This is a genomic window from Nesterenkonia halobia (assembly GCF_039536005.1).
Taxonomy (GTDB): Bacteria; Actinomycetota; Actinomycetes; order Actinomycetales; family Micrococcaceae; genus Nesterenkonia; species Nesterenkonia halobia.
Map to the genome: position 1 here is coordinate 1 of NZ_BAAAYG010000014.1, position 114,863 is coordinate 114,863.

General features: G+C 72.2%; 91 protein-coding genes and 3 tRNA genes (1 of these 94 running past the window's edge). 38 read left to right on the plus strand and 56 right to left on the minus strand.

The features are described 5' to 3' along the window. Nucleotides 1-186: 186 nt before the first annotated feature. The 4 genes from ABD652_RS12445 to ABD652_RS12460 form a co-directional block, all read right to left on the minus strand. Nucleotides 187-879 carry a hypothetical protein gene (locus tag ABD652_RS12445; protein ID WP_344721850.1) on the minus strand — a complete coding sequence of 231 codons (693 nt, stop codon included), beginning with the start codon at nt 877-879 and terminating at the stop codon, nt 187-189. Nucleotides 880-976: 97 nt separating this feature from the next. Then, entirely contained in the window at nt 977-1,732 is a 756-nt protein-coding gene (locus ABD652_RS12450; RefSeq protein WP_344721852.1) for a hypothetical protein, read from the minus strand. 105 nt (nt 1,733-1,837) lie between these two features. Then, complete coding sequence (locus tag ABD652_RS12455; protein WP_344721853.1) at nt 1,838-2,581, minus strand: magnesium chelatase domain-containing protein; 744 nt, start codon at nt 2,579-2,581, stop codon at nt 1,838-1,840. Next, nucleotides 2,578-2,961, minus strand: coding sequence for a YraN family protein (locus ABD652_RS12460; protein ID WP_344721855.1), 384 nt, complete (start codon nt 2,959-2,961; stop codon nt 2,578-2,580). The genes ABD652_RS12455 and ABD652_RS12460 overlap by 4 nt, the downstream gene beginning before the upstream one ends. A 258-nt stretch (nt 2,962-3,219) precedes the next feature. Here ABD652_RS12460 and ABD652_RS12465 point away from each other — a divergent pair, with 258 nt between their 5' ends. Then, entirely contained in the window at nt 3,220-4,170 is a 951-nt protein-coding gene (locus ABD652_RS12465; RefSeq protein WP_344721858.1) for an alpha/beta fold hydrolase, read from the plus strand. Nucleotides 4,171-4,176: 6 nt separating this feature from the next. Here ABD652_RS12465 and ABD652_RS12470 read toward each other — a convergent pair whose 3' ends face one another. From ABD652_RS12470 to ffh, 9 genes are all read right to left on the minus strand, one after another. Continuing rightward, a complete protein-coding gene (locus ABD652_RS12470; protein ID WP_344721859.1) occupies nt 4,177-4,863 on the minus strand; it encodes a ribonuclease HII in 687 nt (228 codons plus the stop codon). Continuing rightward, nucleotides 4,863-5,660, minus strand: coding sequence for a signal peptidase I (gene lepB, locus ABD652_RS12475; RefSeq protein ID WP_344721861.1), 798 nt, complete (start codon nt 5,658-5,660; stop codon nt 4,863-4,865). Before lepB (ABD652_RS12475) ends, ABD652_RS12470 begins: the two co-directional genes overlap by 1 nt. Further along, the gene (gene lepB / locus ABD652_RS12480; protein WP_344721863.1) at nt 5,657-6,460 is read right to left on the minus strand and encodes a signal peptidase I; all 804 of its coding nucleotides are present in this window, start codon (nt 6,458-6,460) and stop codon (nt 5,657-5,659) included. Before lepB (ABD652_RS12480) ends, lepB (ABD652_RS12475) begins: the two co-directional genes overlap by 4 nt. A gap of 57 nt (nt 6,461-6,517) precedes the next feature. After that, a complete protein-coding gene (gene rplS / locus ABD652_RS12485; protein WP_344721865.1) occupies nt 6,518-6,913 on the minus strand; it encodes a 50S ribosomal protein L19 in 396 nt (131 codons plus the stop codon). Nucleotides 6,914-7,207: 294 nt separating this feature from the next. Beyond that, the gene (trmD, locus tag ABD652_RS12490) at nt 7,208-7,981 is read right to left on the minus strand and encodes a tRNA (guanosine(37)-N1)-methyltransferase TrmD (RefSeq protein ID WP_344721868.1); all 774 of its coding nucleotides are present in this window, start codon (nt 7,979-7,981) and stop codon (nt 7,208-7,210) included. A gap of 41 nt (nt 7,982-8,022) precedes the next feature. Further along, entirely contained in the window at nt 8,023-8,613 is a 591-nt protein-coding gene (gene rimM / locus ABD652_RS12495; protein ID WP_344721871.1) for a ribosome maturation factor RimM, read from the minus strand. Between the two features lie 20 nt (nt 8,614-8,633). Further along, the gene (locus tag ABD652_RS12500) at nt 8,634-8,876 is read right to left on the minus strand and encodes an RNA-binding protein (RefSeq protein WP_344722095.1); all 243 of its coding nucleotides are present in this window, start codon (nt 8,874-8,876) and stop codon (nt 8,634-8,636) included. Nucleotides 8,877-8,894: 18 nt separating this feature from the next. Then, nucleotides 8,895-9,320: a 30S ribosomal protein S16 gene (gene rpsP / locus ABD652_RS12505; protein WP_344721873.1), complete on the minus strand. Its 426-nt coding sequence runs from the start codon at nt 9,318-9,320 to the stop codon at nt 8,895-8,897. A 239-nt stretch (nt 9,321-9,559) separates the two neighbouring features. Beyond that, nucleotides 9,560-11,191, minus strand: a complete 1,632-nt coding sequence (gene ffh / locus ABD652_RS12510; protein ID WP_344721875.1) for a signal recognition particle protein — start codon at nt 11,189-11,191, stop codon at nt 9,560-9,562. Between the two features lie 184 nt (nt 11,192-11,375). Here ffh and ABD652_RS12515 point away from each other — a divergent pair, with 184 nt between their 5' ends. The 4 genes from ABD652_RS12515 to ABD652_RS12530 all read left to right on the plus strand — a co-directional run bounded on the left by ABD652_RS12515 (nt 11,376) and on the right by ABD652_RS12530 (nt 19,141). After that, nucleotides 11,376-14,387 carry a glycosyltransferase gene (locus tag ABD652_RS12515; RefSeq protein ID WP_344721877.1) on the plus strand — a complete coding sequence of 1,004 codons (3,012 nt, stop codon included), beginning with the start codon at nt 11,376-11,378 and terminating at the stop codon, nt 14,385-14,387. Between the two features lie 40 nt (nt 14,388-14,427). Then, nucleotides 14,428-14,886 (plus strand): hypothetical protein, encoded by a 459-nt coding sequence (locus tag ABD652_RS12520; protein ID WP_344721879.1) that lies wholly within the window; start codon nt 14,428-14,430, stop codon nt 14,884-14,886. After that, complete coding sequence (locus tag ABD652_RS12525; RefSeq protein ID WP_344721881.1) at nt 14,883-17,603, plus strand: glycosyltransferase; 2,721 nt, start codon at nt 14,883-14,885, stop codon at nt 17,601-17,603. The genes ABD652_RS12520 and ABD652_RS12525 overlap by 4 nt, the downstream gene beginning before the upstream one ends. A 92-nt stretch (nt 17,604-17,695) precedes the next feature. Then, nucleotides 17,696-19,141 (plus strand): ATP-grasp fold amidoligase family protein, encoded by a 1,446-nt coding sequence (locus ABD652_RS12530; RefSeq protein ID WP_344721883.1) that lies wholly within the window; start codon nt 17,696-17,698, stop codon nt 19,139-19,141. Here the strand turns inward: ABD652_RS12530 and ABD652_RS12535 are convergent. Then, a complete protein-coding gene (locus ABD652_RS12535; RefSeq protein WP_344721885.1) occupies nt 19,095-21,272 on the minus strand; it encodes an acyltransferase family protein in 2,178 nt (725 codons plus the stop codon). The two genes, ABD652_RS12530 and ABD652_RS12535, sit on opposite strands and share 47 nt — an antisense overlap. Before the next feature lie 401 nt (nt 21,273-21,673). Between ABD652_RS12535 and wecC the strand changes: the two genes are divergently transcribed. The 3 genes from wecC to ABD652_RS12550 all read left to right on the plus strand — a co-directional run bounded on the left by wecC (nt 21,674) and on the right by ABD652_RS12550 (nt 25,687). Next, a complete protein-coding gene (gene wecC, locus ABD652_RS12540; RefSeq protein ID WP_344721887.1) occupies nt 21,674-22,909 on the plus strand; it encodes a UDP-N-acetyl-D-mannosamine dehydrogenase in 1,236 nt (411 codons plus the stop codon). Between the two features lie 102 nt (nt 22,910-23,011). Continuing rightward, the gene (gene ftsY / locus ABD652_RS12545; RefSeq protein ID WP_344721889.1) at nt 23,012-24,214 is read left to right on the plus strand and encodes a signal recognition particle-docking protein FtsY; all 1,203 of its coding nucleotides are present in this window, start codon (nt 23,012-23,014) and stop codon (nt 24,212-24,214) included. 216 nt (nt 24,215-24,430) lie between these two features. Beyond that, nucleotides 24,431-25,687 carry an ammonium transporter gene (locus tag ABD652_RS12550; protein WP_344721891.1) on the plus strand — a complete coding sequence of 419 codons (1,257 nt, stop codon included), beginning with the start codon at nt 24,431-24,433 and terminating at the stop codon, nt 25,685-25,687. Between the two features lie 409 nt (nt 25,688-26,096). Here the strand turns inward: ABD652_RS12550 and ABD652_RS12555 are convergent, their stop codons facing one another. The 3 genes from ABD652_RS12555 to wecB form a co-directional block, all read right to left on the minus strand. After that, nucleotides 26,097-27,500 (minus strand): MFS transporter, encoded by a 1,404-nt coding sequence (locus ABD652_RS12555; protein ID WP_344721893.1) that lies wholly within the window; start codon nt 27,498-27,500, stop codon nt 26,097-26,099. Between the two features lie 128 nt (nt 27,501-27,628). Further along, entirely contained in the window at nt 27,629-31,384 is a 3,756-nt protein-coding gene (gene smc, locus ABD652_RS12560; protein WP_344721895.1) for a chromosome segregation protein SMC, read from the minus strand. Between the two features lie 102 nt (nt 31,385-31,486). Then, entirely contained in the window at nt 31,487-32,644 is a 1,158-nt protein-coding gene (gene wecB, locus ABD652_RS12565) for a non-hydrolyzing UDP-N-acetylglucosamine 2-epimerase (RefSeq protein WP_425574584.1), read from the minus strand. Nucleotides 32,645-32,849: 205 nt separating this feature from the next. Here wecB and ABD652_RS12570 point away from each other — a divergent pair, with 205 nt between their 5' ends. Further along, on the plus strand, nt 32,850-33,956 hold the full coding sequence (locus tag ABD652_RS12570; protein WP_344721899.1) for a hypothetical protein: 1,107 nt from the start codon (nt 32,850-32,852) through the stop codon (nt 33,954-33,956). Nucleotides 33,957-33,995: 39 nt separating this feature from the next. On the opposite strand, the gene ABD652_RS12575 is transcribed toward ABD652_RS12570, so the two are convergent. Together ABD652_RS12575 and ABD652_RS12580 are read right to left on the minus strand one after the other, a co-directional pair. Beyond that, nucleotides 33,996-35,021: a hypothetical protein gene (locus tag ABD652_RS12575; protein WP_344721901.1), complete on the minus strand. Its 1,026-nt coding sequence runs from the start codon at nt 35,019-35,021 to the stop codon at nt 33,996-33,998. Between the two features lie 249 nt (nt 35,022-35,270). Next, nucleotides 35,271-36,275: a hypothetical protein gene (locus tag ABD652_RS12580; RefSeq protein WP_344721903.1), complete on the minus strand. Its 1,005-nt coding sequence runs from the start codon at nt 36,273-36,275 to the stop codon at nt 35,271-35,273. A 27-nt stretch (nt 36,276-36,302) separates the two neighbouring features. Between ABD652_RS12580 and ABD652_RS12585 the strand changes: the two genes are divergently transcribed. Both ABD652_RS12585 and ABD652_RS12590 read left to right on the plus strand, forming a co-directional pair. Next, on the plus strand, nt 36,303-37,355 hold the full coding sequence (locus ABD652_RS12585) for a hypothetical protein (protein WP_344721905.1): 1,053 nt from the start codon (nt 36,303-36,305) through the stop codon (nt 37,353-37,355). Between the two features lie 168 nt (nt 37,356-37,523). Next, nucleotides 37,524-39,938 (plus strand): glycosyltransferase, encoded by a 2,415-nt coding sequence (locus ABD652_RS12590; RefSeq protein WP_344721907.1) that lies wholly within the window; start codon nt 37,524-37,526, stop codon nt 39,936-39,938. Here ABD652_RS12590 and ABD652_RS12595 read toward each other — a convergent pair. Beyond that, on the minus strand, nt 39,910-42,621 hold the full coding sequence (locus tag ABD652_RS12595) for a glycosyltransferase (protein ID WP_344721909.1): 2,712 nt from the start codon (nt 42,619-42,621) through the stop codon (nt 39,910-39,912). The two genes, ABD652_RS12590 and ABD652_RS12595, sit on opposite strands and share 29 nt — an antisense overlap. Nucleotides 42,622-42,903: 282 nt before the next feature. Between ABD652_RS12595 and ABD652_RS12600 the strand changes: the two genes are divergently transcribed. After that, nucleotides 42,904-43,866, plus strand: coding sequence for an ABC transporter permease (locus ABD652_RS12600; RefSeq protein ID WP_344721911.1), 963 nt, complete (start codon nt 42,904-42,906; stop codon nt 43,864-43,866). Then, on the plus strand, nt 43,863-44,828 hold the full coding sequence (locus tag ABD652_RS12605) for an ABC transporter ATP-binding protein (protein ID WP_344721913.1): 966 nt from the start codon (nt 43,863-43,865) through the stop codon (nt 44,826-44,828). The genes ABD652_RS12600 and ABD652_RS12605 overlap by 4 nt, the downstream gene beginning before the upstream one ends. A 124-nt stretch (nt 44,829-44,952) precedes the next feature. On the opposite strand, the gene ndk is transcribed toward ABD652_RS12605, so the two are convergent. The 4 genes from ndk to ileS form a co-directional block, all read right to left on the minus strand. Next, nucleotides 44,953-45,366 carry a nucleoside-diphosphate kinase gene (gene ndk, locus ABD652_RS12610; protein ID WP_344721915.1) on the minus strand — a complete coding sequence of 138 codons (414 nt, stop codon included), beginning with the start codon at nt 45,364-45,366 and terminating at the stop codon, nt 44,953-44,955. Further along, nucleotides 45,363-45,833, minus strand: coding sequence for a DUF4233 domain-containing protein (locus ABD652_RS12615; RefSeq protein WP_344721917.1), 471 nt, complete (start codon nt 45,831-45,833; stop codon nt 45,363-45,365). The genes ndk and ABD652_RS12615 overlap by 4 nt, the downstream gene beginning before the upstream one ends. A 3-nt stretch (nt 45,834-45,836) precedes the next feature. Further along, a complete protein-coding gene (locus ABD652_RS12620; RefSeq protein ID WP_344721919.1) occupies nt 45,837-47,240 on the minus strand; it encodes a bifunctional folylpolyglutamate synthase/dihydrofolate synthase in 1,404 nt (467 codons plus the stop codon). 134 nt (nt 47,241-47,374) lie between these two features. Continuing rightward, on the minus strand, nt 47,375-50,689 hold the full coding sequence (gene ileS / locus ABD652_RS12625) for an isoleucine--tRNA ligase (RefSeq protein WP_344721921.1): 3,315 nt from the start codon (nt 50,687-50,689) through the stop codon (nt 47,375-47,377). Between the two features lie 414 nt (nt 50,690-51,103). Here ileS and ABD652_RS12630 point away from each other — a divergent pair, with 414 nt between their 5' ends. Next, on the plus strand, nt 51,104-51,865 hold the full coding sequence (locus tag ABD652_RS12630) for an MgtC/SapB family protein (RefSeq protein ID WP_344721923.1): 762 nt from the start codon (nt 51,104-51,106) through the stop codon (nt 51,863-51,865). A 148-nt stretch (nt 51,866-52,013) separates the two neighbouring features. On the opposite strand, the gene ABD652_RS12635 is transcribed toward ABD652_RS12630, so the two are convergent. Both ABD652_RS12635 and valS read right to left on the minus strand, forming a co-directional pair. After that, a complete protein-coding gene (locus ABD652_RS12635; RefSeq protein WP_344721925.1) occupies nt 52,014-52,913 on the minus strand; it encodes an AraC family transcriptional regulator in 900 nt (299 codons plus the stop codon). Between the two features lie 268 nt (nt 52,914-53,181). Next, nucleotides 53,182-55,854 carry a valine--tRNA ligase gene (valS, locus tag ABD652_RS12640; protein WP_344721927.1) on the minus strand — a complete coding sequence of 891 codons (2,673 nt, stop codon included), beginning with the start codon at nt 55,852-55,854 and terminating at the stop codon, nt 53,182-53,184. A 92-nt stretch (nt 55,855-55,946) separates the two neighbouring features. Here valS and ABD652_RS12645 point away from each other — a divergent pair, with 92 nt between their 5' ends. Beyond that, complete coding sequence (locus tag ABD652_RS12645; RefSeq protein WP_344721929.1) at nt 55,947-56,711, plus strand: SDR family oxidoreductase; 765 nt, start codon at nt 55,947-55,949, stop codon at nt 56,709-56,711. Between the two features lie 32 nt (nt 56,712-56,743). Here the strand turns inward: ABD652_RS12645 and ABD652_RS12650 are convergent, their stop codons facing one another. Next, nucleotides 56,744-59,701, minus strand: coding sequence for a helix-turn-helix transcriptional regulator (locus ABD652_RS12650; RefSeq protein WP_344721931.1), 2,958 nt, complete (start codon nt 59,699-59,701; stop codon nt 56,744-56,746). Between the two features lie 308 nt (nt 59,702-60,009). On the opposite strand from ABD652_RS12650, the gene ABD652_RS12655 reads away from it, so the two are divergent. From ABD652_RS12655 to ABD652_RS12700, 10 genes are read left to right on the plus strand one after another with little or no spacing between them, the layout of a single operon-like run. Further along, nucleotides 60,010-61,416, plus strand: coding sequence for a sugar transferase (locus ABD652_RS12655; RefSeq protein WP_344721933.1), 1,407 nt, complete (start codon nt 60,010-60,012; stop codon nt 61,414-61,416). After that, complete coding sequence (locus ABD652_RS12660; RefSeq protein WP_344721935.1) at nt 61,416-62,480, plus strand: glycosyltransferase; 1,065 nt, start codon at nt 61,416-61,418, stop codon at nt 62,478-62,480. Before ABD652_RS12655 ends, ABD652_RS12660 begins: the two co-directional genes overlap by 1 nt. Then, nucleotides 62,477-63,568, plus strand: a complete 1,092-nt coding sequence (locus ABD652_RS12665; RefSeq protein WP_344721937.1) for a hypothetical protein — start codon at nt 62,477-62,479, stop codon at nt 63,566-63,568. The genes ABD652_RS12660 and ABD652_RS12665 overlap by 4 nt, the downstream gene beginning before the upstream one ends. Further along, on the plus strand, nt 63,565-64,680 hold the full coding sequence (locus ABD652_RS12670; RefSeq protein ID WP_344721939.1) for a glycosyltransferase: 1,116 nt from the start codon (nt 63,565-63,567) through the stop codon (nt 64,678-64,680). Before ABD652_RS12665 ends, ABD652_RS12670 begins: the two co-directional genes overlap by 4 nt. After that, nucleotides 64,677-65,282 carry a YveK family protein gene (locus ABD652_RS12675; protein WP_344721941.1) on the plus strand — a complete coding sequence of 202 codons (606 nt, stop codon included), beginning with the start codon at nt 64,677-64,679 and terminating at the stop codon, nt 65,280-65,282. Before ABD652_RS12670 ends, ABD652_RS12675 begins: the two co-directional genes overlap by 4 nt. Further along, entirely contained in the window at nt 65,279-66,466 is a 1,188-nt protein-coding gene (locus ABD652_RS12680) for a polysaccharide biosynthesis protein (RefSeq protein ID WP_344721943.1), read from the plus strand. Before ABD652_RS12675 ends, ABD652_RS12680 begins: the two co-directional genes overlap by 4 nt. Then, nucleotides 66,467-67,624 (plus strand): DegT/DnrJ/EryC1/StrS family aminotransferase, encoded by a 1,158-nt coding sequence (locus ABD652_RS12685; RefSeq protein WP_344721945.1) that lies wholly within the window; start codon nt 66,467-66,469, stop codon nt 67,622-67,624. Next, nucleotides 67,621-68,316, plus strand: a complete 696-nt coding sequence (locus ABD652_RS12690; RefSeq protein WP_344721947.1) for a PIG-L deacetylase family protein — start codon at nt 67,621-67,623, stop codon at nt 68,314-68,316. Before ABD652_RS12685 ends, ABD652_RS12690 begins: the two co-directional genes overlap by 4 nt. Beyond that, nucleotides 68,313-69,590, plus strand: a complete 1,278-nt coding sequence (locus ABD652_RS12695) for a lipopolysaccharide biosynthesis protein (RefSeq protein WP_344721949.1) — start codon at nt 68,313-68,315, stop codon at nt 69,588-69,590. Before ABD652_RS12690 ends, ABD652_RS12695 begins: the two co-directional genes overlap by 4 nt. Then, nucleotides 69,587-70,555 (plus strand): glycosyltransferase family 2 protein, encoded by a 969-nt coding sequence (locus ABD652_RS12700; RefSeq protein ID WP_344721951.1) that lies wholly within the window; start codon nt 69,587-69,589, stop codon nt 70,553-70,555. Before ABD652_RS12695 ends, ABD652_RS12700 begins: the two co-directional genes overlap by 4 nt. Nucleotides 70,556-70,699: 144 nt before the next feature. On the opposite strand, the gene ABD652_RS12705 is transcribed toward ABD652_RS12700, so the two are convergent. Together ABD652_RS12705 and ABD652_RS12710 are read right to left on the minus strand one after the other, a co-directional pair. Continuing rightward, nucleotides 70,700-71,302 carry a mycothiol-dependent nitroreductase Rv2466c family protein gene (locus ABD652_RS12705; protein WP_344721953.1) on the minus strand — a complete coding sequence of 201 codons (603 nt, stop codon included), beginning with the start codon at nt 71,300-71,302 and terminating at the stop codon, nt 70,700-70,702. 127 nt (nt 71,303-71,429) lie between these two features. Then, nucleotides 71,430-72,914 carry a mycothione reductase gene (locus ABD652_RS12710; protein WP_344721955.1) on the minus strand — a complete coding sequence of 495 codons (1,485 nt, stop codon included), beginning with the start codon at nt 72,912-72,914 and terminating at the stop codon, nt 71,430-71,432. A 249-nt stretch (nt 72,915-73,163) separates the two neighbouring features. Here ABD652_RS12710 and ABD652_RS12715 point away from each other — a divergent pair, with 249 nt between their 5' ends. After that, nucleotides 73,164-73,493 (plus strand): putative quinol monooxygenase, encoded by a 330-nt coding sequence (locus ABD652_RS12715; protein WP_344721957.1) that lies wholly within the window; start codon nt 73,164-73,166, stop codon nt 73,491-73,493. A 164-nt stretch (nt 73,494-73,657) separates the two neighbouring features. Further along, nucleotides 73,658-74,443 carry a ParA family protein gene (locus ABD652_RS12720; RefSeq protein ID WP_344721959.1) on the plus strand — a complete coding sequence of 262 codons (786 nt, stop codon included), beginning with the start codon at nt 73,658-73,660 and terminating at the stop codon, nt 74,441-74,443. 130 nt (nt 74,444-74,573) lie between these two features. On the opposite strand, the gene ABD652_RS12725 is transcribed toward ABD652_RS12720, so the two are convergent. The 6 genes from ABD652_RS12725 to ABD652_RS12750 form a co-directional block, all read right to left on the minus strand. Further along, nucleotides 74,574-75,212 (minus strand): MerR family transcriptional regulator, encoded by a 639-nt coding sequence (locus ABD652_RS12725; protein WP_425574585.1) that lies wholly within the window; start codon nt 75,210-75,212, stop codon nt 74,574-74,576. Nucleotides 75,213-75,497: 285 nt separating this feature from the next. Next, on the minus strand, nt 75,498-76,076 hold the full coding sequence (locus ABD652_RS12730) for a bifunctional nuclease family protein (RefSeq protein ID WP_344721961.1): 579 nt from the start codon (nt 76,074-76,076) through the stop codon (nt 75,498-75,500). 132 nt (nt 76,077-76,208) lie between these two features. After that, nucleotides 76,209-76,961, minus strand: a complete 753-nt coding sequence (gene ftsR / locus ABD652_RS12735; RefSeq protein ID WP_344721963.1) for a transcriptional regulator FtsR — start codon at nt 76,959-76,961, stop codon at nt 76,209-76,211. Nucleotides 76,962-77,034: 73 nt separating this feature from the next. Beyond that, on the minus strand, nt 77,035-77,475 hold the full coding sequence (locus ABD652_RS12740) for an FHA domain-containing protein (RefSeq protein WP_344721964.1): 441 nt from the start codon (nt 77,473-77,475) through the stop codon (nt 77,035-77,037). 31 nt (nt 77,476-77,506) lie between these two features. Next, on the minus strand, nt 77,507-77,893 hold the full coding sequence (gcvH, locus tag ABD652_RS12745) for a glycine cleavage system protein GcvH (protein WP_344721966.1): 387 nt from the start codon (nt 77,891-77,893) through the stop codon (nt 77,507-77,509). Nucleotides 77,894-78,024: 131 nt separating this feature from the next. After that, nucleotides 78,025-79,311 carry an ROK family transcriptional regulator gene (locus tag ABD652_RS12750; protein WP_344721968.1) on the minus strand — a complete coding sequence of 429 codons (1,287 nt, stop codon included), beginning with the start codon at nt 79,309-79,311 and terminating at the stop codon, nt 78,025-78,027. A gap of 197 nt (nt 79,312-79,508) precedes the next feature. Between ABD652_RS12750 and ABD652_RS12755 the strand changes: the two genes are divergently transcribed. The 4 genes from ABD652_RS12755 to ABD652_RS12770 all read left to right on the plus strand — a co-directional run bounded on the left by ABD652_RS12755 (nt 79,509) and on the right by ABD652_RS12770 (nt 84,438). Then, on the plus strand, nt 79,509-80,786 hold the full coding sequence (locus ABD652_RS12755; protein WP_344721970.1) for an ABC transporter substrate-binding protein: 1,278 nt from the start codon (nt 79,509-79,511) through the stop codon (nt 80,784-80,786). Between the two features lie 13 nt (nt 80,787-80,799). Continuing rightward, a complete protein-coding gene (locus ABD652_RS12760) occupies nt 80,800-81,738 on the plus strand; it encodes a carbohydrate ABC transporter permease (protein WP_344721972.1) in 939 nt (312 codons plus the stop codon). Next, a complete protein-coding gene (locus ABD652_RS12765; RefSeq protein ID WP_344721974.1) occupies nt 81,738-82,676 on the plus strand; it encodes a carbohydrate ABC transporter permease in 939 nt (312 codons plus the stop codon). The genes ABD652_RS12760 and ABD652_RS12765 overlap by 1 nt, the downstream gene beginning before the upstream one ends. 115 nt (nt 82,677-82,791) lie before the next feature. After that, the gene (locus ABD652_RS12770; RefSeq protein ID WP_344722099.1) at nt 82,792-84,438 is read left to right on the plus strand and encodes a glycoside hydrolase family 13 protein; all 1,647 of its coding nucleotides are present in this window, start codon (nt 82,792-82,794) and stop codon (nt 84,436-84,438) included. Between the two features lie 113 nt (nt 84,439-84,551). On the opposite strand, the gene ABD652_RS12775 is transcribed toward ABD652_RS12770, so the two are convergent. The 10 genes from ABD652_RS12775 to ABD652_RS12820 form a co-directional block, all read right to left on the minus strand. Then, nucleotides 84,552-85,799, minus strand: a complete 1,248-nt coding sequence (locus ABD652_RS12775; protein WP_344721976.1) for an ABC transporter ATP-binding protein — start codon at nt 85,797-85,799, stop codon at nt 84,552-84,554. A 23-nt stretch (nt 85,800-85,822) separates the two neighbouring features. Further along, nucleotides 85,823-86,674 carry a carbohydrate ABC transporter permease gene (locus ABD652_RS12780; RefSeq protein WP_344721978.1) on the minus strand — a complete coding sequence of 284 codons (852 nt, stop codon included), beginning with the start codon at nt 86,672-86,674 and terminating at the stop codon, nt 85,823-85,825. Beyond that, nucleotides 86,674-87,645: a carbohydrate ABC transporter permease gene (locus ABD652_RS12785; RefSeq protein WP_344721980.1), complete on the minus strand. Its 972-nt coding sequence runs from the start codon at nt 87,643-87,645 to the stop codon at nt 86,674-86,676. The genes ABD652_RS12780 and ABD652_RS12785 overlap by 1 nt, the downstream gene beginning before the upstream one ends. Next, nucleotides 87,642-88,994 (minus strand): extracellular solute-binding protein, encoded by a 1,353-nt coding sequence (locus ABD652_RS12790; protein ID WP_344721982.1) that lies wholly within the window; start codon nt 88,992-88,994, stop codon nt 87,642-87,644. Before ABD652_RS12790 ends, ABD652_RS12785 begins: the two co-directional genes overlap by 4 nt. 287 nt (nt 88,995-89,281) lie before the next feature. Further along, entirely contained in the window at nt 89,282-90,574 is a 1,293-nt protein-coding gene (clpX, locus tag ABD652_RS12795) for an ATP-dependent Clp protease ATP-binding subunit ClpX (RefSeq protein WP_344721984.1), read from the minus strand. A 130-nt stretch (nt 90,575-90,704) separates the two neighbouring features. Beyond that, nucleotides 90,705-91,343 (minus strand): ATP-dependent Clp protease proteolytic subunit, encoded by a 639-nt coding sequence (locus ABD652_RS12800; RefSeq protein ID WP_344722100.1) that lies wholly within the window; start codon nt 91,341-91,343, stop codon nt 90,705-90,707. Nucleotides 91,344-91,464: 121 nt separating this feature from the next. Next, nucleotides 91,465-92,052 carry an ATP-dependent Clp protease proteolytic subunit gene (locus ABD652_RS12805; protein ID WP_344722102.1) on the minus strand — a complete coding sequence of 196 codons (588 nt, stop codon included), beginning with the start codon at nt 92,050-92,052 and terminating at the stop codon, nt 91,465-91,467. Nucleotides 92,053-92,397: 345 nt separating this feature from the next. Then, nucleotides 92,398-93,789 (minus strand): trigger factor, encoded by a 1,392-nt coding sequence (gene tig, locus ABD652_RS12810; protein ID WP_344721986.1) that lies wholly within the window; start codon nt 93,787-93,789, stop codon nt 92,398-92,400. Between the two features lie 122 nt (nt 93,790-93,911). Then, nucleotides 93,912-93,985 (minus strand) — tRNA-Pro (locus ABD652_RS12815). A 134-nt stretch (nt 93,986-94,119) separates the two neighbouring features. Then, on the minus strand, nt 94,120-95,739 hold the full coding sequence (locus ABD652_RS12820) for an AbgT family transporter (protein ID WP_344721988.1): 1,620 nt from the start codon (nt 95,737-95,739) through the stop codon (nt 94,120-94,122). A gap of 501 nt (nt 95,740-96,240) precedes the next feature. On the opposite strand from ABD652_RS12820, the gene ABD652_RS12825 reads away from it, so the two are divergent. Beyond that, a complete protein-coding gene (locus ABD652_RS12825; RefSeq protein WP_344721990.1) occupies nt 96,241-96,522 on the plus strand; it encodes a DUF1540 domain-containing protein in 282 nt (93 codons plus the stop codon). Between the two features lie 20 nt (nt 96,523-96,542). Here ABD652_RS12825 and ABD652_RS12830 read toward each other — a convergent pair whose 3' ends face one another. Further along, nucleotides 96,543-97,424, minus strand: coding sequence for a hypothetical protein (locus tag ABD652_RS12830; protein ID WP_344721992.1), 882 nt, complete (start codon nt 97,422-97,424; stop codon nt 96,543-96,545). Nucleotides 97,425-97,713: 289 nt separating this feature from the next. On the opposite strand from ABD652_RS12830, the gene ABD652_RS12835 reads away from it, so the two are divergent. After that, complete coding sequence (locus tag ABD652_RS12835; protein ID WP_344721995.1) at nt 97,714-97,950, plus strand: NINE protein; 237 nt, start codon at nt 97,714-97,716, stop codon at nt 97,948-97,950. A 221-nt stretch (nt 97,951-98,171) separates the two neighbouring features. Here the strand turns inward: ABD652_RS12835 and ABD652_RS12840 are convergent. After that, nucleotides 98,172-98,243 (minus strand) — tRNA-Lys (locus tag ABD652_RS12840). Nucleotides 98,244-98,355: 112 nt separating this feature from the next. Continuing rightward, nucleotides 98,356-98,940, minus strand: coding sequence for a hypothetical protein (locus ABD652_RS12845; protein WP_344721997.1), 585 nt, complete (start codon nt 98,938-98,940; stop codon nt 98,356-98,358). Nucleotides 98,941-99,052: 112 nt separating this feature from the next. Between ABD652_RS12845 and bcp the strand changes: the two genes are divergently transcribed. The 4 genes from bcp to ABD652_RS12865 all read left to right on the plus strand — a co-directional run bounded on the left by bcp (nt 99,053) and on the right by ABD652_RS12865 (nt 103,097). Further along, nucleotides 99,053-99,517 carry a thioredoxin-dependent thiol peroxidase gene (bcp, locus tag ABD652_RS12850; RefSeq protein WP_344721999.1) on the plus strand — a complete coding sequence of 155 codons (465 nt, stop codon included), beginning with the start codon at nt 99,053-99,055 and terminating at the stop codon, nt 99,515-99,517. A gap of 140 nt (nt 99,518-99,657) precedes the next feature. Further along, nucleotides 99,658-99,738 (plus strand) — tRNA-Leu (locus ABD652_RS12855). Between the two features lie 63 nt (nt 99,739-99,801). Then, a complete protein-coding gene (locus ABD652_RS12860) occupies nt 99,802-101,469 on the plus strand; it encodes an ABC transporter substrate-binding protein (protein WP_344722001.1) in 1,668 nt (555 codons plus the stop codon). Between the two features lie 134 nt (nt 101,470-101,603). Continuing rightward, the gene (locus tag ABD652_RS12865) at nt 101,604-103,097 is read left to right on the plus strand and encodes a malate:quinone oxidoreductase (RefSeq protein WP_344722004.1); all 1,494 of its coding nucleotides are present in this window, start codon (nt 101,604-101,606) and stop codon (nt 103,095-103,097) included. 67 nt (nt 103,098-103,164) lie between these two features. Here the strand turns inward: ABD652_RS12865 and ABD652_RS12870 are convergent, their stop codons facing one another. The 3 genes from ABD652_RS12870 to ABD652_RS12880 are packed head-to-tail and all read right to left on the minus strand — an operon-like array spanning nt 103,165 to nt 109,360. Then, nucleotides 103,165-104,676, minus strand: a complete 1,512-nt coding sequence (locus ABD652_RS12870) for a hypothetical protein (RefSeq protein WP_344722006.1) — start codon at nt 104,674-104,676, stop codon at nt 103,165-103,167. Next, nucleotides 104,673-108,119 carry an AAA family ATPase gene (locus ABD652_RS12875; protein WP_344722008.1) on the minus strand — a complete coding sequence of 1,149 codons (3,447 nt, stop codon included), beginning with the start codon at nt 108,117-108,119 and terminating at the stop codon, nt 104,673-104,675. The genes ABD652_RS12870 and ABD652_RS12875 overlap by 4 nt, the downstream gene beginning before the upstream one ends. Continuing rightward, the gene (locus ABD652_RS12880; protein ID WP_344722011.1) at nt 108,116-109,360 is read right to left on the minus strand and encodes an exonuclease SbcCD subunit D; all 1,245 of its coding nucleotides are present in this window, start codon (nt 109,358-109,360) and stop codon (nt 108,116-108,118) included. Before ABD652_RS12880 ends, ABD652_RS12875 begins: the two co-directional genes overlap by 4 nt. 242 nt (nt 109,361-109,602) lie before the next feature. On the opposite strand from ABD652_RS12880, the gene ABD652_RS12885 reads away from it, so the two are divergent. Then, nucleotides 109,603-110,517 carry an ADP-ribosylglycohydrolase family protein gene (locus tag ABD652_RS12885; RefSeq protein ID WP_344722013.1) on the plus strand — a complete coding sequence of 305 codons (915 nt, stop codon included), beginning with the start codon at nt 109,603-109,605 and terminating at the stop codon, nt 110,515-110,517. A 13-nt stretch (nt 110,518-110,530) separates the two neighbouring features. Here the strand turns inward: ABD652_RS12885 and ABD652_RS12890 are convergent, their stop codons facing one another. The 5 genes from ABD652_RS12890 to murI all read right to left on the minus strand — a co-directional run. After that, on the minus strand, nt 110,531-111,682 hold the full coding sequence (locus tag ABD652_RS12890; RefSeq protein ID WP_344722015.1) for a 3'-5' exonuclease: 1,152 nt from the start codon (nt 111,680-111,682) through the stop codon (nt 110,531-110,533). After that, nucleotides 111,679-112,338, minus strand: a complete 660-nt coding sequence (rdgB, locus tag ABD652_RS12895) for an RdgB/HAM1 family non-canonical purine NTP pyrophosphatase (protein ID WP_344722017.1) — start codon at nt 112,336-112,338, stop codon at nt 111,679-111,681. Before rdgB ends, ABD652_RS12890 begins: the two co-directional genes overlap by 4 nt. Next, the gene (gene rph / locus ABD652_RS12900; RefSeq protein ID WP_344722019.1) at nt 112,338-113,105 is read right to left on the minus strand and encodes a ribonuclease PH; all 768 of its coding nucleotides are present in this window, start codon (nt 113,103-113,105) and stop codon (nt 112,338-112,340) included. The genes rdgB and rph overlap by 1 nt, the downstream gene beginning before the upstream one ends. A gap of 78 nt (nt 113,106-113,183) precedes the next feature. After that, nucleotides 113,184-114,008: an MBL fold metallo-hydrolase gene (locus ABD652_RS12905; RefSeq protein WP_344722021.1), complete on the minus strand. Its 825-nt coding sequence runs from the start codon at nt 114,006-114,008 to the stop codon at nt 113,184-113,186. After that, a protein-coding gene (murI, locus tag ABD652_RS12910) for a glutamate racemase (protein WP_344722023.1) crosses the window boundary here: on the minus strand, nt 113,999-114,863 show its 3' portion. The gene runs 152 nt beyond the window's last position; 865 of the gene's 1,017 nt are visible here — the last part of the coding sequence; the start codon falls outside the window, past its right edge — the gene reads right to left on this strand; the stop codon is at nt 113,999-114,001. The genes ABD652_RS12905 and murI overlap by 10 nt, the downstream gene beginning before the upstream one ends.

A 114,863-nucleotide genomic window follows, 5' to 3' on the forward strand; every position in this document is an offset into this window, starting at 1 on the left:
CGGCTTGGGAAACTGACTCCGATCGAATACGAGACCGTCTACACTCAAGACGTCGCGTTGGCGGCGTGAACTACGGAGTCAACCGAACCCTCAGCAGACCCGACGTCGCGACTGTCGACCTCGTTCCCCACGATCCCGAACCCACCTTTGAGCGTCAAAGCCGTCTCGGCTGTGCCTGCGACATGCTCAGTTGAACTCGAACGGGCGGTACGACGACCTCACGTTGAAACGTCGGCCGTCCTTCCGCCGCTGCACGAGGTCCGTTATCGTGTCGACGTCGTCAGCGCGCATGCCAAGCTCGCGGCACTTCGCACGCACCTGCTCTACCGAGACAGGAGCCCAGCGGTCGGGCCGGTTCATCATGTCCGCCTTGAGCTTGTCCTCTTCGTTCCACTTCAGGCCGGCGGAGTAGCCGGCAGCCCTCCCGGCGATGTATTGGAGAATGTCGTCGATACCGTTCGGCATCGGTTCCAGATCGCCCCTCGCCGGAGCCGCGGGCTCAATCGTCTGCCCTGGAAGCAATTGGATCGGGTTCACGTCTTGGAGCCATTCGGCGGTCTCCTCAACGCTCCACTCGATGACGGCGATCGCATCTGCTTTGACGCTCCATACGTCGTTCAGGTGCTCCCGATCAGGCCATGCGTAGAGCACCCGCTGACCATCGAAGGACCTTCCATAGAAACCTCGCCAGGCATGATGCTGCACCTGAGGCCGGGCGATCAGACGGGTGATGACCTCGCTCTGTACCGTGCGTCGTGGCGTCACAACGACCAGGGGGCCTCCCGGTTGGGCAAGTAGCCACCTCACGGCACGGGTGTTCTGTGCTTCTCGCGAGTCGTCTCCACTGAGTCGAGATACCGCGACGGGAACGTCAGACATCTTCTACCTCCTCGAATCGTGGGTCTACCGACACGGTAGCGATGAGGTCTGACATTGGTACCGTCTCCGCCGTCGCCACAACGAAGGTGCCGGTATCCTAGACCATCATGGCCCGTGGTTCTGGCCTCCCTGGCTCCCAAATCATCTCCCCGACTTTCCTCCCCAGTTCGCCAAAGCACCCCTGGACACTGAGGCGATGAATGCAGAACCACCACACCTCGAGCTCGTCGGCGATACAGTCACGCAACCTGGCTTCGCACTCGTCTAAAGCGCGGTTGTCACCGTAAGGGACCTCGTGGAGCTCCGGGTCTGTTGATCTGACGTGGTATTCGACCCGCTCCCAGTAGTCAGACGGCGGATCGTCGGTCCCGGGCTCATCGGTCGCGAGGACGTCCAAGTGGTGGAAGCGTCCCGACTTCCCGTAACGGGCGAACGCCGCGAAAAGCAGCTCGAGTGTCGTGCTCGTACCGATCCGAGAAGCGAGCTCCCGGGAGTAGCCGCCGTGTACGACTCTTGCCAGGCCACATTCGATCGCATACCCCAGGAACGAGTTCAGCGACTCGATGTCATGCCCCCAGGTGGACTTCAACGTCTTCTTCGACGGCCACGAGCCGGATGCCCCGACCTCGTTGCAACCGAGCACGACCTTCATGGCCTTCTCCACACCGATACTTCCCAGTGTGAACACCGCATCGCCGTGCAAATCCACGAGACGAAGCCCCCGGATCGCCTCCACAGAGTCGCGTAGCAGGTTACGTACGGATCCGGCTTCTTCGATCAGAGCAAATCCCTGACGCGTCGACAGCCCTGGATGGAGGCCATTGCGGCTCTCATGTTCTGAATCGGATGACACAGTTTGGCTCCTCTAAGGTGCTCACACGGCCGTACTACAGTGCCTCAAGCGTAAGAGTTCGACGACGCGGCAGCGCCCGACGCGCTGTAGCCCTCGCATGCACGTTTAAGGGTGGGGACCCGGGGCGCCGACGAGCAGCAGATGATGCCCGCCGGCCGCGGCGACCTCCAGAGCGAACCGGGCCTCGTGCTGACCGCGGACCTCGGCGAGATCGCCGCCCGCCTGCGGGCCGGCGACCCCGTCCCCGACCTCGCCGACGCCCACGGCCCCGCCGGTGTGCCGATCCGGCACCCGCTCGTCCAGATCCGGGAACCGGTCGCCCACCTCGCGCCGCACCCTGCTCCCGCAGGAGAACGCCCCGGCTACCTCCACCGCATGCGAGGCCGCCAACACCTCCACCCCGGGGACCAGCGCGGCCTCAGGGGCGTTCTCCCGGCTGACGACCACCGTCTCCACTCCGGCCCGCACGGCCGCGGCGACCGCCGGCAGCACCCCGCGCACCGGCCGCAGCCGGCCGTCCAGCCCCAGCTCGGCGAGGAAGACCACCGACTCGGTCCCGGCGACCATCCCCTCGGCGGCCCAGGCGCTCATCAGGATCGCCAGATCCAGCCCCGAACCGGACTTCGGCAACGAGGCCGGCAGCAGGTTCACCGTCAGCCGCCGAGCCGGCAGGTCGAGGCCGCTGTTCCGTGCGGCCGCGCGGATCCGGTCCTGGCTCTCGCGCAGCGAGGCATCCGGCAGCCCGAGCAGCACGAAGGCCGGCAGCGACTGGCCGATGTCGGATTCGACGTCGATCAGATGCCCCTGCATGCCCACCAGCACCACTCCGCGGGACCGCCCCATGCTCATGGCCGCACATCCCGCAGATGCTCCACCCGCGGCCGGGTGCCGTCCTCCGCGGCCCGCGCGTCGTCGGGCGGCAGCAGCACGGAGACCACATCGACCCGACGGCGGATCCGTGGACCGGGGTAGCCGCTGACGTACTCGGCGAGCAGCCGATGCAGCCGATGGAGCTTCTGCGGGCCCACTGCTTCGAAGGGATGCCCGTAGCCCAGTCCGCGGCGAGTCTTGACCTCGACGGCGACCAGCTCGTCGCCGTCGATGGTCACCAGATCCAGTTCTCCCCGCGTCGACCGCCACCGTCGTTCCAGGATGAGATGCCCGGCCTCGGCGAGGTGATCGGCGGCGATCTCCTCGCCGAGCAGACCGGTCCTGTCCTCAGCACGCATGCGTCGCCTCCTCCCGACGTCGACCCGGTGGTCGGCGCCTCGCTCGTCCAGCACCCACCACTGTGCCACCGGCGCCGACGGCGAGGAGGCCCGCCGACCGCTTCTGTGGAGAACACGGCGTGTCGCAGGTGCCGAGGCCCCGCCTGTGCAGGACTCGCCGGTCCCGGAGGCCTCACCGGGCGGCGTTCCTGACCGGGACCTCCCCGGGCGGCGACCTCGGCTGGTGACGGCCGCCGACCTGCCGTCCAGACTCGCTCCATGGCTCTTCGCGAGATCACGTTCCCCTCCGCCGATGATCGTGACGAGATCCAGGCGTGGCTGCACACGCCGCTCAGGGCCCCGCGCGGCATCGTGCAGATCGTGCACGACTTCGGCGAGCACTCACGCCGCTGCCACCACCCGATCGGGACCCTGCTCGACGCCGGCTTCGTCGGCGCCCACGACGACCACGTCGGGCACGGCAGCACGGCGCGGCGGAACGACACCTGGGGCGATCCGGGCGAGGCCGGCTGGGAGACCACTGTGCTCGACGAGCGGCGGCTGCACGACGCCGTCCGCGCCGAGCTGCGGCAGGCCGGCCATGCCGAGCTGCAGTTCACGATGTTCGGACACAGCTGGGGCTCGATGATCGCGCGCGAGTACGCCGCCCGGCACGGAGACGACCTCGAGGCCCTGGTGCTGTGCGGCGTCGTCTACGGGATGCGGCAGGACGAGACGATGGCCCGGATGGCCGAGGAGGCGCTGGCGGCCGGCCGCGCCGCGGAGCCCGCCCTCGACGTCGCCGAGGCCGTCTTCGGGCCGATGACGGCGCGCTACACCGATGTGCGCACGCCGAACGACTGGATCGCCTGCGACCCGGAGGTCGTCGACGACCACGCCGCCGATCCGCTGAACACGATGACCGTGGGCGCGCCGACTTACCGGCTCTTCGCGGACTTCGCCGCGCTGATGAGCGCCGTCACCGGGGCGCAGTGGGCCGCTCGGATACCCGTCGACCTGCCGGTCCGCCTGATCGCCGGCGATCAGGACCCGGCCGGCGACTACGGCGAAGGCGTCTACGCCGTGGCCGATCTGCTCGCCGAGGCCGGCAGCCGGTCGACCTCGACCACGACCTACTCGGGGTGGCGCCATGAGATCCACGACGAGCGCGCCATCCGCGCCGAGGTCGAGGCCGACGTGGTCAGCTTCCTCCGGCGTCACCTGGGGTGACGGCGCTCAGGCTCCGCGCGGCGCCGCCAGCCGGTCCGTGCCCAGATTCCAGGACCGGCGGTGGGCGACAGTGGCCCCGTGCTCGACCAGTGCGGCACGGTGCACCGCCGAGCCGTAGCCCCGGTTGGACTCCCAGCCGTAGCCGGGATGCTCGACGGCGAGCCGTTCCATCAGCGCGTCCCGCTCGACCTTGGCCGCGACGCTGGCCGAGGCGACGCTCAGCGCCCGGGCGTCGGCCTTGACCATCGCGTGCACGCGCGCCGAGCTCCCGCCGGTGAGCCAGTCGTGGGACCCGTCGACGATCACCGCGTCCACCGGATGGCCCAGTCGCTGCTCGACGGCGCGGAGCCCGGCCAGGCCGGCCTCCTGCAGGGCGGAGGAGATGCCGGCGGTGTCGATGCGCTCGGGCGCGCTGTGCTGCACGGAGACCGCCGGGGCCTCCTCGGCGATCACCGGGGCCCAGCGCTGACGCGCCTTCGGGGTGAGCAGCTTGGAGTCGCGCACGCCGTCGAGCACCGCCAGCACGCCGGTCTCGCGCTCGACGGCGGGATCAGCCAGATCCAGCACCGCGACCCCGACGGTGACCGGTCCGGCCAGCGCGCCGCGGCCGACCTCGTCCACGCCGGCGATCCAGCGGGCGCCGGTCTCGGCGGCCAGGGCCAGTTCGGGCAGCAGCGTCGCCGACTGCGGCATCAGTCCCCCGCCGCCGGCACGTCGGCGAAGGGATCACGGTCGGTGCCGCCGCCGCCCCACCGGTCCATCGGCCAGACGCGGGCCAGCGACCGGCCGACGATGTCCTCCACCGGCACCGCCCCGCGGTCCGGCTCCTCGAGATGCGCGCGCGAATCGGCCGAGGCGCGCCGGTGATCGCCCATCACCCACACCGTGTCCTCGGGCACGGTGATGTCGAACTCCATCTGGCTCGGCTCGTCGCCCGGGTACAGATACGGCTCGTCGAGGGGCTCGCCGTTGACGGTCAGCCGCCCCTGGTCGTCGCAGCAGGTCACCTCGTCGCCGCCGACGCCGATGACACGCTTGACCACATAGTGCTCCGAAGTGTCGGGCATCAGCCCCACGAAGGTCAGCGCATCCTGCAGCGGCGTCGTCTCCGGCGCCGGGGCCCCGCCGGTGGACCAGGCGCGGGTGTCCTCGAAGACGATCACGTCGCCGCGCTGCACCTCGGAGACCTCCGGAGCCAGCAGGTTGACCACGATCCGGTCGTCCACCTGCAGGGTGTCCTCCATCGACTCCGAGGGGATGTAGAAGGCGCGCAGCAGGAAGGTCTTGACCACGAAGGAGATCACCACCGCGATCAGCAGGATGACGCCGATCTCGACGAAGAACGCCGCCACAGGGCTGCGGTCGCGCAGCCGACGACGGCGGCCGCCCGCCGTCGAGCCCTCCGCGCCGGCCGGAGTCCGGTGCGCCGGCGTCGTCTCCCCGTCCTCGCCGGAGCCGTCCTCGGGAGTCGAGGGGTCCTGGGTGCTCATCGCTGTCCTCCTGATGCTGGCGGCCGTCCGTCTCCGCGCGGCGCGGACGGGCCCCTCGACGTCGCCTCGGACGCGGCCTCGCCCAGCGGGCGTCGGGCGTCCCACGGCCACACCACCTCGGTGACGCGGCCGATGACGCGGCCCTGCCTGATCATACCTCCACCGGGGGCGCCGAGCAGCGCCCGCGAGTCCACCGACTCGGCGCGATGGTCGCCCATCACCCACATCCGGCCCGGCGGGACCTCGGCCTCGAACTCCTGGTCGGAGGCCGGCTGCTCGGCGGAGACCGGATGCGGCAGGTAGTCCTCCTCGAGCGGCTCGCCCTCGACGGTCACCCGCCCGGCGGCGTCGCAGCAGGCCACAGTGTCGCCGCCGAGGCCGATCACCCGCTTCACATAGGTCGCCGGCGGCGAGCCGAGGCCGAACCAGTGGCCGACGTGCTCGGCGGCCGCGGCGAGCTCGGACTGCGACTCGTACGGGGCGAAGGACCCGGTGCCGTCGAAGACGACGACGTCGCCGCGGTGCAGCTCATCCAGCGCCCCCGAGGCGTCGACGGCGCCCAGGCGCTTGTCGACCAGGACCCGCTCGTCGTCCTGCAGCGTCGGGCGCATCGAGTGCTGGTCGACGGAGTAGACGTCGACGACGGTGCCGCGGATCGTCGCGGCGACCACGGCCGCGAGCACCACGACCACCAGCGTCGCGAGGATCCATCCCCGGCGGCCGCGGAGCCGCCCGGCACGCAGAGAGCCCCGAGACGCGCCGACGGTGTCGGCGCGCTCGGGGCTCTGCGGGGCCTGCATGACGGGCGTTCCTCCGTGCGGACGGTCTCGTGCTGCGCGGAGGAACGCCGCCACGGATCAGTGGTCGCTGACGGCCTCGACGTCCTCGCCCTGCTGACGGGCGATGGCCGACTCGCGCTTCTCCGGGATGCGCGCAGCCTTGCCGTGCCGGTCGCGCATGTAGTACAGCTTCGCGCGACGGACGTCGCCGCGGGCGGCGACCTCGATCTTCTCGATCACCGGCGAGTGCACCGGGAAGGTGCGCTCGATGCCGACGCCGAAGGACGTCTTGCGGACGGTGAAGGTCTCCCCCACGCCGCGGCCCTGGATGCCGATGACGTAGCCCTTGAAGACCTGGACACGGCTGGTCCGGCCCTCGACGATGTTGACGTGCACCGAGACGGTGTCTCCGGGTGCGAACTCCGGGATGTCGTCGCGCAGGCTGGCCGCGTCGACGATGTCGAGAGTATGCATGATGATTCTCCTCGGACGACTGCCACAGGTCACTCGCCCTGCTTCTCGACCGGTCCCCTCCTGCCAGCCCCGAGGGCTCGCGCGTCAGGCACGTCGCATCACGCGACGAGGGTCATCAGGCTGTGCTGCCGGCGCCGGCGGGTGCGCGGCGGCCGGTGGCCTCGCTGTTGATGGTCATCCCCTGTGGCAGACGAGCCATCCAGCAGGCACAGGGACTCATTATGCCAGATGGTCCCGCATCTCCCCCAGTCCGCGCCGGGTGATCCGAAACTCCCCGCGGCGTCCGGGGCCGGCTCAGGACTCGTCGGGGTGCCGCACCGCGCGCCCGGCCTGCTCCTCGGCGACGAGGTGGCGGGCGTAGAGGTCGGGCCGCTCGCGCCGGGTGCGGCGCAGCTGCTCGGCCCGCCGGTGCTCGGCGATGCGCGCGTGGTCTCCGGAGAGCAGGATCTCCGGGACGCCGCGGCCGCGCCAGACGGCGGGCTTGGTGTAGACGGGGTATTCGAGCAGCCCGTCGGCGTGCGACTCCTCGGTCAGCGACTCGGGGTTGCCGATCACTCCCGGCAGCAGCCGGGTGATCGCCTCCACCATGGCGATGACCGCGACCTCGCCGCCGTTGAGCACGTAGTCGCCGATGCTCATCGGCCGCACCTCGAAGTGCTCGCCGGCCCACTCGGCGACCCGCTGGTCGATGCCCTCGTAGCGTCCGGCGGCGAAGACCAGGTGCTCGGCGCCGGCCAGCTCCTCGGCGGTCCGCTGGGTGAAGACCTCGCCGGCGGGGCTCGGAATGATCAGCACCGGAGGTCGAGATCCGTCCCCGGAACCCTCCACGGCGGAGCCGGCGGTCTCCAGCACATGCTCCAGCGCCCGCGCCCAGGGCTCGGGCTTCATGACCATGCCGGCGCCGCCGCCGACCGGGGTGTCGTCGACGGTGCGGTGCTTGTCGTCGGTGAAGTCGCGCAGCTGGTGGCGGACGATCTCCACCAGCCCGTCGCGCTGGGCCCGGCCGATCAGCGACAGGTCCAGCACGTCGTAGAACTCGGGGAAGATGGAGAGGGCGTCGATGCGCATCGGCTGCGGCTCCGGAGGTCGGGGACGGCGGACGGTCCGGCTCAGGCCGGGAAGAGGCCGTCCGGCGGGTCCAGCGTGACCACGCGGCGCGCGGCGTCGACCTCGGGGACGATCTCCTCGACGAAGGGCACCATGGTCTCCTCGCCGGACTCGTCGACGACGACCAGCAGGTCCTGAGCGGCCCCGGTCACCAGCTGGAGGACCCGACCCAGCGTCGTCCCCTCCGCATCCACGCAGGCGAATCCGGCGATCTGGTGGCTGTACCAGCCCTCGTCGGGGTCCTCGGTCTCGGCGGGCACCTCGACGTGGAGCATCGAGCCGCGCAGCGCCTCGGCGGCGTCGCGGCCGTCGACCTCGGCGAAGCCGAGCAGGCAGATGGCCTTCTTCCAGCGGCGCGAGGTCACCGTCAGCGTGCTGGTCTCGCGGTCCGGAGTGTGCTGGCCGGGAGTGCGGAGCAGCTCCGCGCCGGGGGCCAGCCGGTGCTCGGGGTCGTCGGTGAACAGCTGCACGGTGACCTCGCCGCGCACGCCGTGGGGCTTGCCGACACGAGCGACCCGCAGGCGCTCCGCGGTGGGAGTGCTCGCCTGCGGGTCGTCGTCGCGGCGCTGTCCGTCGGAACGGTCAGTGCTCATATATCGGGCCTCTGTCGTCGTCAACTGCGGCGGTCGGTGTCGACGACGTCGACCCGGACCGACTCCCCGCCGGGGAGCGCACCGACCACAGTGCGCAGTGCCTTCGCGGTGCGTCCGCCGCGGCCGATCACCCGGCCGAGGTCGTCGGGATGCACGCGCACCTGGACCGTCTCCTGGCGGCGGCCTCCGCGCTGACGGACCTCGACGTCGTCGGGGGCGTCGACGATGCCGCGCACCAGGTGTTCGACCGCGTCGGTCAGCACTGCTTCAGCACCCATGGATCACTCAGCCTTCTCCTCGGCGGACTCCTCCGCCGACTCCTCGGCCTGCGGCTCCTCAGCCTTCAGGTCGGCGGCCTTCGGCGTCGAGTCGTCGATGACCGACTTCTTCTGCGGGGCGACGAACTCCTCCTTGGGAGCAGCCGACTTCAGCGTGCCCTCGGCGCCGTCGAGGCCCTTGAACTTCTGCCAGTCGCCGGTCACCTTCAGCAGCGCCTCGACCTGCTCACTCGGCTGCGCGCCGACCGACAGCCAGTACTGGGCACGGTCGGACTTGATGTCGATGAACGACGGCTCGGCCGTCGGGTGGTACTTGCCGATCTGCTCGATGGCCTGACCATCGCGCTTGGCGCGCGAGTCGGCGACGACGACGCGGTAGTACGGTGCGCGGATCTTGCCCATCCGCTTCAGGCGAATCTTGACTGCCACTTGAGTGGTCACTCCTGTTGTCTCGTCTCAGGGACGCGGTCGAGCATCGCGCTGCGTGGGGATGCTGCTCAGTCGATGCGACCGCTCAAGGGAACTGGTGACCGTTCCGCAGGAGGAAGAGGGTGCCTGCGGCCGATCAGAGTACCTGGTCATTCTGCCACAGAACCGGCACGACCGCGACTCGGCGGGCGGGCACGGCCGTGCCCGCCCGCCGGATCCGGCCCAGCCGCGTCGCGGACTCACTTCAGGTACTTCTCGAAGCCCTTCGGCAGGTCCAGCTGCGAGGGGTCGACGTCGCCGCCCTGCGCGCCGAAGCTCGAGCCGTCCATGCGCTTCTGGGCCGACTGGCTGCGCCGCTGCTCCGCCTCCCGCTCCTGCTGGGCGGCCTTGGCGGGGTTGCCCGACTTGCCCTTCTTCTTCTGCTGCTGGCCCTTGCCCTTCTTGCGCTTCGAGGCGCCGCCGTCGCCGCCGCCCGCGCCGGGCATGCCCGGCATGCCGCCGCCCATCCCGGGCATTCCGCCTCCGCCGCCGGGCATCTGCGGCACGCCGCCGCCGGAGGCCATCTTCTTCATCATCTTCTGCGCCTGGCCGAACCGTTCGAGCAGCTGGTTGACCTCGGAGACGTGCACGCCGGAGCCGCGGGCGATGCGGGCGCGGCGGGAGCCGTTGATGATCTTCGGGGCGAGCCGCTCATGCTGGGTCATCGACTGGATCATCGCCTCGATGCGGCCGATGGAGGACTCGTCGAACTGCTCGAGCTGCTCGCGCATCCCCTGGGCGCCGGGCATCATGCCCAGCAGCTTCTTCATCGACCCCATCTTCTTCAGCTGCTGCATCTGATTCAGGAAGTCGTCGAGGGTGAAGTCCTCCTGATCGGCGAACTTCTGGGCCATCTTGGCCGCCTCGGCCTGGTCCCAGCTCGCCTCGGCCTGCTCGATGAGCGAGAGCACGTCGCCCATGTCCAGGATGCGCCGGGCCATGCGGTCGGGGTGGAAGACCTCGAAGTCCTTCAGCCCCTCGCCGGTGGAGGCATACATCACCGGCTTGCCGGTCACCGAGGCCACCGACAGCGCCGCACCGCCGCGGGCGTCGCCGTCGAGCTTGGAGAGCACCACGCCGGTGAAGTCCACGCCCTCGTCGAAGGCCTGCGCCGTGGCGACGGCGTCCTGGCCGATCATCGCGTCGATGACGAAGAGCACCTCGTGCGCGCCGACGGCGGACTTGATGTTCGCCGCCTGGTCCATCAGCTCCTGATCGACGCCGAGCCGGCCGGCGGTGTCGATGATGACCACGTCGTGCAGCTTCGACTGCGCCTCGGCGACGCCGTCGCGGGCCACCTGGACCGGGTCGCCGGTCGGGGTCTCGGCCTCCGAGGAGACGCCCGGGTGCGGGGCGAAGACCGGTGCGCCGGCCTTCTGCCCGCCCACCTGCAGCTGGTTCACCGCGTTGGGGCGCTGCAGGTCGCAGGCCACCAGCATCGGCGTGTGGCCCTGGCTCTTCAGCCGGTGGGCCAGCTTGCCCGCCAGCGTGGTCTTGCCGGCGCCCTGCAGCCCGGCGAGCATGATGATCGTCGGCGGCTGCTTCGCGAACCGCAGCTCGCGGGTCTCGCCGCCCAGGATGCCGACGAGCTCCTCGTTGACGATCTTGACGACCTGCTGGCCGGGGTTCAGGGCCTCGGAGACCTCGGCGCCCAGCGCGCGCGCCTTGACCTTGGCGATGAACTCGCGGACCACCGGCACGGCGACGTCGGCGTCGAGCAGCGCCCGGCGGATCTCCCGGGCGGTGCCGTCGATGTCCGCTTCGCTCAGACGCCCCTTGCCTTTGAGGTTCTTGAAGGTCGCCGTCAGGCGATCGGAGAGGGAGTTGAACACGTGGTGTCGGTCCTTGGTCGTGGGCGGTGTCCTGGAACGATGTGGTGCGACAGTGCCGCGGCGCCGTCCGACGGCGGCCTCGCGCCGGCCGGTTCGGCAGGCCGCGACGGCCGTCGGCACGCCGGAGCCTCGCCCGGCGCGGCCGGGGAGAGTCTCGCATCCGTCGAACCTCTAGAGTAGCAATGTGCGATGGATCGAGACTCCACCGGCCGAGCATCCGGAGCCGGACCGACCGACAGACCCCGCGCCGGACGGCGTCGACGCCGCGGTGCTGAACCGCGTGCTCGACGCGCGCGGCTCGCTGATGACCGCCGTCGAGGAGGCGCACCGGCGCGCCGCGGACACGCTGGAAGTGCCGGCCGACGACCATCGCCCGGCCGCGGCGATGCGCCGCGCCGGAGCCCGCGCCCACCGCGAGCGCGCCGAGGCGCATCGGCTGCGCGGCCGGCTGCTGGCCGAGATCGCCGCCCTGCCGACCTCGACGCTGACGGAGCTCGACGCCGGCGAACTGGAGTCCCTCGCCGTCTCCGACGAGCCCGGCGACGGGGCGCTGCGCCCGACCGGCCGGGTGCTCGCCGCCGCCCTGGAGTCCTCGGCCGAGCTGCCCGACGGCGAGCACGGCGTCTCCCGGCCTCCGCTGCCGGTGCGCGTCGGCGTCATCGGCCCCGCGGCGGTGCGCGCGGCCTTCTCCGGAGCCGCCGACGTCGTCGCGCTGACCGCCGGGAGCTGGCGCGAGGAGGTCGAGACCCTCGACCTGGTGCTCTTCTCCTCGCGGCTCGATCCCGTCGCCGCGGGCTGGGACGAGCTCGTCGAGACGGTGCTGCCGGCGCTGCGCGCCCACGGGGTGCCGACGGTCTTCTTCGCCCAGCACCGGCTCCGCACCGGCCGTCTCCCCGCCGCGGCCCGCGCCTGCTCGCACATCGTCTGCCTCGACGCCGACACCGCCGCGCACTGCCGCGCCGAGGCGCCGCAGGGCGTCGACGTCGCCGTCGTGCCGGCGCCGGTGAACCCGCTGCGGCACACGCCGATCGGCACGCGGCCGGCCCGCACCGAGCTCGTCGCGCTGACCGGCATGGACCAGCACGGGCCGGCGCCGCATCTGGACCCTGCGCAGGACGAGCACCACCTGCCCCCGCTGGTCGACGGGCTGCTGGCCTCTGGGCGGCCGACGGCGCTGATGCAGCCGGCGCAGGCGGCCGATCCGCGCGCCGCCGACTGGACGGTCCCCTCCCAGTACGCCCCGTGGACGGTGCCGGTCGAGGAGACCCGCGCCGCCGACATGACCTGCGGGATCGACCGCCTGCAGCGCGGGATGGACGTCGCCGCGACGGTCCAGGCCGTCGTCGACTCCCAGCAGCTCGTCGACTCCCGCGTGCTGGAGCTGCTGGCCTCCGGCACGTTGGTGGTCTCCACCTACAACCAGGGCGTGAACACGTACCTGCCGCAGGTGCGCATCGCGAATTCGGCCGAGGACGTCGCCACGATGCTGGAGACGATGACGCTCGAGGAGCTGCGCCGAGCGCAGGGCGACGGCATCCGCGCGGCCTTCGCCGACCATCATGCCGTCGACGTGCTGCGCCGGATCTGCGAGCACGCCGGCGTCGCCGCCGACCTCGAGGCCGGCGGCGAGGCCCCGCGGATCGAGACGGTGCTGGCGGTGGCCGATCGTCGCACCGCCGCGCTGGAGGCGGATCTGCGGGCCCAGACCCACGGCCCGGTGGAGCTGGTCACATGGGATGAGCTGACCCGCCGCCGCGCCGACGACGCCGCGGCCGAGACCGTGGGCTCCGAGACGGCGCTCGCCGACGTCGTGCTGCCGGTGACCGCCGACCGCCGCTACGCGCCGACCTACGCGGCCGACCACGTCGTCGCCTTCCGGCTGCAACAGGCGAGGGTCACCGCCAAGCTCGACGGCGGCGCCGAGGAGACCGACGCCGCCGCCCACCGCCACCACGCCGGGGGTCTGGCGGCCCTGGCCGGCCGCACGGCGCTGGGACTCAGCGGCTGGTGGCGCCCGACCGTCGCGCAGCTGGTCTCCCCCGGCGCTCTGCTGTCCTCCGGGCGCGGGCGGCGCATCTACGCCCTCGACCACCTGGGCCATCGTCCCGCCGTCGAAACCCCCGCAGGAGACGCCGACGTCGACCCCGCGAGAGTGCGCCGGCCGCTGCCCGACCCGGCCGCGGGCGACGACCTCGCCGTTGCGGCCGACCGGGTCCGCACCACGGCCGGCGAGCATCAGCTGCGGCTGTCCGTGGTGGTGCCGGTCTTCAACAACGGCGACCATCTGCGGCACAAGGCCTTCGCCTCGCTGCGCCGCTCGACGCTCTTCGCGCAGATGCACATCCTGCTCGTCGACGACGGCTCCACCGACCCCGCCACTGTCGAGACCGTCGAGGACCTCGCCCACACCTGGCCGAACGTGACCGCCGTGCACCATCCGGCCGGCGGCTCCGGCTCGGCCTCCCGACCGCGCAACACCGGCCTGCAGCTGGCCGCCACGCCGTACGTGACCTATCTCGACCCCGACGACGAGGAGCTCGACGACGGCTACTGGGAGCTGCTGGAGCGGCTGGAGGCCTCCCCGGAGGCCGATTTCGCCCTGGGCACCATGGCCGTGTGGACGCACCGGCACCAGGTGCACGACTACCACGCCTGGTACGCCGATGCGCTGGAGCACCGCGACGGGCTGTTCCGGGTGCACCCGGGGTCGTTGGCGGAGGTGAACTTCCGCCCGGCGAGCATCGAGGCGATGGTCGCCCGCACCGACTGGCTGCAGTCGCTGGAGCTCGTGCAGCCGGTGGGCGCCGTCGGCCAGGACACCTACTTCTTCCAGCAGATGTTCCACAGCACCCGCGCCTACGCGCCGGTGCACCGGCCGGTCTACACCTACTACGGCGCCGTGGAGACCTCCACGGTCAACGTGGTCTCGCCGCAGTACTTCCGGAAGTACCTGATCCTGGAGCGGGAGCGGGCGGCCTGGCTGCGCGAGGCCGGCCTGATGGACCGCTACCTGGCCGAGCGCTTCGAGCGGTTCTTCGCCACCTGGTACCTGGAGAAGTTCACGCGCGTGCCGGGCGAGCAGCGCCGCGAGGCCGCCGCCGTGCTGCGCGAGATCGCCGCGGCCTACGTCGACGTCGACGACTATGCTTGGACCTCCCGAGCAGCGCGCCGCTTCTTCGACGAGCACGGCGACTGACGCCCGCCGACGAGCAGAGACGAGGAGATCGAGGAACCGCATGACTGCAGAGACCGCGTCCCAGCCGGACGCCCCCTCCCCCGCCGAGACCCCCGCGGCCCGCGCGCAGGACAGCACGCAGGACGGCACGCAGGACCGTTCGCAGGAGGTCGTCATGGCCCTGCTCACCCAGCAGGAGGCGCTGCTCGCCGAGCTGCGCTGGGCCTACGACGAGCTCGAGCGGACGCAGGACTCCGAGATCGTGCAGCTGAAGTCCCGCCTCGCCCGGCTCGAGGAGCAGGCCGGCCTGGCCCCCGGCGCCCAGGGAGCTTCAGGGGCCTCGGCTACGACCGGGGCGTCCGGATCCTCGGGATCGGCGGCGTCCTCCTCCTTCGCCGCCCGTACGCGCCGACGGGTCGCGCTCTCGCTGCAGGACCCGGACCGTGCCGTCCGGGAGGCCGGGCGCCGTCTGCGCCGGCCGATCGGCCGGATCGCCCGGCGGGCGGGGATCTCCCGGTGAACGTGGGACGTCTCGCCGGACCCGGAGCCCGGCAGGCCGGCCTCAGCCGGGGGATCGAGCTGATCGAGGCGCTGCAGGACTCCTCCGATCCGCTGGCCGATCTGCGCGACGCCGAAGTGCTCGGCGCGCTGGGCGTCCCGGCGGCCTCGCCCTTCCGTGCCGGACGAGGCGGCCGCGACCGCCTCGTCGAGGAGCTCCTCCCCCTGCTCGAGGCGCTGCCGACGCTGGAGACCGGCGCCTCGCGCCCGGGGCATGACGCCGTCGTCGCCGTCGTCGGCGCCGCGGACGTCGCGGCGACCTTCGACGGCCTCGCCGAGGTCCTCCGCCTCCCCGAGGAGGCGACGACGCCGGAGCGGGCCGCCGCGCTGGAGTCCGCCGACCTGGTGATCGTCGGCCCGCAGGTCGCCGGGCGGCCCGCCGTCGAGCAGCTGCTCGCCGAGGCCGCGGCCGCCGGGGTCCCCCGCGCGCTGGTCGACCTGCATTCCCACGTGACCCCGCAGTCCCCCGAGCTGCCCCGCGCGCTGCGCCGGCTGGCCGACCGCTGCGACCACCTCTTCGTGGTCTCCGAGTCGGCCGCCGAGCAGCTGGCCGGCACCACCCGCACGCCGGTGACCCGGATCCCGCTGCCGATCAGCCCGCTGGACCGCTCGCCGCTGGGCTCGGCGACGTCGCCCGGGGCGCTGGTCGCCTTCTCCGATCCGCTCACCGGTGAGCTGGACTCCGCCGTCGCCGCAGATCGGGACATGCTGCTCGACGGCGTGCTCGCCTCCGGCGCCCCGCTGCTCATCCAGCAGCTCGCCGCACGGCACGGCTCCGGGCACGGGTCGGCCCCCGCCGCCGATGCCGTCCTGCCGGTGCGCCACCGCCCCCACCTGGCGCCGTCGCTGACCGGGCTGCCCGCCGCAGGGCTCGACCGCCTCGCCGACGTCGGCGTCTCGGTCGAACCCGTCACCGACTCGCAGTCGCTGTTCTCGCCGCGGACGCTGCAGCTGATGGCCTCGGGCTCGCTGGTGCTCTCGACCTACAACCAGGGGGTGAACTCGCACCTGCCGCAGGTGCACCTGGGGAACTCTGTGGAGGACGTCGCCGCCGGACTCGAGCAGCTCACCGTCGAGGACCTCTCCCGCGCCTCCGCCGACGGCGTCCGGCGCGCCTTCATCGAGCACCACGCCGCCGATGTGCTGGGCCTCATCCTCCACCGGCTGGGCCTCGGCGAGGAGCCGGCCGCCGAGCGGGTGCTCGCCGTCGCCGAGGACGCCGACGAGACCCTGCACGAGGAGCTGGCAGCCCAGACCCACGGCGAGGTGACGGTCGTCGGCTGGGACGAGCTGCCGGCACGGCTGGCGGACCACGACGTCATCCTGCCTGTCTCCGCCCGGCGTCACTATGCGCCGACCTACGTCGACGAGCACCTCGCCGCGCTCCGTCACCAGTCGGCGTCGACGACCACCAAGGCCTCCGGCCCCGGGCAGGCGCACCAGCACCGCGCCGGCGTCGACGCGCTGGATCTCACCGCCTGGCTGCGTCCGCCGCAGACGGCGGCGAATCCCGAGGGGCTGCTCGCCCTGGCCGCCGAGCGCCGCGTCCACGTCGGCGACGCCGAGAGCGTCCGGGACCGCGGGACATCCTCGCCGCGCCGCGGTGCGCGCCGGCTGCGCGGCGGCGACGACGTCGACGCCCTCCGCCGCGAGGTCGCCGAGACCGCCGCCCGGCACCAGCTGCGCCTGACGGTGATCGTGCCGGTCTACGACAACGGCGAGCATCTGCGGCACAAGGCCTTCGCCTCGCTGCGCCGCTCCTCGGTCTTCTCCCGGATGCACGTGCTGCTGGTCTCCGACGGCTCCACCGATCCGGTCACTCTGGACACTGTCGAGGAGCTGGCCGCCGACTATGAGAACGTCACCGCCTTCCACCATGCCGCCGGCGGGTCCGGCTCGGCGTCCCGGCCGCGGAACACCGGCCTCGAGCTGACCGCCACGGAGTTCGTCACCTACCTGGATCCGGACAACGAGGCCGTCGAGGACGGCTACGCCCGGCTGCTGAGCGATCTGGAGGGCCACGACGACGTCGACTTCGTGCTGGGCACCATGACCCAATGGGCGCGCAGCCGCACGGTCCTGCCGTATGTGCGGGTCATGGAGCAGATCTTCGCCGGGCACCGACGTGCCGACGGCACGATCGAGATGCCCGAGCGGTCGCTGGAGATGCTCGACTTCCGCCCGATGGGCATCCAGACTCTGGTGGCGCGCACCGCCTGGCTGCAGTCCCTGGGGATCAGCCAGCCGGTGGGCGCCGTCGGGCAGGACTCGTACTTCTTCCAGCAGATGATCCACTATGCCCGCCGCATCCGCATCATGGACGTCGCGGCTCATACCTATTACACGGCGGTCAGCAACTCCACTGTCAACACGCTCAACCCCGGATACTTCGCGAAGTATCTGCCGCTGGACCGCGCCCGGGCCGACTGGCTGCGCGAGGTCGGGCTGCTCGAGGCCTATAAGGCGCGGCGCCTGGAGAGCTTCCTGGTCAGCTGGCATCTGCCCAAGCTGCGCCGGGTCGCCGACGAGGAGTGGCTGCAGGCCGCCGAGAACCTGGCCGAACTGCTGGCGTGCTACGGCGAGCATCGCTGGCGGCAGCGGCGCGCGCTGGACTTCTTCAGCGACCTGCGCGCCGCCCGTCGGCGGAGCCGCCGCCGATCCCGCGGACGACGGCGCTGATGGACGTGGCTGACGGGGCCGCTGGCGACCGCGGCCCCCGGGCATGTCACGGCGGGGATTATGATGGCTCTGACGTCGATTCGAGGAGCCTCATGTCCCGCATACCGGACGCCGTGCGCCGCCGGATCCCGCCGCTGGCCCGGCGCGATCGCCGGATCGCCCGGCTGGAGTCGGACCTGGCCAGAGCGAGGCGCCTGCGGGATGCGGCCGATGTGCGGCTCGACCATGCCCGGACCGAGCTGACGCGCGTCCGCGCCGAGACCGAGGAGGAGATCGACCGCATCGGGCGCCACGCCGCCCAGGAGACCTCCCGCCTGCGCGAAGCGATGAACCTGCAGCGCCGGCAGGCCCGCCGGACGCGCGCGACGCTGGACCGCGAGACCCGCGACGTCGAACGGCTCGGCAGGGAGCTGGAGCAGACCGAGGAGCGACGCAAGGACTTCGAGACCCGACTGCGCCATCCGTCATTCCGCACCAGGCTCTCCGCATCGCTGGCCGCCCTCTCGTTGAGCCGCGATCGAAGCTGGCACGATTCCAGCACGCAGGCGCAGCTGACCGTCAAGCTGCGGAACTATGCGCTGGCCCAGAGCCACGGCATCGCGGTGCCGACTGTGCATGCCGTCTGGGACTCGCCCGAGGCGGTCGACCTCTCCGGCATCGACGCTGAACGGCTGGTGCTCAAGGCCGACCGCGGGCACAGCGGCCGGGCGGTCATCCCGCTGGAGCGCGACGCGGACGGATGGCACACCCTCGACGGCGCCGAGACATTGGTCGACGGACGCCCCACGTCTCAGATGATCGACCGACTGCGATCCGGCGGGGCCGGACCGTACTTCGCCGAGCAGTTCCTCGCTTCCGAGACCGGCGAAACGCTGCCGGCGGACATCAAGGTCTATACCTGCTACGGCGAGATCCTGCAGGTGCTGGTCATGCAGACCGACGGCGTCGACGCCCACGAGCGCGGCGCCTTCACCCGCCGGTACTTCGACGCCGACGGGGAGAGCCTGGGTCGGGTGCTGCCCCGGGTGACGCTCAGCTCCGACATGCCCCGCCCGGAGCCGTGGGAGGAGCTGCTGGACGCCGCCCGGCGGCTCTCGGTCGCCGTCGGCCGTCCGTTCGTCCGCGTCGACCTCTACACCACGGACCGCGGCCCGGTGCTGGGCGAGCTGACGCCCACTCCGGGCGGCATCCAGCTCTATCGCCTGGACCATGACCTCGCGATGGGCGCCGCCTGGGCCGACGCCGAGGTGCGCCTGGAGCGCGACGTCGCCTGCGGCCGCCCGGTCGGCACGCTCTTCGGCGAACACGAGTACACCTGGTGGTACGACGCCGTCGCGGGAGACGGCGGCCCGGAGGACCCCTCCACCTGGCCGCGCCGCCAGGCCTGTGCCGAGGTCCCGTACACGCCGCCGCGGGTCGAGGACCGAGCGACGATCCTCCCGACGGCGGACGACTCGGAAGACGGCCGGGAGGCGAGCGCCGGAGATGCGGTCAGCCCCGGAGCGTCTCCTGGAGACGACGGCCCAGCTCGTCGCTGACGTCGGCGACGTAGTTGCGCGAGACGTGGCTGTCGTCGCGGTAGGTGATCGACCCGCCGATGACCGCATAGCAGGTCTCGTCGTCGCAGAGCAGATCCTCAGTGGGCAGGAAGTGGTAGCCGTCCTCGCCGGAGAAGATCTCCTGGGAGCGGTCCAGCCACCGATCGCCGACACGCGTGTCCTCGCGGGCGTCCCGGCACGCTGACAGGTCATCCTCGTTCCGGGCCACGCAGTCCGGCAGCGAGCTGTCCTCGTCCTCCTCGTGCATGCGCGGCACCTGCCCCATGACGACGACCTCCTTGCCCGCCTCGAGCCAGATCTCGACGGGGGCGAGCATGGCGCGGCCGACGTCGTCGATCTCCTCGCCCGCAGGCAGGTCCACGTCCCGACCGGGGGCGCCGAAGCTGCCGTGCACCTGGCTGGCGGCGATGATCACCGTCTCGATGCTCTCGTCGTCGCGAACCTGGTCGACGATCTCCTCATTGGCCTGCTCGCATTCGTCGCTGCCGTCGTCGACCGCCGAGAGCCGCGGCGTGCAGCCCGAACGGGTCAGCACGAGCAGCCGCTTGTCGTGCTGCTGGGCGTAGGAGTCCCAGGCGGGCAGCCACATCGAAGCGTGCGAGTCGCCGAAGACGGCGATCGTCCCGTCGGCCGCGGACTCCTCCGCGCCGCGCCAGCACTCGTGCACGCCCTCGGCCTCGCCGTCGGCCTGGCATCCGGTGTACTCGGGCTCGTCGTTCTGCGCGACGACCTCCGACGGGGGCGGGTCCAGCGTGCCGTCCCCCTCGACCGGGCCCGCGCAGCGGTCGGCGTCGGCCAGGGCCTCATAGCCGTAGCAGGGATCGTCGGCGGCGAGGTCGCCGGTGCTGGCCGTCGTGCGCTCCATCGCGGCCACCGCACCCATCGTGCCGACGATGACCACCGCCATGCCGGCCGCCGCGGCCACGAGGCTCCGCCACGTCGGCCTCAGCACCTCCGCCCGGCGGATGGGCGTCTCGAAGAAGCGGGTGCTCAGCGCCGAGAGAGCCACGATGCCGAGGATCAGCAGCAGCTTCACCGGCCAGGTCTCGGCGGCTTCGGCCACCATCGGTGCGATGACGACCACCGGCCAGTGCCACAGGTAGATGGCATAGGACCAGTCGCCCACGGCGACGGCGGGACGCAGGGAGAACCAGCGGTGCACGCCGGTCAGACCGACCTTCCCGCCGCAGGCCATCAGCAGCACGGCGCCGAGAGTGGGCAGCAGCGCCGCGACTCCCGGAAAGGCGGTGGCGTCGGAGTAGAACCAGGCCGCGGCCAGGATCATCGCCAGCCCGGTCCAGCCGAGCAGGTTCCCCAGTCGGCCGGTCAGCTGATTGGTGCCCATGAGCAGCGCCAGCAGCCCGCCCAGGGCGAACTCCCAGATGCGGGTGTGCGTGACGAAGTAGGCCTGGGCCGGCTCGGCGGCGGTGAACAGGATCGAGGCCGCCAGGGAGGCGAGTCCCAGCGCGCCGATGACGCCGACGAAGACCAGGCGCACGCGCGGGGCGCTCTGCAGGCGGTCCGCGCCGACGAGGGCCAGCACGAGCACCAGCAGCACCGGCCAGAGGACGTAGAACTGCTCCTCCACGGAGAGCGTCCAGAAATGCTGCACCGCTGTGGCGCTGTCGTCCATCCGCGAGTACTCCACCGAGTCGGCGGCCAGCAGCCAGTTCTGCACGTAGAGCGCCGAGGCGGTGATCTGCCGCTGGGTGTTCTCCCACACCGTGCTCGGCATCACGGTCACCACTGCCAGGGCGGTGACCAGCAGCACCAGCAGGCTCGCGGGCAGCAGGCGGCGGATGCGGCGGGCCCAGAATCGCCCCAGACGCACTCTCCCGGTGCTCACCGCCTCCTTGAACAGATGGGCGGTGATGAGATATCCGGAGATGACGAAGAAGACGTCGACGCCGACGTAGCCCCCGGAGAGCCGATGCGGCCAGAAGTGATAGCCGATCACCAGCAGCACGGCCAGCGCGCGCAGTCCCTGGATCTCCGGCTGGAAGCGCGAAGCTCCCGGACTCGCCGCGGCGGTCGCCCCCTGGGCCGCCTGACGGGCGGCCGTCGGGACGGTGGCGGAGGACGACGCCGTCGTCTGATCGGATGTGCTCATCGGTTCCTGGGATCCTGCTCGTCGGAAGCCGCCTGATTCAGGCGCGGACTCGGGTGACGCCCACAGTGAAGCGGACCGGCGGAGCCTCACTCTACAGCGACACACGCTTTGACCGCCCTACCAGGAAGCTCCTGGCTTCCTTCCAGCGTCGCCGCCTCAGCACCAGGTCCGCGGCGCGCCGACCGATCGCGGGCGCCCGCCCCCTCCCGCGCCGCAGTCCGCGGACGTGACCCTCCCCCGCGCCTCGGTGTTATAGGCTGGCGACTCGGATCGTGCGCCGTCGAGCGCCCCCGCCGCCACCCTGACGAGAGGTCGGGGCGGGCGAGCTCGTCGAGGATCCGTCGACCGTCTCCGCGCCGCTGGGCGCGGGCACAGTGCAGTCGTCCCGGAGAGAGGGCATCGTGAGCAGAAGCATCGAGACCGTCGGCGTCATCGGGCTGGGGTACATCGGCCTGCCGACGGCGGCCGTCCTCGCCGACGCCGGCGTGGAGACCATCGGGATGGACGTCTCGGCGCACACCGTGGAGGCGGTCAATGCCGGGCAGGTCCCCTTCGTCGAGCCCGGGCTGCGCGAGGTCGTCGAGCGTGCCGTCTCCGCCGGGATGCTGTCGGCCTCCGTCGAGACTCCGGCCGCCGACGCCTACATCGTCGCGGTGCCGACGCCCTTCACCGAGACCCACGCCGCGGACCTGTCCTACATCGAGGCCGCCGCCCGGGGCATCGCCCCACACCTGACCGGCGGCGAGCTGGTCATCCTGGAGTCGACCTCCCCGCCCGGCGCCACTGAGCGCATGGGCGCGACCATCCTGGCCGCGCGCCCGGACCTCGCCGCCGCCGATGTGCTGGTCGCCCACTGCCCCGAACGCGTGCTGCCGGGGAAGATCATGGTCGAGATGGCCGAGAACGACCGGATCATCGGCGGCACCACGCCCGAGGCCGCCGCGGCCGCCCGCGACCTCTACGCCCGCTTCTGCCGCGGCGAGATGCTCCTCACCGACGCGCGGACCGCGGAGATGGCCAAGCTGGTGGAGAACAGCTTCCGCGACGTGAACATCGCCTTCGCCAACGAGCTCTCGGTCATCTGCGCCGAGGTCGGCGTCGACGTCTGGGAGCTGATCGAGCTGGCCAACCATCACCCGCGGGTGAACATCCTGCAGCCCGGTCCCGGAGTCGGCGGCCACTGCATCGCGGTGGATCCGTGGTTCATCGTCGACGCCGCCCCGGAGTCCGCTCGGCTGATCCGCACGGCCCGGCAGACCAACGACGGCAAGCCGGAGTGGGTGCTGGGCCGCATCGAGCAGGCGCTGGAGCACCATGGCGCGGGGGCGACGGTCGCGCTGCTGGGACTGGCCTTCAAGCCGAACATCGACGACCTGCGCGAGTCGCCGTCGCTGCAGATCGCCGAGCGGCTCGTGGAGCGCGCCCCCGAGGCGACCATCCGGGCGGTCGAGCCGAACATCGAGGAGCTGCCGGCCTCGCTGGCGGCGGCGCAGAACGTCACCCTGACCCCGGTCGAGGAGGCGCTGGACGCCGCCGACATCGTGGTGCTGCTCGTCGACCACCGGCAGTTCACCGAGATCCCCGCCGAACGGCTGGGCCGGGCCACGGTGATCGACACCCGCGGAGTCTGGCGCTGAGCCGCTGATCTCGCACGATGCGCCCGCGCCCCGGCCCCTCGCCCGGGGCGGGGCCGGGGCGTCGGACGGCCCGGGACGGCCGGGCTGTGCCACACTGGACGGGTGGATTCCGACGTTCTCACCCTTGTCATCATTCTGGCCGTGATCCTCGCCGCGGTGCTCGGCGTCCTGCTCGTCCGCGGCGGGAAGGTGCCCGAGGGCACCTACCCCGAGACCCGCGACGCCGACGACCGTCCCGACGACGCGTCCGAGGCCTCCTCCACGGCTGTCGCCGCGCCCGAGGACGAGGAGGCCGGGGCCGCCGCCGAACCGGAGCTCGCCGAGCCCGCCGAACCGGCAGAGCCCGCCGAGGAGCCCGCTCCCGCGCTGGAGACGCCCGAGCCGGTCGCCGGACGCCTGGCCCGGCTGCGCGCCCGGCTGGTGAAGTCCAACAACGTCTTCGGCAAGTCGCTGCTGGCGCTGCTCTCCTCCGACGACATCGACGACGACGTCTGGGACGAGATCGAGGAGACGCTGCTCATGGCGGACCTCGGCACCGAGCCCACCACGGAGCTGCTCGATCGGCTGCGCGAGCGCGTGCGCGTCGAAGGGTTGAAGGACCCGGAGCGCGTGCGCACCATGCTGCGCGAGGAGCTCACCGCCCTGGTCGACCCCTCGATGGACCGCAGCCTGAACGTCGATGTCTCCGGCCGGCCGTCGGTGGTGCTGGTCGTCGGCGTCAACGGCGTCGGCAAGACCACCACAGTGGGCAAGATGGCCCGTGTGCTGGTCGCCGAGGACAAGGACGTGGTGCTCGGCGCCGCCGACACCTTCCGCGCCGCGGCCGCCGAGCAGCTGACCACCTGGGGCTCCCGCGTGGGCGTGCCGACCGTCTCCTCCGACGTCGAGGGCGCCGACCCGGCCTCCGTCGCCTATGAGGCCGTCTCGGCGGGCATCGAGCACGAGTCCGACGTCGTCATGGTCGACACCGCCGGGCGGCTGCAGAACAAGTCCAACCTCATGGACGAACTCGGCAAGGTCAAGCGCGTCGTGGAGAAGCAGTCCGAGGTCGACGAGGTCCTGCTCGTCCTCGACGCCACCACCGGACAGAACGGCCTCAACCAGGCGAAGGTCTTCGCCGAGGTCGTCGACGTCACCGGCATCGTGCTGACCAAGCTCGACGGCACCGCCCGCGGCGGCATCGTCGTCGCGATCCAGCGCGAGCTGGGCGTGCCGGTGAAGCTCATCGGCCTCGGCGAGGGACCCGACGACCTCGCCCCCTTCGACGCCGACCAGTTCGTCGACGCGCTGCTCGAGGAGCGCTGACCCGCCCCGCCCTCGCCGCGGCCGCGACGCGCGGACCGCCGCTCCCCTGATCTCACGCTCCCCGGCGCCCTCGTCCCACGACGGGCACCGGGGAGCGTGAGCTTTTACGCCGAGGAAACATCGGCGCGCTCCGGGCGAAACACGCCGCAGACACCATGGACTCCAAGCTCGCACCGGTGAGAGTCGCCGGTGAGACCAAGCTCCTGGAGGCTACCCATGGAACTCACATCTCTCGACGTCTGGGTGATCGTGGCGAGCGCGCTCGTGCTCCTCATGACGCCCGGCCTGGCCTTCTTCTACGGCGGGCTCTCCCAGGTGAAGTCCTCGGTGAACATGATGATGATGAGCTTCGCGGCCATCGGGCTCGTCGCCGTCGTCTGGGCGCTCTGGGGCTCCGCAGTGGCCGGCGGAGAGTCGGTCGGCGGCGTCTTCGGCGATCCCAGCAGCGACATCGGGCTCTACCGGACGCTCGCCGAAGACCCGGCCGCGCTGATCGGCGTCGGCTTCGGCTCCACCTTCGCGATCCTCACCACGGCGCTGATCTCCGGCGCCGTCGCCGACCGGGCGAAGTTCTCCGCCTGGATGGTCTTCGTCCCCGTCTGGGTGACCCTGGTCTACTGCCCGCTGGCCTTCATGGTCTGGGGCGAGGGCGGTCTGCTGGTCGCCGGAGGCGTCATCGGCGACACCGTCGGCGAGGCCGTCGACTACGCCGGCGGTCTGGTGGTCCACATGTGCGCCGGTCTGGCCGCGCTGGTGCTGGCGCTGATCCTGGGCAAGCGCAGCAACTTCCACCGGCGCGAGACCCACCGCCCGCACAACACCCCGTTCGTGCTGCTGGGCGCCTCGATCCTCTGGTTCGGCTGGTTCGGCTTCAACGGCGGCGCCGCCTCCGAGGCCGGCGAGGCCGGTCTCATCTGGGTCAACACGCTGCTGGCCCCGGCCGCGGCGCTGGTGACCTGGCTGCTGACCGAGCGGGCCCGCGGCGGCAGGCCCACGGCGCTGGGCGCGGCCTCGGGCATCGTCGCCGGCCTGGTGGCCATCACTCCGGCCTGCGCCCACGTCGACCCGGTCGGCGCGATCCTCATCGGCGCGATCGCCGGCGCGGTCTGCTGCCTGGCGGTGGAGCTGAAGTACGCGCTCGGCTTCGACGACACCCTCGACGTGGTCGGCCTGCACTTCGTCGCCGGCCTCTGGGGCACAGTGGCCATCGGCCTGCTGGGCCGCTCGGAGCTGATCGACGGCGAGCGCGCCGGGATCTTCTACGGCGGCGGGTTCTCGCTGATGACCGCCCAGCTGGTCGCCGTCGCGGTCACGCTGGTCTTCACCGTGGTGATGACGCTGATCATCGCCTCCGCGATCCACGGCATCATGGGCTTCCGCGTCTCCCGCGACGTCGAGGAGGCCGGCATCGACGCCTCCGAGCACGAGGAGAGCGCCTACGTCTTCGGCGAGGTCGACACCGCCACCGAGTGACTCTGCGGAGCGCGCGACCGCGCGATGACGCCGATCCGCCCCGTCCAGTTGAGCGGGGCACCGGTCAGCCCCGTCCAGTTGAGCGGGGTCGCCACTCAGCCTCGTCATGTTCCGAATTCCCAGCCCAACTGGACGGGGAACGTAGAACACGACGAGGCCGATCGGGGATGCCGGCGATATCGCGTGCAGGCCCCGACATGATGCCCCGGGAGGGCGTCCGCTGTGTCATCGTGGCGGCTCCTGCCCATCGAGTGGCGGCTCCCAGCAGCATCTTGTCCGGCGCCACGGCGTGTCGCCCGGCAGGTGCTGCAGGGAGCCGCCACTCGATGCCAGAGCCCGATTCCCGACCTCGATGCTCGGGTCCGGTGCTCGAGCCCGATGCCTGAAGCCTCTGCCGCGTCCCCGTTCCTCAGTCGGCCGGTGCCGTGCGCCGCAGCGTCTCCGGAGCGGCCGACCAGGCCCCGGCGCCGATCAGCATCACCACCCCGGTCAGTCCGAAGGCCCAGCCGTAGCCGAGGTGGTCGACGATCAGCCCGGCGAGCAGCGGGCCGGTGATCGAGCCCAGGTCCTGGGTCATCTGGAAGGTGGAGACCACGGAGCCGCCGTTGCGCCCCTCCCCGACCACGTCGGCGATGGCGGCCTGCTGCGAGGGGTTGACCAGCCCGGTGCCGGCGCCGGCGATCAGACTCAGCAGGATCAGCACCCAGGGCTCGGGGGCGACGCCGTAGAGACCGGTCATCACGCCGGCGACGAGCATCCCGACGATGATGGGCGGACGGCGGCCCCATCGGTCGCTGCGTTTGGAGAAGAACAGCACCGAGGCGACGTTGCCGCCGGCGAAGACCGCCAGCACGACGCCGGCCAGCTGGGAGGAGTCGACCAGCCAGCCGGCCCCGGCGAAGGCCGAGGCGGCGAAGAGCGGCACCATCGAATTGCGCATCCCGAAGGTGGCCCAGCCGTTGGCGAAGCCGGCGGTGAGCACCGCGCGATAGCTGGTGCTCCGCCAGGCCTCGGACAGCGTCGCCTTCTCCCGAGTGTCGGCGCGGCCGCGGTCCTCCAGGCGCGAGCGCCGGAGCATGAAGAACACGATCATCGCCGCGACCACCAGTGCCGCACCGTAGATCAAAAACGGCACATGGGGACCGAAGACCAGCAGCGCGGAGCCGACCAGCGGGCCGACGACGTTGCCGATGAGGAAGGCCGAGGCGTAGGCGCCGGAGACGCGGCCGCGGATCTGCGGCGGCGACTTGCGCGCCAGATAGGTCATCGCCGAGACGGTGAAGAAGGTCGAGCCGATGCCGCCGACGGCGCGGAAGAGCAGCAGCGTCTCATAGGTCGGCGCATAGGCGGTGGCCAGCATCGAGGCCGCGACGATCAGCAGCCCGATCACGTAGACCGGGGTCTCGCCCAGCTTCTGAGTCAGCCGTCCGGAGACCGGGGCGAAGGTCAGCCGGAACAGCCCGAAGGCCGAGACGACCGCTGAGACGGCCATCGCCGAGACGCCGAAGCGCGAGGCGTACTGCGGCAGGATCGGGGCGACGATGCCGAAGCCGATGGCGACCACGAAGGCCGCGAGGATCAGCACCTTCAGCTCCGGCGGGATCGGGATGCGCGCCGGCGAGCCGGCGGTCGTCGCCTCGGGGCCCGACTCGGGGCCCGACTCGGAGCCCGCCTCCGAGCCCGCCTCTGGGCCGGCCTCCGAGCCCGCCTCGGAGCTCGTGGCGGAGGCGCCGTCGGGGCCGCCGTCCGGGCTGTCCTCCGGCTCCTCGCCGGGGGTCTCGCCGGTTTTGCTGCGCAGTCCGCCGCCGGACATCGACACGCTCCTGGGGTCTCGGGGGATCAGCTCTCACGCCGCCGGCACGACGGCGGACACCTCGTGGACAACGGCGCGACGGGCCGCAGTGTTCCCGCCCTGCCCCGTCCCCGGGCGGACGCCGACGCTCACCGCCCGGCCGGGATCTGCGCGGACGCGGGCTCCTCCGCCGGCGTGCCAGCCGGCTCGCCGTCGTCGTGGCCATGATTCTGGCCATGGTCCGGGCCGTCGCCCTGACCATCGCCCCGGCCCTCGCGCCGCCCGGGGTCCAGCCGCTGCGAGATCACCCGGGTGGAGCCGTCCTGGCGCATCGAGACCCCGTAGAGCGCGTCGGCGACCTCCATCGTGCGCTTCTGGTGGGTGATGACGATCAGCTGCGAGGCTTCGCGCAGCTCCTCGAAGATCACCAGCAGCCGCGAAAGATTGGTGTCGTCCAGCGCGGCCTCGACCTCGTCCATGACGTAGAACGGGCTCGGCCGGGCCTTGAAGATCGCCACCAGCAGCGCGACCGCCGTCAGCGAACGCTCTCCGCCGGAGAGCAGCGAGAGCCGGCGGATCCGCTTGCCCGGCGGCCGCGCGTGGACCTCGATGCCGGTGTTGAGCATGTCCTCCGGGTGGGTGAGCTCCAGCTTGCCCTCGCCGCCGGGGAACAGTCGGGCGAAGACCCGCTCGAACTGCTCGGCGGTGTCCCGCCAGGCCTCGGTGAAGACCCGCTCGACGGTCTGGTCGACCTCGGCGATGATGTCCATCAGGTCCTGCCGCGACTTCTGCAGGTCCTCCAGCTGCGACTGCAGGTAGCTGTGCCGCTCCTCCAGCGCCGCGTGCTCCTCCAGCGCCAGCGGGTTGACCTTGCCCAGGGCCTTCAGGTCCTTGCGGGCGCGGGCCAGGCGGGCCTCCTGCTCGGCGCGGTCGAAGGGGCGGGCGGTCGCCTCCTCTGATGCTTCGGCGGCGCCCTCCTCGGAGCCGGCCTCGGACCCTGTCGCATCCCCCGCGGCGGCGTCGGGGTCCGGCACCGGCTGGTCCGGTCCGTAGTTCTCGATGAGGTACTCCGGGGTGAGGCTGAGCTCCTCGTGCCCGCGCTGCTCGGCGGCCTCGAGGCGGTGCCGCAGCTCCGTGCGGGTCAGCTCGGCCTGGTGCAGCCGGGCGGTGACCTCCTCGAGCTCCTCGGCCTCCCGGGAGCGACCGGTCCGGAGCTCCTCGATGCGCCCGCTCAGCTCGCGGTGGCGGCTCCAGGCCGCCTCCTGGGCGTGCTGGGCGGAGGCGAGCACCGTGTCGATCCGCTCGACGGCGGCCTCAGCCTCGGTCTGGACCTGCTCGGCCTCGCCGGCGCGCCGGCTGCGCCGCTCGGCGACGCGGCGGGCCTCCTCGCGCCGGGACTCCTCGGCGGTCGCGCTGCGGCGCAACGAGGCCGCGCGCTCCTGCAGCTGGGAGTGCTGCTCCTCGGCCGCGCGCAGCGCCAGCCGGGCGTCGACCTCCTCCCGCCGCCGGGCCGAGGCCTCCTCGGAGAGCCGGTCGCGCTCGGCCGTGGAAGGGTCCTCGTCGACGTCGTCGGACTCGGCGGCCTGCAGCCGCGCCTGCGCCTCGTCGAGCTGCTCCTGGGCTTCGGCGCGCGCGGCGACGGCCGCCTCGATCTCGGCGCCGGCCTGGGTGATCCGCTCCTCGGCCCGGGAGAGCTCGGTGGAGAGCCGGCCGAGCTGCTCCGTGGTGGCGGTCAGTCGCGCGTCGTTGGCGTGCAGCGCTTCCAGGGCCTCGTCCACGCGGGTCGCGGCGGCGGTGACCTGCGGCTCGCGCTCCTCGACGGCGGCGACGACCTCGGCGAGCTCCCCCTCGGCCGTCTGCAGCGTCTCGGTGAGCTCATTGATCTGGGTGGTGATCGCCAGGTCGGAGTTCTCCAGCGCGGTGCCGCCGACCCGTTCGCCGGCGCGGAGGATCACCCCGGAGGAGGTGACCACGGAGGAGACGCCGTCGCGCGCGAGCAGCTCGGCGGGCTCGACGCCGGCCTCCGCCTCGTCGTCGACGAGCACCACCCCGGCCAGCAGCCGCTGCAGCGGCGCGGCCAGCTCGGCGTCGACGGTGACGGCCTCCAGCGCGCGCAGCGCCCCCGGCGGCAGGCTGACCGCCGCGGCCGGATCCCCGCCGGCCGCGGCTCCCCCGGAGTCACCCCCGGAGTCGGCGAGCGGGTGGACCAGGTGAGCGCGGCCGGCGTCCTGCTCGGCCAGCCAGCTCAGCGCCGCCTCGGCCGACGGCGCGTCCTCGGCGACCAGGGCGGTGTCCAGCGTCCCCAGGCAGGTCGCCACCGCCTTCTCCCAGCCGCCGACGACGGCGAGCCGGTCGGCCAGCGGGCCCAGCAGCCCCTCCGGGCGCCGGTCCTGCAGCGCGGCGGCGCCGTCGCGCGGCGTGCGCGCGGCCGACAGCCCGGAGAGCCGGGCGCGATACTCGCTGACCGAGGACTCCAGCCGTCGACGCCGCTCGAGCAGCTCCTCGTGCTGGCCGCGCAGCCGCTCATAGTCGGCGTGGGCGCTCTCGTAGGCGGCGTCGAGGTCCTCCTCGCCGGTCTCGACCTCGGCGACCTGCTGCTCCAGCGTGGTGAACTCCGCCCGGGCGCGCTCCTGGTCGGTCTGCGCAGTCTCGCGCTGCTCCTCGGCGCGCCGGCGACGCGCCTCGGCGGCGTCGATGCGGCCCTGGGCGGTGTCCACCCGGCCGCGCAGCGTCGCCAGCCCGGCCCGGCGGTCGGCGACGGCGCGCAGCTGCTCGGTGAGCCGGTTCTCCTCCTCGCGCAGCGCCTGTTCGGCGGCCTCCCGCCGCTCGCCGGTCTCGCGCAGCGTCTGGCCGGCGGCCTCCACGGCGGCCTGCTGCTCCTCGGCGTCGGCGCCGACCTGCTGCGCCTGGGCGCGCAGCTGCTCCGGGTCCTTGCCGGAGGTGTCGACGACCGCCGAGGCATGCAGGCTTCGCGCGCGCTCGGCGGCGACCGAGGCCACCGAACGCAGCCGCTCCTGGGCCTGGGCCAGCCGGTGATGGCCGGCGACCAGCTGCTCGGCGCGGCGCCGCTGGCCGCGGGCCTGCTCGTCGAGCCGGGAGATCTCGGCGTCCTGCGCGGCCAGCGAGGTGCGCAGCTCCTCCGCCCGGGCGGTGTCGGCCTCCTCGCCCTGTCCGGACTCATGCAGCGCCGTCGCCGCCTGGACCAGGTCGTCGGCGATCAGTCGGGAGAGCGCGTCGCGGACGTCGTGCTGGATGCGCTGGGCGCGGCGGGCGACCTTGGCCTGGCGTCCCAGCGGAGCCAGCTGGCGCGAGATCTCGGTGATGAGGTCCTGCAGCCGCTCGAGGTTGCCCTCCATGGAGTCGAGCTTGCGGACTGTACGCTCCCGCCGACGACGGTGCTTGAGCACTCCGGCGGCCTCCTCGATGAAGCCGCGGCGCTGCTCGGGGGTCGCATGCAGGATCTGGTCCAGCTGTCCCTGGCCGACGATGACGTGCATCTCCCGGCCGAGGCCGGAGTCGGAGAGCAGCTCCTGGATGTCCAGCAGCCGGCACTTCTGCCCGTTGATCGTGTACTCGCTGCCGCCGGTGCGGAACATCGTCCGCGAGATGGTGACCTCGGTGTACTCGATCGGCAGCACGCCGTCGGTGTTGTCGATGGTCAGCGACACCTGGGCCCGGCCCAGCGGCTGCCGTTCGGCGGTGCCGGCGAAGATCACGTCCTCCATGGACCCGCCGCGCAGGGATTTCGCGCCCTGTTCGCCCATCACCCAGGCCAGCGCGTCGACCACGTTGGACTTGCCCGAGCCGTTGGGACCGACCACGGCGGTCACACCGGGTTCGAATTCGAAGGTGGTCGCCGAGGCGAAGGACTTGAAGCCACGGATCGTCAGCGTCTTCAGGTGCACGCTCGGCGCGCCTCCCTCCTCGGGGTGGTGGATGCTGCGGGTCTCGTCGGCGGGACGGGGCTCATGGTGTTCGGCGTCTGATGGTCGGCGTCCTGGCGGGGCTCAGCCCTGCGGGGCGAAGTCGGGCAGCCGCTCCCCGAACCCGAAGAGCCTCTCGATCGCCGCGACGGTGCGCGCGGCCGCCGCACCGTCGCCGTAGGGGTTCACCGCGTTGGCCATGGCGGCGTAGGCGGTCGCGTCGTCGAAGAGCGTCGAGACTTCCGAGACCACGCGGTCCTCGTCGGTGCCGATCAGTCGCACGGTGCCGGCGTCGACGGCCTCGGGGCGCTCCGTGTTGTCGCGCATCACCAGCACCGGTTTGCCCAGGCTCGGCGCCTCCTCCTGCACGCCGCCGGAGTCGGTGAGGACCACAGTGGCCAGGTTCATCAGGCGGGTGAACTCCCCGTACGGCAGCGGCTCGGTGACGATGACGTTCTCATGGCCGGCCAGGGCAGGCAGGATCGCTTCGCGGACCACCGGATTGCGGTGGGCCGGCAGCACGATCAGCTTCTCCGGGTGGCGCTCGGACAGCCGGGCCAGCGCCCGGCCGACGCCCTCCATCGCCGCGCCCTGGTTCTCCCGACGATGGGTGGTCACCAGCAGCACGTCGCGGCCGGAGGCGGCGACCTCCTCCAGCTGGGGGTCGGCGAAGGGCACCTGCTGCGCGGCGACCTCCAGCAGCGCGTCGATCACCGTGTTGCCGGTGACCACGATGTCCTCGGACGCGATCGCCTCGCGCTCGAGATTGGTCCGCGACTGGGAGGTCGGCGCCAGGTGCAGCGCGGCGATCTGGGAGGTCATCCGACGATTGGCCTCCTCCGGGAACGGGGAGGCCAGGTCGAAGGAGCGCAGCCCGGCCTCGGCGTGGATCACCGGGATGCCGCGGTAGAAGGCGGCCAGCGCGCCGGCGGTGGTGGTCGTCGTGTCCCCCTGCACCACCACGGCGTCGGGCGTCTGCGCGTCGAAGAGCTCGTCGAGGCCGTCGACCGTGCGGGTGAGCACGCCGTTGAGCGTCTGGCGCGGCTGGATGATGTTCAGGTCGTGGTCCGGGACGATGCCGAAGAGCTCGTTGACCTGGTCGAGCATCTCGCGATGCTGGCCGGTCACGGTGACCTGACAGTCGAAGTGGTCGCTGGCGTGCAGCGCCTTGACGATCGGCGCCATCTTGATCGCCTCGGGCCGCGTGCCGTAGATGGGCATGATCCGTTTCACGGGCTCCATCCTACTCACCGGCGCTCTCCCCGCCGGGGCGACGCCCCGGAGGCTCCGCCACGGTGCCGGGAGTCACGCCCTCGGACCCGTGCTCCGAGACGCCCCTTGGTAAACTCGTCCGAGTCCGGCCCCGCCGGCCCTGCCCCGAAAGGTCTCCATGCGCAGAAACTCGCGTCTCGACGTCCGGCCCCTGCCGACGAAGGAGCTCTGACCCGTGCCCCGCGTGAGCGACACCGCCCGACCTTCCGGGCCCGCACCTGGCTCGACGACGTCCCCGACGGACGCGTTCGAGGTTCTGCGGACATTCCTGGCCGAGCACGGCGGCGGAACGCCGGTCGACTACAGCGAGACCCGGGTCCAGTCCGCCGCGACGTTGCTCACCCGGGCCGCCCGCCGCCGGAAGCTGGGCGTCAGTAAGGTCTACCGCAATCATCAGATCATCACCGGCGGCGGTCGCGTAGTCGGCGGCTTCGCCGGTCACCTGACGAGCCTGGCCAGCGACGAGGCCGACCGGGCCGCGCTCTCCATCCCCCGCGTGCGCGGGTTGCTGACCCGCGCCGGAATCCCCATCCCTGAGGGGAGCTGGTTCGCCCCGGAGGACGTCGAGGCCGGCGCGGCCTGGTTCTCGGAGCTCGGTGCCGAGGCGGTCGTCAAGCCGGCGTTCTCGCAGGACGGTGCGGGCGTCACCCGGCACGTCCGCGACGGCGAGACGTTCCGCGCCGCCTGGGAGAACGCCGTCTCCCGCCGCGGCGAGGCGGTCGGGGCGGATTCCGCCGTCGTCGTCGAACGGCACCACTCGGGGCTCGATCTGCGAGTGTTCGTCGTCGGCGAGGAGCTCGTCGCCGCGATGGCGCGGGTCCCGCTCTTCTGCCTCGGCGACGGACGCCGCACAGTTCGCGAGCTGGCCTCTGAGGCCGCGGCGCGCCGCGAGGCCCATCCGCGGCTCGGCACGCATGCCCACGATGCGCTCGCCCACGCAGAGGCGTCCGGAATTCCGCTGGACGAGATCTCCGAGGACGGCCGTCCCTACCTGCTCGGCGAGGACGTCGCGGCGCCGGCCGGCGGCGTCACCGTAGACGTCACCGGAGCTCTCGGAGAGGAGCTGCAGACTCTGGCCGTGGATGCGGCCTGGGCCGTCCCGGGGTGCAAGGCCGCCGGCGTCGATCTCCTGGTGCAGGGCCTCGAGAGCGTCGGCGAAGCCGTCGTCCTCGATGTCGATGCCCGGGCCGGGATCGCGGCGCATCAGTACCCGTGGATCGGCCGACGGCGGGCCGTGGCCGACGCCATCGTCCAGCAGATGGCGGCGACCACACGGGGCTGATGCGACCTCAGGCCCCGGGGTCGGCCCTGGCCCCGCCGCTCACTCCGCCGCGGAATCCTGCAGCATGCGGATCATCTGCCGAGCCGCCACCGTCCGCATCTCGCCGTCGCCGTCGACGGGACGGTGCCCCGGAATGCGTCGGGCATCATCCAGATCTCCGTGGACCGCAGTGGCATGCTCCTGAAGCATCTGCAGCTGCTGCTCGTTCCAACTGGTCACCAGCTCCTCGGACTCCTTCGGCAGCGTGATGCGTCCGCCGCCGTCGGCTCCGCCGGCCAGGGGGAAGACCGCGTGCTTGAGGTACCACCGCCGGAGCCGGCGGGCGCGCTCGCGCGAGACCCCGCTGTCGCGGATCTCGATGTTCATCTGCTGCAGCAGGCGTGCGCCCTCGTGGGAGAGGGAGACATTGGCGTCCGAGGCCGGCACCGAGGTGTCCGAGACCTCCGGCACGTCCGCCGCCTCGCTGAAGAGATCCCAGAGGCTCCGGCCGTCGGTCGAGTCGCGCGAGGGGACCACCGCGACGTGAACCGGCGCCCAGCGAGACCACCGTCGCACCACGTCTCCGAAGACGTAGGCGTTCCAGACGGGCGTGCTGTCGTCCCGGTGCCCGGCCGACCGCTCGATCATCTCGGGCAGAGTCTCGGTCTTGCCCGTCTTCAGCAGCTGCTGCCAGATCGACGGCAGGAGGCTGGGCAGCCCTCGGAGGGTCATCACGATGCGGTCCGGCACGGCCAGACGGCCGATGAGCCGCTCGACGGCGTCGTCGTCCAGCGCGGCCAGCGTCTCGGCCGAGACCATCACTCGGCGGCCTCGAGCCAGGTCAGCCTGCACCCGGTCGGCCATGCTCCGCGCAAGATCCTCGTAGGGCGACGCGTCCTCGATGTGGTAGATGTCCGATCCGCAGAGGCCGTACACGGCGTGCTGCTGGTTGAGCCGCTTCCCCGGGTAGGACCATCCGGCCTCGACCAGCTCGCGCCGGTTCTGGGCCAGGATGCCCTGGACGAAAGTCGTCCCCGTCTTGGGCGTCCCGATGTGCAGGACGAATCGGCCCGACTCTTCACTCACGATGCATGCTCCTCTGCGCTGACGACACGCGCCGCTGGCGGATCACGTGTGACGGTGGCTGACGATCGGTCCCGGGGAGTCTGTCCAGGATCCCGGTCTCGCACGCTGGGGCGGAGACCGCGCTCGATGATACCGGAGCATGGCCGCGGAGCTCTGCGACATGCCGTCGCCGCAGGCGTCTCGCCGTCGATGGGGCCGGGCCGGCCGGAGGACGGGCGAGCAGTCGCCGGCGGTCGTGTGCGGTCAGCGCTAGACCGCGCGGGCGGTCGCCGCCCGGTGGACCTCGGCGTAGGCGGCGACGGTCGTCTCGAGGCCCCGGCCCGCGAGATTCGGCCGCGCGTCCCGCTCCGTGCCGCGCAGCTCGGAGACGGCCTCGTCGAGCACCTCGGCGGTGATGGGGCCGTCGTGCGTCAGGACCCAGCCCGGACCGACTTCCTCGGCGAGCCGCCGCGCGGCGGCTCCGTCGGGCAGCAGCACCGGTCGGTCCATCGAGAGCACGGTGAAGAGCAGACCCTGGTCGACGAGCGAGTCGATCGCCGGCAGCACGACGAGTTCGGCGCCGTCGACCTCGCGGATCACCTCGGCGTCGGAGAGCGTCTCCGTCCGCGCAGTCACCCGTCCACGGCTCCGCCGGATCGCCCGGGGGAGCAGGGTCTCCAGCGTGGGGTCCTCCTCGCCGGCGATGCGCAGCGAGAGGTCCGGGGTGTCGGTGACCGACAAGACCTTGAGCGGCCCCTCCGCCGCCCGGCCGACGCCGGCGCGCGCGACGCAGAGGATCCGGCCCGGCACCTGCTCCCCGCGGGGGTAGCCCAGGAAGCGATCCCGGTGGTGGGCGTGGGGGATGACCACCGTCCGGCGCGGGTCCGGCGTCGGCGTCACCTCGTCCAGCGCGACGAAGGTGCTCGTCACGCGGTCGAGGATCGCCAGCGCCTCGTCGTCGGGACGCTCCGGGCCGACGACGGTCCGGACCAGAGCGATCCCCCGGTCCCGCAGGTCGTCGGCGGCCTCGGTCGCCGCGGCGACGCGCTCAGCGGGCTTCCGGTCCCTCCCGCCGAGGAATGCGTCGACGTCGCAGACGTGGACCACGTCCACGTCCCGCGCCCGATAGGAGCCCATGAAGAAGGTGAACTCGACCTCCGAGAGGTCGTCGCCGACGATCTGGTCGACGTAGGCCGTCATCGGCGCCGGGGGTCGATGCCCCACGGAGACTCGCAGGGGACGGCGTTCGTCGGCGGGAGCAGTCACATCGGGCACCACGTCATCATATTAGAGTGGAGCGTGATGAGCGCAAACACCATGCAGGACGTATACATCCCCCTGGGCGGCCAGGACGACAACCTCGGCGACTCCGCGCTGCGCGCAGGCTACTTCGCGGCGGCGCAGGGGGACGGACGCCGCTTCCACGTGCAGCTCGGCGCCCCGCGGAGCACCGACTATCTCACCGGTCTCCCCCTGCGTCCCCAGGACGCCCTCTACTACAGCGACGCCGAATGGATCGACGCCAGCAAGGCCGCCTCCGGTGCGGTGCTCCTCTACTACGCCGGCGAGGTCACGCCGCGGGGCGGCACCTACCCCCACCGGCGGACCGCCATCCAGCTGCAGAAGGTGATCGAGAACGGCGGCACCGTGATCATCGCCGGCACCGGTCTGAAGGACCCCTCGGCCGTGGACGAGTCGACCTTCCATCCGGTGCTGCGCGAGGCCTCGATCGTCTCCTGGCGCGACCGCCCCTCCCGCGACGCGGCCGGATTCGGCGGCGTCGCCCCCGACTGGGCCTATTCGCTGGGCACGCCCACCTCCGACTGGGCGCCGACCGACTCCCGTCCGCTGCTGGCGGTCTCGATGCGCTATGACCGCGCCTGGCCCGACGAGTCCTGGATCCGGGCCGTCCGGGACCTCGCTGCACGGACATCCACCCGGATCGTGACGCTGGCGCAGGTGGCCCGCGACGCGCCGCGCGCGGTGCGTCTGGCCGAGCGGCTCGGCGGCGAGTACCTCGTGCCGCGCAGCATGGGGCATGCCGACCTCGACGCCCATGCGCGCGAAGTCTACGGCCGATCGCTGACGGTCATCAGCGACCGCGCCCACGGCCTGATCATCGGCGCGACCGAAGGGGCACTGCCCCTGGGGTCGGCGGCGAACCCGCAGAAGATCCGACGCCTGCTCGACGCCGCCGGACTCGGCGAGCTCGTCGGCCGGTACGAGCAGCTGCCCGAGTTCGGCGAGCAGCTCGCATCCCGCGTTCCCGGCGTCGCCCCGGCGATCGACAGTGCCCGCGCGGACCTCGCCGACCTGGCGCTGCGCATCGACGTGGCGATCCGAGCCCAGGCCTGATCCGCGGGCACCAGTCCCACGCCCCGCCGCACAGACGATCGTGGCCCGCTCTGACCGCCCGATAGGATGGCCGCGGTCGGGGCACGCACCGTCCCCGACCCGGCGTCCCGTCCCTCCGGCGGATCCGCCGCCCGCTGTTCGATCCCGCTGACCGACGATGGAGCATCTATGCACCCCTCTCCCCTGGTATCGATCGTGATGCCGGTGTTCAACGACGAAGACTGGATCGCCGAGGCCCTGGAGAGCTGCCTGGCGCAGACGCTCGAGCAGATCGAGATCATCTGCGTCGACGACGCCTCGACGGACAGCACTCCGACGATCATCGAGCGGTACCAGCGGGACGATCGGCGCATCCGACTCATCCGCCAGCAGGAGAACCGGTCGGCGTTCCAGGCTCGCCGGGAGGGCATCCTCGCGGCTTCGGCGCCCTACACTCTGTTCCTCGACGGCGACGACGAGCTGGACCCCCGTGCGGCGGTGAAGGCCGTGGCCAAGGCCCAGGCCACCGACGCCGACCTCGTCGGCTTCGGCGTCGCCGTCTTCGGCCCGGACGGCCGCGCGGTGGGCGGCTACCAGAAGCGGCTGCAGCCCACCCGCACTGAGCTCGAGGGCGCCGACATCCTGCGCACCTTCTTCCCCGTCGGCAAGCCGGCGCAGGGTCAGCTGTGGCGATTCCTGTTCACCACGCAGCTGCTGCGCGACGCCTACGAGCTCTTCCCCGAGGACCTGACGCTGCCGCGGGTCAACGATCTGCCGATCACCTTCGTCGCGCTGGCGGCGGCCCAGCGATACGTGTCGACCCCCGAGCACCTGTATCGCTATTACTTCCGGCGCGGCGGCAGCGGGCACCACGTCGAGGAGCTGGCCCAGTTCGAGTTCTACGCCGCCGGGATCGACTCGGCGGAGAGCATGGCCCCGGCGGTCCGGACCCTGGCCCGGAAGACCCCGGACCCCGAGCCCCTCCTGGACGGCTATGCCTCCACCCGCCGGTCGATCATCGGCGGCGTGCTCAACTACATGCTCAAGAGCTCGGACGAGGAGCTCCACGCCGCCTGCCTCGACCATCTGCGCGGGAAGGTCCCCGCGACCGACCTGGTGCTGGCCGCCGCTGAATTCGCCCCCGACGCGCTGACGGCGCTCACCCGGCAGGGCACGCGGATCGAGCTCGAGGGCCGGTCGGTGCAGAACGTGCTGCTGACCACGAAGGCGCTGACCACCGGAGGCGTCTCGCAGGTGATCCTCGCCCAGGCGCACAGCCTGGTCGAGGCCGGCTACGGCGTCACCATCGCCGCCCGGCGGCCGGGCAGCGTGCTCGACGGCCTCCCGCAGGGTGTGCGCTTCGTCGAGCTGGAGGGCAAGCTGCCGGCCCGCCTGGAGCAGTGGGAGGACCTCTGCCGCGACCACGCCGTCGACGTGGTCATCGATCACCAGATCCTCTACAGCAAGGACTGGTCCGCCCTGGCCGAGATGGCCCGCGCGGTGGGCGTGCCGACCATCGGATGGGTCCACAGCTTCGCCCTGCGTCCGGTGTACAACCTGCGGGATACGCTCTCGTTCATCCAGCACCGCCTCAACGCGCTCTCCACCCTGGTCACCCTCTCCCCGCTCGACGCGGCGTTCTGGACCCTGCAGGGCGCGCCGCACGCAGTGCACCTGCCCAATCCGCCGTCGCCGCTGCTGCGCGAGGCTGCCGCCGCTCCGGCGCAGGCCTCGGCCCCCGAGGACCGGCTCGAGCTGGTCTGGTGGGGACGTCTCGAGGAGCACACCAAGCAGGTCAGCGAGCTCGTCGCCGTCGCCGGCCAGCTGCGCCGGCTCGGCGTCGACTTCCACCTGTCGATCATCGGGCCGGACTCTGCCGACTGCACCGGAGAAAAGCTGACGGCCATGGCCCGAACGCACCAGGTGGCCGACCAGGTCGACGTCGTCGGGCCGCTCCGCGGACAGCAGCTGCTCGACGCGATCGACGCGGCGCACCTCTTCGTCACCACCAGCATCATCGAGGGCTACCAGCTGACCCTCGCCGAGGCTCAGGCCCGCGGCCTGCCGGTGGCGATGTACGAGCTGCCCTGGCTGAGCCTGGTGCAGGACAACCACGGCATCATGGCCGCCCCGCAGGGCGACGCCGAGGGGCTGGCCCGGCAGATCGCGGCGCTCGCCGAGGACCCGGACCGCTACGCCGAGCTCTCCCGCGCCTCGCTGGAGGCTTCGCAGCACGCCCTCTCCCCCGACTTCACCGCGCTCTACCAGCAGCTCATCACCGGGACGCTGCCGGCGGAGCGCTCGCCGCAGCCCACGTTGGACGACGCCCGGCAGATCCTCGACTGGATGGTGTTCTACAGCGAGCGCCACGCCGGCGTGCTGGAGAAGCTGGCCAAGGCCTCGTCGCCGGGCTCCGCGTCAGCCGACGGAGCGCGGCGCTCGAACGGCGCCGGGCGGAAGAAGCCGAAGGAGTCGGATCTGGTGCTGCGACTGCGGCCGGTCGCGCGCCGCGTCTACCGGCACGCGCCCTTCATGCGTCCGGTGGGACACCAGGTGAAGCGTGCCGGCGGCAGGGTCAAGCGCCGGCTGAACCTGGACCTGTGATCGGCGCGGAGCCGAACTGCGCCAGCCGCCGCACATAGGCGGCGCGACCGCGCTCCCGCTGCAGGAAGTCCGCGCCGCGACGACGCTGGGCCTCGCGCTCGGCGTCGTCGCGCAGCCGGTCCAGCTCCTGGGGCACCCGGCCGGCCTCGCAGCAGACGATCGCCTCGCCGTAGACCTCCTCCAGGGCCGGCGGACCGAGGCAGACCACGCCCGCGGCGAGCGCGTCGAGGATGCTGGGTTCCAGCGTCTCGTCCCAGACGTCGCCGGTGAAGCAGAGCAGCACATCGATCTCGGCGAGATACTCGCGGAACGTGGTCTCGCCGGGGTCGGCGACATGCCAGCCGTCCGGCAGCTCCTCGGCCGAGTCCAGGACGCCGCGACGCACCAGCTCCTGCCGGTCGGCGCGCAGCGAGATCTCCGCCGAGCCGTCCTGCGGGAAGAGCCCCTCGCGCTCAGCACGACTCGTCGGCCAGGACAGCTCCCCCTCGTCCCACGGGCGGCCGAGGATCAGCGAGCTCGATGAGCCCTCCGCGCGCGCCCGACCCGGCGTCGTCTCCGGCATCAGCTCCGGCGCCGCGCTCGTCCAGTCGACGTCGGCCAGCTCTCCGGGCGGGACCACCTCGGCGAGGCGGCCGCGCACCACGCTGGACTGCGGCGCCCAGCGAGGACGGCGCCCGAAGAGCCGCCGGCAGTTCTCGGCGACGTCCTCGACCTCGTAGCCGTGGTGGACCCGGCTGAGCGTCGCCGGCAGCTGGTCCGCCACGACGACGATCTCCCCGGCCTCCAGCTCCGCCGGACCGTCCGGGACCAGCTGCAGCGTCGTCGGCCAGTGGACGACCAGCAGACCGACGGAGGCTCGCCGCCGCAGATGGAGCCGGTCGACACGACCGTCGAGGACCATCCGGCGCAGCGCCGGAGCCATGCGCCGCTTCGCGGCCTCGCGGAACAGACCGTTGGCCAGCGGGACGACGCCGACTCTCAGCCCGGCCGCCAGCGCGGCCTCGATCTCCTGCTCCAGGGCCAGCGAGTTCCCGCCGCGGAGCCCGCACTCGGAGAGGTGGACGACGTCGTAGTGCGGCACCTCCGCCGCGTCGTGGCCCGGGAGGAAGGACGGCGGGGCGATCCACCGCCGCTCGTCCTGGCTCTTCGGCAGCTGCGGCGAGGCTCCGGCGGCGATCTCCTCGTGCCAACCGGCATAGGCGTCCTGATACATCTCACGATCCGGGTGCCAGTAGCCCAGGCCGAAGTCGCTGGAGGTGAGATTCCCCTCCCCCAGCAGCGAGATCGCCATCGGCACCATCGCCTCCGGGACGACCCGCATCCCGTAGACGGTCTCGCAGCGCGCCCGGTACTCGGCATCGGCGGACTTGCGCACCTCGTCCCAGTACCCGAGGGTGTCGCGCACCTCCTCGCGGCGGAACATGGTCGAGGCGAAGCTCGGATGCACCGCGCGGTCCGGGCCCCAGCGGATCAGGAAGCGCAGGTCGTCGTCAGCCCGGATCCAGTTCACGATCGACGCCGGCCGCTCGGGGTGCTCGATCAGCTCCCGGGCCTGCCGCTCGAGCTTCTGCGGATGGTGCCAGTCGTCCTTGTCGGCGATGGTCACGAACTCGCCGCGGGCGCGGTCGAAGCCCTCGTTGCGCACCGCATAGGCGCCCCGGTTCTCCTCGCGGAGCACCACCTGCACCCGCGGGTCGGCCTCGGCGAAGGCCTGCACCCGCGCCCGGTACGGCGTCGGCGTCCCGTCGGCGAAGACCGTCGGCGAGGCGTCGTCGATGATGAGGATCTCCAGATTCGTCCAGCTCTGCCCCAGCAGCGAGCGGAGGGCGACGTCGGTGGCGGCGTCCGGCTCGTAGAGCGGCATGATGACCGAGATCAGCGGCAGTCCGTCCTCGACGGCGGGGGCCGTCTCGGCCCGCAGCGAGCCGAAGGACGGCGCCCGGCCGTCCTCGAGCTCGAGTCCCACCAGGCCGTGCTCGGCGTAGACCCCGTTCAGCCGCTCCAGCCACGCAGGACGATCCGCCGAGATGCCGGTCACCGCGGGGTTGACGGAGTTCAGCTGCAGGAAGCGCTGCGAGCAGGCGCGCTCGGCGTTCTCCTCGGACTGCTCGAGGACCTCGCCCGCCCGGGAGAAGCGGCCGGACCAGGTGAGCAGGTCGGAGTACAACGAACGATCCACGCCCTCGAACCCGTCCTCGACGCCTTGCTGTGCGTCGACGAGCTGATAGAGCCGCAGCGCGGTGAGCAGATCGCGCTCGCCGAGCCGCTGGCTGTAGAGCACCCGGGCGAGGGCGAGGACGCCGGGGCGCCAGAGGGCACGGTCCAGCTGCTTCAGCCGGTCGTGCTGGTCCTGCTGGTCCTGCTGGTCCTGCTGACCGGACCCGTCCGGCGCCAGGAACGCCTGGTCCACCGCCCGCATCAGTCGTCGCAGATCCATCGTCTCCCGCGAGGCGCAGAGCGCGAGGACATCCCGGGCACCGTGCGAGCGCGTGCCGCGGGCGTAGCGGGTGAACCACTGCAGCTGCCCCGGACGTGTGCGCAGCTCGCGCGACCAATGCTCCAGCACGTCGTCCACCGGCAGGTCACGACGCTCGCCCCCGCGACCGACGAGGGCGGGCAGCGCCGCCCGGGCGCCGCGGACCAGGCTGCGAGCGGGGCGGGAGAGAGTGCCGACGAGAGTCACGGCGAAGGGTCCTCCGGGTCAGGGACGGGTATCGTGCTCGGAGACCCTCAGTCTAGAGGAGCTCCGGCTGGGTCGCGGCAGGACTTCTCGACGCGGCACCGGTGACCGCAGAAGGTCGCTCACGCGGAGGACGACGGTCCCATGGCGGGACCTGCCGCGCTGTTAGAATGACGTGCGCTCCGACGCCCGGTCGGAGGCGACGGAAGACCCGCATTGATCGCCAGAAGGGACGTCATGATGGCTGCACCACCCAGGCACCGCGCCAGGAGGGCGCGGGGTGCCGTGGATGCTCCTGAAGCCGAGGCGGAAGCCGCCGCCGGCCCGGGTCCCGCCGCTCGCGACGTGCCCGCGGAGCCGGCGGCGCAGACTGTGCAGCTGGACGGCTCGCCGCTGATCCGTGTGGGAGCCCGCCCCGGGCTGCTGACCTATCTGCGCGAGATCTGGGCGTTCCGGCATTTCATCTTCTACGACTCGCATTCGCGCGTCGCCTCGTCGAACAGCTCGGATTCGCTGGGGCGCGTGTGGATGGTGCTGAATCCGCTGCTCTTCGGCCTGGCCTACTTCTTCATCTTCGGCCTCCTGATGCAGACCGGCCGCGGCGTGCCGAACTTCATCGGGTACCTGGTCATCGGCGTGTTCACGTTCCGCTTCTTCACCTCGGCCGTCAGCGGCGGCGGGAAGTCGATCTCGGGGAACAAGAATGTCGTCCAGGCCTTCAACTTCCCGCGCGCCTGTCTGGTGATCTCCGCGACAGTCCGCCAGCTGCTGTCGTCGGTTCCGGTCTTCTTCGTGATGGCCGCCCTCGTCCTCGCCATCGGTGACATCAAACTCGACGGCGCCGAGCAGATCCCGGTGCGTCTGAGCTGGTACTGGCTGCAGTTCTTCCCCGCCATCGCGCTGGCGCTGCTGGTGATGCTGGGATGGTCCCTGGCGCTGGCCCGCGCCGTCGACGCCGTCCCCGACGTGGCGCATCTGATCTCCTTCGGCACCCGGATCATGTTCTACACCTCAGCGGTGTTCTTCGGCATCAGCCGCTGGGAGTCCCGCGGGCTGGACGCGATGATCGTCGTCATGGAGCTGAACCCGCTCTACTGCGTGCTGGACATCATCCGCCAGGGATGGCTCTATGAAGAGATGGCCGACCCCTTCCGGTGGCAGGTGCTCGGCGCCTGGGCCGTCGGTTCGCTGATCATCGGCTTCATCATCTTCTGGCGCGGCGAAGAGACCTACGGCAGGGAGCGATGACGACCACCACCACGATCCTCGACGACGAGCTGGACGACGACGCCCCGGAGGAGCTCCTCCAGGACGAGACGCCGCCGGAAGACGCCCATCTCAAGTCCATCGCCGTCGTCGCCGACGGCGTCTCGATGACCTACCGAGTCCGGTCGGCCACGGAGCACCTGCGGTCCCGCGGGCGGTTCTCGCGAGCTCTGCGTCGCCTCTGGGGCTCGGGCCAGACCGAGATCCCCGCTCTGCAGGACGTGAGCTTCACCGTCCGCCGCGGCGAGACGGTCGGAGTGATCGGCACCAACGGTTCCGGCAAGTCCACGCTGATGAAGCTGCTGACCGGCAAGGTCCGGCCCACCGCCGGCGAGGTCTACGCCACCTCCACTCCTGTCATGCTCGGCGTCAACGCCGCCCTGGTGAAGTCCGTCTCCGGACGGGAGAACGTCAAGCTCGGCTGCCTGGCGATGGGGCTCACCCCGGAGCAGGCCGACGCGAAGTACGACCTCATCGCCGAGATCTCCGGGCTGGACGAAGCACTGGACCTGCCGCTGAAGACCTACTCCTCCGGCATGGCCTCGCGCCTGCAGTTCGCCATCGCCACCGCCGTCGACCCCGACATCCTGCTCATCGACGAGGCGCTGAACACCGGCGACGCCCAGTTCCGCTCGCGCACCAAGAAGCGGCTGGACGAGGTCCGCGAGCAGGCCGGCTGCGTCTTCCTGGTCTCCCATTCGCTGGGCACGATCCGCCAGATGTGCACTCGCGTGCTCTGGATCGAAGAGGGCAGGCTGCTGGCCGACGGCGACCCGGCCTGGGTCTGCGAGCAGTACTCCGAGTACACCGGCCACCACTCGGCCGGCCGCCCGCGCTCGGCCCGCATCGTCTACGAACGCACGCGGCAGCAGCTCGAGCCGGTGCACATCGACTTCGCCTCCGGAACCCGGCCCAAGCGGGCTGCGAGCGGCTCACAGCGCTGACCGGTGCGGCCCGGGTCGGAGCCGGCGCAAGCTCCGTGAGGACGGGACACGGCTCTGCACATGACGGCGGGCCCCGGGATCGATTCCCGGGGCCCGCCGTCGTGCGTCGTCTCGCGGCTGGGACTCAGCCGAACCAGATGCCGATCTCGTGCTCGGCGCTCTCCGGCGAGTCGGAGCCGTGGACCAGGTTCTTCTGGACCTTCTCCCCCCAGTCGCGGCCGAGGTCGCCGCGGATGGTCCCCGGCGCCGCCGTCGTCGGCTCGGTGGAGCCGGCCAGCGACCGGAAGCCCTCGATGACGCGGTCGCCCTCGGCGATCGCGGCGACGACCGGGCCGGAGAGCATGAAGTCCACCAGCGGCTGGTAGAAGGGCTTGCCCTCGTGCTCGGCGTAGTGGGCGGCCAGCTGCTCGGTGCTCGCCTGCAGCTGCTGCAGGGCGGTGATCCGGTAGCCCTTGGCCTCGAGGCGGCGCAGGACCTCGCCGGTCAGCCCACGGGCCACCGCGTCGGGCTTGATCAGGATCAGCGTGCGTTCAGTCATTCGGGAGTCTCCTCACTTCCGGTCTGTTCGGCGCCCTCGGCCTCGGCGGCCAGACGCTCTTCCTCCCTGTATCTTTCCATCTTCTCGCGGTCGAGCTGTCGCCCCTTGACCACGGCGAACCACCAGCAGCCCAGGAAGATCGCCCCGAGGACGTAGGTGTAGCCGAACGGGTCGAAGATCCCGCCGGCGATGACCACCAGCTGCAGGACCCAGCCGAGGACGAAGCCCAGCGGACGGCGCAGCAGCGCGCAGGTGAGCACCATGACGACGGCGACGACGAGCGAGCCGGCCAGCAGCCAGCCGGCGTGCGACGCGTCGCGGTTCAGCCCCCACATCGCCAAGCCGTAGAAGACCATCAGCAGCGCCTCCAGGCAGAGCACCGAGGAGGCGAACATCACCCGCACCGACCGGGGCGGGCGCACCATGCCCGGCCGCCACTCGCGCTGGGCGCGGGTCCGACGCGCCACGGCTCAGCCCTCCCCGCCGGACAGCAGGGTGCGAGCCTCCCCGACCACGGTGATCGAGCCGGTGATCAGCACTCCCCCGGCCAGCGCGTCGTCGGAGGTGTCGGCGCGGGAGACCGCCCAGTCGAGGGCGTCGTCGAGGCGCGCGGTGACGTTCATGTTCTCCTCGCGGAAGCCGACCTCCAACGCCAGCCGTCCCAGCTCCTCGGCGGGGATCGCCCGCGGCGAGGTCGACTGGGTGAAGCAGATGTCCTCGACCAGGTCGTCGTACTCGCGGTGCAGGACCGTCAGGATCTCGCGGGCATCCTTCTCCTCCAGGATGCCGACCACCAGCGCCAGCCGCCCGAGCCCGAAGCTCTCCTTCAGCGCCTGGGCGGAGGCCTCGACGCCGGCGGCGTTGTGCGCGGCGTCGACGATGATGCTGGGGCCGGTCCGCAGGGTCTCCAGCCGGCCCGGCGCGGTGATGTGCTCGCAGGCCAGCTGCAGGTTCTCCAGGACGAGCTCCTGCTGACCGCCGCCGATGAAGGCCTCCAGCGCGGCCACGGCGACGGCGAAGTTCTCCGCCTGGTGGGCCCCGTGCAGCGGCAGCAGCAGCTCCGGGTAGCGGCCGGCGATGCCCTGGACGGTCACCTGCTGGCCGCCGACGCCGGGAGTGCGCGACTCCACGCCGAACTCCACGCCCTCGAAGCGGAAGTCGACGTCGGCCTCGCGGGCGGTCTCGAGCAGCACGTCGGCGGCCTCGGGGATCTGGGCCGCCGAGATCAGGAAGCCGCCGGACTTGATGATGCCGGCCTTCTCCAGGGCGATGTCACGCTCGGAGTCGCCCAGCAGGTCGGTGTGGTCCAGCGAGATCGGGGTGACGACGTCGACGACGCCGGAGGCGACGTTGGTCGCGTCGGTGATCCCGCCGAGGCCGACCTCCAGGACCATCACGTCCACCGGGGCGTCGGCGAAGACCGCGAAGGCCAGGATGGTCAGGCATTCGAAGTAGGTCAGCGGCACCTCGCCGCGCTCGGCGAGCCGCTGGTCGACCATCGTCAGATGCGGACGGATCTCGTCCCAGATGCGCACGAAGGTCTCGTCCTCGACCGGCTCGCCGTCCAGGCAGATCCGCTCGGTGACCCGGGAGAGATGCGGCGAAGTGTACCGGCCGACGCGCAGGTCATGGGCCAGCAGCCCGGCCTCGATCATCCGGGCGGTCGAGGTCTTGCCGTTGGTGCCGGTCAGGTGGATCACCGGCGCCGAGCGGTTGGGCTCGCCGAGGATGTCCATGGCCATCTCCATGGGCTCCATCCGCGGCTCCATCTTGTTCTCCGGGGCGCGGGAGAGCAGCTCGGCGTAGACGCTGGCCACCGAGAACCCCTCGACGGGCTCGGACGCGCTGTCCGGGGAGGACTCGAGGTCGGACATGTCTGGACTCCTGTGTCTCGGCCGGCGGCCGGCCGTCGTGTCGTCGACGCCGCGGCGTCGTCGGGGTTCCTGGTGCTGGTGCTGGGTCCGGTGCTGGGTCCGGTGCTGAGCGTGCTGCCGGGCCGTGCGGCGGGTCAGACCGTCGCGACGGTGACCAGCGGCTCGCCGGCGGCGTCGTCGGCGACCAGCTGCAGCTCGGCGGTCAGAGTCTCGGCGCGCACGAGCTCCTCGTGGGCGCGCACGGCGGCGGCTGTGCGCTCGTCGGCGGTGATCGTGGTGCGGATGCGGTCGGAGACGTCCAGGTCGGCGTCCTTGCGCGCCTGCTGGACCGAGCGGACGACGTCGCGGGCGGTGCCCTCGGCCAGCAGCTCGCCGGTCAGCGAGGTGTCCAGCACCAGGAAGCCGTCGACGGCGTCGAGGACGGTGACCGCCGCCTCGGAGAGCTCGTCGGAGACGGTGGTGCTCAGCGTGTACTCGCCCTCGGCGAGCTCCAGGCCGCCGGCGACGACGACGCCGTCCTGCATCTGCCAGTCCCCGGCCTTCGCGCCCTGGATGGCCTGCTGCACGCCCTTGCCCAGGCGCGGGCCGGCCGCGCGGGCGTTGACCACCAGCTGGCGGCCGATCCCCCAGTCGGCGGCCGAGACCTCGGAGGCCTCCAGCAGCGTGACCTCCTTGATGTTGAGCTCCTCGGCGATGATCCGCCGGTGGGTGCCCTCCAGCGCGGCGGCGTCGGGGACGACGACGGTCAGCCGCGCCAGCGGCTGGCGGACGCGCAGTCCGGCCTGCTTGCGCAGCGAGGAGGCGGCCGAGCAGATCGCCCGGGTGGTCTCCATCAGCTCCACGGCGCGGTCGTCGCGCAGCTGGTCCTCGGTCTCGGGCCAGTCGCTCAGGTGCACCGAGCGGCCGCCGGTCAGGCCGCGCCAGATCTCCTCGGCGGTCAGCGGCAGCAGCGGGGCCGCGACCCGGGTGAGGGTCTCCAGCACCGTGTGCAGCACGTCGTAGGCGGCGAGGTCCTCCTCGTAGAAGCGCTGGCGCGAACGGCGGATGTACCAGTTGGTCAGCGTGTCGCAGAAGCCGCGCAGCGCCTCGCAGGCGGCCGAGACGTCGTAGGCGTCCAGCGCCTCGGTGGTGCGCCGGACCAGATCGCCGAGTGCGGCGAGGATGTAGCGGTCCAGCGGGTTGTCGACGTCCTCGGCGGTGACTGTGGCCGCCCGGTGGCCGGCGCCGTCGTTCGCGGTGTTGGCGTAGAGGGTGAAGAAGTGCCAGGCGTTCCACATCGGCAGCAGCACCTGGCGCACGCCCTCGCGGATACCCTCCTCGGTGACCACCAGATTGCCGCCGCGCAGGATCGGGCTGGACATCAGGAACCAGCGCATCGCGTCCGAGCCGTCGCGGTCGAAGACCTCGTTGACGTCCGGGTAGTTCTTCAGCGACTTGGACATCTTCTGCCCGTCGGAGCCCAGCACGATGCCGTGGCTGATCACATTGGTGAACGCCGGGCGGTCGAAGAGCGCGGTGGCCAGGATGTGCATGGTGTAGAACCAGCCGCGGGTCTGGCCGACGTACTCGACGATGAAGTCCGCCGGGTGGTGGCCCTGCTCGAACCACTCGCGGTTCTCGAAGGGGTAGTGCACCTGGGCGAACTGCATCGAGCCGGAGTCGAACCAGACGTCGAGGACGTCGGGCACCCGGCGCATCGTCGAGCGCCCGGTCGGGTCGTCGGGGTTCGGCCGGGTCAGCTGATCGATCCACGGCCGGTGCAGATCCGGCTCACCCTCAGCATTGCGCGGGTAGTCGCCGAAGGCCTCCTTCATCTCCTCCAGCGAGCCGTAGACCTCGGTGCGCGGGTGCTCGGGATCGTCGGAGACCCACACCGGCAGCGGGCTGCCCCAGTAGCGGTTGCGCGAGATCGACCAGTCGCGGGCGTTCTCCAGCCACTTGCCGAACTGGCCGTGCTGCACGTGGGACGGGATCCAGTTGATCTGCTCGTTGAGCTCGAGCATCCGCTCCTTGACCTGGGTGACGGCCACGTACCAGGAGGTGACCGCCTTGTAGATCAGCGGGGTGCGGCAGCGCCAGCAGTGCGGATACGAGTGCACGTGGGACTTCTCGCGGACCAGCCGGCCGTCGGCCTTGAGCACGTTGATGATCGTGCGGTTGGCCTCGAAGACCTGCACGCCGGCGATGTCGGCCAGCGGGGCGTCGCCGTCGGGCGTGGGCTCGGCGAACAGCGGCAGGAACTTCGCGCCGTCGTCGATGGAGAGGATCACCGGGATGCCGGCCTCCTCGCTGGAGCGCTGGTCCTCCTCGCCGAAGGCCGAGGCCTGGTGGACCAGGCCGGTGCCGTCGGAGGTGGTCACGTAGTCCTCGACCAGCACGCGGAAGGCGTGCTCGGTGCCCCAGACCTCGGCGTCGGCGTAGTAGCGCCACAGCGGCTCGTACTCCAGCCCGGCCAGCTCGGCGCCCTGGTAGCGGGCGACCACCGCGGCGGAGGCGGCCTCGGCGGCGCTGTGATCCTCGCCGTCGACGAAGCCCAGATCCTTCGCGTAGGCGCCGACCAGATCCGCGCCGAGCAGATGCCGGCCCGGCAGCGGCCCGTCCTCCGGGGCCTCGACGACGACGTACTCGACCTCCGGGCCGACGGCGACGGAGAAGTTGGTCGGCAGCGTCCAGGGGGTGGTGGTCCAGGCCAGCAGGTTCACCCCGCGCAGCGCGTCCCCGTGGGCGCCGCCGCCGGTGATCGGGAAGGTGACCGTCACCGAGGGATCCTGGCGCTCCTGGTAGACCTCGTCGTCCATGCGCAGCTCGTGGTTGGACAGCGGGGTCTCGTCCCGCCAGCAGTAGGGCAGCACGCGGAAGCCCTGGTAGGTCAGGCCCTTCTCGTGGAGCTGCTTGAACGCCCAGACGACCGACTCCATGTACTCGACGTTGAGCGTCTTGTAGTCGTGCTCGAAGTCCACCCAGCGGGCCTGGCGGGTGACGTAGTCCTCCCACTCGGCGGTGTAGCGCAGCACCGAGGCGCGGCAGGCGTCGTTGAAGGTGTCGATCCCCATGGCCTCGATCTCGGCCTTGTCGGTGATCCCCAGCTGCTTCATCGCCTCCAGCTCGGCGGGCAGCCCGTGGGTGTCCCAGCCGAAGCGGCGCTCGACCCGGCGGCCGCGCTGGGTCTGGTACCGGGCGACGAGGTCCTTCACATAGCCGGTGAGCAGGTGGCCGTAGTGCGGCAGGCCGTTGGCGAAGGGCGGGCCGTCGTAGAAGACGAACTCGTTGGGCGCGCCGTCGACCTCCGCCGGGCGGTTCTCCACCGAGGCGCGGAAGGTGTCGTCGCTGCTCCAGTCGGCCAGCACCCGCTCCTCGACCGCCGGGAAGCTCGGTGAGGCCGCGACGGCGCGGTCGGTCCCGGCCGAGGTCGCGCGGGGGTACAAAGGAGTGGGGTTCTGCTCGGTCATGGAGTCCGTCCTGAGGGTCGCTGCACTGGTCGCTGGGTCCTCACGAGGACGCCGTCGTCCCGTGGGTTCGCATCCCACGCGCCCGCCGACGCGGTACCACCTCGCTTGTCCGTCCGGGGACGGACCGCTCCATGACTGCTGTGACGGGCATGCCCGTCCGGTTCTACTGAGGCCCCGCACGAGGACCCGTTCCTCCGGAAGCTCGCCGGTGATGGCCGGGTCGTCGCTGCTGAGCGCCATTCTAGCGCGTGCGCCGCGATCCGGAAGAACCGGCGTCGCCTCCGATGACGCGGCCTCACCGACGATGACTCGGCGGCACGTGTGGGAATACGACGGCTTTCCCACCGTTTCCACGGAGTCATCGCCGGGCTAGCGTGGGGGCATCCGACCCCGACGCGGAGGGAGGAGTCCGGCGTGGAGATCACCTGGATCTCGGACTCGCTGGCCACCGAGGCCACGCTGCTGGTCTTCGCCTTCGTGCTCTCCGGGCTCATCGGCCTGGAGCGCGAGGTCCGGCAGAAGACCGCCGGGGCCCGCACCCACATCCTCGTCGGTCTCGGCTCGGCGCTGTTCACCCTGGTCTCGGCCTACGGCTTCGACCACGTCCTGGGCGACGACGTCGTCCTCGACCCCTCGCGCATCGCCGCGCAGATCGTCACCGGCATCGGCTTCCTCGGCGCCGGGGTGATCTTCGTCCGCCGCACCATCATCTCCGGACTGACCACGGCCGCCTCGATCTGGGTGACCGCCGCCGTCGGGATGGCCTGCGGCGCCGGCATGCCGCTGATCGCCACGCTGGCCGTCGGGCTGCACCTGCTGACGGTGACCGTGCTGCACGTGGCGGTGCGCCGCCTGCCCCATCGCGATCTGACGCGGCTGTGCACCGTCCGCTATCAGGACGGGCGCGGGGTGCTGCGCGACGTGCTGGCCACCGCCTCGGAGCTGGGCTTCGAGGCCTCGCTGACGCGCACCCGGAGGCTGGACGGCGCCGACGGCGCCGGCCGGGAGCACGACGACGGCGGGCGGGACCGCGACGGCGGGGCCTCCCGGGCGGTGGAGGCGACGATGCGCTTCAGCCGCCCGCAGCACACCGGCGGCGACGCGCTCTTCGAACGCCTGGCCGAGCTCGACGGGGTCCTCGAGGTGCGGCAGATCTCCGACGACGAGGAGGAATGAGGACCGGGGCGCTCGCGCTCCCCCGTCACTCCCTCGCACTCGTCGCCCTCCGCGCGCTCATCGTCGGGCTGTGAGATGTCGTCGTCCTATAGCGCCACGACATCTCACAGCCCGACGACAGGCGGGCGGCAGTCGCCGGGCGAGAGGCTCAGGAGCTCCTCGGCTCCACCGACAGCCAGAGCTCGTAGTGCTCGACTCCCCCGGCATCGTCGAGCACCGGCGCGATCAGTTCGGGACCGTCGACCGGCTGGTACGGGTTCGCCGGGAACCACTCGCCGTAGGCCCGGGGCCAGAGCTGCTGGACCTCCTCGACCGACGGCCCGGACGAGGAGAGCACCAGCCACGTCGACGCCGGCACGGCCCGCGTCTCGTGCTCGCCGGCGTCGACCTCCTCGGGCGCACCGTCGACGGCGGCGGCGAACCAGAACTCAATGGACGCGCCGTCCTCGCGGCCTTCGACGAAGTCGGTGCTCACCGACAGCAGCCGAGCCGGCTCACGCGTCGACCGGGCGCTGATGTCGCGGAGGACCTCGAGTCCCAACTCCTGACGGAACTGCTCGATCTCCGGATTCGTCCCCCGGGCGACGATCGCCATCCGGCGACGGCGTCCGACGAGGGTGAAGGCCTCCTGCTCCACGAGGCGATAGGTCATCGGTTCTGCTCCTTCCACTCGGAGGGTGATGCGCAGCGGGGCCTGCGAGCGCAGGTCGGCCCCGGAGGCCCGGGCCTGCGAGGGCGAGAGTCCGTGCACTGCGCGGAACGCACGACTGAAGGCGTCGGCGGAGTCATAGCCGAAGCGGATCGCGATGTCCTGAAGAGCTTCACGACCGGCGACGACGTCGGCGGCCGCGACGGTGAGCCGACGTCGCCGGATGTACTCGGATACCGGCATGCCGGCCAGCACAGTGAACAGACGACGGAAGTGATGCTCGGAGGTCAGCGTCGTGCGCGCCAGGGAACCGACGTCGACGACGCCGTCGCCGCTCCCGGACGCGCCGTCGGCGACCCGCTGCTCGATCTCCTCAATCGCCCGGTTCCACAGCTCCACCGCGATCCACCTTCCCGCGCGGGATCCGTCTCCCCCGCCCTGCGTTCCTACTGACACCTCCATGCTCGTCGCCCAGGCGATCCCCGCGCCCGATGATCGATGCCGGCTGCAGTCGGGTCCGGGCAGGACCTTCCGGCACGACCAGGGCCCCGCCGGCCGCGGGAGCGGATTCCGTGCCGCAGCACGATGGATCCGGCCTCCGACGACGGACGGGGCCCAGTCGGTCAGCCGCCCGGACAGTCCGGACAACGCAGGCGAATGCCGGCGGTCAGGACTCCGCGGGGTCGGCCAGGTGCACGTCCTCGACGCGCAGCCCTTCGGCCTCCTCCTCGACGACCAGCGACAGCTCCGAGGAGCGGGTCGCCGCCCGGATGTCGCCGAGCGCGGCCTCGACGTGGTCCAGCGCGGCCTGCGGGCCGACGATCGTCGCGGCCAGCACCTCGGTGCGCTGCTTGACCTTCGCCTCGGACTTCGCCCGCCGGATGCCGGCGAGCACCTCGGCGACCGCCGGCAGCTGCGCGGCGTCGCCGGCGACCCCGCGCAGCGACTCCTCGACCGGCCAGGAGGCCTCGTGCACCGAGCCCGCGCGCCACCAGCGCCACACCTCGTCGGTGGCGAAGGGCAGCACCGGCGCGAAGAGCCGCAGCACCGTGTCCAGCGTGGTGGCCAGCGCCACGAGCACCGAGTCCTGCACCCGCTCGCCGCGCGAGCCGTAGGCGCGGTCCTTGACCAGCTCGACGTAGTCGTCGGTGAAGCGCCAGAAGAAGGCCTCGACGACCTGCAGCGCCCGGGCGTAGTCGTAGTTCCGGTAGGCCGCCCCGGCCTGCTCGACGACGGCGCGCAGCTCCGCGATCAGCGCCCGGTCCAGCGGCTCGACGAGCCGCTCGGCCGAGGCCGCGTCGGAGACCACATGCGCCTCGGTGGCGCCGAGGTTCAGCGCGAACTTCGAGGCGTTGAGCAGCTTGATCGCCAGCCGCCGGCCGATCTTCATCTGCGCGACCTCGTAGGCGGTGTCGGCGCCGAGCTTGGCCGAGGCGGCCCAGTAGCGCACGGCGTCGGAGCCGAACTGGTCGAGCACGTCGGTGGGGACGATGACGTTGCCCTTCGACTTCGACATCTTCTTCCGGTCCGGATCCAGGATCCAGCCGGAGATCGCCGCGTCGGACCACGGCAGCGAGTCATGCAGCGCGTCGGAGCGGACCACTGTGGAGAACAGCCAGGTGCGGATGATGTCGTGGCCCTGCGGACGCAGGTCGTAGGGGAACACCGCGGCGAAGAAGCTCTCGTCGCGGCCCCAGCGTCCGGCGATCTGCGGCGTCAGGGACGACGTCGCCCAGGTGTCGAGCACGTCCGGGTCGCCGGTGAAGCCGCCGGGCACGTCGCGCGCCGACTCCTCGAAGCCCGGGGCCGCCTCCGCGGCGGGATCCACCGGCAGCTGCTCCTCCTCGGGCAGGATCGGCTCCGAGTAGTCGGGCTCGCCGTCGGCGTCGAGCCGGTACCAGACCGGGATCGGCACCCCGAAGAACCGCTGGCGGGAGACCAGCCAGTCGCCGTTGAGGCCCTCGACCCAGTTCTCGTAGCGCGAGCGCATGAAGCCCGGGTGCCAGTCCAGCTCGCGGCCGCGGGCCAGCAGCGCCTCGCGCCGGTCGCCGTCGCGGCCGCCGTTGCGGATGTACCACTGCCGGGAGGTGACGACCTCCAGCGGCTTGTCGCCCTTCTCGTAGAAGTGCACCGCGTGGGTGATCGGCTCGGGCTCGCCGTCGAGCAGATCCTCGGCGCGCAGCATCTCCACCACGGCCTCCTTGGCCGAGTGGACGGTCTTGCCGGCGAGCTGCTCGTAGTTCGCCCGGCCGGCCTCGGAGGTGATCCACTCCGGGACGTCCCGGCTGACACGCCCCTCGCGGCCGATGACCGTGCGGGTGGGCAGGTTCAGCTCCCGCCACCAGGTCACGTCGGTCATGTCGCCGAAGGTGCAGATCATCGCGAGGCCGGAGCCCTTCTCGGGGTCGGCCAGGTGGTGCGAGCGCACCTCGACCTCGACGTCGAAGAGCGGCGAGACGGCGGTGGAGCCGATCAGGTGCTGGTACCGCTCGTCGTCGGGATGGGCCACCAGCGCCACGCAGGAGGGCAGCAGCTCCGGGCGGGTGGTCTCGATGAAGACCTTCTCCCCGGTCTCGGCGACGGTGAAGGCGTAGCGGTGGTAGGCGCCGGGCCGCTCCTTGGCCTCGAGCTCGGCCTGGGCGACGGCGGTGCGGAAGGTGATGTCCCACAGCGTCGGCGCCTCGGCGGTGTAGGCGTTCCCGCCGCGGACGTCGCGCAGGAAGGCCCGCTGCGAGGTCGCCCGGGAGTCGTCGTCGATGGTGCGGTAGGTCTGCCGCCAGTCGACCGAGAGGCCCAGCCGGGTGAACAGGTCCTCGAAGACCTTCTCGTCCTGGACGGCGAGCTCCTCGCAGAGCTCGATGAAGTTCCGCCGGGAGATGACGTCCCAGTCGCGCTGGTTCTTCGCCGGCGTCGCCGGCGGGGTGTAGTCCGGGTCGTAGGCGATCGAGGGGTCGCAGCGCACGCCGTAGTAGTTCTGCACGCGGCGCTCGGTGGGCAGGCCGTTGTCGTCCCAGCCCAGCGGGTAGAAGACGTTCTTGCCGTTCATCCGCTGGAAGCGGGCCAGCACGTCGGTCTGGGTGTAGGAGAACATGTGGCCGACGTGCAGCGAGCCCGACGCCGTCGGCGGCGGGGTGTCGATGGAGTACACGGCCGAACGCTCGGTGTCCTCCTCGAAGCGGTGCAGCTGCTCGGCCTCCCACAGGGCGGGGAGCTTCTCCTCCAGGCCCTCCAGCGCCGGCTTGTCCGGCACCTGCGGCGCGCGCGGCGCGGCGGTCGGGGCGTTCTCTGCGTCGATGGTCGCGGAGCCGGGCGTGTCTGTGCCCAAGTTCTGTTCAGCCATGCCGCCCATTCTTCCACGACGGCGACGTCATCTTCGCGCCGAGTCGCCGGACCCCGTGGTGGTCGGCCGCACGGCTCACTAGTCTGGTGCCCATGATCCAGTCCCCGCACGAGTCCCGCAGCGCCCTGGTCACCGGCGCCTCCTCCGGCATCGGCGCCGCCACCGCCCACCGCCTCACCACCGACGGCTGGCGGGTCTTCGCCGTCGCCCGCCGCGCGGAGAAGCTCGAGCTGCTCGCCGAGCAGGAGGGCATCATCCCGCTGGTCTGCGACGTCTCCGACGCCGAGCAGGTCGCCCAGGTGCAGCGCCGGGTCGCCGAGGAGGGCGGCATCGACACGCTCATCAACGTCGCCGGCGGCGCGCTCGGCGTCGACTCGGTCGCCGACGGGCGCGTCGAGGACTGGGAGTGGATGTACCGGACCAATGTCCTCGGCACCCTGCAGATGACCCGGGCCTTCCTGCCGATGCTCCGCGAGCACGGCGAGGGCACCGTGCTGAACCTGACCTCGACGGCGGCGCAGGCGGCCTACGAGGGCGGAGGCGGCTACAACGCCGCGAAGTCCGGCCAGCAGGCGCTGACCGGCGCGCTGCGCCTGGAGGAGGCCGAGCACAACGTCCGCGTGGTCGAGGTGCTGCCCGGCCTGGTGCACACCGAGGAGTTCACCGCGAAGCGCCTGCGCGGCGACGCCGCGGCCGCCGAGGCGGTCTACCGGGGCGTGGAGAAGCCGCTGACCGCCGACGACGTCGCCGAAGTCATCGCCCACGCGGTCAATCTGCCCCACCACGTCAACCTGGACCAGATCGTCGTCCGCCCGGTCGCCCAGGCGGCCCAGCACAAGGTCATCCGCAGGGACTGACCGCGGCGGCGGGGCGTTCGGCGGCCGGACGTTCAGCAGCGGCCGGGACCGCCGGACTCAGCGGCGGCCGTGCGGATGAGCCGGCGCAGCTCGATGCGCGAGGGCAGCTGCAGCTTCCGCAGGGCGTTCCGGACGTGATACTCGACAGTGCGCACCGAGACGACGAGCGCCTCGGCGATCTCCCGGTTGCTGAGTCCGTCGCTCACCAGATGCGCGATCTGCTCCTCCCGCCGGGTCAGGCACTCGAGGGCCGGCACGACCCCGGCCTGCGCCGTCCTGCCGTTCTCCTCGGCGCCGGTCCGGGCGGGACGGTCACGCGGCGAGGACTCCGCGGCGCCGAGCCCGCGGGCCTGCTCGGCCAGCCGTGCCAGTCCGGACTGGGCGAGCACATGGGCGGCCTGCGAGGCGAGCAGCCGGCCGCGTCCCGCCGCGGCCGGCGAGGCGCCCGGATCGGCGAGGATCTGCGCGGCCGCATCCAGCGCCGCGACGGATCGGTACAGGCGCAGACCCCCGCCGGGCATCCCGGCCAGGGAGGGACGGAGCGCCGGCACCGCGTCGAAATGGTCGACGGCGTCGAGCAGCCGCCGGACCGCGTCCTCGGAGTCGTCGCGCGAGACGGCGAGCAGTCCGCGCACGTAGGAGGTCAGCGCCGAACGGACCACGTCCGCGCAGTGGAGCGTCGGGTCCTCGAGACGCTCGATGAGCGCGGGCAGGTCGCCGGTCCGCCCCGTCGCGGCCAGCGCTCGTGCCAGGAGCATCGCCGGCGGCGGTCCGACGATCCGCCAGCCGACGGCGTTCTCGTCGATCTCCATCAGGTGGTGCGCCGCCGCGGCGTCGTCGCCCGCACGCACCGCGAGCCAGGCCCGCACCAGGCGGGCCGTCGAATCCACTCCGGGTCCGCCGGAGAGGTCGGCCGGGGCCTCCTCGACGCGGCGGAGGAACCGCGCGGCACGGTCGCCGTCGTCGCGCATCCCGGTGGTCAGCGCGGCGACGGCGCAGGCGTAGAGCGTGCCGGCGTCCTCGGACGTCAGCAGCGTGCCGCCGAACGCATGCATCATCTGGTCGTGCGCCTCGTCCAGGAGCCCGGCCTCGAAATGCAGGAGCGCGAGGTACATCCGCGAGTGCGTGGTGAACTGGGGGTGCGATGCCGCCGAGATCGAGGCCTGCAGCTGCTGGTGGGCCTCACGGGGCCGCCCCTGGTGATGCAGCAGAGATCCCACGATCGTCCTGATGCCGAGCTCGGCGACGTCGGCGCCCGGGACCCCGGCCAGCTCGTCGGCCACGGCGCGCACGTCCGCGGCGATCGCGGGCATCCCCGGCCAGTCGCCGGAGGCGAACATCGCCCAGCAGCGGAGCATGCCGCGCAGACTGACCATCTCGGTCCGCGCGCCGACGACGCGGGGATCCGCCGTCTCGGCGGGCAGCGCGTCGACGAGCTCGGCGAGCCGGTCGACGAGCGTGTCGAAGATGTGCTGCCCGTGGCCGAACCGGCCGAGGGCGGCGGCGAGGCGTCCGGTGCGCGAGGCGGCATGGGCGAGCAGCACGGTCCCCTCCGACGACTCCGCCGACTCCCCCGACCCTGGCGTCGGCCGCCGACGGATCCCGGCGTCGAGGTGACCGAGGCTCTGCTCCACCGTATGCGACTCGGCGGCGAGCAGCGCGTGCACCGCCGCGCGCACCTGGGGGTCGGCGGCGGCGAGGACGTCCTCGGGGATCCGGTGCAGCAGCTCCGGGCGCTGGGCGTGGACGGCGGCGCGGACGGCGAGCGGGACCAGATCGTGCCGCGGAGCGAGGGAGAGTGCGGCGGCGAAGAGCTCGAAGGCCTCCGGGAAGGCTCCGCGGTCGAGGGCGGCGGCACCTTCTGCGGCGAACTCGTCGACGAGGCCCTCCGCATCCTCCGCCTCCGGGAAGGCCTCCAGCACGGCGAGTCGGTGCCGGAGCCGCTCCTGCCGCGTGCCCTGCTCGGCCAGCGCGGCGTGCCAGGCGGAGGACCGCCGCCACGAGGCAGTGGCTCGGACTGAGCGGGACACCATGGCGTGCACCGAGGTCACCCGCGTCTCGTCCACCATCCTGACCAGCCCGGTCCGCAGCAGCGCCGACTGGCTGAACGGAGCCAGCCCTTCGGCGGCGAGCCGGCCGTCGACGAATGCGAGGGACAGCGGCCGCTCCGCGAAGCTCAGCAGCTCCAGCGCCGCCCGGGCGGAGGGATCGGAGGCCTCGACGATCTGCGCGACCGCCCGGTCGAATCGCCCCGCCCGCTGCGAGGCGACGCAGCCCAGCCCGCTGATCGCCTGGTCGAGGTCCCGCTCGCCGGGCGCGGCGGTGTCCAGCTGGTCGAGGACGATGGCGACGTGCAGCGGGGAGCCGCCGGTCGCGCGGTGGACCCGCCGCGCGAACTCCCTCGGGACCGGGACGCCGAGCCGGGTGGTCGCGAGGCGCCCGATGTCCTGCGGATCGAGGGGCGGCAGCGTGAGATGCGCCCCGTGCATCCCCGTGGTGGAGATGTTCTTGACCCGCTCGAAGAACGACGAGCAGCCGGTGCGGGCGGTGACGATGAAGAAGGCCCGCGCGGCCTGATAGATCTCGGCGATCTGCAGCATGGCGTCGGCCGTGGCGTCGTCGATCCACTGCACGTCCTCGATCACCAGACACGTGGCGATCGACTCGCTGTTGAAGGCCTCCACCAGTCGCGGCAGCGGGTCGGAGGAGGTCACCGGAGCATCGATCGTGGTCACGATGCGTTCGGCCACGACGCCCGGATGCTCCGCGTCGCCGGGCAGGCAGGAGACCACCAGCACCCGCCATCCGCCGCGGGCGCGGAGCTCGGCGGCGATGTGCGAGGCGAGGGTGGACTTGCCGATGCCGGGCGGGCCGTCGACGGTGAGCGCCTGGGCGCGGTAGCCCAGCACGCGGGAGGCGAGCTCGCGGGCGCCGGCGAGGGCGGCGCTCCGGCCGACGAGGAGCGGGCCGGCGGCGGCTGCAGTGGACATGGTGGACCGTTTCACAAAGGAGCCGGCCTCGCGGACCGCGTCGCCCGGCGGCGCCGAGCTCAGCAGAGAGCTCGACGGCGGGTCCCTCCGGCGGGCACGGGGTCGACCAGATCTCCCCGTGGTGCATACGGGGCTGTCTGTGGATGGTACGTGAATGCCCACGCGTTCGCCACCAGGTTCCGTCCCGGACCGGTGCGCTCGCCTCCCCCGCGGCCTACTGTGACGAATGGATCGACCCGATCCCGCGTCACCGACCCGCTGCCCCGCGCGACGACACATCGCCCGCCCGGCACCTCTCTGGAGGCCCCGTGTCCACGCTCAGCCCGCCCCTCAGCCCGCCCCTCGCACCGCCCTCGTCCTCGACGCCGGCCGCCGTCGCACCCTCCGCCGTCGCACCCTCCGCCTCCCGGCCCCGGCACCTCCCCGCCGCCCGACGACGGCGTGCGCTGCCGGCGCTGATCGCCCTCGTCCTCACCGGCGGCGTCGCCGGCGGCGTCCTGGTCGCGGCCGGCGGCGATCCGCTGTTCCTCGGCCTCGGAGCCGGGTGGTTCCTGCTCGCGCTGGTCGCCGGCGGCTTCGACGCCCACCGCGGCGCCCGCCGTCCCGCCGCGGCGCTGCTGGCCACGATGGTCCTGGCCGGCGCCGCGCTGGCCGCATTGTCGGCGCTGCAGGGCGAGGCGGTGCGCGGCGAGCTGCTGGGGACGGTCGTGGCGCTGACCGCAGTGCACGCCGCCGTCGGCCCGCTGGTGCGCCGTCTGCTGGACCGCGTCGCGCCGGTGCGGTCGATCGTGGTCTGTCCTGCCGCGGAGGTCCCCCGGCATCGGCACAGCCGCTGGCATCGCGTCCGCGGGTTCTCCGCGGAGTCCTTCCTCGACTCCGACGTGGTCGTCGCCGCCGTGCGGCACGACGTCGCCCGGCACGGCGCCGACCGCGTCGAGCTGCGTCCGGGCCTGCCCGACAGCACCGTCGAGGCGCTGTCCTGGGCGCTGCGCCGCGACGGCGTCGAGCTGCTGCTCCACCAGCCCACCGGACGGGTGCGCGGCTCGCGCACGGGGCTGCTGATGACCTCCGCCGGCCCGGGGCTGCTGCTGGCGCCCCCGCGCCCCGGCATGGTGGCCAGAGCCGCCAAACGGGTCTTCGACCTGGTCGGCGCCGCGACGCTGCTGGTGCTGCTGGCCCCGCTGCTGCTCGCCGTCGCCGTCGCCGTCCGCCGCCAGGACGGCGGCCCGGCGCTCTTCCGCCAGGAGCGCATCGGGCTGGACGGCGTCCCCTTCCGCATCTACAAGGTCCGGACGATGGTGCAGGACGCCGACGCCCAGCTGCCGGCGCTGCTGCGCGCGCAGGACACCGACGATCGACCGCTGTTCAAAGTGGGCGCGGATCCGCGGGTGACCCGGCTGGGCGCCTTCCTGCGGCGCAGCTCGATCGACGAGCTGCCGCAGCTGCTGAACGTGCTCGACGGCACGATGAGCCTCGTCGGCCCGCGCCCGCAGCGCGCCGCGGAGGTCGATCTCTACGCCGGCCACGCCGCCCACCGGCTCGGCGTCCGGCCGGGCATGACGGGCCTGTGGCAGGTCTCCGGGCGGTCCCGGCTCAGCTGGGAGCAGGCGTGCGAGCTGGACGTCTACTACGCGCACAACTGGTCGCCGGTGCTCGACGCGGCGATCCTGCTGCGCACCGTCCGGGCCGTGCTGGCCGGCGACGGGGCGATGTGATGCGCATCCTGCACCTGATCCACAGCACGCACGTCGGAGGAGTCGAGGCCGCCGCGGCGCATCTGCGCGAGCAGCTGACCGGCCGCGGCCGCGTCCAGTACCGCATCGCGGCCTTCGCCGCCGCGGACCCCGGACGCGCCGCCCTGCGCGCCGACATCGTCGCCGCCGGGCTGAACTCGCCGCTGTCGGTGCTGCAGATCCTGCGGCTGCTGCGCCGCGAGACGCCCGACATGCTGGTCACCTCGCTGTGGCGCAGCGTGGCCGTGGGCGCGCTGGCCCGGCTGCTCGGCGGGCGGACCCCCTGGGCGATCTGGGTGCACAACTCGCACTTCACCCATCCGCTCGACGCCCTCGTCCACCGCTGGGCGCTGCCGCGGGCCGACCTGGTGCTGTGCGACTCGATCGCCGCCCGCGAGCGCCTCGTCGTGCCCGTCCTCAGCCGCACGCGGACACGGACGCGCGCCAGCGTCGCCCTCGTCCGCCCCGACGCCGCCCCGCTGCCGACCCGCACTGCGGAGGCGCCGGCTCCGCTCGCGCCGCTGCGTCTGGTGACGTGGGGGCGGATCGCCGCCCAGAAGCGCCTGGACCAGGCCCTGGAGATCCTGGCGCAGCTGCGCGCGCAGTCGTCGACCGGAGCCCATCTCACCGTCGTCGGCCCCGACGGCGGGGCGCTGGCGCCGCTGCTGGCGGAGATCGCCCGGCTGGATCTGGCCGAGGCGGTCACCCTCGCCGGACCCGCCCGCCGTCCCGAGCTCGCCCGCGCGGCGGCCGACGCCGACGTCTTCATCCAGACCTCCGCCTACGAGGGCTACGCCATGGCCGCGCACGAGGCGCTCGCGGCGGGCATGATCTGCCTGATCACCCCCGTCGGCGACCTGGGCGCCGACACCTGCGACGGCCGCGACGCGCTGCACCACGACGGCGACGCCGCGCGCTCCGCGGCGCGCCTGCTCGCGCTCGCCCGCGACCCGGAGGCGTGGGCGGAGATGTCCCGGCGGGCCCGCGCCGTGCGCACCACCTCGATGTCCGAGGACTTCGTCGCCGCCTGCGAGGTGCTGGCATGAGGGCGCTGCGCGATGCCGGGATCGACAATCAGATGGCGGTGCTCCTCGCCGCGGTCAGCACGCTGCTGGCCTCGCTGAGCATCCGCTCGCTCCTGCCGGAGCAGTTCCTCCGCGACGACGCGCTGATGCAGCAGACCATCCAGTACGGCTCGCTCATCGCCCCGCCCGACTCGTTCGAGCTCGTCGGGCAGGTGTACGAGGTCCTCGGTCTCGACGCCGCCCCGCCGCTGGCCGCGCTGGTCGGCGTCTCGCTCTACGTCGGCGCGCTGCTGGCGGCCGTCGGATGGGGACGCGTCGCCCGGCTCTCCGCCCCGGCGCTGGCGCTGACCCTGGCGTTCTTCGTGCCTCCGCTGGTCTATCTCGCCCAGTACTCGAAGGAGCTCGTCACCGTGGGCCTGACCCTGCTGGTGCTCACCCTCCCCGACGGTCGGGGCCGGTCCGGCCGGGCGGCCGGAGAACTCGCCGTCGTCGGCGCCGCGCTCGCCTACGGGGCCCTGCTGCGCCCGTACTGGCTGATCGTCGCCGCGGTCTACATCGCCTGGCGGATCCTGCTGCCGCGCACGGCGCATCCGGCGATGCTGCTTCTCGTGCCGGCGCTCGTCTACACCGCGCTGCAGCCGGTGTTCCGCCGGCAGCTGGGACACGGCCTGCAGGGGCAGCGCGACTGGGCGAACGCCGAGCGCGCCGACGACCAGGTCAACACGCTGATCCAGAGCGTCTCCCCGGACGCAGAGGGGGCGGCCGGCGTGTTCGCGGCGCTGGCCATGCTCGGCCTGATGGTGCTGCCGGTGCCGCTGCTGGCCTCCGGCGAGGCCTTCCAGCTGGCCAGCGGCGCCGCGATCGCGGGGATCTGGGCGCTGGTGCTGGTGCCCGTCCTCTCCGCGCGCCTGCTCGACGCCGGCACGGCAGGGGCGGTGCGTGCCGCTCCTGCCGGCCGGACCGTCCGCGCCGTCCGGGCCGCCTCGCTGCTGCTGGCGTTCCTCACCGTCCAGGCGCTGTTCGAACCCGACTACGGCTCCGCCCTGAAGCACCTCACCCCGCTGCTGCCGCTGGTCCTCGCCGTGCATCTGCATCGGAGGCGGTCATGACCCGGGCGATCCTGCACATCACCGACGCCGCCTCCTCCGGAGTGCTCGCCTCCGTGACCACGCTGGCCCGCGCGCAGAGCGCGACCCCGGACCTCGACGTCACCCTCGCCTACGTGGCGCGCCGGGACTCTCCCCCGCCGGAGCAGATCCGGCGGATGGCCGGCCCGGACGTGGCCGTGGTGCCCTGGGCCCGCCGCCCGCGGCTGGCCCTGCCGGCGCTGCTGCTGCGCACGACGGCCGCGCTCGCCGCGACGCGTCCGGTGCTGGTGCATCTGCACTCCTCGCGCACCGGGATGGTCGGCCGCCTCGTCGCCCTGCTCACCGGGCAGCGAGCCCGGACGGTGTACAGCCCGCACTGCTTCGCCTTCGACCGCAGCGACACCTCCGCGCCGCGCCGCCGCGCGCTCGTCGCGCTGGAACGCCTCGGCGGCCTGATGGGCCCGCGCCTGCTGCTGGTCTCCGAGACCGAGGAGCAGCTGGCCCGACAGGTCCTTCCCGGGGTGCGGACCGCGGTGCTCCGCAACCGGGTCGACGCCGCCGCGCTCGCCGCCCGTCCCCGGCCGGATCCGGACACCTCCGCGACCGACCTCCTCGTCGTCCACGTCGGCCGGATCGCCGCCCAGAAGCGCCCCGCGGAGTTCGCCGCCGTCGCCCGCCGCTGGCGCGCCGCACACGCCGCGGCGACGTTCCGCTGGCTGGGCGACGGCGAGCGGGCGCTGCTCGACCCGTCGGTGGAGATCAGCGGCTGGCTTGACCGCGAGGCCCTGCTCGCCGCCCTCGGCCGGGCCGACGTGCTGCTGTTCACCACCGCCGGCGAGGGGCTCCCGATCGCAGTGCTCGAGGCGCAGGCGCTCGGCGTCCCCGTCGTCGCCCATGACGTCACCGGCATGTCCGACGTCGTCGACGACGGCGTCACCGGACTGCTCCGGCAGGGCGCCGACGGTCTGCTGCAGGCCCTCGAGGAGCTGGCCGCCGACCCCGACCGCCGCCGCGCCCTGGGCGAGGAAGCTCAGGCGCGGGTGCGACGACGCTTCGGCCTGGACGGGCTCGCGGAGGACTCCTTCGCCGCCTGCCGCAGGATCGGCATCCCCCTCGGAGAGGAGACCCCATGACATCGGAGGGATTCTGGCAGGTCGTGCGCTTCCGCTGGACGTGGCTCGTCGCCGGTCTGGTCATCGGGCTCGCCGTCGCCGGCCTCGCGCTCGCGCTGCTGCCCAGGACCTACAGCTCGGAGGCCTCGATCCTCGTCGAGGCCGAGATGCCCGACGGCGACGCCTCCGGGTTCAGCGCGACGACCTACATCAGCGAGCAGCTGCCCACCTACGTCGACCTGGGCCGGGCCGACTCCGTGCACCAGGACATCCGCGAGCGCCTCGGCCGGGACCTCGGCCGCGAGGAGATCGGCGCCCGCGTCGCCTACGCGGCGGCGGCGGGCTCGGCCGTGCTGACGGTGACCGGAGTCGGCGATCCCCCGGAAGACGCCCGAAGCCTCTCCGACGCCGCGGCGACGGCGATCGCCACTGCGATCGAGGACACCTCGACGGGCTCCGTCGACGTCTCGACCACGATCGTCCAGCGCGCGACCCTGCCCTCCGCTCCCGAGGACCCCGACCCGCTGGTCCTGCTGCCCGCCGGCATGCTCGTCGGCCTCGCGGCCCCGCTGCTCGTCGCCCTCGCCCTCGCACCCCGCCATCAGAGAGGAATCTCGTCATGATCCGCAGACTGCTCGGCCGCAGAGACGGCCGCGATCGACTCGTCCCCCGGGTCCCGGACGGCGCGGCCGTCGAGCCCCGGCTCATCCCCGCCCCGCTCGACATGCAGGACCTCACCCGCCGGCTCGTCGCGCTCAGCGGGCACTCCCCGCAGGCCCCCGACCTCGGCGCGGCCGGCGAGCTGGTCGCCGGACGACGCGTGCTGGTCACCGGCGCCGGCGGATCCATCGGCGCGGAGCTGGTCCGGCAGCTGCGCGGCCTCGGCCCCGCCCAGCTGGTGCTGCTGGACCGGGACGAGTCCGCCCTCCACGAGCTGCTGATGTCCGTCGACGGCGCGGCGCTGCTCGACACCCCGGAGACGGTCCTCGCCGACATCCGCGACCCCCGTTCGCTGGACGCGGCCTTCGCCGAGCACCGGCCCGAGATGGTCTTCCACGCCGCCGCGCTGAAGCACCTGCCGCTGCTGCAGCGCTTCCCCCGCGAGGCCTGGATGACCAACGTGCACGGCACCCGCCACGTCCTCGACGCGGCCTACCGGCACGGGACCCGGCGGTTCGTGAACATCTCCACCGACAAGGCCGCCAGCCCGTCGAGCGTGCTGGGACGGTCGAAGCGGGTCGCCGAGGCGCTGACCGCCCACGTCGCCGAGCACACGGGCCTGCCCTTCGTCTCGGTGCGGTTCGGCAACGTCCTGGGTTCGCGGGGCTCGGTGGTGCCGGCCTTCGTCGAGCAGGTGCGCCGCGGCGGCCCGCTGACGATCACCCATCCGGAGGTCTCGCGCTTCGTGATGACGATCCCGCAGGCCTGCGCCCTGGTCCTCTCGGCCACGACGGTCGGCGGTCCCGGCGAGACCCTGGTGCTGGACATGGGCGAACCGGTCAGGATCGTGGACCTCGCCGGCGCGATCACCGAGCTCTCCGGCGTCGAGTGCCCGATCATCTACACCGGGCTGCGCCCCGGCGAGAAGCTCCACGAGGAGCTCTTCTCCGAGCACGAGCAGCTCGACCGCACGGAGCAGGACGGCATCAGCCGCATCCGCTGCACGCCGATCGATCCGGCCGCGCTGCCGGGGATCGACGCGTGGTCGCCGCATGTGCGCGAGATGATGGTCCCCTCCGTCCGCGACCCGCTCGCCGTCGCCCGGGCGACGAGCGACGAGCAGGCGCGACCGCTGGTGGTGAGCTGAATGACGATGCGCATCCCGCTGTCCGTGCCCTCCGTCGGCCCCGCCGAGCGGCTGGCGGTCTCCGACGCCGTCGACGGCGGGTGGATCGCGCCGGCCGGCCCGGAGCTGCGGCGGTTCGAGGCCGACCTCGCCGCACGCACCGGCCGCGCCCGCGCCGTCGCCGTCTCCTCGGGCACGGCGGCGCTGCACCTGCAGCTGCTGGCCGCCGGCATCGGCCCCGGCGACCGGGTGCTCTGTCCGACGCTCACCTATGTCGCCACGCTCAACGCCGTCTCGTATCTGGGCGCGACGCCGGTGCTCGTCGACTGCGACGAGGGCGGCACCATGGCTCCGGACCTCGTCGAGGCCGCCTTCGCGGCGCCGGAGCGCGTCGGCGGACCGATCGCCGCCGTGCTGCCCGTCGACCTCTACGGCAAGGTCGCCGACCACGACCGGCTGGGCGCCCTCGCCTCCCGGCACGGAGCGACGCTGCTGGTCGACGCCGCCGAGTCGCTCGGGTCGCGGGCGGACGGCCGGCCCGCCGGCTCGCAGGGCCGGGCGGCGGCGCTGTCGTTCAACGGCAACAAGATCGTCACCGCCTCCGCGGGCGGAGCCGTGGTCACCGACGACGAGGAGCTCGCCGAGCGCGTGCTCTTCCTGGCCACCCAGGCCCGCGAGGACGCCGCGCACTACCTGCATCGCGAGCACGGCTACAACTACCGGCTCTCCAACATCCTGGCCGCCCTGGGCCGTGCGCAGCTGGGCCGGCTCGACGAGTTCCTCGCCGCCCGCCGGGCCCACCGCGAGCGGTACCGCGCCCTGTGCGCGCGCCTGCCCGGGGTGCGGATCCTCAGCGGCGAGGACGACGCCGGGGACAACTGCTGGCTGACCGTGCTCGTCCTCGACGTCGACCCCGCGGAGCTCGCCGAGGCGCTGGGCGCCCAGGGCATCGAGACCCGGCGCCTGTTCACCCCGCTGCACCGGCAGCCGCTGTGCGCCGACGTCCGGCGGGTCCCGCGGCTCGTCGACGGGACCGCCGAGCGGCTCTTCGACGCCGCCCTGGCCGTGCCCAGCTCCCCGGCGTCCTCGCCGGAGGACGTCGAGGAGGTCTGCGCGCGGATCGAGGCCTTCGTCACCGGATGCCGGACGCGGATCCGGGACGGAGCTCTGGGCGCATGACCCGGCCTCGCGCCCTCGTGATCGCCCCGCACCCCGACGACGAGGTGCTCGGCGCCGGCGGCACCATCGCGCGTCTCGCCGCCGAGGGATGGACCGTGGTCGTCGCGACCGTCTGCGCCGACCGGCCCCCGACGTATCCGGCCGGCGTCGCCGAGCAGGTCGAGGAGGAGGCCCGGGCGGCGCACGCGCTGCTGGGCGTCGCCGACTCGCTCTTCCTCGGTCTGCCCTCCGTCGAGGTCTCCCGAGGGTCGGTCGCCGCGCTGAACGGTCCGCTGCAGGACGTCGTCGACGAGCTGCGGCCGCGGCTCGCCCTGGTGCCGTTCCCGGATCGTCATGTCGATCATCGCGCCGTGTTCGACGCCTCGATGGTGGTGACGCGCCCGATCGGCGCGGGCGCCGCGCTGCGCACCGTCGCGATGTACGAGACGGTCTCGGAGACCTTCTGGAACGCCCCGGGGGCCGAACCGGTGTTCACCCCGTCCTGGCACGTCGACATCACCGAGACTCTGCCCACGAAGCTGGCGGCGTTCCGCTGCTTCGGCAGCCAGCTGCAGGACGACCCCGCTCCCCGCTCGCTGCACGCGCTGGAGTCCCTCGCCGGCTTCCGCGGCAGCCAGGTGGGCGCGACGGCGGCCGAGTCCTTCCACCTGGTGCGCGCGCTCAGCCCGGCGGGCTCGGTGATGGAGCGATGACCGGGACCGACTCGCCGCGCCGCGTCGGCCGGGACGCGCTGATCATCGCCCTCGGATACATCACCAGCTTCGTCTACCCGCTGGTCGCGCTGCCGTATCTCGCCCGGGTGCTGGGCGTCCCCGAGCTCGGCGCGGTGATGGTGCTGCTGGCCGTGCTGCAGGTCGTCGTCCACGTCACCGACTTCGGGTTCAGCATCAGCTCGCTGCGTCGCGCCGGCCTGGCGCGCTCCGTGCCGGAGCGGTCGCTGGTGCTGGCGGAGACGAGCTGGGCGAAGACCCTGGTCTGGGCGGTCTGCGCCGTCCCGGCGGTCGTGACCGTGCTGCTCGTCCCGATGCTGCAGGCCCACCTGGGGGCGATGCTGCTCGGCCTGGGCCTGGTGCTCGTCGGCGCCTGGTATCCGGGCTGGATGCTGCAGGCGACCGGACGCATGCTGGCGTTCGCGCTGGTGATGACGCTGTCCCGGCTCCTCGCCCTGGTCGGGCTGCTGCTGACAGTTCGGGATCCCACGCATCTGGACCGCGCCGTGGCCTGGCAGCTCGCTCCCCAGGCGCTGGCCGCCGTCGCGGCCTGGGTGCTGATCGTGCACGTCTGGCGGGACGGACGGCTCGTCCGCGTCACCCGGGCCGGGGTCTCGACGGCGCTGCGGGACTCGGCGCCGCTGTTCGTCTCGCATGCGTCGGTGGTCGTCGCCGGCGCGGCGAGCTCGCTCTCGCTCGGCGCGCTCGCCTCCCCCTCCCAGGCGGCCTTCCACGGCGCGGCCGAACGGTTCGGCAACGCGGTGCGCGGGGTGATGCGCGGCGTGGTCGACGCCATGCTCCCGCGCATGGCCTCCGGACCCGCCGCGACGACGCGCCGCTTCGTCTCGTTCGGCGTGCTGGGAAGCTACGGCCTCGCCGGCGGCACCCTGGTGCTCGGCTCCGCCTGGGTGATCCCCTGGTACCTGGGCGAGGACATGTCCGCGGCGATCTGGCCGACCCGACTGGTCGGCATCGCGATCCTGCTCGCCGGCATCACCGCCGTGCTGACCCTCCACGCCAATGCCGAGCACCGCTACGGGACCGTCGCCCGGATCTCCGGCGTCGGGGCCGTCTGCGCCGTCGTGCTCTGCGTCCCGGGCGCGCTGTGGGCCGGAGCCGTCGGCGTCGGGCTCGCGCTCGTCGCCGCCGAGACGCTGCAGGCCGCGCTGTTCCTGCTCGACCGGCGCCGTCGACTGCGGCCGGCGCGCACGGCGTCCGTGACCTGCCCGCCCCATGATCAGGAGGTCAGCGCATGACCCCGCCCGCCGTCACCGTCGTCGTGCCCTGCTGGGAGGCCGGCGCGACGCTGCCGGCCACCCTCGACTCGCTGCGGGCCCAGACGTTCGCCGACCTCGAGATCCTCGTCGTCGACGACGGGTCGATGCGCGACCCGGTCCGGGACGTTCCGGCCGACCCGCGCATCGTGGTCGACCGCCTGCCGGTCAACGGAGGATACGCGGCGGTCACCAACCACGCCCTGCGGCGCGCCCGCGGCCGATGGGTCACCTTCGTCGACGCCGACGACGTCGTCTCCCCCGGCTATGTCGGGACGATGCTCGCGGCCGGCCGCCGGCACGACGCCGACCTGGTCCTCGCGCCGCTGATGGCCGTGCGCGGGGGCCGGGAGATCGGCACCCTCCCGTTCGCCGTCGACGGCGCGGTGATCGACGCCCGGGAGGCGTGCCGCCGGGGCGTGCGCGGGCGGCTGGTCCTCTCCCAGCACGCGCTGTTCCGCCGGCCCATGCCCGAGGCGGTGGAGGGCCTGACCTTCAACGACTTCATCCTGGTCCTGGACCACCTGGCCCGCAGCCGTCGTGTGGCCCTCGTGCACGAGCCGCTCTATCGCTACGCCGTCCACGAGGGGTCGGCGACCGGATCGCTGCGTGCCAGCGTCTGGGAGCTCCGTGACCTGCCGACCCACGCGACGGCGGCGATCGAGGCGCTGTTCGGACCGGACCGGGCGCCTGAGGTGCACGCTGAGCTGGAGCAGTACGTCATCACGCAGATGCTCCACAAAGCATCCCGCGACGGAGGGGACTCGCGGCTGAGCCGCGACGTGCACGCCTGGTGCCGCCGCCGGATCGGCCCGCGCGGGATCTGGCGAGCGCTCCGCCGACGGGACGTCACGACGGCGGGGTCGTGGCTGCTGGCGCTGTGCGGCCGGTCGACGCACGTCCTCGCCTACCGGGCCTACGACCGACGCAAGAGCGCCGACCGGTGACGACCGCTCTGCTGGGCCGCCTGGAGACCACGGACGACGGGCCGAGGCCCGCCCCCGGAGGATCCCTTGTGGCGACGGCGCCTGCGCCGGAGCAAACGAGGAGGGGGCGGGCCTCGGCCCGTCGTCAGAAGCGGGAGGAGAGGCTCAGTCGAAGACCGGCTTCTCCGTGCGGCTGCGCTTGAGCTCGAAGAAGTACGGGTACTTCGCCAGCTCGACGGAGGCGTCGAAGAGCGTGCCGGCCTCCTCGCCGCGCGGGATGCGGGTGATCACCGGGCCGAAGAACGCGGTGCCGCGGAAGGCGACGACCGGGGTGCCGACGTCCTGGCCGACGCGCGAGATCCCGTCCTGGTGCGAGGCACGCATCGCCTCGTCGTTGACGTCGGTCTTCGCCTGCTCGAGCAGCTCCAGGTCCAGGTCCAGCTCGCGCAGCGCCTTCGCGACGGCGTCGGCGAAGTCCTTGTTGCCGTTGTTGTGGATCTCGGTGCCCACGGCGGTGTAGAAGGCGCCGACCTCGTCCTCGCCGTGCTTCAGCTCCACGGCGGTCGCCGCGCGGGACGGGATCCAGCGGGCCAGCTGCTCGTCGTCCTCGGCCGGCGAGGGGTTCTTCTCCTCGTTCAGCACGCCGAGGCTCATCACGTGCCACACGACGTCGATGTCGCGGACCTCGGCCACTTCGCGGATCCACCGCGACGTCGCCCAGGCGAAGGGGCACACGGGGTCGAACCAGAAATCAACGCGCTCAGCCATGCTCGGCTCCTCTCGAGATGATGGTGCGGGACCGGCGTCGGTCGGGATGCTCGTCGGCCCCGCTCGGCGCAACCAACCTGGCCGCGGCGGCATTCCTCCCCCGGCCCGGCCGCCGGAAGCGGACCGGTCAGAGCTCCTCGCCGACCGGCACGTCCAGGCCCAGCAGCGCGTTCTCGGCGACCTCCATCAGCGCCGGGTGGATCCAGTACTGTCCGCGGGCGGCGGTGTGGGCGTCCTGGCCGCCGCTCATCGCCTGCACGACCGGCTGGATCAGCAACGAGGCCTGGTGGCCCATCACGTGGGCGCCGAGCAGCCGACCGTCGCGCCGGTCGGCGATGACCTTGTAGAGGCCCACCTGGTCCTCCATGGCCCAGCCGTAGGCGGTGTCGCCGTAGTCCTGGACCTTCGTGGTGACGTGCTCGCTGCCGATCGCCACGACGGCCTCGGGCTCGGTGAGCCCGACCTGGGCCAGCTCCGGGTGGGTGAACACCGCCGAGGGGATCGCCTCCGTCCGCGAGCGTCGCAGGTCTCCGGGATGCTCCAGGTTGTGCGCGACCACGCGGGCCTGGTGGTTGGCGACATGCTTCAGCTGGTGGTCGGAGGAGATGTCGCCGAGCGCGTAGACGCCCTCGACGGGCTCGCCGCCGGCCACCACCCGCTGGTGGGCGTCGACGACCAGCCGGCCGTCGTCGTGCAGGTCCAGCCCCGCCTCGGCGGCGCCGATCAGGTCGGTGTTCGGCCGCCGCCCGACGGCCACCAGCACGACGTCGACGTCGAGCTCCTCGACGGCGCCGTCGGCATCGCGCAGCCGGGCCGTCGCCGCGGAGTCGTCGCCGTCGGCGGCGACCACCGACTCCAGCGCCGTCGAGGTCCGCAGCCGCCAATGGCGCGCGGCCTCGGCGGTGTAGGCCACCGAGATCTCGTCGTCGGCGGTGCGCATCAGCCGCTCGGTCCGGGCGAGCTGGACGACCTCGCTGCCCAGCCCGGAGAAGATCGCGGCGAACTCGCAGGCGACGAAGCCCGAGCCGACGATCAGCACGCGCCGCGGCTGCTCGTCCAGACGCATCACCGTGTCCGAAGTGTGCACCTGCGGCAGATCCATGCCGGGCACCTCGGGCAGCACCGGGCGGGAGCCGGCGGCGATGACCATCCGCTCGGCCTCGACCTGAGCCCCGGTCTCGCCGACGAAGGAGCGCGGGCCGGTCAGCCGCACCGGCTCGGAGAGCAGATCGACATGCTCGAGCTCCTCGTCGCGGTAGCGCCGGCCGCCGGCAGAGATGGCGTCGACGCGGGAGAAGATGCGGTCGCGCATCGCCGGCCAGTCCACCGACTCGGTGCGCTGGACGACGTCGAGCCGTGCCGCCTCCTCGGGCCCGCGGGCGATCTCGGCCGGACGGACGAACATCTTGGTCGGGATGCAGCCGACGTTCAGGCAGGTGCCGCCGAAGACCGCGTCGGGCCCGAGGCCCTTCTCGGCGAGGACGACGTGCTTGTCGTCCCAGAACGGGGTGATCAGCGAATTGCCGGAGCCGGAGCCGATGATGGCCAGCTCGGGGGTCAGCGTCGTCGACGTCGCGGCGGTTTCCTCGGAGGAGCGCGGTGCAGTGCTCATGGCCTCATCCTATGCTTCTGTCGCGCCGCACGTCGCGGCGCACTTCGCGGCGCCGGACAGCGGTCGCCGCGCCCGAGCCCGCCCTGCGCCCGTCCTGCGCCCGTCCTGCGCCCGTCCTGCGCCGGAGGCTGTGGCGATCGGCGGCCAGCAGTGCCAGAGTGGTCCCCGGCCTCGGCGCGCCCGAGGCCCGACGTCGCCGTCGCGGCCGCGACGGCCGTCGGCCCATCTGCCCAGGAGAAGGAGAATCCCATGATCTTCATCGCCGTGAAGTTCCAGGTCAAGCCCGAGTACGCGGAGCAGTGGCCGGAGATCGTCCGCGAGTTCACCGAGGCCACGCGTGCCGAGCCGGGCAACAAGTGGTTCGAGTGGTCGCGCAGCCTGGAGGACCCGAACGAGTACGTCCTCCTCGAGGCCTTCGACGACGACGCCGCCGAGGCGCACGTCACCAGCGATCACTTCCAGCAGGCCATCGCCGAGGGCGGGCCGATGCACCAGGCGCTGGCCGCCACCCCGAAGATCATCTCCCGCCCGATCGAGGGCGAGGACTGGGACGCCATGGGCGAGATGCAGGTGGACTGACCGGCTTCGGGCTCGTCCCCTGCGGCCCGGGCCGCAGGGGACGGCGGGCCTGATGCCCTCATCCCGGATCTCATCATCCGCCCAGGCCAGCGGGCTGACGTCCACCGCCTCGCCCAGGAACGTCACAGCAGGACGCCGCCGTCCGCCGCCCCTATGATGGAGGGGTGCAGATCTTGAGCGTGTCCAGCTTGAAAGGCGGGGTCGGCAAGACCTCCGTGACCATGGGCCTGGCTTCGGCCGCCCTGCAGCGCGGCGTGCGGACGTTGGTGATCGACCTCGATCCGCACGCCGATACGACCACCGGCCTCGCCGTCTCCCGCGGCGCCGGCACCGAGGCCGGCCAGCTGCTCAAGGACGCCCGGCGCACGCGCGTGGAGGAGCATGCGGTGCGCTCGGGCTGGCTCGACCTGCTCCCCGAGCCGATGCGCCAGTCGGCGCGGCTCGACGTCGTCGCCGGCTCGGCGATGGCCGCCACCTACGACCGCCCGGATCTGCGACCGCGCGATATGAAGCGGCTGCGCACGCTGCTCACCGGGCTCACCGGCTACGACCTGGTCCTGGTGGACTGCCCGCCCTCGCTGTCCGGGCTGACGCGCATCGCCTGGACGGCCTCCCACCAGGTGCTGCTGGTCGCCGAGCCCAGCCTCTTCTCCGTGGCCGGGACTGAGCGCACCATGCGCGCGATCCGGATGTTCTCCGACGAGTTCGCCCCGCAGCTGGCCTCGGCCGGCGTGGTGGTCAACCGGACCCGCGCCGACTCCACCGAGCATGAGTACCGGCTGCTGGAGATGGAGCGCCTCTACCAGGACAAGCTCCTGCTGCCAGTGCTGGAGGAGAACGCCTACTGGCAGCAGATCCAGGGAGCGGCCTACCCGGTGCACCAGTGGCCCGGCGACCAGGCCCGCGACCTGGCCAGCTCCTTCGACCAGCTGCTGCGCCAGCTCGTCTGACTCCGGAGCAGGACTCCCGGGCGCGCGGCTCCGGCCTCGACCGCCCGCACGACGCAGGGCCCGCCGGACATCCGGCGGGCCCTGCGTCGTGTCAGGAGGAGGAACGTCGAGCAGCCGCTCGACCAGCAGGTCAGGAAGCTTCGGACCGACGGCGCGCGCGCAGCTGCGCCAGCTCGTCCTCCTGGGCGAACGCGTCCAGCTCGGGCCGGGAGTCCTCCTCGGCCTCGGACCGTTCGCGGGGCAGCTCGGCGAGGCTCCCCTCGACCTCGCGCCACACCCGGCCCACGGCGATGCCGAAGACGCCCTGTCCGCCCTGCACGAGGTCGATGACCTCGTCGGCGGAGGTGCATTCATAGACCGAGGCGCCGTCGGACATCAGCGTGATCTGCGCCAGGTCCTCGACCCCGCGCTCGCGCAGATGGTCGATGGCGCTGCGGATCTGCTGCAGCGAGACGCCGGTGTCGAGCAGCCGCTTGACCACTTTCAGCACCAGGATGTCGCGGAAGGAGTACAGCCGCGCCGAGCCGGAGCCGGAGGCGTTGCGCAGCGTGGGCTGGACTAGCTTGGTGCGCGCCCAGTAGTCGAGCTGACGGTAGGTGATGCCGGCGGCCGCGCAGGCGATCGGGCCGCGGTATCCCAGCTCCTCGTCGAGGTCGGGCAGACCGTCGTCGAACAGCCGCCCCTGCGGGGCGGCCTGGGAGTGGTGGTCACCGTCATCGGACCGCGCGGCGGGCGTCCGACGATCGTCGGCGCGGGGGTCAAGACTCACGTGGCATCCTCCTCGGTGCGGCCCCGCCGGGGGAAGTTCAGCCGGCGCTGCACGGTCCGGCCGCACACGGCGGCCGCGCGGCAGAGACGACTCGTGCGGAGACCTATCTGACTCGACGTTAGAGCGGCCGCACCTCCGGGTCAAAGACCTGCCGCCCGCGGACCGCCGGCGTGTCGCGCCCGGTCCCTGCGGCTCGGCAGCCGGCACAGCCTGCCACGCCGCGGGACTGCTGTCGCCGTCGGGCGATCGGGACGCCCGCCTCCCTGGTCAGACGCCTCCACGCGGTCAGGAGGACCCGTCGAAGTCCTCGGGCTCCGCTCCGTCCAGGAACTTCTGGAACTCGCGGATCTCCTCGGCGGAGATGGGGCCCTTCTTCGCCAGCTCGTGCGCCTCCGGACTCACCCCCGGCGGCGGCTCGGCCCGCTGGCCGGACTCCGACGACGCCGGCCCGCCCGGGGTGACGGCCACGGCCCGCAGCGTGTCCTCGCGCATGCTGATCGGCACCCTGTCCAGCCGCACCGCCACCGCCACGGCGTCGGAGGCGCGGGCATCCAGCGTCCGCCCGTCCTCGAGACGCATCGCCGCGGCGTAGGTGCTGCTGTCCAGCAGATGGATCTCGATGCCCGCCACTCCGCCGGCGAGGTCCTGCAGCGTCGCGGCCAGCAGGTCATGGGTCATCGGCCGCGGCGGCCGGCGCTCCTCGAGCGCCATGGACACCGCCGTCGCCTCCGCAGTGCCGATCACGATGGCCACGTGGAGATGCTCGTAGCCCGACTCCGCCCCGCGGAGCATCACGACCGGCTGGTTCGAGGAGACCTCGAGCCGCACCCCGACCACTGTCAGCTGGATCTGTCGACCGTCCATGGGTGTCGCCTCCCCTCGGCCAGAGGTTCCCCGAGTCACCGCCATCGTCCCGCGGACGCCGCCGCGGTGTCCAGATCCCCTGCCTGGACGCCGCCCGGGAGTCCCTCCGGCCGGCGCGGACGCGGCGACGGGTCAGTCCTTGTCCAGCGACTCCACCGCCGAGTCCATCATCGAGGCGCGCAGGTCCTTCAGCGACTGCAGCATCTCCTTCGACGATTCGGCCACCCGGGCCCGGGCCGCGGCATCCTTGCGCGCGGCATGCGGCGCCATGGCCCGGCCGATGAGGTCGAGCTCGTTGTCCGCGGAGCGGCGGATGTTGACCAGGTGCTTCGGCTCCAGGCCGTAGCGGGCCAGCACGCGGACGGCCTTGACCGCCTTGAGGTCGTGCTGGCTGTAGTGACCCTTGGCGTCGGCGCGGATGATCCGGAACTTCTCCAGCGTGTCGAGCATCCCGCGGGTGGCGCCGGACTGGGCGCGCAGCTCCTTGCGGCTCAGCGGCCGGATCCGGCCGGTGATCTGCTCGGCCATCTCCGTGGTGACCTCGCGCGGGCCGACCGGGGCGGCGTCGGGCAGCTCCTCCGGCTGCTCGCCGGCGTCGAGGGCGTCCATCGTCTTCTTGATGACGTCCAGCGGCATGTACCGATCACGCTGCAGCGCCAGGACGAAGCGCAGGCGCTCCACGTCGGCCGCACAGTACTTCCGGTAGCCCGACGCGGTCCGGGCCGGCTCGACGAGGTCGCGCTCCTCCAGGAAGCGCAGCTTCGAGGCGGTGAGATCCGGGAAGTCGTCGTGGAGCTCACGCAGCACTTCGGAGATGGTGAAGACATGCGAGGTCGCCGGATCGGCGGCCTCCGATTTGGGCTTCGGCATGGGTGAGACACTCACGGCGCATCCTCTTTCAGCTCTGGGGAAGGAGAGCAGTCAGCCACAGCCTAACGCGGCCGAGCGGCTCGGCGCGTCATCTCCGCCCCGAGTGGAAGGTGAGCCGGAACTTGCCGATCTGGACCTCGTCGCCGCTGGACAGCTGGTGGCGGTCCACACGGTCCTGGTTGACGTAGGTGCCGTTCAGACTGCCCAGATCCTCCAGATCGAAATGCCCGTCCTGCCGACGGCGGAGCACCAGGTGGCTGCGCGAGACCGTGACGTCGTCCAGGAAGATCTCCGCGTCGGGATTCCGGCCGGCCGTGGTCTCGCCCCTGTCCAGCAGGAAGCGCGCCCCCTGGTTCGGCCCCTCGTGGGCGATCAGCAGGGCAGAGTCGTCCGGGAGCGCGGCGATCGCCTGCTGGTCCTCCGCAGTCAGCCGCGGCTCGCCCTGGCGGGCGCCCGTCGGGGGCAGCGAGATGCTCGTGCTCTCGCTGCTCCGCGCACTTTCATCCCGCGCGCCGGATGTGTTCGCCACGTCGGTCTCCTCTCGAGTGGACGGCTGTCCCCTAGCCTACTTGCTTCTCGTAGTCCTCGGCCGAGAGCAGCTCGTCGATGCCGGACTCCTCGCCCAGCCGGACCTCGAAGAGCCAGCCTCCCTCGTAGGGCTGGGCGTTGACGGCGCCGGGGTCGGCCTCCAGCGCCTCGTTGACGGCGACGATCTCGCCGGAGACCGGCGCGTAGACGTCGGAGACCGACTTCGTCGACTCGACCTCGCCGACGACGTCGCCGGCGGTCGCCGTGCGCCCGACCTCGGGAGGCTCGACGTAGACCACGTCGCCGAGCGCGTCCTGGGCGAAGTCGGTGACGCCCACGCGCACGACGCCGTCGCGGTCGGTCGTCGCGATCCATTCGTGCTCGGCGCTGTACTTCAGGTCTGCGGGGATGGTGCTCATGATGCAGGCTCCGTTCGTCGTCGGGCGGGCGGACGGGTGTCAGCAGACAACTTAGCACCCTCGAGTGAAGCGCGACACGACGCACGCCCCGGGCGGGCCCACGGCGCGCGCTCCGCCGACGTCATGCCGGGTCATGCCGGGTCATGCGCGGGCGCGGCGGCCTGCACCTGCCGCACCGCCAGATGCACTGCTCCGCGCCGGACCGCCGATCCGCCCAGCGTCGAGGCCTCGATCTCCAGGCGCGGGTCGTCCAGCAGCGCCGGGAGCCTGCGCCGGGCCGCGACGACCACATCGCCCAGCGCCCCCGCCACAGCTCCGGAGACGACCACGCGGTCCAGATCGAGCAGACCGCCGAGGACCGCACAGATGCGGGCCAGCCGCTCGCCGAGCTCGGCGACGATCTCCGCGGCGAGCGCCTCGCCCGCGGCGGCGGCCGCGAGCACATGCTCGGCGCGCACCTCCTCGGGGCCGCGGCCGCCCAGCAGCCGGCCCCCGGGCCCGCTCCCCCGCCCGGCCTCCAGGCCCTCGCGCGCGAGCTCCCGGGCGATCCAGCCGAGACCGTGGGGCCTGCCGACGCCGTCGACGAGGGTCAGGAAGCCCATCTCCCCCACACCCCCGTGCGGTTGCCGGAACAGCTCGCCGGAGAGCACCAGGCCCGCGCCGAAACGCTCCCCGGAGAGCAGCGCGGCGAAGGACTCCTCCGCGCGCCTCCGCCGGCCCGCGCCTCCATCGTCGAGCCCGCGGTCGAGTCCGCCGTCGCGCTCGGCATCGGCTTCCGCGTCCAGCTCGGCCAGCGCGGCCAGGTTCGCATCGTTCTCCACCACCGGCGTCCACCCCCGGTCGGCGCCGAGCGTGACGAGGTCCGGGTTCATCCGTCGCCAGTAGTCCCGATGCCCGGCCGGCGAGCTCCCGGCGGCGTCGACGGGCGCGGGGATGCCGAGCACCACGGCCCGCACCTCCTCGGCGGAGACGTCGGCCTCGGCGAGGGCGGCGTCGACGGCGGCCAGGATCTCGGCGCGCCGCCGGCGGGGATCTTCGCCCTCCGGGTCGGCGCTGACGTGCTCGGCCCGCCCGAGCTCGGCGCCGCGCAGATCGGCGACGACGGCCGAGATCCGGTGCTGGCCGGCGTCGACGCCGACGACGTGGCCGGCGTCGGCCCGGAAGACGTAGTGCAGCGCCGGCCGGCCGATGGCCCGCGCTCCGGACGGCCGGGCGTCGGGCGCCTCGGCGATCCAGCCCTGCTGCTCGAGATCCTTGCAGATGGCCAGCACCGTCGCCCGGGTCAGACCGGTGGCGCGCATCAGCTCGGCGGCGGTGACCGGCCCGGAGGCCCACATCGTCTCCAGCACGCGTCTCGCGTTGGAGCGGCGCACCTGCTGGGTGGAGGCCGCCTGCTCGGCGGTGGAGCTCGGACTCATGCGGCCTCCTCGGCGCAGTCGGATGGGACCGGATGCGGATCGGATGCGAATCGGATCACGTCCATTATTGCGTGTCCTTTATATTGCCTCTATATTTATGACCTGAACATACAGTGTGCCCCACGCCACAGGCGTCGGGTCTCGGGCAGAGCCGGTCCGAATGCCGCACTGCGATCCGTCGATGAAAGAGGCCCTGCATGGCACAGACCTCACGAGAGACCGCCGTCGGCCGCCGCGCCGTCCTCGGCGCGATGGGAGCCGGAGCACTGGCCGGACTGACCGGATGCGTCGGCGGCATCAGTTCCGGCACGCCCCAGGTCACGTTCCTCCAGTCCAAGCCGGAGGCCATCTCCTACTTCGGCGATCTCCTGGACACGTTCCGCGCCGAGTACCCGGGCAGCCTGTCCCTGGTGCACAACACCAATGTCATGAGTCTGTCCGCCAGCTTCGCCCGTTCGAATCCGCCGGACCTCGGCTGCCAGAACTACAACCTCGAGATGGCCCGCTTCCAGGAGCGCGGAGCACTCTCCGACCTCTCCGAGGTCGCCGGACGGGCGAACATCACCCCGGCGATCCAGGACCTGGTGGACCAGTACCCCACCTATCCCGGCCGCACCAGCGTCATCCCGTATTCCATGATGGGCGCCGCGGTGCTCTACAACCGCGAGATCTTCGCCGACCACGACCTCGAGGTCCCCACGACCTACACAGAGTTCCTGGAGGTCTGCGACACGCTGCAGGAAGCCGGAGTCACGCCGCTCTACTCGACCTTCCGCGACACCTGGACGATCGCGCAGGGGCTGGTGGACTACAGCGTCGGAGGCAGCATCGACGTCGCCGACTTCTTCTCCCGCCTGCGCGCACTGGGCCCGGACGTCGGGCCCGACGCGGAGGTGTCCTTCTCCCGGGACTTCCGGGAGCCGCTGGAGAAGATGCTGACCATCGCCTCCTACTCACAGCCCGGCGCGGCCTCCCGCGGCTACGGCGACGGAAACCACGCCTTCGCCGGCGGCGAGGCGGCGATGTACTTCCAGGGCCTCTGGGCACTGGCCGAGATCGAGAAGACGAACCCGGACGCGCCCATCGGCATCTTCCCGCTGCCGATGACCGAGGATCCCGCCGACCGCAAGGTCCGGGTGAACCTGGACCTCGCCCTCTGGATCCCCGAGCAGGCCTCGGCGCCGGAGCCGGCCCACGAGCTGCTGGAGTTCCTGATCCAGCCCGAGATCGCCGATCCGTACAACGAGGCCCTCAACGGATTCGGCGTCCGCACGGACGCTCCCCCGGCGGAGGATCCGCGCCTGCAGGACATCCAGGGGTACATCGACGGTGCCCGCTTCTATCAGGGGGTCTCCACCGGGATCCCGAAGACGATCCCCTACGAGAACTATTTCCAGGCCGTCGTCCTCGGGCAGGACCTCGAGTCGACGCTGCGCACCCTCGACGAGGACTGGGCCCGCCGGGCCCGTCGATGACAGGAGGACCATCGTGACCACGACTGTCGAGAAGCCCGCGAGGAGATCCGCCCCGGCGGACTCGGCGACGACGAGTCCGCCGCCCCGGCGTCGCCGCGCGCGCGGCGACCGCACGCATCTGCTGTTCCTGCTGCCTGCAGTGCTGCTGTTCACCCTGTGCATCACGCTGCCGGCCGGCATGGGGATCTTCTACAGCTTCACCGACTCCATCGGCTTCGGCGAGTTCGACTTCGTCGGCCTGAACAACTATCGGGTCCTCTTCTCCGATCCGGGGATCCTGCACGCCTACGGCTTCACCATCGGGTTCGCCCTGTGCACCGTGCTGGTGGTCAACGTGGTCGCGTTGGGCCTGGCCCTGGGCCTGACCAGTGCGATCCGAGCCCGCACCGCGCTGCGGACGGTCTTCGTGGTGCCGATGGTCGTCTCGCAGATCATCATCGCCTATGTCTTCCAGTTCATCTTCACCGACCCCCTGCCCGCGCTCGCCCGCACCCTGGGGCTCGGCCCGCTGGAGCAGTCCATCCTGGTGAACCCGGACCTCGCCTGGATCTCGATCGTGCTGGTCACCGCCTGGCAGGCCACTCCGCAGGCGATGCTGATCTACACCGCCGGCCTGATGACGATCCCGAAGGACCTCTTCGAAGCTTCCTCCATCGACGGCGCGACTCCGCGCAAGCAGCTGACCACCATCACTCTGCCGCTGATCTCGGGCTACGTGCTGATCAACATGATCGTGGGCTTCAAGGACTTCCTGGCCGCCTACGACGTCATCGTCGGTCTGACCGACGGCGGTCCGGGCACCGCGACCCGGTCGATCACCATGGCGATCTTCTCCGGCTTCGAGAACGGCGACTACGCCTATCAGATGGCCAATGCGACCATCTTCTTCCTGATCACACTGACCATCGCCCTGGTCCAGCTGCGACTGACCCGAGGAAAGGCCCGCGTCTGATGACACTCCCCGCCGCACCCGTCGCTGATCAGCCCCGACCCGCCGGCACGGACGGCCCCCCGCGGACGTCCGGTGCCGCCGGCTCGGTCGGACGCCCGACGCGCCGTCGCCCCGGCGGACACGGACGTCCCAGCTGGAGCAGGACTCTGCTGCTGGTGCTCTGCTCGCTCACCGTGCTGCTGCCCTTCTACGTGACCGTCTCGATGGCGTTCAAGACGCCCTCGCAGGCCGTCGACGGCGAGGCCTTCGCCCTGCCGTCCCCGTGGAGCATCGAAGGCTTCGTCGCCGCCTGGGAGCTGACCGACTTCCCCCGGGCCTTCGGCATCTCGCTGGGCATCACCGTCGCCGCCGTCGTCGGGACCATCCTGCTCTCGGCCATGGCCTCCTACGCGATCTCGCGCAACTGGCACCGCCGGCTGTATCGCTGGTCCTTCTTCTACCTGCTGGCGGCGATGTTCCTGCCCTTCCCGGTGCTGGCCCTCTCCCAGGTCAAGCTGACCGGGATGGTCGGGCTCGCCGGACCGGCCGGGGTGGCGCTGCTGCACATCATGTTCCAGCTGTCCTTCTCCACGCTGCTGTTCACCGCCTTCCTCCGCTCGCTGCCCGCCGAGCTGGAGGAGTCGGCCCGGATGGACGGAGCCTCCACCTGGGGCACGTTCTGGCGCATCGTCTTCCCGCTGATGGCACCGATGAGCGCGACTGTGGGCATCTTCGCCTTCCTCAAGGCCTGGAACGACTTCATGATGCCCTCGATGATCATCGAGGATCCCACCCAGCAGACTCTGCCGGTGCTGCAGAACATCTTCCAGGAGCAATTCAGCAATGACTACCACGTCGCCTTCGCCTCCTATCTGATGGCGATGGCCCCGGCGATCCTCGCCTATGTGCTGGCCCAGCGCTGGGTGATGTCCGGACTGACCCAGGGCGCGGTGAAATGACCCGCCGGCCCGCGACGCCGTCGGCGACCGCCGCGGCTCCCCTAGACTCGACAGACGACAGAGAGGAACACCCGTGACCCAGCAGCTGTCCCCCGAGACCACGGAGAACACGGCCATGCTCAGCAACGACCCCGACTGGTGGCGCCAGGCCGCGGTCTACCAGATCTACCCGCGCTCCTTCGCCGACGCCGACGGCAACAGCATCGGCGACCTCGCCGGCATCACCTCGCGGGTGCCCTACCTGCGCGAGCTGGGAATCGACGCCGTCTGGCTCAGCCCGTTCTATCCCTCGGCGCTGGCCGACGGCGGCTACGACGTCGACGACTACCGCGACGTCGACCCGAAGATCGGCACGCTGGAAGACTTCGACGCGATGATCGGGACGCTGCACGACGCCGGGATCCGGCTGATCGTCGACATCGTGCCCAACCACTCCTCCGATCGCCACGAGTGGTTCCAGCAGGCCCTGGCCGCCGGACCGGGCTCGCCGGAGCGCGAGCGCTACATCTTCCGCGACGGCCGCGGCGAGCACGGCGAGCTGCCGCCGGCGGACTGGACCTCGGTGTTCGGCGGCCCGGCCTGGACGCGGATCACCGAGCCCGACGGCACGCCCGGCCAGTGGTACCTGCACCTCTTCGCGCCCGAGCAGCCGGACTTCAACTGGCACGACGCCGACGTCCGCGAAGACTTCCGCACGACGCTGCGCTTCTGGTCCGACCGTGGCGTGGACGGCTTCCGCATCGATGTCGCCCACGCGCTGACCAAGGATCTGCCCGATCAGCTGCCCTCCCAGGCCGAGCTCGACGCGATGCCCAAGGACGGCACGCACCCCATCTGGGACCGGGACGAGGTCCACGAGATCTACGCGGACTGGCGGACGGTCTTCGACGAGTACAGCCCGCCACGGATCGCCGTGGCCGAGGCCTGGGTGGCCTCCGATCGCCGCCCCCGCTACGCGAGCGCGGAAGGGCTGGGCCAGGCGTTCAACTTCGATCTGCTCGAGGCTGACTTCGACGCGGCCCAGTTCCGCGAGATCGTGACCTTCAACCTGGAGCTCTCCGCGACCTCGGGGTCGTCGACGACCTGGGTGTTCTCCAACCACGACGTCGTCCGTCACCCCACCCGCTACGGGCTTCCGCCGAAGGCCGCCGACGAGGACAAGGCCGGCATCAACTGGCTGCTCTCCGGCGGCACCGAGCCGCAGCTCGACGCCGCGGCCGGACTGCGCCGGGCCCGGGCGGCGACGCTCTTCGAGCTGGCGCTGCCCGGCAGCGCCTACCTCTACCAGGGCGAGGAACTGGGCCTGCACGAGGTGGCCGAGATCCCCGACGCTTCCCGCCAGGATCCCTCCTTCTTCAACAGCGGCGGCGCCGAGATCGGCCGGGACGGCTGCCGCGTGCCGCTGCCCTGGACGGCCTCGGGCCCCTCGTACGGCTTCGGCGAGGCCGAGGCGCACCTGCCGCAGCCTGCGTGGTTCGCCGAGCACGCCGTCGAGCGGCAGGAGGACGACCCGGGCTCGACGCTGTCGCTGTACCGGCGGGCGCTGCACCTTCGGCGCCAGCTGCAGACCGACGAGACGCTGGAGTGGGTCGACGTCGGCGGAGACGACGTGCTGGCCTTCCGCCGCCCCGGCGGCTGGGTGACGGTCACCAACTTCGGCACGACGCCGGCGGAGCTGCCGGCCGGCGAGGTGCTGCTGGCCAGCGGGCCGCTCGACGGCGACGTCCTGCCGGGAGAGACCACGGTCTGGCTGCGGGACTGACCGGTCCCGCCGCAGACCACAGCTGCGCCCCCGCCGATGTTCCGGCGGGGGCGCAGCTGCGTCAGGGCCGCGTCAGGGCCGCGTCAGGTCTGTGTCGGGGCCGCGTCGGCGCCTCAGGCCTGGCCGGCGGCGGCGCGCTCGGCGTCGCGGCGCCGGTCCTCCCGGGCCATGCGGGTCAGCTCCTCGCCGGCCTCGGCGTCCCGGGTGAGGTTCTCCCCCGTCGCCGGATCGAAGAGATGGATGCGCTTCGTGTCGATCCACAGCCGGGCGGTGTCGCCGCCGCGCAGCCGCGAGGCGGCGTCGACGGCGATGACCAGCTGGGTGCGCAGCTCGTCGGCGTCCATGTCCTCGGCCAGCGTGCGCATCGTCTCCGCCACGCGGGGGTCGTTCTCATAGGAGACATAGACGTACTGCTCGTTGCCCAGCCACTCGGTGTGGGTCAGCTCGGCGGTGAAGGTCGAGCCCTTGGACAGCTGGGCCTCGCTCAGCGTGGAGGCGTCCTCGAAGAAGCTCGGGCGGATCCCGGCCAGGACGATGTCCCGCCCGGCGCCGGCGGAGGCGGCCTCGGTGGGCAGTTCGATGTCTCCCAGCGGCGTCTTCAGCACCGAGCCCTCGACCGTGCCGGGCACGAAGTTCATCGACGGGGCGCCGATGAACCCGGCGACGAAGAGATTGGCCGGCTGCTCGTAGAGCTCGCGCGGCGAGGCCACCTGCTGCAGCACGCCCTTCTTCAGCACCGCCACCCGATCGCCGAGGGTCATCGCCTCGGTCTGATCGTGGGTGACGTAGACCGAGGTGGTGTTCAGCTGCCGCTGCAGCCGCGAGATCTCCGCCCGCATCTGCCCGCGCAGCTTCGCGTCGAGGTTCGACAGCGGCTCGTCGAAGAGGAAGGCCTGCGCCTCCCGGACGATGGCCCGCCCCATGGCCACGCGCTGCCGCTGGCCGCCCGAGAGGTTGCCGGGCTTGCGGTCGAGGTGCTCGTCGAGCTCGAGCATCCTCGAGGCCCGCCGGACGCGCCGGTCGATCTCGTCCGCGCTGAACTGCCCCTTGACCAGCCGCATCGGGAAGGCGATGTTCTCGTAGACGGTCAGATGCGGATAGAGCGCGTAGTTCTGGAAGACCATCGCCAGGTTCCGGTCCCGCGGGGCCAGGTCGTTGACCCGCTGCCCGCCGATCAGCAGGTCCCCGGCGGTGATGTCCTCCAGGCCGACGATCATGCGCAGCAGCGTCGACTTCCCGCAGCCGGAGGGCCCGACCAGGATGACGAACTCGCCGTCGTCGATGTCCAGGGAGACGTCGTTGACCGCCGGGAAGCCGTCCCCGTACTCCTTGACGATGTTCTGCAGGGTGATCGATGCCATGGTGTGAAGTCCTCTCTGACGAGTCAGCCTTTGACGGCGCCCTGGGTGAGCCCGGAGACGATCCTCCGCTGGAAGAGCAGCACGAGCACGACCACGGGGATGGTGACCACGATGGCCGCCGCGGAGATCGCGCCGGTGGGCTCCTGGAACTGCGAGGCGCCGGTGAAGAACGCCAGCGCCGCCGGCACCGGACGGGCCGCCTCGGTGGAGGTCAGCGAGATCCCGTAGACGAAGTCGTTCCAGGCGATGAAGAAGGCCAGGATCGCGGTGGTGAACACCCCGGGCATGGCCAGCGGGACGATGGCGCGGCGGAAGGCCTGCCACTGCGTGGCGCCGTCCACCAGAGCGGCCTGCTCCAGCTCCCAGGGGATCTGCCGGAAGAAGGCCGAGAGCGTCCAGATCGAGATGGGCAGCGTCAGCGACAGGTACGGGATGATCAGACCGGGCCAGGTGTCGTAGAGGCCGATGCCGCGCCAGACGTTGAACAGCGGGGTGACCACCGAGATCACCGGGAAGATCGACACCGCCAGCGCCGAGCCGAGGATGACCTTCTTGCCGGGGAAGTCCAGTCGGGCGATGGCGTAGGCGCAGAGCGTGGCCAGCACGACGGCGATGAAGGTCGCGATGAGCGTGATGCCGATGGAGTTGCGCAGCGCCGGCAGGAACAGGTCCCGCGCGTCGCCGACGAAGAGCATCGCGTAGTTCTGCCAGGTCCAGCTCGTCGGGAGGAAGGCCCGCTGGCCGAGGTCGGCCTGGGTCTTGAAGCTGGTGGCCAGGATGGAGGCCACCGGGAACAGCGCGTAGCCGAGCACCAGCACGGTCAACGCCGTCCACCCGAGGCGCTGTCGGCCGGAGAGTCGCTTTCCAGAGGCCATCACTTCTTCCCTCCTGTGGGCTTCGCGTCGGTCCCGCTGGCCAGGTCGACCTTGAAGAACCGGATCGCGATCCAGCAGATCAGCAGCACGCAGGCGAACAGCACCACCGAGATCGCCGAGCCCATGCCGATCTCCAGGCGGCTGATCGAAGTCTGGTACGCCAGGATGGACAGCACTTCGGTGTTGGCGGCGCCGTTGGTCATGATGAAGACGTTGTCGAAGATGCGGAAGGCGTCCAGCGCGCGGAAGAGCACCGCGACCATGATGGCCGCCTTCATGTTCGGGATCGTCACCCGGGCCATCTGCTGCCGCCAGGTCGCGCCGTCGACGCGGGCGGCCTCGAGCAGCTCGTCGGGGACCTGGGCGAGTCCGGCGAGCAGCAGCAGCGCGATGAACGGCGTGGTCTTCCAGATCTCGGAGGCCATGATGACGGTGATCGCCGTCGGGAACTGGGCGAACCAGTCGAGGTCGGCGCCGATGCCCGGGACCCAGTCGAACCAGACGTTGATGAAGCCGGAGTTGATGTCGAACATGTAGTACCAGGCGAAGGCCGAGACCACGGTGATGATCCCGTAGGGCACCAGGATCGCGGTGCGGAGCATGCCGCGCAGCGCCGTCAGCGCCCGGTGCATGACCAGCGCCAGGGCGAAGCCGAGGACGAGCTCGACGGCGACGGTCACCACGGTGACCAGCACCGTCACCCCGAGCGACTGCCAGAAGACCGGATCGGTGAAGATCGTCAGGTAGTTGCCGAGTCCGACGAACTCGCGGTCGCTCGGCGCGGTGAGCCGGAAGGCGAACAACGAGTCGAAGAGCGCCTGGGCGATGGGATAGGCCGTCACCGAGAGCATGATGACGAACGCCGGCCCGGCCAGCATCCAGCCGAGCCGGACCTCGGCCCGGCCGCGGGCCGAGCGGCCGGCGCGCCGTCGACGCCGCGTCGGGGCCGGGTTCTCTGCTGTGGTCGTCACAGGAGACGCTCCCCTCTGAGCACGTCGATCACGTACTGATCCGCCTCGGCCGGCGTCGACTCGGGGTCGATCTCGTCCAGCGGCGTGTAGTGCTCCTGGATCGTGGTGGAAATCTCGTTGTAGTAGGGGGTCTGCGGCCGCGGCGCGGCGTTCTCCAGCGACTCGCGGATCGCGTCGGCCATCGGGTAGTCCTCCTCGATGCGCGGATCCTCGAAGGCCTCCGCCGAGGACGGCGGGTTGCCGTTGGTCACGAAGTACTCGGCCTGGTGCTCGGGCCGGACGATGCACTCGATGGCGTCGTAGGCCAGCTCGGGGTGCTCGGAGTCGGCGCCGACGCCGAGATTGATGCCGCCCAGCGGCGGAGCCGAGGGCGTGTCCTCGTCGACCCGCGGGTACTGCGCCCAGCCGATGTCCTCGGGCACCTCGGCGCCGATGGTGCCCTCCTCGGCCGCGGCGTTCGTCGCCGCCCAGACGAAGGGCCAGTTGACCATGAAGGAGCCCTGCTCGCCCTGGAAGAGCAGCATCGACTGGTTCTCGTCCATCGAGGCGATCCCGGGCCCGCCGAGCCCCTCGTCGCCGATGCGCGCCAGGATCTCGGCGGCCGCAGTGCCGGCCGGCGAGTCGAGGGTCGTGCTGATCTCCTCGGCCGGAGCCGAGGGATCCTCGAGGATCTGCTCGTCCTGCGAGGCGATCAGGGCGTTGACCCAGACGGTCATCGACTCCGCCTTGATCCCCTGAACTCCGAGGTGCTTGTCCTGGTCGGCGGCGGCGTCCATGATCTGCTCCCAGGTCACCGGCTCGGACATGTCCAGCCCGGCCTCCTCCGCGACGGACTCGCGGTACCAGAGCAGCTGGGTGTTGGCCCAGAACGGGACGGTGACCAGCTCGTCGTTCCACCGCGCCCCGTCCAGCGCACCCTCGAGGGTGTCCTGCGTGGTCGCCTCGGCCACATCCTCGGGCACCGGCGCGAGGAATCCGGGCTCGGCGAGCTCCGGGATGAACGGCGGGTCGATGCTCATGATGTCCATCGAGGAGTCGCCGGCGGCGAGCCGGCGGGCGAGCTGCTCCCGCTGAGCCGGCGCATCGCGCGGCAGCAGCGACGCGTCGATGCGGTATCGGCCGTCGGCCTCCTCGGTGCACTGCTCGGCCAGCATCTGCTGGCCGCCGTCGTCCGGGTTCATGTACCAGGTCAGCACCGGGGTCTCCGCCTCGGCGGCGCAGCCGGAGACGAGCATCCCGCCGGCGGTCAGCGCTGCGGCGACTGCGGCCAGCCGACGCCCGCGCCGCCGTCGACCGTCCGGCACGACGGGCTCGTCCGCGCCGCGTCCTGCACTGTGAGGATCTGCCATCTCGCGTCCACCTCTCCTCGGACGGATGGGACCGGATGCCTCGCGGTCCGCCGACGATGCGTGATGAGAATCACTCTACTGCCGCGGGGCCCCGACCACCAATGACACGCTGATCAGGCGATGCGGCTCCGTGCAGATTCCTCGTCGACGACGGCGGACGCGAGCCCCGCCGACCGCGCCTGCTCCTCGTCTCGGGACGGAGCCCCGGACGCGCGAGAGCCCTCCGCCGTCTCGCGGCGGAGGGCTCCGGCGGGCCGGTCGGGCCCGGCGCCGTGACGGCGACGGCCTCAGGCGCTCTTCTTGCGCAGCTTCTTGGCCTCGGCGTGCGTCAGCAGCTCCGCGTCGGCGCCCTCGCGGACGGTCGCGCCGGTGATCGTCACCGTGGCGACGTCGTCGCGCCCGGGCAGCTCGAACATGATCGGGTTCAGCACGCCCTCGAGGATCGACCGCAGTCCGCGGGCACCGGTCCCGCGGGCCACCGCCTTCTCCACGATCGCCCGCAGCGCGTCCTCCTCGAACTCCAGCTCGACGCCGTCGAAGGCGAAGATCTTCCGGTACTGCTTCAGCAGCGCATTGCGCGGCTCGCTGAGGATGGTGATCAGCGCGTCCTCGTCGAGCTCCTCGACTGTGGCCACCACCGGCAGCCGGCCGATGAGCTCCGGGATCAGCCCGAACTTGTGCAGGTCCTCCGGCTCGACGTCGGCGTAGCTGAGCTCGTCCTGGTTGACCGTGTTCAGCGGGGCGCCGAAGCCGATGCCCTTGCGTCCGGCGCGGGAGCCGATGATCTCCTCGAGCCCGGCGAAGGCGCCGGCGACGATGAACAGCACGTTCGTCGTGTCGATCTGCATGAACTCCTGCTGGGGGTGCTTCCGCCCGCCCTGCGGCGGCACGGAGGCCACTGTGCCCTCCAGGATCTTCAGCAGCGCCTGCTGCACCCCCTCGCCGGAGACGTCCCGGGTGATCGAGGGGTTCTCCGACTTCCGCGAGATCTTGTCGATCTCGTCGATGTAGATGATGCCCTGCTCGGCCTTCTTGATGTCGCCGTCGGCGGCCTGGATCAGCTTCAGCAGGATGTTCTCGACGTCCTCGCCGACGTAGCCCGCCTCGGTGAGGCTGGTGGCGTCGGCGACGACGAAGGGCACCTGCAGCTTCCGCGCCAGCGACTGGGCCAGGTACGTCTTGCCGGCCCCGGTCGGGCCGACCATCAGGATGTTGGACTTGCCGATCTCGACGTCGTCCAGCGGCCCCTTCTCCAGCGAGGTGGTCTTCTGCGCCGACCCGGAAGCCTGGATGCGCTTGTAGTGGTTGTGGACCGCCACTGCGAGCTGACGCTTGGCCTGGCCCTGGCCGATCACGTATTCGTCCAGGAAGTCGCAGATCTCCCGCGGCGTGGGCAGCTCGAGCTCATCGGGCTCCTGCACCTCGTTGAGGTACTCCTCGATGATCTCGTTGCAGAGCTCGATGCACTCGTCGCAGATGTAGACCCCGGGGCCCGCGATGAGCTTGTACCGCACCTGCTTCTGGCTCTTCCCGCAGAACGAGCACTTCAGCAGGTCAGCGCTCTCGCCGATACGTGCCATGCCTGTTTGTTCCCCTTCTGCTGGACGAGTCCGGCCGCGACCGACGACGGCGCCGCCGGCCTGATCGATGGTGACGGGTCGAAGACCCTGCTCACCAGACTACTGCAGACCGACGACGCCGCCGCGGACGTCACACCGGAAGTTTCCGGGAGGCGAGCACCTCGTCGACCAGGCCGTACTCCTTGGCCTCCTCGGCGGAGAGGAACTTGTCGCGGTCGATGTCCTCGCTGACCTGCTCGGCCGTCTTGTCGGTGTGGCGGGCCAGGACCTCCTCCATCCAGGTGCGGATCCGACGGATCTCGTCGGCCTGGATGGCCAGGTCGGTGGCCGTGCCCTGCTGGCCGCCGACGGCCGGCTGGTGGATCAGCGCCCGGGCGTTCGGCAGCGCCAGCCGCTTGCCGGGAGTGCCCGCGGCCAGCAGCACCGCCGCGGCGGAGGCGGCCTGACCCAGGCAGACGGTCTGCACGTGCGGGCGGATGAACTGCATCGTGTCGTAGATGGCGGTCATCGCGGTGAAGGAGCCGCCCGGCGAGTTGATGTAGAGGGTGATGTCCCGCTCCGAGTCCATCGACTCCAGCACCAGCAGCTGGGCCATGATGTCGTCGGCCGCGGCGTCGTCGACGGGGCTCCCGAGGAAGACGATGCGGTCCTCGAAGAGCTTCGCGTAGGGGTCCTGGCGCTTGAAGCCGTACGGGGTGCGCTCCTCGAACTGCGGCAGGATGTAGCGCGCGTCGGGCATCGCCGGCGAGGCCGGAGCCCCGGCGGGCATCGCGGTCGGCGCCGCGGGGGCGCCCTGGTCGGAGTCGTTGTCGAAGGTGTTCATGCGGTGGTGCTCCTGTGCTCCTGGTGGCCTGATTCTGCTGAAGCGGGGCGATCCCGCGGCGGGAGGCTCAGACTCCCCCGCCGCCGGAGACGGTGGAGGACCGCTGGGCGATCTTGTCGAAGAAGCCGTACTCGAGGCCCTCCTCGGCGGTGAACCATTTGTCGCGGGCGTTGTCCGCGAGGATCGTGTCCACCGACTGGCCGGTCTGCTCGGCGGTCAGCTCGGCCATCACCTGCTTCATGTGCTGGATGAGCTGGGCCTGGATCCGCACGTCCGACTCGGTGCCGCCGATGCCGCCGGAGGGCTGGTGCATCAGGATGCGCGCGTGCGGAGTGGCGAAGCGCTTGCCCGGCGCGCCGGAGGAGAGCAGGAACTGCCCCATGGAGGCGGCCAGACCGGTGGCCACGGTGACGACGTCGTTCGGGATGAACTGCATCGTGTCGTAGATGGCCATGCCGGCGGTCACCGAGCCGCCCGGGGAGTTGATGTAGAGATAGATGTCCTGCTCGGGGTCCTCGGCGGAGAGCAGCAGCATCTGCGAGCAGATCGCATTGGCGTTCTCGTCGCGGACCTCCGACCCGAGCCAGATGATCCGCTCCTTGAGCAGGCGGTTGTAGATGTAGTCGTCGCGGGACGCCGGGTCCACGGTCGACATGCTGGGCAGGCTCTCAGACATGGACGTTCCTCCACTCACGGGTTCTTCAAGGCCTTCTCGCCGGCGCCGTCGCCCTCCGCCCCGGCTGCGGCGGCGGAGTGACGGTCCGACGACACGACGTTCATGCCCCGACATTACTCGGTGGACGTGCGTCGGCGGGCGACGACGGCGGGCTGTTCGCTGTTGGCGCAGGGTCCCCCGCGCCGCATCCCCTGCGGACACGACGACGGCGGGCCGGTGCCGGGCATCCGGCTCCGACCCGCCGTCGCGGGACGCTCAGGGCGGCGAGGGCACGCGGCCCTCCCCGCCGCAGGCGGTCGACGTCGCCGTCGGCCGCCGCGGCGCTCACTTCTCCTCGGAGGACTCCTCCGCGGTCTCGCCCTCGACCTGCTCGGCAGCCTGCTCCTCGGCCGGCTCCTCAGCCTGCTCCGCGTCGTCCTCGCCCTGCGGGGTGACGAAGCTGCTCAGGTCGACCTCCTGGCCGTCGGAGTCCTTCACCGTGGCCTGCTCGAGCACCTTGGCCAGCGCCTTGCGGCGGCGCACCTCGCCCATGACCATCGGCACCTGGCCGGCCTGGTCGAGCATCTGGGCGAACTGGTTGGGCTCCATGCCGTACTGGCCGGCGGTGGAGACGATGTACTCGATGAGCTCGCTCTGGTCGACCTCGACCTCCTCCTTCTCGGCGACCAGGTCCAGCACGACCTCGTTGCGGAAGGCCTCGCGGGTCTGCTCGGCGATCTCCTCGCGGTGCCCGGAGGTGTCGTGGTCGTCGCCCTCGGCGTGCTCGCCCTGGGAGAAGTGCTGCTCGACCTGGGACTCGACCACCGAGTCCGGGACCGGGACCTCGACCATGGACATGAGCTTCTCCAGCGCCTTGTCGCGCGCCTCGACGCCCTGCTCGGTGACCAGGTTCTCCTCGGCCTTCGAGGCCAGGTCGGCCTTCAGCTCGTCGATGGTGTCGAACTCCGAGGCCATCTGGGCGAACTCGTCGTCGGCCTCGGGCAGCTCGCGCTCCTTGACCGCCTGCAGCGTGACCTTCACCGAGGCCGCCTCGCCGGAGCGGTCGCCGCCGGAGAGCGTGGTCTCGAAGGCGGCGTCCTCGCCGGCCGACAGGCCCTCGAGGGCCTCGTCGATGCCCTCGAGCATCGTGCCCGCGCCCACCTGGTAGGACAGGCCGGAGGCGTTGTCGACCTCCTCGCCGTCGATGGTGGCGACCAGGTCGATGGTCACGAAGTCGTCCTTCGCGGCGGGACGCTCGACCTCCTTGAGGGTGCCGTAGCGGCCGCGCAGCTCGTCGAGCTGCTCCTGGACGGCGGCGTCGTCGGCGGCGCGCGCCTCGACCTCGATCTCCAGGCCGGAGTAGTCGGGAAGCTCGACCTCGGGCTTGACGTCCAGCTCGCCGGAGAACTTCAGGACGCCCTCGTCGGTCTTCTCGTCCGGGATCTCGGTGACCTCGACCTCCGGGCGGGACAGCGGCGAGATCTCCGTCTCGGCCAGGCCCTGCTGGTAGAACTCGTTCAGGCCGTCGTTGATCGCGGTCTGCAGCACGTAGCCGCGGCCGACGCGCTGGTCGATGATCGGGGCCGGAACCTTGCCCTTGCGGAAGCCGGGGATCTGAACCTGCTCCGCGATGCTCTTGTATGCGGCCTGGATCTTGGGCTCAAGCTCCTCCGAGGACACCTCGACCGTCAGCTTGACGCGAGTCGGGTTCAGATTTTCAACGGTGCTCTTGACCACGTGGGGGCTCCTGACAGAAGACGTCTGATCATGTCTGATGGGGGTGCCGTGCTGCGGGCCGCGGCATGCGTCCGCCCGCTCGACGGTGGGACGGAGACGGCATCCCCGCGGCTCGGCCGCCGTCGGGGTGACAGGATTTGAACCTGCGGCCTCCCGCTCCCAAAGCGGGCGCTCTGCCAAGCTGAGCTACACCCCGATCATCGCCCGACGCGGACGACTCCGTCGACCCGCGGAGGATCGACGGCGACCGGCAGACGGCACGGACCGGTCCACGATACCGCGCGCGACGCAGTCGCGGCGAATCTCCGCAGGCCGAGCTCGCGTGGCGGATCAGGGCTCGTAGAAGATGGGCGCGTTCGGACCGAGCGGCAGGTCCAGCCCCATCCACCCGACGGTCATGAGCGTCCAGGCCAGCATGAAGGCCACCGAGTACGGAAGCATCACCGAGATCAGCGAGCCGATCCCGATCCGTCGATCATAGCGCTGGGCGACGGCGATGATAAGGGCGAAATAGGTCATCAGCGGACTCAGGATGTTGGTGGACGAGTCCGCGACGCGGTAGGCCGCCTGGGTGAATTCCGGAGAGATGCCCAGCTGCATCATGATCGGGACCATGATGGGCGCGAGCATCGCCCACTTCGCCGACGCCGAGCCGACCAGCAGGTTCACCGTCGCGGCGAAGCCCATGAACACCAGCACCAGCGGGAGTCCGGTGAGGTTGATCGACTCGAGGAAGTCCGCACCGACGATGGAGACGAGCAGGCCCATGTTCGACTTCTCGAAGTAGGCGATGAACTGCCCCGCGGTGAAGGCCAGCACCAGGAACATCGCCATCCCGGCCAGCGTCTTGGAGAGCTGGTCGACCACGTCGGTGTCGTTGCGGATCACCCGGGTCGCGATCCCGTACACCAGACCCGGCACGAAGAAGGCGATGATGATGACCACCACCAGCGAGTCCATGAACGGCGACTGGACCACCGCGCCGTCCTCCCCGCGCAGGATCGCGCCCTCGGGCACGATCAGCAGGAGCAGCGCGGCCAGCGTGACCACGAGCGCGGCTCCCGCCCACAGCAGGCCCCTCTTCTCCACCGAGGTGATCGTGAGCTCTTCGCGCTTCTGGTCGGCCACGACGCCCTCTCCGTGCCAGGATCCGAGCCGCGGCTCGACGATGAACTGGCTGACGAGCGTGCCGACGACGGCCAGCAGCGCGGTCGAGGCGATGATGAACCAGTAGTTCATCGCCAGATTCATCTGGTCGGCGTAGGCCGGGTCGACGGTGGCGGCCGCCTCGATGGTCAGCTCCCCGAGCATCACGTCGGTGGCCGACAGCAGCAGGTTCGCGCTGAATCCTGCCGAGACGCCGGCGAAGGCGGCGGCGATGCCGGCCAGCGGATGCCGGCCGACGGCGATGAACAGGATGGCGGCCAGCGGCGGGAGCACCACGTAGCCGGCGTCGGAGGCGACCGAGGACATGATCCCGGCGAAGACGATGCCGAAGGTCACCAGGAATCTCGGGATGGAGAGGATGAAGCTGCGCAGCACCGTCCCGATCAGACCGGTCTGCTCGGCCATGCCGATGCCCAGCATGGTCGCCAGGACGACGCCCAGCGGGGCGAACCCGATGAAGTTGTCCACCGCCGAGGTGAACATCCATTCCACGCCGGGCCCCGAGAGGAGGTTGAAGACCTCGACCTCCTCCCCCTCCAGAGGGTCCTGAGCACTGACCCCGGCCTGGGAGAGCCCCCAGGACAGCGCGACGACGAGGAGGGCGAGCAGGGCGAAGAGCGTCGCCGGGTGGGGCAGCTTGTTCCCGGCGAACTCCACGCCGTCGAGGAACCGCTGCAGGATCCCGGACCGGCGCCGGCCTCCGCTCGCGCCGGCGGCCCGCTCTTCGGAGACCGCGGCGATCTGGCCTGCTCCTTCGGTGCGTCCACGATCGTCGTCGCTCATCCGACTGGCACCCTCTCCTCGTCGTCATGTCCAGCAGACCTGGCGTCGCCGAGCATCCGGAGCCCGTCGGCGGCGTCCGCGGACGTCCGAGGACGCCGCGCAGGTCACAGACATTCTGCGGACAGCTGTGAGACAGGTCAAATACCCCCGCTCGACCTTTCCGCTCATCCGGCCGCGCGCCCGCCGCGACAGCGCCGTGACGGGCGCGCAGCCTGAGACGGCGAGACTCATGGCGTTCCCGGGATTCCGCCGTGAGGAGAGCTCGCACCCCCGTCCCCCACCGAGGTCGTCGACCAGGCCGTCGGCGTGCACGGGCGCATCCGCAAGACCGACTTCACCTGATCCGCACAGGACCTCCTCACCCGCCGCCGCGCTGGATCGGAGCCGTCGCCCTCACCGAATCCGCTGAGGCGGACTGGTCTTGTGGGCCATGTCACGCCGCTCTATTCTGACGACATCGGCCCGGACCCTCCGGGCGGAACGATCTCGAGGAGACCCGTCATGAATGCTCCCGCTTCCGTCGCCTCCTGCCAGGTCACCGAGTGCGCCTTCAACGACGACGGCTGTCACGCCGACGCCGTGACCATCGCCGGCTCCGAGGGTGCGCCGACCTGCGGCACCTTCATCGAGCTCGACGTCCGCGGCGGCCTGCCCACTGCGCAGGGTCACGTCGGGGCCTGCCAGCGTCTCGAATGCGTGCACAACAAAGACCTGATGTGCACTGCGGAGGCCGTCACCATCGGCGGCGACACCGCGAACTGCCTCACCTACGAACAGGAGTGACCGCCTGGCGCGCCGGCGGCTCAGCCGGTCGCGCACCAGGCGCGCAGCGCCTCCTGCAGATCGGCCATGCCCCGCACGGGCCGGTCGAAGGCGAGGACGACTGAGCGCACCTGGCCGTCGTTCCGGATGAGCCACGTGCACCCTTCGGCGTCCACGTCCAGCAGCACCGGTGCGGCCTGGTCGTCGGCCGGGCGAGCCACGCCCGGCACGACGCCGTCCGCCGCGGCGCCGAGCAGCTCCTGCGGCGCGGCCACCGGCCGGCCGATGATCCCGCGCCGCGAGCCGCCGGCGAGCTCCTCGACGAGACGCCGCACGGCGGCATCGTCGAGCGAGGCGGCCGCGTCGACCGCGTCCCACTCGTCGTTCGGCGCGGGGAACGCCCCGCCGGCGGCCACGGCCTGCCATGGCAGCTTCTCGACGTCGTCGCGGGCGTGGACGAGCACCGTCTCCGCCGACAGCAGGCCGAGGACCGCTCCCGGCGCCTGCGCGGCCGCGTCCAACGCCGCGGGCTCCGTGCCCGCCGCCAGCAGGCGGGAGGACTCCTCGGCGGAGAGCAGCCGAAGCGTACCCAGGGCATGCAGGCTCGCGACCTGGACCCGGATGTCGGAGGGGGCGCCCAGCTGGTCGACGCGGACTCTCGCCTCCAGCTGCTCCGGCAGGCCGGAGGCACCCACGGGGAGGCGAGCCTCGGGAAGCGCCACGAGCCAGTCGCCGTCGGCGGTCAGGCCGTGGGCCAGCGGCGCCAGCGACGGCTGGGACGGGCACCGATAGGCCACGATGTCGAGCGACCCCGCCCCGGCGACCAGACGTCGGGCGGTCGACTGCGCGCAGCGACGACGCACCTCGGCGCCGTCGGCCAGACGCGCGACATCGCGCGTCGTCCCTGTCGTCTCGCTCGTCATGCGCTGTGCTCCCTCGGCCATCGGGCGGGGCTCCGGACGTCTGCGCCCCGCAGAACCTTCCCTATTGAAGCACACCCCAAGGCGGTTACAACATATCGTCATGCGGTAATTGAGGCGCTTCGGAGGCCGAACTCCCCCGCCTCTGTCGACGCCGCATGCATCGCCGCGTGCATCGCCGCAGATCAGGCACCTGCGATCCGGCTGACGCCGGCGGCGCGGCGGCGCGGTCGACCAGAACTGACCGGAGGCGGTCCTGTTCCAGCGCGCAGGTCGGACGTATCATGACGCCATGGCTACTCGTGGATACGACGGCCCCGCGAAGGACCCCGGTCTGGCCCTGGTGCTGACCATCCTGGGCTTCTTCTTCGTGGCGGGCCTGCAGTACTTCTATCTCGGCAAGATCATCAAGGGCGTGCTCTTCCTGCTCACCCTGGGCTTCTTCTACGTGGGCACGATCATCTCGCTGTTCACCATCGGCGGCGAGACCCGTCGGGTGAACGCCGAGCGCGCCCTCGGCATGCGCTGACCCGGCGGCTCGGGCCGGGCCGGCGGCCCCTCGGGCGACCCGGTCAGCCGGCCGCCGTGCGCAGCGCCCCGACGTCGCACCTGACGTGCCGGGCCGGGAGGTCCCGCCCGGCCCGGCGCATCAGGCGTGCCGGCGAGTCGGGCTGTGCCGCCGAACCGCCGCAGACATGACGAGACCCCGCTTCCTTCGGAAGCGGGGTCTCGTCATATGAAGCTGCTGAGTGGGCCCCCCGGGACTCGAACCCGGAACCTACAGATTAAGAGTCTGGTGCTCTGCCATTGAGCTAGAGGCCCTCAGGCGGGCCGCTGAACGACCCGTGCCGTGCTCCCCGTCTCCGGGGCAACGACATGAAACTCTAGCACCGCCCGCCGCGGCACGCCAATCGGAGCTGAGGTGATCCTGCTCTCATCCTCCGGTCGAACCGACGGCACCGCCCGGCGTCGTGTCCTGGGAGGACTCCATCGTGTCCATGAGCTCGTCGACGAAGGCCTCGAAGTCGGCGGCGTCGCGCTCCTGACGGATGGTCACCTCGCCCAGCCCCGGGAGTCGGGAGAATCTCGGCGCCCGACGCACGTCGAGCTCGACGTGCCGGCCGGTCGACAGCGCGATCTCCAGCCGGCTGCCCGCGGCCGCGATCCCGGCGAGGTTCGTCAGGTTAACCGGCAGCGGCACCGAGGCGGGCGCCTGCTCGACGGCGTCTCCGCCGTCCCGTGCCCGCTCGACGGCCTCGTCGAGGTCCGCCGGACACAGCACCATCTCGCGCGGCTCCCTCCGGTAGCCGACGAGCAGGTGCGCCGCCCGGCAGACCTGCGCCTGGACCGCGTCGTCGGCGCTCTCGCCGGCTCGACCGCCGACGTCGCCCGCCGCTCCTCCGCCGGCGGCGTAGAGGATGTTGTAGGAGCCGAAGTTCATCACCGAGGCGTCGAACGTCGCGCGCAGCGCCGCCATGAGGCGCGCCTCCGACTCGAGGCGCTCCAGCTGACCGTCCATGAGTGCCAGTCTACGGCTCCGACCCGGCACGACCCACGGACGCGCGGCGCGGCGTCGCCGACGATACGCTGGTGGGGACCCACGACGTCGACGACGAAGGACCGCCAGCACCATGGCACGACTCGAGCCTGGCCAGAAGGCCCCCGACTTCGCCCTGCCGTCCGCCGACGGCGGCACGGTGACCCTGCAGGAGCTACGCGGCGGCAAGGTCGTCGTGTACTTCTACCCCAAGGCCTCCACTCCCGGCTGCACCACCGAGGCCTGCGACTTCCGCGACTCGCTGGCCTCGCTGCAGGGCGCCGGCTACACGGTGCTCGGCATCTCCCCGGATGCCGTGCCGGCCCTGCAGAAGTTCACCGAGGAGCAGGCGCTGACTTTCCCGCTGCTCAGCGACGAGGACCATGCCGTCGCCGAGGCCTACGGCGCCTGGGGCGAGAAGAAGAACTACGGCAAGGTGACCGAAGGTCTGATCCGTTCGACGGTGGTCATCGACGAGGAGGGCACCGTGGAGCTCGCCAAGTACAACGTCAAGGCCACCGGGCACGTGGAGCGGCTGCGCCGCGAGCTGGGCGTCTGAGCCGCGCCGTCCCGGTGCGGGTCGACGGCCGGAGCCCCGCGGGGCAGGCGGTCTCCCTCTTGTAGACTGAGCAGTCGCGCCGCCTGGTGTCGCGCGCGCCGCAGTCCTGGCGCGCGGGGCGACCGATGTCGGCGCGACCGGCGGGCGTGGCGGAATCGGTAGACGCGCTGGATTTAGGTTCCAGTGTCTTTGACGTGTGGGTTCAAGTCCCACCGCCCGCACTGCGCGTCCCGTCCGCGACGAGCCGGGCGGGATGTGGATCCTCGACGAGCGACGGGAGCGTGATGACGCCCGAGATCGACCGCCGACGCCTGCTCGGACTCGCCTCGGCCGCGGGCACGCTCGCGCTCGGCAGTCGCCTCGCAGGCGGATCCGGCGGGTCGGACGCCTCAGCCGCGGCGCACCCCGGCTCCCAGCCCTCTCCGGCGTCCCAGCAGTCCGGGGACGCCGAGGAGGCGGTGGTGGTCGCCGGAGTCTCGGCAGTGCGCTCGATGGACCCCGCGCTGGCGGTCGACACCGAGACCGAGCGGGTCTGCCGCCAGGTCTACGAGAGCCTGCTCGGCGTCGACCTGGACACCGGCGAGACCACCGCGCTGCTGGCCCGCGACTGGTCGGTCTCCGGCGACGGGCTGACCTACGAGTTCCGGCTGCGCGAGGATGTGACCTTCCATGACGGCACCGCGCTGGACGCCGACGTCGTCGTGGCCAACATCCGCCGCTGGGGCCGGCTCGACGCGCTCTACGGCGCCGGGACCCTGAGCCGGACGGTGACCACGCCCTTCGTCGCCGTCTTCGGCGGATTCCTGGGCGAGGACGCCTGCGCGCTGGAGTCGGTCGAGGCCGCCGACGCGACGACGGTGACGCTGACGCTGTCCGACCCGATCGTCGACCTCCCCCAGGCGCTGACCATGGCGCCCTTCGGCATCGCCTCGGCGGAGACCCTCGACGACGACGATCCCGACCTGGTCGCCCGCCGCCCGACGGGCACCGGCGCCTACCGCGTCGTCGAGATCGACGACGAGCAGGCGCGACTCGAGGCGCATGAGGACCACTGGGACGGCGCGCCCCAGGTCCCCGCCGTCACAGTGCGGACCCTGCCGCGGGCCTTCGACCGGCTGCGCGAGCTGCAGCGCGGCGCCGTCGACGTCTACGACTACATCACCGCCGACACGCTGCGCCCGCTGGTGCAGTCCGGCCGGCTCATCCTCCAGCGCGATCCGTTCTCCGTGCTCTACCTCGGCTTCAACCTGGACCACCCGGTGATGTCCGACGTGCGCATCCGCGAGGCCGTCGCCCACGCCGTCGACCGCGACAGTCTGGTCCAGCAGCACTTCCTGGAGGGCAGCCGCGCGACCCGGCAGTTCATCCCCGCGGCGCTGGACGTCCAGTCCGACGACGCCGAGCGCCGCGAGCACAGCCGCAGCGCGGCCGAGGAGCTCCTCGCCGAGGCCGGCTACGACGGCGAGCCGCTGCCCTTCTACTACCCGATGAACGCCACCCGCAGCTATCTGCCGCAGCCCGAGGCGATCTTCGCCGCGCTGGCCGCCGACCTGGCCGCCGTCGGCCTGCGCATCGAGCCGCGCCCCGTCCCGTGGGACGACGGCTACCTGGACACGATGCTCGGCGACGAGCAGCGGGCGATGCATCTGCTGGGCCGCAACGGCGGCTACCGCTCGCCGCACTCCTTCTTCGGCCCGCTGTTCCAGCAGACCGGGCCGGAGTTCCGCTACGACTCCGCGGAGGTCCGCGACATGCTGCGGGAGGCCCGCAGCACGCTCGACGACGAGGAGCGCGCCGACCTGTATCGACAGGTCGCCGAGCACCTCGCCGAGGACCTCCCGGCGCTGCCGCTGGTGCATCCGATCTCCGGGCTGGCCCTGGGCGGAGACGTCTCCGACTACCCGATGTCCCCGGTGCTCATCGAGCCGTTCCGGGAGATCACGCTCAGCTGACCACGGATTTCATCAGCCCCCGTCGACGGCGGTAGAGTCGGGATCGAGCCCCGCCGACTCCGGCCGCGACCGCGTGCGGCCGGCCCTTCGATTTTCCGCCGGCGACGGGGCCGGACGACCGTGAGGAGACATCAGTGGCGCAGTCTGCGGCGAGCGGCGAGAACCGGTACGACGTCGTGCTCATCGGCGGCGGCATCATGTCCGCCACCCTCGGCACCATCCTGCAGGAGCTGCAGCCGGACTGGTCCATCGGCCTGTTCGAGACGCTCGACCAGGCCGGCCAGGAGTCCTCGGACCCGTGGAACAACGCCGGCACCGGCCACTCGGCGCTCTGCGAGCTGAACTACACCCCGCGCGCCGCCGACGGCTCGGTCTCCACGACCAAGGCCGAGGGCATCAACGAGCAGTTCCAGGTCTCGCGGCAGCTGTGGTCGCACTGGGTCGAGGACGGCGTCGTCGGCTCCCCGCGGACCTTCATCAACGCGCTGCCGCACATCAGCTTCGTCTGGGGCGACGACAACGCCGACTACCTGCAGGAGCGCGCCGACGCGCTGCGCGACCGGCCGCTCTTCGCCGACCTGGAGCACACCGAGGACCCCGCCGTCATCGAGCAGTGGGCTCCGCTGCTGATGCGCGGCCGCGACCCGCGGCAGCGCGTCGCCGCCTCCAAGGTCGACACCGGCACCGACGTCGACTTCGGCTCGCTGACCCGCCAGCTGGCCAACCACCTGGCCGACGCCGGCGTCGACATGCGGTACAACCACGAGGTCCAGGGCCTGGAGCGCGGCGCCGACGGCCGCTGGGACGTGACGGTGAAGAACAAGTCCCGCGGCGAGCGGTTCACCGCCTCGGCCCGCTTCGTCTTCGTCGGCGCCGGCGGCGGGGCGCTCAGCCTGCTCCAGGAAGCCGGCATCGACGAGATCCGCGGCTTCGGCGGCTTCCCGGTCTCGGGCAAGTTCCTGCGCGCGACCAGCACCGCCGTCGCCGAGCAGCACCATGCCAAGGTCTACGGGCTCGCCTCCGTCGGCGCGCCGCCGATGTCGGTGCCGCATCTGGACACCCGCTTCGTCGAGGGCCGCCGGACGCTGATGTTCGGCCCCTACGCCGGCTTCTCCACGAACTTCCTGAAGAACGGCTCGCTGACCGATCTGCCGTTCTCGGTGCGCAGGCACAACCTGCTGCCGATGATGCAGGTCGGCCTCGACAACACCGACCTGGTGACCTACCTGCTCAAGGAGGTCACCAAGTCGCGGTCGAAGAAGATCGAGGCGCTGCAGGACTTCTACCCCGACGCCGAGGCCGACGGCTGGGAGATGATCACCGCCGGTCAGCGCGTGCAGGTCATGAAGCGCAACGCCGAGGGCCGGGGCGTGCTGCAGTTCGGCACCGAACTCATCGCCGGCGGCGACGGCACCATCGCCGGACTGCTGGGCGCCTCCCCCGGCGCGTCGACGGCGCCGTCGATCATGTTCCGGCTGCTCGAGCGCTGCTTCCCGGCGCAGTTCGAGTCCTGGCGCCCGCAGCTGGAGCAGATGGTGCCTTCCTTCGGCCGGCAGCTCAGCGACGACCAGCAGCTCCTCACCGAGGTCACCGAGCACACCGCCTCCACGCTGCAGCTGCGCGACTGAGCACCCGCGGCACCTCGCCGCGTCCGGGCCCGGCGGCCGTCGGTCCGGCCTGCTGCAGACCGGGGCGTCAGCGGCGCAGCACGGCGCCGACGACGAGCAGACTCGCCGGTCCGACGGCGACGAGGCCGGCCAGCGGCGCCCAGCCCGGCGCCGCCGCGTCGAGCAGATCGCCGAGCAGGCCGCCGGCCAGCAGTCCGAGACTCATCCCGGCCAGCACCGTCGCCGGCGCCAGCGTCAGCACGGCCGACATCCGACCTGCCGGCACGACCCGCTCCAGCAGCCGATGCAGCTCGATCAGCAGCATGCCGCAGGCCGCGCCGATCGTCGCGGCCGCGAGCAGCTGGGCCGGACCGTGCACGACGGCCAGCAGACGCGGAGCCGCCGTCGCCAGCAGCGCCGCGGCGCCCTGGGCGAGGACCAGGCCGACGACGCCGAGCAGCAGGACCGCGACGGCCAGGCGACGCCGGTGCACCGCATCCAGGCGCACGATCCGTCGCGGAGGGCGTCGCGCCGCGAGGACTGCGGCGACGGCGGAGACGGCCAGCCCCCAGGCCGCGCCGGGACGAGGTCCGGCCGCACCGGATCCGACCAGCAGCGTGATCCAGAGACCGCCGAGCACCCCGCCGGTCCCCAGGGACCAGACCAGCGCCCGCGGCAGCCGGGAAGTCCAGTCGGCCGTCGACGGCGCCGATTCCCCGGGCACAGTGGAGGACTCCGCCGCCGATCGACCCGGGAGAGCCTCTCTCCGGTCCTGCTGCTCCACCTGCGGCAGCCCCGGCAGCGGAAGCCGCGGCGGGTCGACCACCTCCTCAAACCGGTCATCCTGCGCCTCGGCGGCGTCGAGGGACTCCGCGGTCGGCGACGGCGCCGCCGCCCGCGGATCCATCGCGTGCAGCGGCACCACTACGGCGGCGATCAGCGCTCCGACCAGCGGCCCGGCCGAGGAGCCGATCATCGGTGCCAGCACTCCCAGCAGCACCGGCGCCAGGATCAGCGCCCCTTCGTCCCGGCGCACGTCGCGGCGCAGCCCCGTCTCCAGCTGATCCTCCGCGTGCGCGGGCGACGCGGAATCTGCGCCGTCGGCGCGGGCGCGCCAGCGTCGCAGCCGGGCCAGGGCGGGCACTGCCGGACAGCTCACCCCGGCCAGCAGCGCCAACGCCCCGACGAGCAGCAGCAGGCCCACCGGCTGGTCGCCGAGGTCCGTGCCGACGGCGGCGTGGGCGGCGGCCAGCCGGTCCACGGCCGCGAGCAGCACGAAGATCACGGGCACGTGCACCAGTGCGGCGGTCAGCAGCACGGCGCGCTCCCCCGCCCGTTCCGCCGCGGCGCCGGCCAGCGAGGCGCCGACCGCCGCTCCGGCCAGCGCGCACGCCGCGGCCAAGGCCGCCGGCAGCACGGCGCCCACGGCGACGCCCAGGTGGATCAGCAGCCCGGGGGCGAGCAGCGCGGCCGGCAGCCGGGCGAGGCCGGCGATCCAGGGCGGCCGGGCGGCCTCGTCCGTGCCGACGGCGGCGACGGCGGCGCCGCCGTCCACGGCCGCTGCGGCACCCGGCTGTGGGTCGGGGGCCTGCGGGCTCATCCGGCCGGTTCCTGCCGCGGCGCGCCGGCCTGCTCACCGGTCTGCTCGCCGGATTGCTCGCCGGATTGCTCGCCGGATTGCTCGCCCGACGGCGCGACCGGCTCGGGCCGCCCGGCCGCCGCGTCGTCGTCGGACTCCGCGGCCGCCGCGGCCAGCTCCGCGCCGGAGATCTCTCCGTCGGGCAGCACCAGCCGCAGCGTGGAGCCGCGGCGGCCGCGGTCGACCTGCAGCTGGGTCGGGATCGCCCGGTGCATCTCGGTCACATGGCTGACCACGCCGACCCGCCGGCCCTCGCCCTGCAGCCGATGCAGCGCGGCCATGACGTGCTCCAGGCTCTCCTCGTCGAGCGAGCCGAAGCCCTCGTCGATGAACAGGCTCTCCATGCTGATGCCGCCGGCCTCGGCCTGCACCACTTCGGCGAGGCCCAGGGCCATCGCCAGCGCGGCCATGAAGGTCTCGCCGCCGGAGAGCGAGGAGGTCGGCCGCTCGTGGTCGCTGTGCTCGTCGTGGACCTTCAGATCGAGGCCGCGCAGTCCGCCCCCGGACGCCGAGTCGTCGTGGAGCAGCTGGTAGCGGCCCTCCGACATCGTCTGCAGGTGCCGGGTCGCGGCCGCGGCGACCTTCTCCAGCCGGGCGGCGAGCACGTAGCTGGTCAGCGTCATCCGCAGCGTGTTGTCCGGGCCGTGACCGGTCAGCGTGTCGGCCAGCTCGCGCCGACGGCGCTGGTCGGCCGAACGCTCGTCGCGTTCGACCAGGGCGCCGCGCAACCGGTCCATCGGCGTCGCGAGATCGGCGCGCCGGTCGGCGAAGCGCCGACGGGCCGCCTCGGCGGCCTCCGCCCGATCGGTGCCGGCGGCCGCCCGCTGCTCGGCGGCGAGGACCGCCTCCTCCTCCGGCAGCTCCGCTCCCCGCTCCACACTCTGCAGACCTTCGACGACGTCCTGCTGCTCGGCCTCGAGCTGCAGCCGCTGTCCGCGGCGGTCGTGCTCGGCGATCCGCTGCTCGCGATCCTGCCGCCCCGCCGGCTCCAGACGGGCCGCGGCGAGCGCGGCCCGGTCTGCGAAGTTCGACTCGGCGATCCGCTCGACGGCCCGGGCACCGGCGCGCTCGGCCTCGGCGGCGGCCTGCCGCGCGAGCCGCACGGCCTCCCGAGCCCGGGTCAGCCGGGCGCGCAGCGCGTCGACGGCGGCCACGCGGGCCGCGACGGACTCGTGCTCCCCGCGCAGCCGGGCCAGCGTCTCCTCGGTGGCCGTCGTCTCCTCGTCCAGCCGGTCGACCTCCGCCGCCGCGGCGGCGCGCTCTGCGGAGGTCTCCTGGAGCGCCGCCCGCAGCGTCTCCAGACGCCGGCGGCGGCCCTCGAGCTGCGCGACCAGCCGGTGCTGGGCGGCGCGGGTCTCCTCCGCCCGGGTGCGCCGTCGGCGGGCCAGGTCCCGCAGCTTCCGCGCCGTGGCGACGTCGATCGCCGCGGCCGCGTCGGGCGCGGGGAGCAGGCGCCCCTCCCGGGGAGCTCCGCCGTGCTCCTCGTCCTCGCCGTCGTGCTCGCTCGCCGCGGCGGCGGCCTCCTCGGCGAGCTCGGCCAGTCGTCGCCTCGACGCCGCCACCGCCTCCTCGGCGACGTGCAGCTGCGCCTGGGCCTGCTCCCGGGCGGTCTGGGCGGCCACGGCCTCCTGCCGGGCATCCTCGACCTGCTGCTCGGTGATCGGCTCGGCGTCCTCGCGACGATGGGCCGGATCCGGGTGCTCGGTCGCCCCGCAGACGGCGCAGGGGATGCCGGGCTCGAGCTGCGCGGAGAGCCGCTGGGCGACCTGCGCCAGGTGGCGGTCGAGCAGCTCGCGGTGGACGGCCGAGGTCTCCTGCCAGGCCGTCTGGTGCGTCTGCAGCTCCGCCCGCAGCGCCTCGACCCGGGCCGATCCGGCGTCGCGCTCCTCGACGAGCGCCAGGCCGCGCGCGGCTCGCTGCTCGTCGGCGACGGCGGCCTCGACGGCGGCGTCGAGCTTCTCCGGATCCCGACGGGCCGCTTCGTCCTGCGCGATCTCGGCGACGAGGGGACCCTGCTCGGCCGTCCGCTCGGCCTGGGCGGCGTCCAGCTCCTCCACCGTCCGGAGGAGCTCGGCCCGGCGCCGTCGCCGGCCCCGCTGCGCCTCCTCCAGCCCGGCGACGTCGTCGGCGGTGAGCCGGCCGCGCAGCTGGCTGGACTCGGCGAGCGCAGCTTCCAGTGCGGCCTCCAGTGCAGCCTCCCGCCGCTGCTCCCGGTCGGGCGCCTCTTCCTGCTCCGCCTCCGGTGCGTCGTCTCCCGCCTCCGGTCGCAGCGCGTCCGGGACCGGGACGTCGTCCTGGTCGGTGAGCGCCTCGACGGCCTCGGCCGCCGCCTGATCGGCCTCGGCACGGCGACGGGCCAGAGCCTCGGCCGATTCGTCCGCGGAGTCGACCCAGCGCAGGATCTCGGCGGCCTGGTCGTCGGCGGCGACGGCCGCGCGGGCGGCGGCTACCTCCGCCTCGGCGGCCTGGTGCCGGGTCAGCTCCTCACGATGCTGCTCCGCCCGCAGCATCCGCGTGCGACGGCGGCGCAGCTCCTCGGCCTGTTGCCCGGTCTGCTCGGCCTCCTCGGCGGCGACGGCGGCGTCGACGTCGAGGTCGCGGGCATGCCAGGCGGCGAGATGCTCGACAGTGTCCTCGAGCTCCTCGGCGGCCACGGCCGCGAACAGGTCCTCCGCCGCGGGGCCGCCGGCGCCCTGCTGCGAGGGGCCCTCTGCGCCCAGGGCCGCGCCGAGCAGCTGCGCGGCGCCGCGGCGGACCATCTCGGCGTTCTCCGCCGCCCGGGTCTCCACCTGCTCCAGGCGGCGGCCGAGCACCCGAGCCTCCTCGACGGCCTGATCCTCCAGCCGGCGGAAGATGCTGGTGTCGAAGAGCCGCTGGAGCAGCTTCTGCTTCTCCGCGCTGCCGGCATGCAGGAACTCGGCGAACTGCCCCTGCGGCAGCAGGATGACCTGGGTGAACTGCGCCCGGTCCAGCGGCAGGATCTCGTGCATCTCCTTGCCCACCGCCTGGGTGCCGCTGGTGACCTCGCGCCAGACGGCGCCGTCGTGCTCCTGCAGCACCGCCGTCGGGTTGCCCTTGACGCTGCCGGCCTTCGCCCGGCGACTGGGCCGGGTGTGCTGGGGCGTGCGGGTGATCCGACGGCGTCGGCCCTCCAGGCTGAACTCCAGCACGACCTCCGGGATGCGGCCTTCCGGCGCGTGGTGGCTCTGGAGTCCGCGCGCGTCGCGGCGTCCGGGCACGTCGCCGTAGAGGGCGAAGGTGATCGCGTCCAGCACGGTGGTCTTGCCCGATCCGGTGCGGCCGTTGAGCAGGAAGAGGCCGTCGGCGCTCAGCGCATCGACGTCGATGCGCTCCGTGCTGGGGAAGGCGCCGAAGGCCGTCAGCGTCAGCGCGTGGAACTTCATCGCACCCCTCCGGTCTCGGCGCGGACGGCGGCCAGCGCCTCGTCGACGAGTCCGCGCTCCTCCGCCGAGGCGCCGCGGCCGCGCACGTGGGCCAGGAAGGCCTCGACCACCTCCGGCTCGGTGCGGGCGTCCTCCACCGCCGCCGAGTAGGTCCGCGCCGCCTCCTCCCGCTCCGGCGGGCGGTGGCTGAAGGTCGCCAGATGCGGGTAGGCGTCCTGGACCCGCTGGTGGGCGCGCTCGGGGCGGATCTCGTCGGTCAGCGTGACCTGCACGAAGGACTCGGCGTGGGCGGCGACGGCGTCCTCGTCGAGGATCTCGTCGAGGGTTCCGGACAGCTGGGCCAGCGGGCGGCCGATGGACCAGTCCAGCGGGCGCGGCTCGATCTCCGGCGTCGCGCTGTCCCAGAGCCAGGCGCCCTTGGCCTGGCGGGTCTCGGAGAAGGAGAGCCGCAGCGGCGAGCCGCTGTAGCGCACCGTCTCGCTGAGCCGCTGGCGGCCGTGCAGGTGTCCCAGGGCGACCTGGTCGAAGCCGTCGAAGACCTCCAGCGGGACCACGGCCAGCCCGCCGGCGGTCTCTTCGTCGTGGATCGCCGGCTCTCCGCTGGGCACGTCGGCGCCGATGATCCGCTCGGAGTCGCTGCCCGTCCCGCGGGCGGCGAAGAGGTGGGCGAGCACCACAGTGCGCACCGGCGCGTCCGCGGCCACACCCGCGACGGCGCCGGCGGCGACCTGCTCGGCGCGTGCGGCGACGTCGGCGCGGATGCGGTCGGTGACCGCGCGCAGCACCGCAGTGTGCGTCCCCCGCGCCAGACCCAGGCGGGGCCCGACCAGCTGCGGCTCCAGATAGGGGATCCCGTAGACCAGGTGCAGCGCCGAGCCGTCGGGCTCCGGCAGCACCACCGGCGTCCAGGCGTCCTCCAGCGTGGTGCACAGGTGCACCCCCGCACGCCGCATCAGCGCCGAGCCGAAGCCCAACCGCCGGGCCGAGTCGTGGTTGCCGGAGGTGATGATCACCTGCGTGCCGGCCTCCACCAGGTGCTGCAGACAGTCCTCGAGCATGGTGACCGCCCACTCCGGCGGCAGCGCGCGGTCGTGGACGTCGCCGGAGACCAGCAGCACGTCGACGCCCTCCTCCTCGACGGCGGAGCAGACGGTGGAGAGCATCTCCTGCTGCGCGTCGCGCAGCGAGGTGCCGTGGAAGCCGCGGCCCAGGTGCCAGTCGGAGGTGTGCAGCCAACGCATGGCACCACGGTATCGACGTCGCCGGACACATCGGCCCGCGGCGCGCGTGCGGTGCGGATCCGGCGCGCGGCGATCCGCGGCGGAGGCGCCTCCTGCCCGCACACCATGCCTCGGGCGACGAGACGGTGTCAGTCACAGCGCTGCGTGGGGACGAGGAGGACAGCTGGTGGCTGGCCGCCGCAGACATCTGCTGCGCACGCCGGGCTGAGCGACCGGCTCGGCCGACGTGGTTGGATGGTGCCGTGACGACACCGAACCCCTCCCCCACGCCGTCCGAGCAGTCCGAGGCCCCGCAGGCGTCGACGGCGGATGTGCTGCTGATCGAGCGGCTGCCGGCCGTGCTCGCGGCAGCCCTGCCGGCCGACGGATCGCCGGGAGACGCCGGATCCGCAGCGGACGCCGAGAACACCGAGGTCCACGCCGAGGCGCTGCATCAGCTCTGCCTGGCCGACGGACTCCTGGAGCTGCTCGACTGGACGCACCAGGGCGTCGGCGCCGATCCGCTGGCGTGCTTCTGGCTGGCCGGGCTGCGTTGGCACCGGCTGGTCACCGGCGGCTTCCCCGCCGCGGCCCCGTGCCCGCCGTCGCGGTCAGTGGACGAGCAGCTCTCCGCACAGCTGGGCACCGTCGACGCCGGCCGCCCGCACGGCCTCGCGCCGCTGAGCCTGCGGACCGGCACTGAGGCCCCCGGCGTCGACGGGCTGGCCTCCGGAGAGATGGCCTACCCCACGACGCCGGCGCAGCCGGAGCGCGACGATCCGGCGGTGCTGCTGCGCGTGGTCCCGCTGGCGCTGGTGCCCTACGTCGACGACACGCTGCGTGCCCAGTGGGTCCGCCAGGCTCTCGCGCTGACCCACGGGCACCCGCGGGTCCTGGACCGCGCCCGGAGCCTGGTGCAGCTGCTCCACCGCGCCGCCTCGGCACCGGCGGCCGAGCTCGCCGAGCAGGCGGAGACGCTGCGGGACGAGCTCGACGAGCTGCTGACCGGCGCAGCGGGCGATGCCGCAGTCGACGCCGCGGCGGCCGACACTCTGCGCCGCCAGCTGCAGGCGCTGCTCGAGGCGGCGCCGTCGTCGACGGCCGACGACGGCGACCTCCCCGCCGCACTGACCGAGCTGGTCGCCGCGTGGCGGCGGGTCACGCGGCCCGCCGGCTGATCAGCCAGCCGGCTCAGCCGGCGGTCTCAGTCGGCCGGCTCAGCTCGCCGACCGGGCAGTCGGTGACGTCGCGGGCGATCGGCCACGCCTCCCCGAGCAGCTCGGCGAGCTCCGGCTCGGAGAGCAGCCGGAGCGGCTGACCGCCGGCCAGCCGGCGCAGCGCGTCGCGGGCCTTGTTGCTGGCCAGCGGCCCGTCGAGCAGCACCGCCGCCTCCGAGGCCCCGCCGGAGACGCCCTCGGCGGCGTCGACGCCGGCGCTGACCGCGGCCAGCTCCTCGCCGGTGGCGCCGTCGCCGACGACCAGCATCGTCGTGCCGGCGGTGACCCGTGAGCTCGTCCGCGCCCCGTGGGCGGCGGCCAGGCGCTTCGCCTCGCCGCGGGCCACGCCGAGCCCGCCGGTGAAGACCAGATGCTGGCCGTACAGCGGGTGGGCGGGATCCGCCCCGACGGCGGGCGGAAGATTCCGCCCCTCGTCCTGCCAGCGCATCAGGTCCGGCAGCTCCTCGTCGTCGACGGTGATCCGCCGGGCGTCGAAGATGGGGCCCATCGTGCGCACCTGGCGGGTCGCCCGCGACTCGCGGACCGGGCGTCCCCGCCAGCGCGGCAGGTCGTGGGTCTGCAGCCCCAGCGCGGCGCCGAGACCGTCGAGGTCATCGGTCGCGCGCCGCGCGGCGATGTGCACCGCCACCGCCGCACAGGCTCGCGCGTCGTCGAGGGCATGATGATGATGGCGCAGCTCGTGGCCGGCCGCGGCGGCCGCCGACGGCAGCGCATGGGACTCCAGAGCCAGGACCTCCCGGGAGAGCTGGACCGTGCACCAGGCCCGCAGTCCCGGCGAGGACATCCCGCTGACCTCCAGCGCCGAGCGGAAGACCTCGACGTCGAAGGCGGCGTTGTGCGCGACCAGCACGTCCTCGCCGACGAACGCGGAGATCTCGGCGAAAAGCTCGGCGAAGCGGGGACGATCGGCCACCTGCTCGGCGCTGAGCCCGTGGACGGCGATGTTGGACGGGTCGAAGCGGTCGAAGCCCTCCGGCGGGCGCATCGTCGCGTAGTAGGCCTCGACCTCGACGCCGTCGCGCACCCGCACCAGTCCGATGGAGCAGGGCGAGCCGCGGAACCCGTTGGCCGTCTCGAAGTCGACGGCGGTGAAGTCCAGGCTCACCGGCCGTCGTGCTCCTGATCCGCCGCCCCGCCGGCCAGCGCCGCGGCCATCGGCGCACGCAGCGCCGCGAAGGCCTTCCCGCGGTGCGAGACGGCGTTCTTCTCGGCCATGCTCAGCTGGGCGCAGCTGCGCGTCTCGCCGTCGGGACGCAGGATCGGGTCATACCCGAACCCGTCCTCGCCTCTGGGCTCGGTCAGCAGCGTGCCCGCGAGCCGACCATGACGGACGATCTCCGTGCCGTCGGGCAGCACCAGAGCCGCGCAGCAGACGAAGGCCGCCGCCCGGTGCTCCGCGCCGATGTCGGCGAGCTGCTCGAGCAGCAGCTGCAGGTTCGCCGCGTCCGAGGCCTGCGCCCCGGCCCAGCGGGCGGAGAAGATGCCCGGCGCCCCGCCGAGGACGTCGACGGCGAGCCCGGAGTCGTCGGCGACGGCGGCCAGGCCGGTCTCCGCGGCGACGGCGCGGGCCTTCAGCAGCGCGTTCTGCTCGAAGGTCACCCCGGTCTCGGCCACCGGCGTGCAGCCGGCGGCGCCGGCGTCGACCACGGCGCTCTCCAGGTCCACCCCGGCGTCCGAGACCTCCGGAGCCTCGGCCAGCAGGGCCCGCAGCTCGCGCAGCTTGCCCTGATTATGGGTCGCCAGCACCAGAGCCGGACGCATCAGGACCGCCCTGACGTCGTGGGCAGCTCCTCGGCCAGCGCCCGCCGCTGGTGCTCGGTCAGCTCGGAGGTGCCCTGCAGGGCGAGGTCCAGCAGCCGGTCGAGCTCGCCGCGGCCGAACGCCGCACCCTCGGCAGTGCCCTGGATCTCGACGAAGTCGCCCTCGCCGGTGGCCACGACGTTCATGTCCGTCTCTGCCGTGGAGTCTTCGGTGTAGGGCAGGTCCAGCACCGGCGTGCCGTCGGGCAGGATGCCCACGGAGATCGCGGCCACCGAGCTGGTCAGCACCTTCGCCGAGCGGGCGACGTGGCCCTGCCGGCGGGCCCACTCGATCGCGTCGGCCAGCGCGACATAGGCGCCGGTGATCGCCGCGGTGCGGGTGCCGCCGTCGGCCTGCAGCACGTCGCAGTCCAGCGTGATCATGTTCTCCCCGAGGGCCTGGGTGTCGACGGCGGCGCGCAGCGCGCGGCCGACCAGCCGGGAGATCTCGTGGGTGCGTCCGCCGATCTTGCCCTTGACCGACTCGCGCGGCGAGCGGCTGCCGGTCGCCCGGGGCAGCATGGCGTACTCGGCGGTGACCCAGCCGCTGCCGCGGCCCTTGAGCCAGCGCGGCACCGTCTCCTCGAAGGACGCGGTGCACAGCACCCGGGTGCCGCCGAACTCGATGAGCACCGAGCCCTCGGCGTGGGCCGACCAGCCGCGGGTGATGCGCACCTCGCGGAGCTGGTCGGGGGTGCGTCCGTCGCTGCGCAGATGGTTCTCAGTCACGCTGTGTTCTCACAGTCCTCTCGGGAGTTCAGGGGGGTTGCTCAGGAGTCCACGGGATGGCTCGGGGAATCCAGGGGGTCAGGCTTCGGCGACGGTCCGTCGCGGCGGGGCCGGCTCGACCTGGTAGGTCACGCCGGCCACGGCCACTGCGAGCTCGCCGTCGTAGACCTCGCGGGCCTTGTCCAGCAGGGTCCGCTGGGAGGTCCAGACCGGGATGTGCGTCAGCAGCATGCGCCCGACGCCGGCCTCGGCGCCGGTCAGCCCGGCGCGGCGCCCGTTGAGGTGCACGCCCTCGAGATGGTCGTCGCGGCCGTCCTCGAAGGCGGCCTCGCAGAGCAGCACGTCAGCTCCGCGGGAGGCCTCGATCAGCCCCTCGCAGGCGTCGGTGTCGCCCGAGTAGGTCAGCGTGCGCACCTCGCCGCCGGCCCCTTCGGCGACCTCCACGCGCAGCGCATAGGCCTCCTCGATGGGATGGCGCACCGGCACCGGGGTGATGGTGAAGGGGCCGACCGTCTCCGCGGTGCGCGGCCGCCAGTCGCGGAAGTCGAAGTCCGGGTGCATGCCCGGATCGGTCTCCAGCCCGTAGGCGCTGGCGATGCGCTCGTCGGTGCCGGTGGGCCCGTACACCGGCACATGCTTGCCGGGCCAGCCGCCGGGGCGCCAGCGGATGGCCACGTGCAGCCCGCAGAGGTCCATGAAGTGGTCCGGGTGCAGATGGGTCAGGCAGACGGCGTCGAGGTCCTCGAGCGCCATGTGCTGCTGCAGCTTCCCCAGCGCGCCGTTGCCCAGGTCCAGGATGATCCGCCAGGTGCGGCCCTCATGCTCGGCGCTGAGCAGATAGCAGGAGGCCGGGGACTCCGGCCCGGGGAACGACCCGCTGCATCCGATGATCGTCAGTTCCATGTGCTGCCCAGCCCTCGGTCGACGTCTCCGCCGGCGGGACGCGTGCCCGCCGCCGGGTCGACCGGCTGTCCGGCGGCCCCGGCGGAGACGGCGTCCCCCGACGATCCTCTCGCTGCCGCCAGCATATCCGGGGTGATCCTCCGGATCACACCGGTGGGATAGGTCTCGGTGACGTGGTCGATGCGGCGCACCGAGGCCACCTCGGGCCCCAGGAACCGCCGAGCGAGCTGCTGGAAGGCCGCGGAGTCGCCGGTGGAGAGGAAGCTGTGCTCTCCCGCGCCGGGCGTGTCGCCGGCGTTGAGCAGCCCGTGGCGGGTCAGCGCCGCGAAGAGGTCCTTGGCCGTCTCCTCGGCCGAGGAGACCAGCGTGACCTCCTCGCCCATGACGTAGGAGACCACGCCGGTCAGCAGGGGATAGTGGGTGCATCCCAGCACCAGCGTGTCGACGGCGGCGGCCTGCAGCGGAGCCAGGTACTCCTCGGCCAGGGCGATCAGCTCGTCGGAGGCGGTGACCCCGCGCTCGACGAACTCGACGAAGCGCGGACAGGCCGCGCCGTGCACCTGCAGATGCGGGGCCGCGGCGAAGGCGTCCTCATAGGCCCGCGAGCCGATCGTCGCGGCAGTGCCGATGACGCCGATGCGGCCGCTGCGCGTGGCCGCGGCCGCGCGTCGCGTCGCCGGCTGGATGACTTCGACCACCGGGATCCCGTACCGGGCGGTGTATCGCTCCCGCGCGTCGCGCAGCACGGCCGCCGAGGCGGAGTTGCAGGCGATGACCAGGGCCTTGACCCCGGCGTCGACGAGCTCGTCCATCACCCCCAGCGCATGGGCGCGGACCCGGGCGATGGGCAGCGGC

What these genes read in the sequence shown, in the direction of transcription:
- ABD652_RS12675 (WP_344721941.1), top strand. Translation starts at nt 64,677, where the DNA reads ATGACATCGGAGGGATTCTGGCAGGTCGTGCGCTTCCGCTGGACGTGG.
- ABD652_RS12460 (WP_344721855.1), bottom strand. Translation starts at nt 2,961, where the DNA reads ATGCGTGCTGAGGACAGGACCGGTCTGCTCGGCGAGGAGATCGCCGCC.
- ABD652_RS12875 (WP_344722008.1), bottom strand. Translation starts at nt 108,119, where the DNA reads ATGAAGTTCCACGCGCTGACGCTGACGGCCTTCGGCGCCTTCCCCAGC.
- lepB (WP_344721861.1), bottom strand. Translation starts at nt 5,660, where the DNA reads ATGAGCACCCAGGACCCCTCGACTCCCGAGGACGGCTCCGGCGAGGAC.
- ABD652_RS12445 (WP_344721850.1), bottom strand. Translation starts at nt 879, where the DNA reads ATGTCTGACGTTCCCGTCGCGGTATCTCGACTCAGTGGAGACGACTCG.
- ABD652_RS12465 (WP_344721858.1), top strand. Translation starts at nt 3,220, where the DNA reads ATGGCTCTTCGCGAGATCACGTTCCCCTCCGCCGATGATCGTGACGAG.
- lepB (WP_344721863.1), bottom strand. Translation starts at nt 6,460, where the DNA reads ATGCAGGCCCCGCAGAGCCCCGAGCGCGCCGACACCGTCGGCGCGTCT.
- ABD652_RS12550 (WP_344721891.1), top strand. Translation starts at nt 24,431, where the DNA reads ATGGAACTCACATCTCTCGACGTCTGGGTGATCGTGGCGAGCGCGCTC.
- ABD652_RS12620 (WP_344721919.1), bottom strand. Translation starts at nt 47,240, where the DNA reads ATGTCCGACCTCGAGTCCTCCCCGGACAGCGCGTCCGAGCCCGTCGAG.
- ABD652_RS12695 (WP_344721949.1), top strand. Translation starts at nt 68,313, where the DNA reads ATGACCGGGACCGACTCGCCGCGCCGCGTCGGCCGGGACGCGCTGATC.
- clpX (WP_344721984.1), bottom strand. Translation starts at nt 90,574, where the DNA reads ATGGCACGTATCGGCGAGAGCGCTGACCTGCTGAAGTGCTCGTTCTGC.
- ABD652_RS12690 (WP_344721947.1), top strand. Translation starts at nt 67,621, where the DNA reads ATGACCCGGCCTCGCGCCCTCGTGATCGCCCCGCACCCCGACGACGAG.
- ABD652_RS12765 (WP_344721974.1), top strand. Translation starts at nt 81,738, where the DNA reads ATGACACTCCCCGCCGCACCCGTCGCTGATCAGCCCCGACCCGCCGGC.
- ileS (WP_344721921.1), bottom strand. Translation starts at nt 50,689, where the DNA reads ATGACCGAGCAGAACCCCACTCCTTTGTACCCCCGCGCGACCTCGGCC.
- ABD652_RS12645 (WP_344721929.1), top strand. Translation starts at nt 55,947, where the DNA reads ATGATCCAGTCCCCGCACGAGTCCCGCAGCGCCCTGGTCACCGGCGCC.
- ABD652_RS12905 (WP_344722021.1), bottom strand. Translation starts at nt 114,008, where the DNA reads ATGGAACTGACGATCATCGGATGCAGCGGGTCGTTCCCCGGGCCGGAG.
- ABD652_RS12800 (WP_344722100.1), bottom strand. Translation starts at nt 91,343, where the DNA reads ATGCCCGCCGGGGCTCCGGCCTCGCCGGCGATGCCCGACGCGCGCTAC.
- ABD652_RS12860 (WP_344722001.1), top strand. Translation starts at nt 99,802, where the DNA reads ATGACGCCCGAGATCGACCGCCGACGCCTGCTCGGACTCGCCTCGGCC.
- ABD652_RS12700 (WP_344721951.1), top strand. Translation starts at nt 69,587, where the DNA reads ATGACCCCGCCCGCCGTCACCGTCGTCGTGCCCTGCTGGGAGGCCGGC.
- ABD652_RS12775 (WP_344721976.1), bottom strand. Translation starts at nt 85,799, where the DNA reads ATGGCATCGATCACCCTGCAGAACATCGTCAAGGAGTACGGGGACGGC.
- ABD652_RS12520 (WP_344721879.1), top strand. Translation starts at nt 14,428, where the DNA reads ATGACTGCAGAGACCGCGTCCCAGCCGGACGCCCCCTCCCCCGCCGAG.
- ABD652_RS12820 (WP_344721988.1), bottom strand. Translation starts at nt 95,739, where the DNA reads ATGAGCGACGACGATCGTGGACGCACCGAAGGAGCAGGCCAGATCGCC.
- valS (WP_344721927.1), bottom strand. Translation starts at nt 55,854, where the DNA reads ATGGCTGAACAGAACTTGGGCACAGACACGCCCGGCTCCGCGACCATC.
- ABD652_RS12730 (WP_344721961.1), bottom strand. Translation starts at nt 76,076, where the DNA reads ATGGACGGTCGACAGATCCAGCTGACAGTGGTCGGGGTGCGGCTCGAG.
- ABD652_RS12715 (WP_344721957.1), top strand. Translation starts at nt 73,164, where the DNA reads ATGATCTTCATCGCCGTGAAGTTCCAGGTCAAGCCCGAGTACGCGGAG.
- ABD652_RS12455 (WP_344721853.1), bottom strand. Translation starts at nt 2,581, where the DNA reads ATGAGCATGGGGCGGTCCCGCGGAGTGGTGCTGGTGGGCATGCAGGGG.
- ABD652_RS12585 (WP_344721905.1), top strand. Translation starts at nt 36,303, where the DNA reads ATGAGCGCAAACACCATGCAGGACGTATACATCCCCCTGGGCGGCCAG.
- ABD652_RS12555 (WP_344721893.1), bottom strand. Translation starts at nt 27,500, where the DNA reads ATGTCCGGCGGCGGACTGCGCAGCAAAACCGGCGAGACCCCCGGCGAG.
- ABD652_RS12755 (WP_344721970.1), top strand. Translation starts at nt 79,509, where the DNA reads ATGGCACAGACCTCACGAGAGACCGCCGTCGGCCGCCGCGCCGTCCTC.
- rdgB (WP_344722017.1), bottom strand. Translation starts at nt 112,338, where the DNA reads ATGCGTCCGGCTCTGGTGCTGGCGACCCATAATCAGGGCAAGCTGCGC.
- ABD652_RS12470 (WP_344721859.1), bottom strand. Translation starts at nt 4,863, where the DNA reads ATGCCGCAGTCGGCGACGCTGCTGCCCGAACTGGCCCTGGCCGCCGAG.
- ABD652_RS12660 (WP_344721935.1), top strand. Translation starts at nt 61,416, where the DNA reads ATGCGCATCCTGCACCTGATCCACAGCACGCACGTCGGAGGAGTCGAG.
- ABD652_RS12805 (WP_344722102.1), bottom strand. Translation starts at nt 92,052, where the DNA reads ATGTCGACCGTGGACCCGGCGTCCCGCGACGACTACATCTACAACCGC.
- ABD652_RS12530 (WP_344721883.1), top strand. Translation starts at nt 17,696, where the DNA reads ATGTCCCGCATACCGGACGCCGTGCGCCGCCGGATCCCGCCGCTGGCC.
- ABD652_RS12685 (WP_344721945.1), top strand. Translation starts at nt 66,467, where the DNA reads ATGACGATGCGCATCCCGCTGTCCGTGCCCTCCGTCGGCCCCGCCGAG.
- ABD652_RS12870 (WP_344722006.1), bottom strand. Translation starts at nt 104,676, where the DNA reads ATGAGCCCGCAGGCCCCCGACCCACAGCCGGGTGCCGCAGCGGCCGTG.
- trmD (WP_344721868.1), bottom strand. Translation starts at nt 7,981, where the DNA reads ATGCGCATCGACGCCCTCTCCATCTTCCCCGAGTTCTACGACGTGCTG.
- bcp (WP_344721999.1), top strand. Translation starts at nt 99,053, where the DNA reads ATGGCACGACTCGAGCCTGGCCAGAAGGCCCCCGACTTCGCCCTGCCG.
- ndk (WP_344721915.1), bottom strand. Translation starts at nt 45,366, where the DNA reads ATGACTGAACGCACGCTGATCCTGATCAAGCCCGACGCGGTGGCCCGT.
- ABD652_RS12590 (WP_344721907.1), top strand. Translation starts at nt 37,524, where the DNA reads ATGCACCCCTCTCCCCTGGTATCGATCGTGATGCCGGTGTTCAACGAC.
- ABD652_RS12835 (WP_344721995.1), top strand. Translation starts at nt 97,714, where the DNA reads ATGGCTACTCGTGGATACGACGGCCCCGCGAAGGACCCCGGTCTGGCC.
- ABD652_RS12880 (WP_344722011.1), bottom strand. Translation starts at nt 109,360, where the DNA reads ATGCGTTGGCTGCACACCTCCGACTGGCACCTGGGCCGCGGCTTCCAC.
- ABD652_RS12710 (WP_344721955.1), bottom strand. Translation starts at nt 72,914, where the DNA reads ATGAGCACTGCACCGCGCTCCTCCGAGGAAACCGCCGCGACGTCGACG.
- ABD652_RS12665 (WP_344721937.1), top strand. Translation starts at nt 62,477, where the DNA reads ATGAGGGCGCTGCGCGATGCCGGGATCGACAATCAGATGGCGGTGCTC.
- rplS (WP_344721865.1), bottom strand. Translation starts at nt 6,913, where the DNA reads ATGCATACTCTCGACATCGTCGACGCGGCCAGCCTGCGCGACGACATC.
- ABD652_RS12790 (WP_344721982.1), bottom strand. Translation starts at nt 88,994, where the DNA reads ATGGCAGATCCTCACAGTGCAGGACGCGGCGCGGACGAGCCCGTCGTG.
- ABD652_RS12705 (WP_344721953.1), bottom strand. Translation starts at nt 71,302, where the DNA reads ATGGCTGAGCGCGTTGATTTCTGGTTCGACCCCGTGTGCCCCTTCGCC.
- ABD652_RS12670 (WP_344721939.1), top strand. Translation starts at nt 63,565, where the DNA reads ATGACCCGGGCGATCCTGCACATCACCGACGCCGCCTCCTCCGGAGTG.
- ABD652_RS12780 (WP_344721978.1), bottom strand. Translation starts at nt 86,674, where the DNA reads ATGGCCTCTGGAAAGCGACTCTCCGGCCGACAGCGCCTCGGGTGGACG.
- ABD652_RS12845 (WP_344721997.1), bottom strand. Translation starts at nt 98,940, where the DNA reads ATGGACGGTCAGCTGGAGCGCCTCGAGTCGGAGGCGCGCCTCATGGCG.
- wecB (WP_425574584.1), bottom strand. Translation starts at nt 32,644, where the DNA reads ATGGAGCCCGTGAAACGGATCATGCCCATCTACGGCACGCGGCCCGAG.
- gcvH (WP_344721966.1), bottom strand. Translation starts at nt 77,893, where the DNA reads ATGAGCACCATCCCCGCAGACCTGAAGTACAGCGCCGAGCACGAATGG.
- ABD652_RS12680 (WP_344721943.1), top strand. Translation starts at nt 65,279, where the DNA reads ATGATCCGCAGACTGCTCGGCCGCAGAGACGGCCGCGATCGACTCGTC.
- ABD652_RS12750 (WP_344721968.1), bottom strand. Translation starts at nt 79,311, where the DNA reads ATGAGTCCGAGCTCCACCGCCGAGCAGGCGGCCTCCACCCAGCAGGTG.
- ABD652_RS12605 (WP_344721913.1), top strand. Translation starts at nt 43,863, where the DNA reads ATGACGACCACCACCACGATCCTCGACGACGAGCTGGACGACGACGCC.
- rimM (WP_344721871.1), bottom strand. Translation starts at nt 8,613, where the DNA reads ATGAGCACTGACCGTTCCGACGGACAGCGCCGCGACGACGACCCGCAG.
- ABD652_RS12535 (WP_344721885.1), bottom strand. Translation starts at nt 21,272, where the DNA reads ATGAGCACATCCGATCAGACGACGGCGTCGTCCTCCGCCACCGTCCCG.
- ABD652_RS12830 (WP_344721992.1), bottom strand. Translation starts at nt 97,424, where the DNA reads ATGACGAGCGAGACGACAGGGACGACGCGCGATGTCGCGCGTCTGGCC.
- ABD652_RS12825 (WP_344721990.1), top strand. Translation starts at nt 96,241, where the DNA reads ATGAATGCTCCCGCTTCCGTCGCCTCCTGCCAGGTCACCGAGTGCGCC.
- ABD652_RS12650 (WP_344721931.1), bottom strand. Translation starts at nt 59,701, where the DNA reads ATGTCCACTGCAGCCGCCGCCGGCCCGCTCCTCGTCGGCCGGAGCGCC.
- ABD652_RS12770 (WP_344722099.1), top strand. Translation starts at nt 82,792, where the DNA reads ATGCTCAGCAACGACCCCGACTGGTGGCGCCAGGCCGCGGTCTACCAG.